Genomic DNA, 111,918 nt, shown 5'->3' on the forward strand with positions numbered 1-111,918 from the left:
CAGCGAGGTGTCGATGCCGCCCATCTCGTCCTCGGCACGGCCGGCGAGCGTGCGCAGGTCGCGGCTCGCGCGCCGCATGCGGGTGACCGCGTGGTCCACCTCATAGAGCTGCTTCAACCGGTCGGGGTCGTCCTCGTCGGCCTCGAGCCGGTCGAGGGACATGCGCATCTGCTCGGCCAGGCTGATCAGGTGGAGCCCGAACTGCTCCATGATCTCGGGCCAGGCCTCGTCCTCGTCCTCCTGAAGCGGCGGCGGGGTGGAGGCGATCGGTGGGGTGACAGGTGTTGGTGGCACCGGCGGAAAGGGCGCGGCCTGACCGCCGGTCGGAGGGAATGAGCGAGCAAGACCCGGATCTGACTGCTCAGCGAGCGTCGCAGCCTGGGGCCCCCGGCGCTTCAACCAGCGCTGGCTCCAGCGTGTCATGAGGCGGCACTTTCAAATGTGGAGAAGGAAACAGAGCGGTGAACAGACTGGCACAACCGGTGCGCGAGCGTATCGATACGCGCCCGGAAGCAGACAGTGTCCTAGGTCCCTCGTCCCAAGTGGCTCAGGCGCGCCGCCACCTCACGACGAGGTGGGCCGATCCTACGCGGCCGCCCGAATCAGCCCGCCAGCAGGCGCAGGGTCTCCTCACGGGCCGGCGCGGTGCGCGGGTCCGTCCTCTCGTACGCCGACCCGACCGGGTTCACCATGACCTCGTCGACCCCGTACTCCTCGGCCATCCCGGCCAGGCGCGCCTTCGCGTACGCCGCGGAGCCGATGATCCAACGGCTCCGCATCGTGTCGATGAGCCCCTGGTGGGCCTCGGGGATCTCGGTCTTCTCGGCCTCGTCGATGCTGGGCTGCGCGGTCAGCGGCTGGCCGGTGCGCAGCTTCAGCATGGTCAGCAGCTGGGGCAGCGCCCGGCGGTCGGCCTCCTCGGCGGTCTCGGCCACGCTCGCGTTCACGGTCAGGAACGTCTTCGGCTCGCTGAGCAGCTCGGAGGGCCGGAAAGTGGAGCGGTAGAGCTCGATCATCGCCTTGGTGTCGGTGCCGTTGCCCGCGAAGTGGTGGGCGAAGACGTAGGGCAGGCCCTTCTCGGCGGCCAGACGGGCGGAGTAGTCGGAGGAGCCGAGCAGCCAGAGCTCAGCCACCGACGCCGCCGCCGGAGTCGCGTGCAGGACGTGCTGGCGGCCACCGGCCATCAGGCCGACGCCCTCGGGCGCCATCATCGCGACGATGTTGTCGAGATACTCCGGGAAGCGGTTGACCGCGTCGTCGGAGACTCCGCCGGCGCCATGGCGCAGCGCCCAGGAGGTCACCGGGTCGGTCCCCGGCGCGCGACCGATGCCGAGGTCGATCCGCCCCGGGAACGCCGCCTCCAGCAGCGAGAACTGCTCGGCCACGACCAGCGGTGCATGGTTGGGCAGCATCACTCCCCCGGACCCGACCCGGATCCGCTCGGTCGCGCCGGCCACCAGTGAGATCAGCACCGGCGGATTGGTCGAACCGACCGCCGGCATGTTGTGGTGCTCGGCGAGCCAGTAGCGCTGGAAGCCCAGCTCGTCGGCCACCTTGGCCAGCGACAGCGTCGCGGCCAGGGCATCGGCGGAGGACTGGTCCTTGCGGACCGGGACGAGGTCGAGAACGCTCAGCTTCACGTGACGTCTCAACCCCGGCCCGGGCATCCCTTATTCCGGTGGCAGCAGCGCGCGGAGGCCGTCGGCGACCGCCGAGCGCCACCAGGCGTAGTCGTGGCCGCCGTTGTGCTCGGCGGAGATGACGTCGATCCCAGCGGCACGCAGACGGTCGACGAGATCGTGGTGGAGCTCGTCGAGGACCCACTCCTGGGTCCCGTGCGCGAGGTGCACGCGGGTCTTCGCCTCCGGCGTGACCGCGTCCGCGAGGTCGTCGAGCCACAGCGAGGCCGACTGGCTGGCGACACCGTGGATGTGCTCGGGATAGGTCAGGCCGGCCCGCAGGGCGGTGACGCCGCCGAGGCTCTGGCCCACGACGTACGTCTCCTCGGAGACCGCGCGACGCTCGCGCACCCACGGCAGCAGCTGGTTGACGATGTAGTCGGCACCCTCTCCGCCGGCGAGCTCCTCCCAGCGCTTGTCGCGACCGCCGGAGGCGGGCAGGACGCAGCGGACGTGGCGGAGGTGGCCGTCGGCGATCAGGTTGTCGAGCGTGGTCGGCAGCGAGTGGTGGTCGGTCCAGATCTCGCCGTCGAGTGCGACCACGAGCGGCAGGTCGACGTTGAGCCCGGCGCCGGCGGGGTCGTAGAGCCAGACGTCGCGTCCGTCGGGGCCTGCCTCCAGCGTGACGGTGCCGGGGACGACGTCGTCACGGCGGAACAGCCACGGCTGCAGCGGGGCATCGGGCAGCGAGACGACCGACTGCTTGATGCCCTGCCGGTTGTGGCACCAGTCGGGGTTGAGCGGGTCGAGGTAGCCGCGGTGCAGCACGGCACGCAGCTCGACCTGCCCCTCGCTCTCCCACGGGGCCGGCTCGCCGGGATGCTTGCAGAGGAAGGAGTACGAGGCCCGCCAGTCGCCCTTCATCAGGAACGAGGCGTGCCACAGGTCGGTGCCTGCCTTCCGCTCGAGCATCGTCTCGCCGAGATGACGCTCGTCGGTCAGGCGGTTGGCGAAGAGGAGCACCTCTTCGGCCTCGTCATCGCGCCAGCAGAAGGTGACGATCACCTCGTCGTCCGCAGCGCCGGCGCCCGTCTCCTCGACAAGCGGGAGCGAGGTAGCGATCTGGTCCCAGAACATATCGATGTCCTCAGGACTGAGGCGGTCGATGATCGCGCTTCGCGTCCGTGCTGATGGATTGGGTCGCGCCGCCGTCGGTGGTCGCAACTGCGTACTCATCCGGTTCTTCCTCCCGAGTACGGGGCTCTCCCTGTCCCCGCGGGCTGACCAAGTTACTCACAGTCGGGGCGACATGCGAGATCCCGAGGTCCCTTTCTCTGTCAACTGATAGGTGATGTCGTATATCCGCTAGTCAAAGCCGTGGATACGTGGGATTCGTTCAGTTTCCTATCAGTTTTCGGTCCACATGTCGGCACAGATCGCGACGGCACCGAGGAATCCGGAGCCCTCCCACTCGGTGATCCGGGCTCCGCCGACCCGGTCGGCAGGATCCTCTCCGGACGGACCATCGGCGAGGACGTCGAGGCGCTGCGCCGCCGCCATGCTCCCGTGGCCCGCCTTCACCAGGGCCTCCTTGCGCACCCACAACCGCGTGAACGCGTACGCAGCGTCCTCCTGCCCCGCCACCCAGGCCACCTCGCGCCGCGAGAGCGCCCGGTCGGGTCCGCGCGAGACCTTCTCGACGTCGATGCCGCACCGGCTGGTCGCGGCGACCGCGGCGACCTGGCCGCGGGTGTGGCTCAGGCTCACCTGGACCGCCGTCCCGGCGTCACCCGCCACCGACGGAGCTCCGTGCTCGGTGCTGCCGCACCGGGCGCAACGTTGCGCGATCACGATCTCCTCGCGCGCGGTGCCCAGCAGCTCCGCGGCGCACTCGCGGACGAGGACGTGCGCGGCGGCGTACGCCTGCTTGTCGGCCTCGGCCACGAGCCGCTCGTGACGTGCCCGCTCCGCGGCGGTGAGCAGCCCGAGGTCGGCCTCGACCTCGGCCACCGCCGTGAAGCGCACGATCACGCTCAGTGACCGCCCCAGGGCACCCCGAGCTTGCCGAGCATCTCCTCGCCGCCGTCGAGCGCGGTGAGCACCCAGGCGCCGTCAGAGGTGAGCGCGAAGGTGTGCTCGAAGTGGGCCGCCCAGGAGCCGTCGTCTGTCACGACGGTCCAGTCGTCCTCCAGCGTGGTGACCTCGGGGCCGCCGAGGGTGAGCATCGGCTCGACGGCGAGCGCGATGCCGCGCTGCAGCTTGGGGCCCTTGCCCGGCTTGCCGTAGTTGAACACCGACGGCTCCATGTGCATCTCGGTGCCGATGCCGTGGCCACTGAAGTCCTCGAGGATGCCGTAGTCGCCCTGGGACTCGACATAGGTCTCGATGGCGTGCGAGATGTCGGTGACCCGCCCGCCGAGCCGGGCAGCGGCGATGCCGCGCCACATGGACTCCTCGGTGACGCGCATCAGCTCGGAGACCTCCTCGGGCACCGAGCCCATGGCCACCGTGATCGCCGCGTCGCCGTGCCAGCCATCGACGATGGCGCCGCAGTCGATGGAGATGATGTCGCCGTCCTTCAGCTCCCGGGACCCCGGGATGCCGTGGACCACGACCTCGTCGACCGAGGCGCAGATGGAGCCCGGGAAGCCGTGGTAGCCCTTGAACGACGGGACGCCACCCCGGGACCGGATCGAGTCCTCGGCGATGGCGTCGAGCTCGAGAAGGGTGACTCCGGGCCGCGCGGCGGCCCGGAGCACCTCGAGCGTCTCGCCGACCACGAGGCCGGCCTTACGCATCTTCTCGATCTGCTCAGGGGTCTTGATCTGGACCTTGGTCAAGAAGCCCACTGCTCCCCCGTTGCGTACATGTTCGGTTCAGGACTCCGGGACGATGTCGAGCTCGTCGAAGATCCGCTTGGTGACGTCGTCGACGTCACCCATGCCGTCGATCTCGTGGACCAGGCCGCGACCCTTGTAGACCTCGATCAGCGGCGCGGTCTCCTCGAGGTAGACCTCCTGCCGGCGCCGGATGACGTCTTCGGTGTCATCGGCGCGACCCTCGACCTGGGCACGCTGCAGCAGCCGCTGCACGATCTCGTCCTTGTCGACGGTCAGCACGACCACCGCGTCGAGCGCGTGGCCGGTGTACTTGATCATCCCGTCGAGCTCCTCCACCTGCGCGAGCGTGCGCGGGTAGCCGTCGAGCAGGAACCCCTGCGACGCGTCGTCCTCGTCGATCCGGTCGCGCACCATGAGGTTCGTGACCGAGTCCGGAACGTACTCTCCCTTGTCCACGTAGGACTTCGCCTCGATGCCGAGGGGGGTGCCCTCGCTCATGTTGGCGCGGAAGATGTCGCCGGTCGAGATCGCCGGGATCCCGAAGTGCTCGGCGATGAACTTCGCCTGGGTGCCCTTACCGGCTCCCGGCGGGCCCATGATGATCAGTCTCATCGGAGGAACCCTTCATAGTTGCGCTGCTGGAGCTGGCTCTCGATCTGCTTCACGGTGTCGAGGGCGACGCCGACCATGATGAGGATCGACGTTCCGCCGAACGGGAAGTTCTGGTTCGCACCGATGAGCGCCAGCGCGATCAGCGGGATGAGCGCGATCAGACCGAGGTAGAGCGAGCCCGGCAGTGTGATACGGGACAAAACGTAGGACAGATAGTCCTCGGTCGGCTTCCCGGCCCGAATTCCTGGAATGAAGCCGCCATATTTCTTCATGTTGTCGGCGACCTCCGGGGGGTTGAAGGTGATCGACACGTAGAAGTAGGTGAAGAAGATGATCAGCGCGAAGTAGGCCGCCATGTAGACCGGGTGGTCGCCCTTGACGAAGTAGTTGTTGATCCAGTCGACCCACACCGGCGGGTTCTGCGAGTTGCGATTGAACTGCGCCGCCATCGCCGGCAGGTAGAGCAGGGACGAGGCGAAGATGACCGGGATGACACCGGCCTGGTTCACCTTGAGCGGGATGTAGGTCGAGGAGCCGCCGAACATCTTGCGACCGACCATCCGGCGGGCGTACTGGACCGGGATCCGGCGCTGGGCCTGCTCGATGAAGATGACCGCCGCCATGATCGCCATTCCGATCACGATCACGATCGCGAAGGTCCACCAGCCCTTTGACTCCTTTACGCCCCACATCGTCGCAGGGAAGGTTGCGACGACCTGGGTGAAGATCAGGATCGACATACCGTTGCCGATGCCCCGCTCGGTGATCAACTCGCCCAGCCACATGATCACCGCGGTGCCGGCGGTCATGGTGACGACCATGACCAGGAAGGTGGCGGTGCCGTCGTCGTGGAGAAGCGGCTTGGAGCACTGAAGCAGGTCGCCGGAGCGGGCCAGCGCGACGATGCCGGTGGCCTGCAGGACGGCGAGCCCGAGGGTCAGGTAACGGGTGTACTGCGTGATCTTGGTCTGCCCGGACTGGCCCTCCTTCTTGAGACGCTCCAAGCGCGGGATCACCACGACGAGCAACTGCAGGATGATGCTCGCGGTGATGTACGGCATGATGCCGAGCGCGAAGATGGTCAACTGCAGCAGAGCGCCACCGGAGAACAGATTGACCAGGTTGTAGAGTCCGGCGCCCTCACCCTTCTGGGCGACGTCGAGACACTGCTGGACATTCGCGACGTGAACACCAGGCGCAGGTATCTGGGACCCAGCGCGGAAGACCACGATGATCACCAGAACAAAAAGCAACTTCTTTCGCAGGTCCGGGGTCCGGAATGCGGATGCAAACGCGCCAAGCACGTCTAACCTCTCTCTACTACGGGTGCCTCGCTGGCAACTACACTCCGGCCGGTCGGAGGCCCACCCGGAACCCTGAGGAGCCTAACAGGGGCCACCGCATCTGACACAACAGACCCGACCTTGCGCGCGGAGCGGCGCTACCCCAGCCCATGACCACCGCCGTGTGGTCGCCCCGGGCTTGCGCCCGGGGCGACACAGAGAATCACACTGAGCTAGTCGTTACTCAGCCGAGGATGCTGTCACTCTTGCAGTACACCATCGTCGAACCTTCCTTGATGCACCACTTGTAGTAGAGTCGGCCGCCCTCAGGAGCCGAGACGTTGCATGCCTTCGAGGTCCCGGCTCCAGCGTTGTTCTCACATGCGCCCGACCCGGAACTCGAGCTCCACGTCACCCGCTGACCCTTGCCGTCTGCCTTCTTGTCGCGAAGGAAGATGACCTCGTCGTAGGTGTCGTGATCTCGGACCGCGGAGATGGATGCGCGATACGAACTGCCGTAGTAGACGTTGTACGTCTCTCCAGCAGTCGAACTCGAGTAAACGAAGTTCCACGACGCAGCCGAGGCAGGCGCCGCGCTGACGATAATCGCTGCAAACAGCATTGACATGAGTGCTGCAGCGAATGCAGAAGTGCTTTTTACCACGAGAATCCACACTTTCAAAGGTTTGATTGAATTAGACCTCGCCTGCCGTTGCCAACAAGCGTCATTCATCCTTGCCTTATCCCGGTAGGGGTGTCAGCAGAACTGCAGAAGTCCAACCAAACGGATCCTCTACTCCACTCATTTCGCACAGCAATTGGGCCCGGCCGCTTGATGCGACCGGGCCCAACTTGTCGGCTTCAGAGAACCGTGACAGTTCCGCCAGCAGCCTCGATCTTCTCCTTGGCAGAGCCGGAGAAGGCGTTGGCGCTGATCTCGACCTTGACGGTCAGGTCACCCTGGCCCAGGACCTTGACCGGGTGGCCCTTGCGGACGGCACCCTTCTCGATCAGGGTCTCGGGGGTGACGACGCCACCCTCGGGGAACAGCTCGTTGAGCTTGTCGAGGTTGACGACCTGGAACTCCACCTTGAAGGGGTTCTTGAAGCCCTTCAGCTTGGGGAGCCGCATGTGCATCGGGGTCTGGCCACCCTCGAAGTAAGCGGGGACCTGGTAACGGGCCTTCGTGCCCTTGGTACCACGGCCGGCCGTCTTACCCTTGGACGCCTCACCACGACCCACGCGGGTCTTGGCCTTCTTGGCACCGGGAGCCGGCGCCAGGTTGTGCACCTTGAGTGCCATATCAGTCGACCTCCTCGACCGTCACCAGGTGACGGACGGTCTGGACCATACCGCGGATCTCCGGGCGGTCCTCCTTGACGACCACGTCGCCGATCCGCTTGAGACCGAGCGTACGCAGGGTGTCTCGCTGGTTCTGCTTCAGACCAACGAGGCCCTTCTTCTGCTGGACCTTCAGCTGCGCCATCAGGCCGACACCTCCACGGCGGGAGCGGCAACCTCGGCCTGCGCCTTGAGCAGCGCGTCCGGGGCGACGTCCTCAACGGGGAGACCACGACGGGCGGCGACTGCCTCAGGCTGCTCGAGCATCTTGAGGGCCTCCACCGTCGCGTGGACGATGTTGATCTGGTTGGACGAACCGAGCGACTTGCTCAGTACGTCGTGGATGCCGGCGCACTCCAGGACGGCGCGCACCGGACCACCGGCGATGACACCGGTACCAGGGGCGGCCGGACGAAGAAGGACCACACCAGCGGCCTTCTCACCCTGCACCGGGTGCGGGATCGTGCCCTGGATGCGGGGAACGCGGAAGAAGTGCTTCTTCGCTTCCTCGACACCCTTGGCGATCGCCGCGGGGACTTCCTTCGCCTTACCGTAGCCGACGCCGACCAGACCTTCACCGTCACCGACGATCACGAGGGCGGTGAAGCTGAAGCGACGACCACCCTTCACGACCTTGGCAACTCGGTTGATCGCGACGACCTTCTCGATGTAGGCGGTCTTGTCGGCGCTCTGGTTGCGACGGTCGTCGCGACCTCGGCGCTCGCCACCACGCTGTCCGCGCTGGGCTCCGCTCATCAGACTTTCCTCTTCTCTCGTTCGATCGTTGCGATCAGAAGGTCAGACCGGCCTCGCGCGCGCCATCGGCGAGCGCGGCGACACGGCCGTGGTACTTGTTGCCGGCACGGTCGAAGACCACGGTCTCCACACCAGCGGCCTTGGCACGCGACGCAACCAGCTCGCCGACCTGCTTGGCCTTGGCGGTCTTGTCACCGGAGGCCGACCGCAGGTCGCCCTCGATGGTCGAGGCCGAGGCAAGCGTCTTGCCGGCCAGGTCGTCGACGACCTGGGCGGTGATGTGCTTGGCCGACCGGGTCACGACGAGGCGCGGACGCTCCGGCGTACCCTCGATCTTCTTGCGACCGCGAGCCTGACGACGCAGGCGCGAGCGGACACGGGAAGCGGTGTGCTTGTTGTTCGACAGCGAGATGGCCATCACTTACCAGCCTTTCCGACCTTGCGGCGGATGTTCTCGCCGGCGTAACGAACGCCCTTGCCCTTGTAGGGCTCCGGCTTGCGCAGCTTGCGAATGTTGGCCGCAACCTCACCGACGAGCTGCTTGTCGATGCCCACGACGCCGAGCTTGGTCGGACCGTCGGTGGTGAAGGTGATGCCCTCGGGCGCGTCGAAGATGATCGAGTGCGAGTAGCCCAGCTGGAACTCCAGCTTGGTCGGGCCCTTCGACAGGACGCGGTAACCCACGCCGACGATCTCGAGCTTCTTCTCGTAGCCCTCGGTGACACCCAGGATCATGTTGTTGATCAGCGTGCGGGACAGGCCGTGCAGGGCCTTGTTGTCCCGGCTGTCGTCGGGGCGCTTGACGTCGAGGACGCCGTCACCCTTCTCGACGGTGATCGGGTCGACCACGGTGTGCGACAGGGAGCCCTTGGGACCCTTGACGCTCACGACCTGGCCGTCGATGGTGACGTCCACGCCGGCCGGAACCGGGACGGGGAGCTTGCCAATACGCGACATGTTCTTCTCTCTCCCTTCCCTGATTACCAGACGTAGGCGAGGACTTCCCCACCCACGCCCTTCTTGTTCGCCTGGCGGTCGGTCAGCAGACCCTGGCTCGTCGAGATGATCGCGACGCCGAGGCCGCCGAGCACCTTGGGGAGACCGGTGTGCTTCGCGTAGACACGCAGACCGGGCTTGCTGATGCGGCGGACGCCGGCGATCGAGCGCTCACGGTTGCGGCCGTACTTGAGGGTGATCGACAGGGTCTTGCCGACCTGGCCCTCGGTGGGCTCCAGCACCTCGTACTTGGTGATGTAGCCCTCCTGCTGGAGGATCTCAGCGACGCCCTGCTTCAGCTTGCTGTACGGCATCGAAACCGCATCGTGGTACGCCTGGTTGGCGTTACGCAGACGAGTGAGCATGTCTGCGATCGGGTCAGTCATCGTCATTGGCCGAACGGCCCTTTCTCGTAGTGGTTTCCTCACGACACAAAGTCATGAGGACCTTCAACGTCAGTGGTTGGAACGGTGATCGCTCACCAGGAGGACTTGGTGACGCCGGGCAGCTCGCCGCGGTGGGCCATCTCACGCAGGCAGATACGGCACAGGCCGAACTTGCGGAACACAGCCTTCGGGCGGCCGCAGCGCTGGCAGCGGGTGTAACCGCGAACCGCAAACTTCGGCTTGCGGGCGGCCTTCACCTTGAGAGCGGTCTTCGCCATCTCAGTTCTCCTTGAACGGGAAGCCGAGCGCCTTGAGCAGCGCGCGACCCTGGTCGTCGTTGGTGGCAGTCGTCACGAGGGTGATGTCCATGCCCCGCGAGCGGTCGATCTTGTCCTGGTTGATCTCGTGGAACATGACCTGCTCGGTGAGACCGAAGGTGTAGTTGCCGTTGCCGTCGAACTGCTTGCCGTTGAGGCCGCGGAAGTCCCTGATGCGGGGCAGCGCGAGCGAGAGCAGGCGGTCGAGGAACTCCCACATGCGGTCGCCGCGCAGCGTGACGTGCGCACCGATCGGCATGCCCTCACGCAGCTTGAACTGCGCGATCGACTTCTTCGCCTTGTTGATCAGCGGCTTCTGGCCGGTGATCGCGGTCAGGTCGTTGACAGCGCCCTCGATCAGCTTGGAGTCGCGAGCAGCCTCGCCCACACCCATGTTGACGACGATCTTGGTCAGACCGGGGATCTGCATGACATTCGGGATCTCGAACTCGGCCTGCAGGGCCGGGGCGATCTCCTCGCGGTACTTCGTCTTGAGGCGCGGGGCCACAGCGGTGTCGGTCATGATCAGATGTCCTTACCGGTCTTGCGCGAGATGCGAACGCTGCGCTCAGCGGCGTACGTCGACCCGTCGGGGCGACGCTTCTGGACCGTCTCACGGCGGAAGCCGACGCGAACCGGCTCGCCACCCTCGAGCAGCTGGACGTTGGAAACGTGGATCGGGGCCTCGGTGGTCACGATGCCGCCGGTCATGCCGGCGCGACCGCCCTGGTCCTGGACCTTGGTGTGCTTCTTGATGAGGTTGATGCCCTCGACGATCACACGGTCCTCGTTGGTGAGGACAGCGATCACCTTGCCGGAGCCGCCCTTGTCCTTACCAGCGATCACCTTGACGGTGTCGCCCTTCTTGATGTGCGAGCGACCCATCACAGCACCTCCGGCGCAAGCGAGATGATCTTCATGAACTTCTTGTCACGCAGCTCGCGGCCAACCGGGCCGAAGATGCGGGTGCCTCGCGGCTCGCCGTCGTTCTTGAGAATGACGGCGGCGTTCTCGTCGAAGCGGATGTACGAGCCGTCAGCGCGGCGGCGCTCCTTGACGGTGCGCACGATGACGGCCTTGACGACGTCACCCTTCTTCACGTTGCCACCGGGGATAGCGTCCTTGACGGTGGCGACGATGGTGTCGCCGATGCCGGCGTAGCGACGACCGGAACCACCGAGTACACGAATGCAAAGGATCTCCTTCGCACCAGTGTTGTCGGCGACCTTGAGTCGCGACTCCTGCTGGATCATTACTTCTCCTTGTCGAGCTGGTTCTCAACCGCATCCAGGGCGGTCGAGCCTTGCCGAACGTAATGGGATTTGATGGGCACAGGCCCAGCGAACAATGGTCGCTGGACCTGCGCCCTTTGGTCAATTTGGCGATGCTTGAATAAGCACAGCGTCGCCAGTTGGATCCGTCGCGGATGCGACAAGGATCACTTGGCGCGCTCGACGACCTCGACGAGGCGCCACCGCTTGGTCGCGGACAGCGGCCGGGTCTCCATGACCAGGACGCGGTCGCCGATGCCGGCGGTGTTCTGCTCGTCGTGAGCCTTGAGCTTGCTGCTACGGCGCATGACCTTGCCGTAGAGCGGGTGCTTCACGCGGTCCTCGACCTCGACGACGATGGTCTTGTCCATCTTGTCGCTGACGACGAGGCCCTCGCGCACCTTGCGCGTGTTGCGCTCGGTGCCCTCGGCGGGCACAGCCTTGGTGGACTCAGCCATCTCAGGCCTCCTCGGTGGTCTCGGTGCCCGGGGCCACGCGGATGCCGAGCTCGCGCTCACGCACCACGGTGTAGATCCGGGCGATGTCCTTCTTGACGGTGCGGAGCCGACCGTGGCTCTCCAGCTGGCCGGTGGCCGCCTGGAACCGGAGGTTGAACAGCTCCTCCTTCGCCTCGCGCAGCTTCGCCTCGAGGTCGACGTCGGTGAGCTCGTCCAGCTCGAACGCCTGCAGGGAGTTAGCCATCAGAACTCACCAGCCTCTCGCGTGATGAAACGGCACTTCATGGGCAGCTTGTGGATCGCGCGGCGCATCGCCTCGCGGGCCGTGTTCTCGTCGACACCGGAGAGCTCGAACATGACGCGGCCCGGCTTGACGTTGGCGACCCACCACTCGGGCGAACCCTTACCGGAACCCATGCGGGTCTCGGCAGGCTTCTTGGTCAGCGGGACGTCGGGGTAGATGTTGATCCACACCTTGCCGCCTCGCTTGATGTGACGAGTCATCGCGATACGCGCTGCCTCGATCTGGCGGTTGGTCACGTAGTGACCCTCGATCGCCTGGATGCCGTAGTCACCGAAGGCCAGCTTCGTGCCACCCTTGGCCACGCCAGTGCGCTTCGGGTGGTGCTGCTTGCGGTGCTTGACGCGACGGGGCATCAGCATGGGTCAGCCCTCCTGGGACGTGGTCTCGGCGGCGGGAGCCTCAGCGGCAGCCGGCGCCTCAGTCTTCGCCGCGCGGTCAGCGCGGTTCGGGCGGTCACCACGGGAGCCACGCGACGGACGGTCGCCGCGGCCACCGCGACGGTCGTTGCCACCGCGACCCGGGACGCCCGCACGGGCGGCCTGGGCGGCCTGACGCTCGGCGCGCGATCCGGAGACCTCGCCCTTGTAGATCCAGACCTTCACGCCGATGCGGCCGAAGGTCGTGCGGGCCTCGTAGAAGCCGTAGTCGATGTCGGCACGCAGCGTGTGCAGCGGGACGCGACCCTCGCGGTAGAACTCCGTACGCGACATCTCAGCGCCGTTGAGACGACCCGAGCACTGGATCCGGATGCCCTTGGCACCGGAGCGCATGGTGGTCTGCATGGCCTTGCGCATCGCGCGACGGAACTGCACGCGACCGCTGAGCTGCTCGGCGACACCCTGGGCGACCAGCTGAGCGTCGACCTCGGGGTTCTTGACCTCGAGGATGTTCAGCTGGACCTGCTTGCCGGTGAGCTTCTCCAGCTCGGTGCGGAGGCGGTCGGCCTCGGCGCCGCGGCGGCCGATCACGATGCCGGGACGCGCGGTGTGGATGTCCACCCGGACGCGGTCACGGGTGCGCTCGATCTCGACCTTGGCGATGCCGGCCCGCTCCATGCCCTTCGACAGGAGCTTGCGGATCTTGACGTCCTCGCCGACGTACTCCTTGTACTGCTTGTCGGCGTACCAACGCGACTTGTGGTCGGTCGAGATGCCCAGGCGGAAGCCGTTCGGGTTGATCTTCTGACCCATTACTTCTTACCGCCCTTCTCGACGACGTCGGCCGGCTGCACGGCCAGGGTGATGTGCGAGGTCCGCTTGTTGATGCGGGTCGCACGGCCCTGGGCGCGGGGGCGCCAGCGCTTCATGGTCGGACCTTCGTCGACCATGGCGACCGAGACGACCAGGTCGTCGCGGTCCAGACCCTCGGTCGACACCGCGTTGGCGATGGCGGACTCGAGAACCTTGTAAACAGTCTCGGAGGCTGCCTGCGGCGCGAACTGCAGCAGGGACAGAGCCTCGTCGACGGGCAGACCGCGAACCAGGTCGACGACGCGGCGTGCCTTCAGCGGGGTGATCCGCACGAAGCGGGCACTCGCGAAGGCACCCGGCTGGTCGCCGAGCAGGGAGTCGCGGCGGGCGCTGATGCGCTGCCGTTCGGTGGTGGTCATCGACGGCGTCCCTTCCGGTCGTCCTTGATGTGACCCTTGAACGTGCGGGTCGGGGCGAACTCGCCCAGCTTGTGACCGACCATCGAGTCGGACACGAAGACCGGGACGTGCTTGCGACCGTCGTGCACCGCGATGGTGTGACCGATCATCTCGGGCACGATCATCGAGCGGCGCGACCAGGTCTTGATCACGTTGTGGGTGCCCTTCTCGTTCTCGGCGTCGACCTTCTTCTGAAGGTGGTCGTCGATGAAGGGGCCCTTCTTCAGGCTGCGAGGCATTGCTTACTTCCTACCCTTCCCGCTCTTACGGCGGCGGATGATCTGCGAGTCAGAGGCCTTGCGCTTGCGCGTACGGCCCTCGGGCTTACCCCAGGGGCTGACCGGGTGACGGCCACCGGAGGTCTTACCCTCACCACCACCGTGCGGGTGGTCGACCGGATTCATGACCACACCGCGGACGGTCGGGCGAACGCCCTTCCACCGCATACGGCCGGCCTTACCCCAGTTGATGTTGGACTGCTCGGCGTTGCCGACCTGGCCGACGGTGGCGCGGCAGCGCACGTCGACGAAGCGCATCTCACCCGAAGGCATACGCAGCGTGGCCTTGGAGCCCTCACGAGCGACCAGCTGGGCGCTCATGCCGGCGGAGCGGGCGATCTTCGCGCCGCCACCCGGACGCAGCTCAACATTGTGGATGGTGGTACCAACCGGGATGTTGCGCAGCGGCAGGTTGTTGCCGGGCTTGATGTCAGCGGTGGGACCGGACTCCACGACGGTGCCCTGGCTCACGCCGACGGGCGCGAGGATGTAGCGCTTCTCGCCGTCGAAGTAGTGCAGCAGAGCGATGCGGGCGGTGCGGTTCGGGTCGTACTCGATGTGAGCGACCTTGGCCGGCACGCCGTCCTTGTCGTAGCGACGGAAGTCGATGATCCGGTACGCACGCTTGTGACCGCCACCGATGTGACGGGTCGTGATCCGGCCCTGGTTGTTGCGGCCGCCCTTCTTGGGAAGGGGCTTGGTCAGCGACTTCTCCGGCGTGGTCCGAGTGATCTCGGCGAAGTCGGCCACCGACGAGCCACGACGGCCCGGGGTGGTCGGCTTGTACTTACGAATAGCCATGTTCAGTCAGTCCTTCTCACGCGCCGAAGATGTCGATGCGGTCGCCCTCAGCCAGGGAGACGATCGCGCGCTTGGTGTCGGGGCGCTTGCCCAGGCCGTAACGCGTACGGCGGGCCTTGCCCTTGCGGTTGATCGTGTTGACCGAGGTCACCTTGACGTCGAACACCTTCTCGACCGCGATCTTGATCTCGGTCTTGTTCGCGTCGGGGCGAACGATGAAGGTGTACTTGTTCTGGTCGAGGAGGCCGTAGCTCTTCTCGGAGACCACCGGCGCGATCAGGATGTCGCGGGGGTCGTAGTGCAGCGTGCTCACTTGTCAGCCTCCTCAGCCTTCTTCTTGCCGGCCTCGACGAAGCCTGCGGCGATGGCGTCCTCGGCGGACTTGAAGTAGAACTCCGCCTTGGTGGACTCGTACCAACGGCCGCCCGGAGCGTGGAACTTCTTGTCCTTGCCCTTGACGTTGCCCTTGATGTCGAAGCCCTCGGGAGCGGAGCCGTCCTCGAGCGGTGCGACAGCACCCTCGGGCAGGTCGCTCTCCTTGGCGGGCTCGGCGGCGGGCGCCTTGGCCGCTGCCTTCTCGACCTCACCGATGGTGACGGTCTCCTTGGCGGCGACGACCGGCTTGCCCGAGATGAAGACCTCGTAGGCCGGCTTGGAGAAGACAACATCGTCGGAGACGAGGACGTCGTAGGTGTTGAGCTGGTCGGCCCAGAGCAGGTGCACCTCGGGGGCGTTACGCAGGCTCAGGGCGGCGACGGACTCGGAGCGGTCCAGGACGACGAGGTAACGCTTGACGTCCGAGATCGCCTTGAGGGCGGTCAGCGCGGTCTTGGTCGAGGGCGCCTCGAGGGCGAACTCGGCCACGTGGATCTGGCCGGCACGAGCCCGGTCGGAGAGGGCACCGCGGAGCGCGGCGGCCTTCATCTTCTTGGGGGTGCGCTGGCTGTAGTCACGCGGCTGCGGGCCGTGGACGGTGCCACCACCGGCGAACTGCGGCGCGCGGGTCGAACCCTGGCGGGCGCGACCGGTGCCCTTCTGCTTGTAGGGCTTGCGGCCACCGCCGCGGACCTCGCCGCGGGTCTTGGTGGCGTGCGTGCCCTGGCGCGCAGCGGCCTGCTGCGCGACGACGACCTGGTGGATCAGCGGGATGTTGAGCTCAACATCGAAGATCTCAGCCGGGAAGTCGACCTTGACGGTCTTGATAGCCATGATCAGGCCTCCAGCTTCTTAGCAGCCGAGCGCAGGACCACGAGGCCACCCTTGGGGCCAGGGATGGCGCCCTTGACCAGGATGAGGCCCTTCTCGGTGTCGACGGCGTGCACGGTCAGGTTCTGGGTGGTGACGGTGTCGGTACCCATGTGACCGGCCATGCGGACGCCCTTGAACACGCGACCCGGGGTGGCGCAGGCGCCGATCGATCCCGGCTTGCGGTGGTTGCGGTGAGCACCGTGCGAAGCGCTGACGCCGGCAAAGCCGTGGCGCTTCATGGTGCCCGCGAACCCCTTACCCTTCGAGGTGCCCGTCACGTCGATCTCCTCGCCCACGGCGAAGGTGTCGACGGGGAGCTCCTGGCCGGCGGAGTACGACGCGGCGTCGGCGGTGCGGATCTCGGCCAGGTGGCGGCGCGGCGTGACGCCCGCCTTCTCGAACTGGCCGGCGCCCGGCTTGTTCACCTTGCGGCCGTCGATCTCGCCGTAGCCGATCTGCACGGCGTTGTAGCCGTCGGCCTCGGGGGTGCGGACCTGGGTCACGACGTTGGTGTTCGCCGCGATGACGGTCACGGGGACGACGACGTTGTTCTCGTCCCAGAGCTGGGTCATGCCGAGCTTGGTGCCCAGGAGACCCTTCACGTTGCGTTCGATCGTCATGTCGTCAACCTCAGAGCTTGATCTCGATGTCGACACCAGCAGGCAGGTCGAGCCGCATGAGGGAGTCAACAGTCTTCGGGGTCGGGTCGATGATGTCGATGAGGCGCTTGTGGGTGCGCATCTCGAAGTGCTCGCGCGAGTCCTTGTACTTGTGGGGCGAGCGGATGACGCAGTACACGTTCTTCTCGGTCGGCAGCGGCACCGGGCCGGCGACCTTGGCACCCGTACGGGTGACCGTGTCCACGATCTTTCGCGCCGAGGTGTCGATCACCTCGTGGTCATAGGCCTTGAGCCTGATGCGGATCTTCTGTCCCGCCATCTGTCTCTCTCGTCCTTCTTGGTCAGCGTGCCGCGTGCTACAGGCTTCCTCCGGCTGAGTCGGCCCGGTTGCTCACCTCTGGCTCCGACCCCCGCGGTCGGGCGTGTCGCTTATTTTTCACAAGCAGACGCCGGACTTCTCGACGGGACTTTCACCATCAGCTTCACTGGAACCACGCCTTCGGGATGGGCACACGACGACCACAGACCACATCCGGACAGGCTGATCAGCCTGCTCAGGTGACGCGATTCAGTAGTCAAGGTGTGCACACCCCAGCGCACATTCACTGGAGCAACCAGAGAATCTTGTCACGCGTACGCAGGTGGCTCCAAATCAACGATGTCGTCTGGTTCGCTCTGAGAGGATGCCCCCAACCGAGCGAGTTCGCCGGCCTTCGCGACGAGGAGCATCAGGATGTCAGGAGTGTGGCCGCCCCCACCGGGTGAGCAACCTCAACAGGGTGCAGCTGCACCGTACAGCCCTCCTCCGGCGGCCTACCCGGCCCAACCGGCCCAACCTGCGTGGACACAGCCGTTGCCTCCGGCCCACAAGCCCGGGGCGATCCCGCTGCGGCCGCTGGGCCTCGGCGACATGCTCGACGGCGCCTTCCGGCTCGTACGCTTCAACCCCGGCGCCACGGTCGGCGCCTCGGTGCTGGTGGCGGCAATCGCGATGGCCATCCCGCTGGGCGTGACCACGGCGATGACCGTCAGCGGCGACAGCCTCGAGTGGTTCGGCGCGACCATCGAGGACCCCGACTACGCGCCGGGCAGCTCCGAGATCATCGGCATGCTGGTGGCCTTCGGCTCCTTCGTCCTCGGCTCGGTCCTGCAGGCGATCGGCGCGATCCTGGTGGCGGGGATGATCTCCCACGTCGCCCACGCCGCGGCGATCGGCCGCAAGCTCACCCTGGGTCAGGCGTGGGCGGCGACGCACGGCAACCGCTGGCGACTGATCGGGCTCGCCCTGCTGACCACGTTCGTCTATCTGCTGGTCGTGGCGGTCGCGGTGACGCCGGTGGTGGTGCTCGCCATCGTGGTCGACAGTCCGATCCCGGCCATCCTGGTCGGCATCCTGATGTTCCTGCTGCTGATCGTGGCCTCGGTGTTTCTGGCGGTGCGGCTCTACCTGCTCGCGGTGCCGGCACTGATGCTGGAGCACACCGGCGTCTTCGGCGCCTTCGGGCGGGCCTGGCGGCTGTCGGCGAGGCAGTTCTGGCGGCTCTTCGGGATCTGGCTGCTGGCCAGCATCATCGCGGGCTTCGCCTCCCAGATCATCTCTGTCCCGATCAGCCTGGTCGCCAGCTTCGTGGGCATCGCGCAGCCCGACCTCTACTTCTTCGCGACCATCGTCGGCAGCGCCCTCTCGACGGTGGTCTCCGCCGCGATCGTGGCGCCGTTCAGCGGCGCAGTGACCAACCTGCAGTATCTCGATCAGCGCATCCGCAAGGAGTCCTACGAGGTCGAGCTGATGGAGCAGGCCGGGCTGCTGAGCCGATGATCCTCCTCCATGAGACTCCTCCTCTGGCGCCGACGCCCGAGGAGGGTCGCTCCTGGCTCCGGCGCGAGCTGGCCGACCCGGAGTATCACGACCTCGATCTCATCGAGCGGATCCTGCGCTGGATCGAGCGCACCCTCTCCGACGGTCTCCCGTCGGCCGGCGACGTGCCCTGGGCCCAGACGGTCGCCGCGATGGTCGTCTTCGCGCTGATCCTGGTCGGGCTCGGCCTGCTGGTCTCGCGGGCCCGGCGCAGTCCCCGGGTCGCCCGCGACCGCAACGGGGACGTCCTCACCGACGAGTCGCTCTCGGCGGCCGCGCTCCGGGCGCGGGCCGAGGCTGCGTACGCCTCGGGGGATCACGGCGCCGCGGTGATCGACGGGTTCCGAGCGCTGGCCAGGCGGCAGGTCGAGCGCGGCCGGCTCGCCGAGGACCCGGGGCTCACCGCCGCCGAGGTGGCGGCGAGCCTGGAGCGGGAGCTGTCGCTCGACGGGCGGGCAGGTCAGGCCGCGGAGCTGTTCAACGAGGTGCTCTACGGCGACCACCCGGCCACCCGTGAGCAGGCCGAGGGCGTGCTCGCGCTCGAGCAGGAGCTGGCGGTGGCGCGATGACGGTGGAGACCCAGGTCGCGGCAGGCCCGGCCGCAGAGAGGCCGGGCTGGTTCCGGCGCCACCGGCCGTTGCTGGCCGTCGCGCTGGCCTTCGTGATCGCGGTCGTGCTGGCGTACGTCGCGACGCCGAAGGGCGGGGAGGCCTATGCCCCCTACGACCCCGAGAGTCCCGATCCCGACGGCAGCCGGGCGCTGGTCCGGGTGCTCGAGGACCACGGGGTCGAGGTCGACATCGTCCGGTCATCCGACGCACTCGACGACACCGACATCGGCGCGGACACGACCGTCTTCGTGACCGGCACCGACGCGCTCGGCGGGGACACCGCCTCCCGGCTGCGCGAGCGCACCGACGACGCGGCCGACCTGATCCTGGCCGAGCCCGCGCCCTACGTCTCGGCGATGCTCGGGATCCCCTACGCGATCACCCAGACGTCCGAGACGGTCGAGGCGGAGTGCGACGACCCACGCTGGGACGGGCTCAGCATCCATGCCGATGCGGTCACTGCGTACGACGCCGGTTCCTGCTTCCCGCACGAGGGTGGTGCCGTGCTCGCGCCGGCGGAGGGGCTCACCGTCTGGGGTGCGCCGCAGGTGCTGACCAACGACCAGATCCTGCGGGCGGACAACGCGGCGGTGGCGCTGCGGCTGCTGGGCGAGAGCGACCACCTGGTCTGGTATGTCCCCTCCTTCGAGGACCTCGCCCCCGACGAGGCCCACTCCCCCGCGTCGTTGCTGCCGCGCTGGATCAAGCCGGCGCTGTGGCTCCTGCTGCTCGCCGTCGTCGCCTTCGCCGTCACCCGCGGGCGGCGGCTGGGTCCGCTCGCGGTCGAGCCGCTGCCGGTCCATGTCCGCGCCGGGGAGACGACGCGCAGCCTGGGCCGGCTCTACCGCCGCTCCGGAGACCGCACGCATGCAGCGACCACGCTGCGGCACGCCGCCCGCACCCGCCTCGCCCGGCGGCTGCGACTGGGGCGCGACGCCACCCCCGAGGCCGTCGTACGCGCCGTCGTCCAGCGCACCGGCAGACCCGACCTCGAGGTCTCCACGCTGCTCACCGATGCCCCGATCGAGAACGACCATGACCTGATCACGCTGGCCAACGCGCTGGCGGCCCTTGAGGAAGAGGTACGACACCCATGACCCAATCCGAGACCATCCCCTCCGTGTCGCCCGACGGCGCACGGGAGCGGCTCACCGCGGTCCGGGCCGAGGTCGCCAAGGCGGTCGTCGGGCAGGACGCCGCGGTCTCCGGGCTGCTGGTCGCGCTGGTGTGCGGCGGCCACGTACTCATGGAGGGCGTGCCCGGCACCGCCAAGACCCTGCTGGTGCGGTCGCTGTCCGCCGCTCTGTCGGTCGAGACCCGCCGGGTGCAGTTCACCCCCGACCTGATGCCCGGGGACATCACCGGGTCGATGGTGGTCGAGTCGTCCCACGGTTCGCTGACCTTCCGGGAGGGACCGGTCTTCACCAACCTGCTCCTCGCCGACGAGATCAACCGCACCCCGCCGAAGACCCAGTCCGCGCTGCTCGAGGCGATGGAGGAGGGCCGGGTCTCCGTCGACGGCGTCACCCGCGACCTGCCGCGCCCGTTCCTGGTGGCGGCGACCCAGAACCCGATCGAGTACGAGGGTGTCTACCCGCTCCCCGAGGCGCAGCTGGACCGGTTCCTGCTGAAGGTCGTCCTGCCGGTGCCCTCGCGCTCGGACGAGGTGCAGATCCTCACCCGGCACGCCTCCGGCTTCGACCCGCGCGACGTCGCCGGCGCCGGGGTCAGCGCGGTGGCGTCCGGCGCCGACATCGAGGCCGCTCGGCAGCACGTCGGCTCCGTCCAGGTGTCTCCCGAGGTCACCGGCTACATCGTCGACATCGCCCGGGCGACCCGCGAGTCCCCGTCGCTCTCGGCCGGTGTGTCCCCGCGTGGCGCCACCGCGCTGCTCCGCTCCGCGCGCGCCTGGGCGTGGCTCGCCGGCCGCGACTTCGTGACCCCCGACGACGTGAAGGCCCTCGCCCACGCCACCCTCGCCCACCGCCTGGCCCTGCGCCCCGAGGCCGAGCTCGAGGGCGTCCAGGTCTCCCAGGTCCTCTCCTCCGCCATCGGCGCCGTCCCCGTTCCCCGATGACCATCACCTGGCGAGTCCCGCTGCTGATGCTCGCCGGCATCATCCCGGTCGTCCTACGCCCGACGGCGAGCACGGCCGCGATCTGGATCCTGCTGGTGGTGGCGCTGGCGCTCCTCGACGTCCTCCTGGCGCCCAGGCCGGCGACCCTCGAGATCACCCGGGTGCCGCTCGGTGGGATCAGGCTGGGCGAGTCGACGACGTCGGAGCTGATGGTCCGCTCCCCCGCCCGCCGCTTCCGGGCGCTGGTGCGGGATGCCTGGCAGCCCACCGCCGACGCCACCGGCAACCGACACCGGATCCGGCTCGATCGCGGGGACAGCACCAGGTTGCGTACGCCGCTACGGCCGCGCCGCCGCGGAGACCTGCGGGCGCTCGGCGTCACCGTGCGGGCCTTCGGCCCTCTCGGTCTCGGCGCCCGGCAGCGCACGGTCCCGGTGGCAGGATCCGTACGGGTGCTGCCGGCGTTCGAGTCGCGCAAGCACCTCCCCTCGCGGCTGCAGCGGCTGCGCGAGCTCGACGGCCGGGCCGCGGTCCGGGTGCGCGGTCAGGGGACCGAGTTCGACTCGCTGCGCGAGTACGTCCGCGGCGACGACGTACGCTCCATCGACTGGCGCACCACCGCCCGCTCCCGCACCGTCGTGGTCCGCACCTGGCAGCCCGAACGGGACCGCCGGGTGGTGCTCGTGCTCGACACCTCCCGCACCTCGGCAGGCCGGGTCGAGGGCGCGGGCGGCGGGGTGCCGCGGCTCGACTCGGCCATGGACGCCGGGCTCCTGCTCGCCGCCATCGCGTCCCGGGCCGGCGACCGGATCGACTTCATCGCCGGCGACCTCCGGGTACGCTCCCGGGTCCGCCTCGCCGGCCAGCGTGACGTCACCCAGCGGCTGCAGGAGGCGATGGCCGACCTCGAGCCGGTCATCGCCGAGGCCGACTGGTCCAACCTCGCCGGGGCCGTCGCGGGGCTCGGCCGCCACCGCGCGCTCGTCGTCCTCTTGACGCCTCTCGACCCGCACGCGATCGAGGAGTCGCTCCTCCCTGTCCTCCCGGTCCTGACCCAGCACCACCGCGTCGTCCTGGCCTCCGTCCGCGACCCCGAGCTCGAGGCCACCGCCGCCTCCCGCGACACCCTCGAGGACGTGTACGCCGCGGCCGCCGCCGAGCAGACCCTCCGCCGCCGCGACCACACCGCCGCCATGCTCCGCACCCTCGGCGTCGACATCGTCGACGCCGACGCCGAGTCCCTCCCGCCCGCTCTCGCCGACCACTACCTGCAGCTCAAGGCCACCGGTCAGCTCTGAGTCCTGGCAGCTCGGAAGGCGTCGACCGCTGGTTGCCACAACGGGCCGATGTCCCGCGGCCAGAGCTGGTCGTCCCACATCTCGTCCAGGAGTGCGCCATCGACGTACTCGACGAGGTCCTCGGGATGCCCTTCGAGCATGACCGTCGAGTAGACGAGGTAGCGAGAGCGGCGATCAGCGAGATCAAAACTCTCTCCACCCGGAGACCAGAACACGTGGTGCGGCAAGATCACGACAGCGGTTGCGCGCGCGGGCTCAACTCGCCATAGGCGCTCCGGCACGGCCATGGGTCTGTTGATGCTACTGGTCCTTGTCCTGAAGGTGACCGGACCATCCCACGCCTCGACGACCACCGGATCGTCCATGCCCCGAGCTCTCATAGATCGAGCGTACGACTACGCCTGGGTGGCGACCCGGTCCTCGAGCAGGCGCTCGTCGATGTCTCCGGTCTCGCCGCGGGAGGCGGCGGCGCGGCCGACGATGAAGACGTACGCGAAGAAGGCGAGCTCCGCGATGACGCCGATGCCGACGCGAGCCCAGGTGGGCAGGGGGGAGGGGGTGACGAAGGCTTCGATGATGCCGGAGATCAGCAGCACGACGATGAGGCCGAGGGCGATGCCGCCGGCGGTGCGGCCCTCCCGGGCCATCGACTGACCACGCGTCAACGATCCGGGGTCGATCCAGGACCAGAAGATCCGCAGCCCGACGGCGCCGGCGACGAAGACAGCGGTCAGCTCCAGCAGCCCGTGGGGAAGGATCAGGCCCCAGAAGAGGCCGCCGCGGTCGTGGCGGTGCATCAGGGTGCCGAGGATCGCCAGGTTCGAGATGTTCTGGAACATCGAGTAGATCACCGGCAGCCCGAGCACCCCCAGAGCGATGCAGATGAACGAGACCCAGACGTTGTTGACCCAGACCTGGGTGGCGAACGACGAGGCCGCATGCTCGCTGTAGTAGCCCTCGATGTCGTGCTCGACCAGCTGCTTGACCTGCTCCGGGCCGAGCAGCGACTGCTCGACCTCGGGGTGGAGCAGCAACCACCAGATCATCACCGCGGTGACGAGCACGTTGGCCGCCATCATCCCCAGCCACCACCAGCGCAGCCGGTAGAGCGCGGCCGGGAAGCGGTGGGTGAAGAACCGCAGGAAGCCGGACCAGGTGCTCGTCCGGGTGCCGGTGGTGCGGTTGCGGGCGGCGGCGAGCAGCACCGAGAGATGCTGGACGACCGTCGGGTCGGGGGCGTTGCTGCGTACGACCGAGAGCTGGGTGCTCACCCGCTGGTAGAGCTCGACCAGCTCGTCGGCCTGGGCACCGCTCAGCCGGCGCTCGGCCAACAGCTGCTCGAGCCTGGTCCGGTCGGCGGCGGTAGCGGCCAGATACGCGTCGAGATCCACGCCCGCAGCGTACGCTGACCGCCATGACCTCCGCGCCGCAAATGCCCGAGCGACGCCCCCTCGAACGTGCCCTGCTCACCGACGACGATCTGGTCACCGGAGACGCGGTCGCTCTCGACCTGCCGGCCGCCGGGCTGGGGATGCGGCTGCTGTCGGGCCTCATCGACATGATCACGGTGACGGCGCTGCTCATCGTGACGCTGATCGTCTTCATGACCGCCGCCCCCGCGACCGACGAGGCGCTCGCGTGGGCCGCCTACATCGCGGCCACCGCCTCGGTCATGCTGATCTTCCCGACGGTCATCGAGACGCTCACCCGCGGCCGTTCGCTCGGCAAGCTCGCGCTCGGGCTGCGCACGGTGCGTGACGACGGCGGGGCGATCAGCTTCCACCACGCGTTCGTACGCGCCCTGGTCGGTGTCATCGAGATCTACGGCACCAGCGGCGCCGCTGCCTTCCTCACCGCGATGATCCACCCGCGCGGCAAGCGGCTCGGCGACATCGCAGCCGGGACGTACGTCATCCGGGTGCGGGTGCCGCTGCGGCCGCCGGCGCCGATCCAGATGCCCCCGGGGCTCGCCGCCTGGGCCTCCCGCGCCGACGTCGCGACCATCCCGGTCGGCCTGTCGCTGGCGGTGCGGCGGTTCCTCTCGGGCGAGGTCGGCACCTACACCGACCCCGTCCGCCGCCATGCACTCGCCGAGCGCCTGGCGACCCACATGCAGACGTACGTCGCCCCCGGCCCTCCCCCGGGCACACCGCCCGAGGCCTACCTGGCCGCGGTCCTCGCCACCCGCCGTGATCGGGACGCGGCCCGGCTGGCCCGCGACGGGGAGCTCCGGGCGCGGCTCACCGCGCGCTAGGAGCTCTTGAGCCGCTTGGCGCTGAGGCCGACCGACCTCAGCTCCAGCGCGGCCAGCTTCGCCACCACCTCGGCATCACCGTCGCGCCAGGCCTTGACCGGGTCGTCGCTGATTTTCACGAGCTTGTGCAGCGGCTGGGTGGACATCGCCCGCAGGGCCACGAGATCGGCGCCGGTGCCCGCCTCCAGGAACCGCTGGGTCGAGGTCGCTGCGCGGATGAACCGCCACCGCAGCGGCACGTAGACCATCAGCCACATCAGCACCGGGACGACCACGACCCCGACGGCCAGCCAGATCGCGATCGTCGAGACGGCGTCGACCTGAGCCTCACCGGCGGCGCGGAGCTGGTCGGCAGCCTTCGCGGCGCCCTCGAACGGGGCCGCGATGCCGTCCTTGACCAGCGGCAGGTCATCGACCTTGCCGGCGGCCTCCAGCAGCTTCGCGGAGAGCGAGGTGCCGGCGTCGTCCATCTTCTCGCCGGGCACGGCGAGCGCGGAGACCATCCGGTGGACCAGCCGGCCGAGGAAGATCCACCCGGCGACCCAGGCCACCGTCAGCAGGTCGACGAACAGCTGGGCAACCCGGCGCGAGGGCGTGTCGGCGTACAACTTCATGTCGCCGATCCTGACGGTTCCGGGCCTACAGATCGGTCACGACACGGGTAGTTCGGGTCAACGCCTCCGGTAGAGAAGGTCGGTGATGACCCGCTCCTTGGCCAGACCCTTGCGCTCGAACTTGGTCACCGGGCGCTCCTCCCAGCGGTCGACCACCCCGCCGCTCAGCAGCGGCTCGGCGTCGAGGACCTCGATCATCTGCTCGGCGTACTCGACCCAGTCGGTCGCCAGCCGCCAGATCCCACCGGGCGCGAGCCGCTCCGCGATCATCCGCGCGTTGGTGGGCGTCACCAGGCGCCGCTTGTGGTGGCGGGTCTTGTGCCACGGGTCGGGGAAGAACGTCCAGATCTCGCTGACCGAACCCGGCTCGACCAGATTCTCGAGCGTCCAGAGTGCGTCGACGCTGCAGAAACGTACGTTCGTCGCACCCGCGGCGCCCACCCGGGCGAGGCTCTCGGCGACACCGGGCCGCCAGACCTCCAGCGCCAGGATGTTGGCGTCGGGACGGTTGGCCGCCAGCACCGCCGTCGCCTCTCCCACGCCGCCGCCGATGTCGACGATCAACGGGGCCTTGCGACCGAACCAGGTCTCCAGGGAGAAGCCGGGCTCGTCGACCGCGTCGTCCGGGATCACCCATTCCGCGGCGTACGCGTCCCAGGCCTTCTGCTGCTTGGCGTCCAGGCGGCTGCCGCGGCGGGTGTAGGTGAGGACCTCTCTTACCGTGCGGCCGTCTTCCAGGAGCTTTTGGTGGGGTCTCGGGGTGCGAACTGGGTGGTTTGGCTCTGTCATCTCTTCTTGCCTTGGTCTCGTGGCGCGCTGACGCGGCGCAATCCGGTCCTCGCTTCGCTCCGGTCCGTTTGCGCCGAGTCAGCGCTTACTAAGCAGCAAGGAGCATCTGGTCCAACGCGAAAGGCCCCCTTCGCCTTGCGGCTCCGGGGACCTTCCACGTTGGATCAGACGATCACTTACTTGATGATCTTCGTAACCCGACCCGCGCCGACGGTGCGACCGCCCTCACGGATAGCGAACTTCAGACCCTCGTCCATCGCGATGGGCTGGATGAGCTCGACCGACATCTCGGTGTTGTCACCCGGCATGACCATCTCGGTGCCCTCGGGGAGGGTCACAACGCCGGTCACGTCCGTGGTCCGGAAGTAGAACTGCGGACGGTAGTTGTTGAAGAACGGGGTGTGACGGCCACCCTCCTCCTTCGAGAGGATGTAGACAGAGCCCTCGAAGTTGGTGTGCGGGGTGGTGGTGCCCGGCTTGATGACAACCATGCCGCGCTCGACGTCCTCGCGCTTGGTGCCACGGAGCAGCAGACCGACGTTCTCACCGGCCTGGCCCTCGTCGAGCAGCTTGCGGAACATCTCGACACCGGTGACGGTGGTCTTCTGAGAGGTCTCGCGGATGCCGACGATCTCGACCTCCTCGCCGACCTTGACGACGCCGCGCTCGATACGACCGGTGATGACGGTGCCACGACCGGTGATCGTGAAGACGTCCTCAACGGGCATCAGGAACGGCTTGTCGGTCTCGCGAGCCGGGGTCGGGATGTAGTCGTCGACGGCCTGCATGAGCTCGGCGACCGAGTCCATCCACTTCTGCTCGCCCTGCAGGGCGGGGAAGGCGGCAACGCGCACGACCGGGATGTCGTCACCCGGGAACTCGTACTCGCTGAGGAGCTCGCGCACCTCCATCTCGACGAGCTCGATGAGCTCCTCGTCGTCGACCATGTCGCACTTGTTGAGCGCGACGACGATCGACGGCACGCCGACCTGGCGGGCCAGGAGCACGTGCTCCTTGGTCTGCGGCATCGGGCCGTCGGTGGCGGCGACCACGAGGATCGCGCCGTCCATCTGCGCGGCACCGGTGATCATGTTCTTGATGTAGTCCGCGTGACCCGGGCAGTCGACGTGAGCGTAGTGACGCGACTCGGTCTGGTACTCGATGTGCGCGATCGAGATCGTGATCCCGCGCTGGCGCTCCTCGGGAGCCTTGTCGATGTCCTCGAACGCGAACTCCGGGTTCAGGTCCGGGTACTTCGCGTGCAGCACCTTCGAGATCGCCGCGGTAAGGGTGGTCTTACCGTGGTCGATGTGACCGATGGTACCGATGTTGACGTGCGGCTTCGTCCGCTCGAACTTCGCCTTAGCCACTGTGGGCTCCTCCTGGTGTGATTTTCTTACTGACTCGTACTGAGTGGTGTTACTGCCGAAGTCCCTGTGCGGGCGACCCGAAGGTCACTCGCCACGGGCCTTCTTGATGATCTCGTCGGCGACGTTCGTGGGAACCTCGGCGTACGAGTCGAACTCCATCGAGTACGACGCCTGACCGCTGGTCTTGGACCGGAGGTCACCGACGTACCCGAACATCTCGGACAGCGGGACGAGCGCCTGGACGACCATGTCGCCGTGACGCTCCTCCTGCGAGGACACCTGGCCGCGACGGGAGTTGATGTCACCGATAACGGTGCCGAGGAACGACTCGGGGGTCGTGACCTCGACGGCGAACATCGGCTCCAGCAGGACGGCCTTCGCCATGCGCGCGGCCTCCTTGAAGGCCTGGTTGCCGGCGATCTTGAAGGCGAGCTCGGAGGAGTCGACGTCGTGGTAGGCGCCGTCCTCGAGCGAGACCTTCACATCGACCATGGGGAAGCCGGCGAGAATACCGAACTCCATGGCGTCCTGAGCACCCTGGTCGACCGAAGGGATGTATTCCTTCGGCACGCGACCACCGGTGACGTTGTTGACGAACTCGTAGCCAGCGCCCTGGCCGGTCTCCTCGTCGATGTTGGGCTCGACGGAGATGACGACCTTCGCGAACTGACCCGAACCACCGGTCTGCTTCTTGTGGGTGTAGCTGTGGTTCTCGACCTTCTTGCGAAGCGTCTCGCGGTAGGCGACCTGCGGCTTGCCGACGGTGGCCTCGACCTTGAACTCGCGCTTCATCCGGTCGACGAAGACCTCGAGGTGGAGCTCGCCCATACCAGCGATGATGGTCTGGCCGGTCTGCTCGTCGGTCTTGACCGTGAAGGTCGGGTCCTCCTCGGTGAGGCGCTGAATCGCCGTGCCGAGCTTCTGCTGGTCACCCTTGGTCTTCGGCTCGATGGCGACCTCGATCACGGGGGCCGGGAAGCTCATCGACTCGAGGACGACCGGGTTGGACGGGTCGCACAGGGTGTGACCGGTCTTGGTGTCCTTCAGCCCCATGACGGCCACGATCTGGCCGGCGCCCACCGAGTTGATCTCCTCACGCTTGTTCGCGTGCATCTGGTAGATCTTGCCGATGCGCTCCTTGCGGCCGTTGATCGGGTTGACCACGGTCGCACCCGCCTCGACCTTGCCGGAGTAGACGCGCAGGTAGAACAGCTTGCCCAGGTGCGGGTCGGAGGCGATCTTGAAGACCAGACCGGAGAACGGCTCGTCCTCGGAAGGCTTGCGGGAGACCTCGAGCTCCTCGTCCTTGACGTCGTGGCCGATGATCGACTCGACATCGATGGGCGAGGGCAGGTAGTCGACGATCGCGTCGAGCAGGGGCTGGACGCCCTTGTTCTTGAACGCGGTGCCGGTGAGGATCGGGTTGAGCTTGTCGGCGAGGGTCGCGCGGCGGATGGCGGCCTTCAGGGTGGGCACGTCGAAGACGTCGCCCTCCTCGAGGTAGACCTCCATGATGTCGTCGTCGGCCTCGGCGAGGGTCTCGACGAGCTTCTCGCGCCACTCGGCGGCCTTGTCAGCCATGTCGGCGGGGATCGCCTCGATGACGTAGTCCTCACCCTGCTGGGTCTCGCCGCGCCAGACCTTGGCGTTCATCTCGATCAGGTCGACGACGCCGATGAAGTCGGACTCGGCACCGATCGGCAGCTGCAGCACCAGCGGGGTGGCGTGCAGCTTGTCGACGATCGAGTCGACGACCATGTAGAAGTCGGCACCGGTGCGGTCGAGCTTGTTGACGAAGCACATCCGCGGAACGGCGTACTTGTTCGCCTGACGCCACACGGTCTGCGACTGCGGCTCGACACCGGCGACACCGTCGAAGACGGCGACAGCACCGTCCAGGACGCGCAGCGAGCGCTCCACCTCGACGGTGAAGTCGACGTGCCCCGGGGTGTCGATGATGTTGATCTGGTGGTCCTTCCACCAGCAGGTCGTCGCGGCGGACGTGATCGTGATGCCGCGCTCCTGCTCCTGCTCCATCCAGTCCATCGTGGCTGCGCCCTCGTGGACCTCACCGATCTTGTACGAGATACCGGTGTAGAACAGGATGCGCTCGGTGGTGGTGGTCTTACCGGCATCGATGTGCGCCATGATGCCGATGTTGCGGACCACATTGAGGTCCGTGGTGATGTCGACGGCCACTGTCTTCAGCGTTCCTTAAAGAGATTGTCTTCGGTCTGGATGGGCGGGGTGCCCACATGGTGCGGCAGGCACCCCGCCGTACGTCACCAGCGGTAGTGCGCGAAGGCCTTGTTGGACTCGGCCATCTTGTGGGTGTCCTCGCGCTTCTTCACAGCGGCGCCGAGGCCGTTGCTCGCGTCGAGGATCTCGTTCATCAGGCGCTCGGCCATCGTCTTCTCACGACGGTCCTGGGCGTAGCCGACGAGCCAGCGCAGCGCGAGCGTGGTGCCACGCGTGCCCTTGACCTCGACCGGAACCTGGTAGGTCGCGCCACCGACACGGCGGGACTTGACCTCGATGGCCGGCTTCACGTTGTCCATCGCACGCTTGAGGGTGACCACGGGGTCGGTGCCGGTCTTCTCGCGGCAGCCCTCGAGGGCGGTGTAGACGATGCGCTGCGCGACCTGCTTCTTGCCGTCCTGGAGGACCTTGCTGACGAGCTGGGTTACGAGCTGCGAGCCGTAGACGGGGTCGACGACGAGCGGACGCTTGGGAGCGGGACCCTTACGAGGCATCTCACTTCTCCTTCTTGGCGCCGTAGCGGCTCCGGGCCTGCTTGCGGTTCTTCACGCCCTGGGTGTCGAGCGAGCCGCGAATGATCTTGTAACGAACACCGGGGAGGTCCTTCACACGACCGCCGCGGACGAGCACGATGGAGTGCTCCTGAAGGTTGTGGCCCACACCCGGGATGTAAGCGGTGACCTCGACGCCGGAGGAGAGGCGCACACGGGCGACCTTCCGGAGGGCGGAGTTCGGCTTCTTCGGGGTGGTGGTGTAGACGCGCGTGCAGACGCCACGGCGCTGCGGCGATCCCTTGAGGGCAGGCGTCTTCGACTTCGTCGCCTTGTCCTCGCGGCCCTTGCGGACCAGCTGGTTGATGGTGGGCACCTCGGTGGTTCCCCTTCTTTTCTGCTCTCACAACGCGGCGCTCTGCCGCGAAGGATCCAATGTTGTGCGTCCAGGTGGTGCGATACCAACTGGTCCCGCCTCGCCCCCGAGGTCGGGCGTGTCGCCCTTACCTCAACAGCACGAATACGGATCTTTCGAACCGAGTCCCCACTTGAGGGCGCCGAGCCCGGGTCCGAGACCTTTCTCTCGAGCTTGTTCCGGGCACGCGCGACGGCCTGGTTGTCCCAGACACGCTTCAGAGGCTACCCGGCGGCTTGAGAGGGGGTCAAAACGGCCCGGATACCACCTCGGAGCGCGGCCAGGAGCAGCACCCCCGCAAGCGTACCGAACAGGACCAGAGCGCCACTGGCGTACAGGGTCGTGCGGGCGCCGAACTGCTCGCCGATGAGGCCGATGAGCGGGGCACCCAGCGGGGTGCCACCCATCAGGACGGTCATGTAGATCGCCATCACCCGGCCCCGGAACGCCGGTGCCGCCTCGGTCTGCATGGTGGCGTTGCAGGCGTTGAGCACCGTGATGGTGCAGAAACCGACGACAGGGCCGGTCAGGGCGAACAGGGCGTACGTCGGCATCATCCCGGACACGATGATGGACAGCCCGAACCCGGTCGCCGCCACCACGATCAGCCTGAGCGGGATCCGGGTGCGGCGGGCGCCGAGCAGGGCGCCGGAGAGCGAGCCGATCGCAAGGACGGTGCCGAGCAGGCCGTACTCGCTGGCGCCCATGCCGAACTCCTCGGTCGCCATCAGCGCCGAGGTGATCGGGAAGTTCGCACCGAACGTGCCGACGAAGAAGACGATGACGAGGACCATCAGCATCTTGGGCTGCGTACGGATGTAGCCGATGCCCTCACGCAGCATCCCGCGCCGGCGGGCGGTCGGCTCCGGCGAGTGCAGCTCGGCGGTGTTCATCCGCTGCAGCTGGCCGATCACGGCCAGGTAGGAGACCGCGTTGATGAGGATGACCCACCCGGTCGCCTCGGGGCCGCTCCCCAGCCAGCCGATGAGGAGCCCGGCCAGCGCCGGCCCGATCAGGCGGGCGAGGTTGAAGGAGGCCGAGTTGAGACCGACGGCGTTGGTGAGGTCGTCGGGGTGGACCATCTCCGAGACGAACGACTGGCGGCCGGGGCCGTCGAAGGCGGCGCCCGTGCCGAAGAGGAAGGCGATCACGTAGACCATCCACACCTCGGCGTGGCCGCTGACCGCGAGCACTCCGAGGAGCAGCGACATCAGGGCCATCCAGCCCTGGGCCGCCTGCAGCAGGCGGCGCTTCGGGAAGCGGTCGGCGATGACGCCGGCGTAGGGGCTGAGTAGGAGGATGGGCAGGAACTGCAGGCCGGTCGTGATACCGAGTGCCGCTCCCCCGCCGCCAAGGCTCAGGACCAGCCAGTCCTGGGCGATGCGTTGCATCCAGGTGCCGACGTTGGAGACGACACTGCCGGCGAGGTAGAGGCGGTAGTTGTGGCTGCGCAGGGAACGGAACGTGGGACTCAACTGGTGGCTATTCTCTCCATGATCGAAGCGGCAGTGCGGAGGGCGGCGAGCTCGTCCGCGTCGAGGTCGACGAGCTGCTGGGCGAGCCAGGCGTCCCGGCTGAGCCGGTCCTTGCGTACGGTCCGGCGGCCCTTGTCGGTGATCGAGACCAGCACCTGGCGGCGGTCGGTCTCGCCCTGGCGGCGGACGACGTAGCCGCCCTCCTCGAGGAAGTTGACCATCCTGGTCATGCTCGGCGGCTGGACGCGCTCGCGCGCGGCGAGGGCGCCGAGGGTCATCTCGTCAGTGGCGTACAACGCCCCGAGGACTGCCATCGACCCCAGGGACAGGTCGTTGTCGGGGTGGCGCTCGTTGGCCAGGCGGCGGCGCATCCGCATGACAGAGGTGCGCAGCACCGAGGCGACCTCGGGGATGTCAGAGGCTGCGTCAGGCGCGGATACGGGCTGTGCGGTAGGCATGTCGGCAAGCATAACTGCTTACCGGCGCTAACTATTCCGGAAAGAGGCGGCGCCCCGGTGAGGGCGCCGTCACAGGGTCAGGACATGGCCGCGAGCATCAGGATGTCGTCGCGGCTGTAGGTGCGACCCGGGTGAGCCTCCGCGAGGTGCTCCTGCACCTGCTCGACCAGCTCGTCGTCGGTCTCGGTGCGGAAGTTGGTGCCGCAGGGGCAGCGGAGCGAAGCCATGGTGGACCTCCAAGTCGTCAGCGTTCCTCCCCACCCTACCGGCTGGGGGCGACCCCTAGGATGAGGTCCCATGAGCGACCAGTACCGCGACGAGGACTACTCCGGCAGCTACCCGGAGCAGCAGTATGACGGGTACGAGGGTGACTACTACCCCGAGGACGCCGGCTACGCGCAGGACTACGGCTACGACGACCCGGCCGTCGAGGAGCCGCTCGCGGCCCGCCCCGAGCCGAAGATCGAGCTCGTCGACGAGGACGGCATCCGCGCCTTCGAGCTCAGCACCCTCGGCTGGCTGGTCGGGTTCGTAGCCCTGCTCCCCTTCTGGGGCCTGCTCAACGACCGCGGCTGGACCTGGTGGATCTGGACCTGCCTGGCCGCCTTCGGCATCGGCGCGATCGGCATCGAGCTGACCCGGCGCCGCAAGGCCCGCCGGCTCCGCGCCGAGGGCCTCGACTAGCAGGGTCCGGTCAGAAGGTCTCGGGGTCGTCGCTGAGCGTGTCGAAGACCGGCTCCGGCAGCGGCTGCGGCTCGTGCTTCTTCGCCAGCCGCACCTCGGAGTGCGCACCGCACCCGTGGTTGAGGCTGACCACCTTGCCGTCGTCGTTGGCGTCGCCGTTGGCGCAGACACCGAAGCTCGAGGCCAGGTGACCGGTCAGCCGGACCAGGAAGCCACAGCTGTGGCACTGGTCAGGGGCGGCCTGCGCGAGCGGCGCGTCGGGGCCGCCGTCACCGGCGTACCAACGCTCGGCGGCGGCATCGAAGCCCGTTGTGGACAGGGTCCGGACACGGCCGAGGCCGAGATCCTTGGCGACCTCGCGCACCTGCGCCTTCTCGTCGGCGTCGAGCGGGTCGTCACCGAAGGCGTACGTCGGGACCAGCCGTGCGTCGTCGTCCTCGACCGGGAGCAGATCGCCGGGTGAGAGGTCGCCGGGCTTGATCCGGTCACGGTAGGGCACCCAGGCGGGCGCGACGATCGCCGCGTCACCGGGGACGAGGACGACCTCGTTGACGGTCACCTCGGTCTTGTCGCCCAGGACGGGGACATAGACGACTGTGACCGACCAGTGCCACCCGACGTAGCCCTTGCGGGCACAGGCGAACAGGTGGGTCACGACGCCCGGACCGGCACTCTTCTCGACCACATGGCCGAGGTGTTCTCCGACGTCAGCGGCTGGCACGTCGGACAGGAGCGCGGCGCGGGCCTCGTCGACGGCAGCGACGGCCGTCGCATCGGCGTACGGGGTCGTGATCACGGACCACATCTTCGCCCACAGGCGCCTCAGGTGCCACTTCGGGGTCACCTTGCGCCACCACAACCTGAACTTCAGCACAACGCGTGATCCTCCCAGACGTACGCCTCTACTGCACAGTCACGGCGCCCCTTGAAACGCCGACACCCGCCGGAGCATGGCTACGGCGGGTGTCGGCGTCTGCTCGGCTACTGGAGCGCGCGCGTGGAGACCATGGAGAGGACGTACTCGACGAGCGAGATCAGCGTCGCCTTGGTCGACTGGCGGTCGCGGGCGTCACAGGTGACGATCGGGATGTCCGGGCGCAGAGCCAGGGCCTCGCGGATCTGCTCCGGCTTGTAGGCCTGGTTGGCGCCGAAGACGTTGTGCGCGACGACGAACGGCACGTTGCGGGACTCGAAGTAGTCGATCGCACCGAAGGAGTCGGCGAGGCGACGGGTGTCGATGAGCACCACGGCACCGATGGCACCCTGGGTCAGGTCGTCCCACATGAACCAGAACCGGTTCTGACCCGGCGTTCCGAACAGGTAGAGGATCAGGTCGGAGTCGAGGGAGACTCGACCGAAGTCCATCGCGACCGTGGTCGTCTTCTTGTTGGGGACTGCGGAGAGGTCGTCGACGCCGGCGGTCGCCTGCGTCATCACGGCCTCGGTCGTCAGGGGGACGATCTCCGAGACGGAGCCCACGAAGGTCGTCTTACCAACGCCGAACCCGCCGGCGATGACGATCTTCGCAGACATCGTCGCCTGCTTGGAGTCGGTGGTCACTGCATTACTCCTGTCAAAGCTTCCTCAGGCCGGACAGCACGCGCTCGAGGAGAGCGGTGTCCGGGGCGTCCGGGACCTTGCTGGCGTGCACCTGCACCACGCCGCGCTCCGCAAGGTCACCGATCAGGACTCGGGCAACACCCAGGGGCACCCGGATGAGCGCCGCAACCTCGGCGACGGAGCGGCTCTCGCGGCAGAGCTCCGCGATCGTCCGCTCCTCTGGCGACCGGACGTAGCCGTCGATCACGTAGCGGTCGGTGATCACCAGGGCTTCCATCGGGAAGACGCGCTTGGGTTGCGTGCGGCCACGAGTCAGGGCGTACGGCCTGACAAGCGGCGGCGGTTCGGAGGCGTGGTTGCTCACGATCTCGGTCCTAAGCTCGGGCGCGCATCAGGCGCCGGTTCTGGTATCGGGGGTGAGGGCGGTGGCAACACGCGAGATCAACAGCTGCATCTGGTAGCCAACCTGTCCCAGATCGCAGTCGGGGGCGGCGAGGGCAGCGAGGCTGGAGCCCTCACCAACCGCCATGAGGACCAGATAGCCACCGTCCATCTCGATGACCATCTGCTGGACATTACCCGCCGCGAAGCATCGAGCTGCTCCCTGGGTAAGACTGGTGAGACCGGAGGCGATCGCCGAGAGCTGGTCGGCCCGGTCCGGGGGGAAGTCGACGGAGCTGGCCATCGGCATGCCATCAGCCGACACCAAGATCGCGTGAGCGATGTCAGGGGTGCGCTGGGTCAGGCTGTCGACGAGCCAGTCCAGTCCTGCGGGGGCCGTTGTCACTGCTGCTCCTCACCTTCGGGGTTGCTTTCCGCCTCAGCGGGATTGTTGCGGGCGCGGCTGACGCCCTTCTGGAAGCTGGACATGCCACGGGTGCGGCGCGCGTCCATGTTACGCGGACCTGATGACGGTGGTGTGACCGATGGGGCCGCTCCTGGGATCAGGTTCTGGCCCGGGACGCGAACGGGGAGTCCGCCCTGGGTCACCGTCGCCGGCTCCATCTCCTGCAGCTGCTCCAGCTCCTGAGCCCGGCGCCAGCCCTCATCACCCGGCGAGGACCAGCTCATCGGCGTGGTCGGCTCGTCCTCCCGGACGGCCGGCTCGTCGGCGAAGTCGCCCGAGGGGGCGTTCGCCGCGCCGGCGTTGTCGGCCTCGGGTGCCGCGCCGGCCTTGGCGGCCGGACCCGCGATCGGGTCGCTGAGCGGGTCGCCCTTGGCCTCCATCGCCCGGCGCGCGCCGAGCGGGCGACGACGGGTGAACCACTCCGACTGGAGATCGTCGAAGATCGAGCTGCCCTCGTCATCGACGATCGGGACCTCGGTGGTCGAGTCGAGCGGGTTCTGCGAGTTGGTCGGCTCCGGAGCCAACGGGCCCATCGAGCCCGGCGCGATCGCGTCACCGGCGGGACCGAACGGGTCGTCGTCGGGGCCGAAGCCCGGCGGAGGCGTACGCGGCGTGGTGCGCTCGGTGGGACGCTCGAAGGTGCGGAAGGTGCCCGTGTCGGTGCCGAACGGGCTGCCGCCCTGGGCACCCGGGTCGCGACGCGGCAGGTCGCCGGTCTCGGTGCTCGGGTCGAAGCGACCGTCCGGGAAGCGCGCGGCCAGGTCCTCGGCCTTGCGGACCGGCAGCATGTTGGACAGGAAGCTCTGCTGCTGGCCGCTGGGGCTCTGCGGAGCCGGGGGCTCGTTGGCGCCGTAGGGATCGCCACCGAACGGGTCTCCACCGAAAGGGTCCCCACCGAACTGCGGCTGGCTGCCGCTGAACTGTTGCGCCGGGAAGCTGCCCGTGCGTGCGGTCGGATCCTCGAAGCCCGGGTCACCCGGCATCGGCGGGATGCCACCGTAGGCGGGCTGCTGGCCCGTGTGCGGCCCGGTCTGACCGAAGCCGTTGTGCTGGCCCGACTGGCCGTTGGCACCCTGCTGCGGGAAGACCCCCGAACCGCCGCCGGAGAGGTTGGGGTGGTTGGAGGCACCGGGCGTGCGGCTCGGCAGCGCCGGGGGCGCCGCAGCGGAGGCCGCGGGCGCCTCGGGGGCCGGCAGAGCACCGACGGGCACGTCGTAGGGGTTGCCACCGGCGTACGGCTGGGAGTCGTAGGCGGGCATCCCGTACTGCATCTCGTAGGGAAGCTCACCGGTGACCGGGTAGGCGCCGGTCTGCTGGCCGTAGCCGCCCTGCTGGAAGGCGTAGGCGTCGAAGCCCTGCTGCTGGCCGGAGGGTGCCTCCGCGTGGGCGCCCACGATCGTGGTCACCGGCATCTCGACGCGCGCGACCACACCGCGGGGGCGGTTGGGAACGAGCTCGATGTAGAGCCCGTGACGCGCCGCCAGGCGCGCGACCACGACCAGGCCCATCATCCGGGCGACGTCGGCGTCGAGGCCGGTCGCACGGCGCAGCTTCATGTTGGCCGCGTCGAGCTCCTCCGGCGTCATGCCGATACCGAGGTCCTCGATCTCGACCAGCAGCGGCGCGGCGGGGCCGGCGCGGAAGGTGCGGATCGTGACCGCCGTGTCGGGCGGGGAGAAGTTGGTGGCGTTCTCGATCAGCTCCGCGAGCAGGTGCACGAGGTCACCCGCGATCGCGCCCTCGAACTCGGCGTTCTCCTCGGAGTCGATGTCGACCCGGGCGAACTGCTCGATCTCGGAGGCCGCGGCGCGGAGGACGTCGAGGACCGGCACCGGGCCACGGGCCGCGTGGCCGATCTCGCCGCCGGCGAGAACCAGCAGCGACTCGTCGTTGCGGCGCATTCGGGTGGCGAGGTGGTCCAGGCGGAACAGGTTCGCGAGGTCGTCGGGGTCCTGCTCGTTGGCCTCGAGCTGGTCGATCAGCTGGAGCTGACGCTCGACCAGGCTCTGCGAACGGCGGGAGAGGTTCATGAACATCTTGTCGACGTTCGTACGCAGCTCGGCCTGCTCGCCCGCCAGGCGGATCGCCTCGACGTGAACCGCGTCGAACGCGTCCGCGACGTCACCGATCTCGTCGCGGCGCGCGATGTCCAGGGGCTCCACATGCGTGTCGACCGGGCCTTCGGCCTGGTTCATGTAGGCGACTCGCTCAGGCAGGTCGTGGTTGGCCAGGTTGTAGGCCAGACGACGCAGCTGGCTCAGCGGCGAGAGGATCGAGCGGGCCGCGACCAGACCGACCGCGAGGGCGAAGATCAGGACGCCCAGGACGAGGAGGCCGATGATGATGGCGTCGCGGGTCGCGTCGTCCTTGATCTGCTCGACGTCGTCACTGATCTCCTGCGCGGTCGCGACGATCATCTTCTGCAGACCACGGATGAACTCCGTGCTGGCGCCGGTGTACTGGTCCGGGGTCATCTTGATCCGGTCCATACCACCGCTGGAGATCACCTGATTGACAACTCGGTGGGCGGGTGACCCGATCAGGCCATTGGTGGTGGTCTCGTTCGTCAGACTGTCGAGCTGCGCACGAATGTCGTCGGACGTCTTCGCGTAGTAGTCCGCCGCAGAGAGACGGACCTTGGCCTCGGCCCGGGCGAGCTCGGCGAACTGCTCGTCGCTGAGGACGTCGGGGTTGACGACGCCCCTCTTCTCGGCCGCCGCCTTCTTGCTCAGCGCCTCCATCATGATCACGCGCTCGACGCCCATCGCCTCGGAGAAGGCACGCACGTTGCTGATCGCGGCGATCTTGGAGAAGACCTCGTCGTTCTCCAGGGTCGGCATCTGCGCCGAGATCCCGAAGAGGTTGTTCATCACGGTCGTGTAGGCCAGCTGGGCCTCGACCTGGGTGTCCCGCTCCTGGATCTGCGCGCGCAGGTCGTCGATGCCGTTCAGCGCCTGCTGGATCTCGACGATGCTGTTCTCGAGGTCCTTGTCGTCGCCGGCGTCGATCTCCTTCGCCTTGGCGCTCCAGGCCTCGATCGACTCGTCGGTCGTCTGCTGCAGGGGCCGCATGACGACCTCGGGCACACCCGCGAGCGCACCGTCACGTTCGAACAGGATGTTGATCGCGAGGTTGTAGGTGTCAGGCAGCGCCTGGGCGACGGTCTCGGCCTGGCGTGCTTCCGCCTGGGCTGAGAGGGCGCGCGAAATGCTCAACCCGCCGAACACCATCGCCGCGATGGTCGGGATGAGCAGCACGAAGATGAGGCGCGCTCGAATTCCCTGCCAGGGCTTACGTTCCGGACGGTGGGTTGTGCTTGCGTATGGCTCGGCCATTACTCCCTCTCGTGGCCATGTCACATCATTCCCGAGAGGCATGCACCGTCTGTGGCGCACACCCCAGTCCCCCGCCGCGAAGTCTGCTGGCACCCGGGCGTACCTGTCTACAGTCTTTGGCGACGCAAACTTACGTCATAAGTGGTCTCGATTACCAATGGTGTACGAAATCATTTGCAAATCTATGGAGGGGTAGGCGGAGTATAGGCCCCACCCGCACGAGGGACGACATGGCGAGCCATCCGTGGATGCCGTCGACGCCGGAGAGGGGAATACCTCACGCGTCCCTGGGCGCTGAGGACTAGGCTCTCCCGCGTCGGCCGTCACAGTCGCCGGGCGACGTACGTTTGAAGCGCTGATGCGCGAGGAAGGGGCAAGCTGCCGTGCCTACTGGCAAGGTCAAGTGGTTCGACGCCACCAAGGGCTTCGGATTTCTGTCGCAGGACGACGGTCCGGACGTGTACGTCCACGCCGACGCGCTCCCCGAGGGCGCTGCCAAGACCTTGAAGGCCGGCACCCGGGTGGAGTTCGGCATCGCCCAGGGGCGCCGCGGTGAGCAGGCGCTGTCGGTGACCATTCTGGAGCGCTCCCCGTCCGTTGCAGGGCGCCAGCGTGCCGCCAAGCGCCGCAAGCCCGAAGAGATGGAGCTGATCGTCGAGAACGTGATCAAGCTCCTCGACGACATCCGCGACGGCTACGCCCAGGGCCGCCCGCCCACGCGCGAGCTGGCCAAGAAGGTCTCCCCCGCGCTGCGCCAGATCGCCGACGAGTTCGAGCTCTAGATCCTCTAGATCCAGCTCAGGTCGGGGATCAGGGTCTGCACGCCGACCACGAGGCCGGCGACGTTGACGGCCAGCAGCACGAGGATCCAGAGCACCGACGGGATGCCGGTCAGGCCGGCGAGCTGATCGGGGTCGGAGCCGCGGCGGCCTCGCTCGCCCCGGCCGAGCAGCTCCAGGAGCGGCCTCGGTGAGGCGAGCAGGAGCAGCCAGGTCACCAGGGTGGCCGCGATGGTCTGGATGCGGCCGTCGGCGTACCAGCTGATCGCGCCCAGCGCGGCGCCGAGCACCAGCAGGACGACGAGGCCGTAGCCGTTGCGTACCCACACCAGCAGCACGAGCATCGCCGCCACCAGGAGCCACAACAGCCCCAGGGCGTGGCCGGCGGCCAGCATGGTCGCGCTGAGCAGTCCGAGGATCGCCGGGGCGAGGTAGCCGGCGGCGAGCATCGCCACCATCCCCGGCCCGGACGGCTTGCCGCGCGAGAGGGTGACCCCCGAGGTGTCGGAGTGGAGCTTGATCCCGGACAGCCGTCTCCCCACCAGGACCGCCACGACCGCGTGACCGGCCTCGTGGACGACGGTGACGCCGAGACGTACGGTCCGCCAGGACGTACGCCACACGACGAGCGCCAGGGCGACGAATCCGGCGCCGATCAGCCACGGCGCTTCAGGGACGGTCTGGGTTGCGGTGATCGTGTTCCAGAACTCCCTCACGCCGCCACCTCCGTAGCGCAAGCGCCAGAATACGAAGGCGACGGCGTGTTGTGCTCGTGGTTCGCTCGCTGACGCTCGCTCACTTCACGGCCTTCTGGTTCATCGATCCGGAGCGGAAGCCCCGTGGGTCGATCTCCGCGGCGGGGAATCCTGCGTCGGTCACGGTCCTGAGCACCTCGTCGGCATGGTGGGGGTCGAGAGGCAGGAGGGTAGCGGACAGCTCCACCGTGGCCTTCTCCCCATGGTCGCGCACGCGCAGATCCACGCGGGCGGCGTCGTGGCCGCGGGCGGCCAGGACGCTGCGTACGGCCTGCTCTGCTCGCTCCACGCGGGCGAGCCGTCTCGGCGTGACCTCGAGGCCGTAGGCGATCCGGCTGGAGAGACAGGCCGCGGCCGGCTTGTCCCAGGTCGGTAAACCCCAACGGCGCGAGGCCTCGCGGATCTGGGCCTTGGTCAGGCCGGCGTCCTTGAGCGGGGTGATCGCGCCACGCTCGGCGGCCGCGCGGATGCCGGGCCGGAGGCCGTTGAGCCCCTCGATCGCGTCGTCGGCGTTGGTGCCGGTGGCCACATGGGCCAGGCCGAGCTCGCGGGCCAGCGGGGTGAGGGTGTCGAGCAGCTCCGCCTTGCAGAAGAAGCACCGGTCGGTGCCGTTGGCCCGGTAGCCCTCCCGCTCCATCTCATGGGTCTGCGGGGTGATGAGGCGTACGCCGAGGCTCCTCGCGAAATCGGCGGCCGGGTCCCTCTCCGCGATCGGAAGACTGTGCGAATAGCCGGTCGCGGCGGCGACGTTGTCGCTGCCCAGAGCCCTGGTCGCGGCGGCCAGGAGGAACGCACTGTCGGCGCCACCGGAGAAGGCGACCAGCACGCTCCCCCGAGACCTGAGATCCGCTTCGAGAGCGCTGAGCCGTTGATCGAGATCGGACACGTCCCGACCCTATCCACGTGCTCCACGCGCGCTCGCGGATCGACGCAGGATGACCAGGACGACCGCGAGGACGACGATGAGCAACGCGAGGACACCCACGACGGCGAACGTGAGGACGAGGCCGGCCAGCGCGCCGCGCACCGCGTCATCACGGGCGGCACGCTGGCCCTCGACGATCTCCTGGGCGGAGGCGACGAATATCTCCTGCAGGCCGCGCATGAACTCGGTGCTGGAGGCGGTGTAGGAATCCAGGGTCACCGCGCTGCCGCCGCCGGCGATGATGTCGTTGACCGCCTGATGGGCAGGCACGCCGGTCGCGCCCTTCGTCGCCGTGCTGTTGGTGAGCCCGTCGAGCGCCGCACGCTGGTCCTCGGAGGACTTCTCGTAGAAGGCGGCCAAGGAGCGACGCCACGCGGCCTCGGCCTCGGTGAGCGCCGCGATCTCCTCGTCGCTGATCGGCTTCGCGCCGGGCAACGGCGAGTAGGACAGCGCCGCGAACATGATCGCGCGCTCCTGTCCCAGCGACTCCCATGCCTCGGGCATGTGACCGATCGCCTCGATCGCCTGCTCGGACTGGTCCTCGCCCGTGTTCGGCAGGTCGTCCGCGATGCTGAACAGGTCGTTCGTCAGGGCCGTGTAGTGCTTCGATCCGATGGCGGGATCGTTCTGTGCCTGCGTACGCAGCACGTCGATGTTGCTCAGCTCTTGCGTCATTCGGGTGAGCGTCGCGTCGAGCTCCTTGTCGTCGTCGCTGTCGATCTCCTGGGCTCGCGTGCGCCAGGCCTGCGCCGCCTCGTCGGTCGTCTGCCGCAGCGGCCGGAGCACGACGGGAGGTACGCCGGCCACCACCGCATCGCGTTCGAAGGACAGGTTGACCGCGAGGTTGAAGGTGTCCGGAAGGACCTCGGCGAATGCTTCGGCCTGCCGCGCGCTCTCCGCCTCGGCCGACGCCCGAAGGACGAGGAGCCCGCCGACGACACCGGCCACGACCGCGGCGATCACGGCCAGGATCAAGGTGATCGCGATCGCGCGGGTGCCCTTCTGGGCAGGTTGATGGGTCGGGGTCGTCAGTGCGGTGGTCATGGCACCTCTCAGGTCCGGCTGAGTGACGAAACGTTAAGGCAGGAGCGGCGCCGCGCGCGCTTGAATTCTGGATAGCGCCGGAGCGGAGCCGTCGTCTGGATAGGGTCGGACCATGGGGGCAGAGGTGGAGTCGTCGGCGCGGTCAGGCCGACGACCGAAGGGGGTTCCGGGGTCGCTCGTCGAGATCGCGATCATCGCGGTGACGGCGATCCTGCTCGCGGTCGTGATCAAGACATTCCTCGCCCAGGCGTTCTACATCCCCTCTGAGTCGATGCGGCCCGGCCTGGAGGTCAACGACCGGGTGCTGGTGGAGAAGCCGTCCTACTGGATGGGCGGTACGCCCGAGCGCGGCGACGTCGTCGTCTTCGCCGATCCCGGCGACTGGCTCTCGGCCGACGAGATCCCTCCGGCGCCCACCGGCTTCCGGGCCGTGCTCGCCAAGGTCGGGCTCTACCCGACCGGCGACCACTTGGTGAAGCGGGTCATCGGAGTCGCCGGCGACACCGTGGAGTGCTGCGAGTCGGGCCGCATCGTCGTCAACGGCACGCCGCTGGACGAGTCCGGCTTCATCGCCTCGAGCGATACCTGCGACGGCCCGATGGCGCAGGACAACGGGTCCTATCTCAACGGCGGGTGCCGGGGCTGGAAGGCCGTCGTCCCCGAGGGGCGGATCTTCGTGATGGGCGACAACCGCGCCAACTCCGCCGACTCGTCGTTTCATCTGTGCAGCCCCGAGCGTCAAGAGTCGGGCGACAAGGCCTGCTCGAGCGCCTTCGTACCCGTCTCCGACGTCGTCGGCAGGGTCGCCGTCGTCTTCTGGCCCACCGACCGCTTCGGCTTCGAGCACCGCCCCGAGACCTTCGACGCCATCGACTGACCCACTCGCCGAGGCGTCACGCGCGTCGGCCGAGACGTCACGCGCGTCGGCCGAGACGTCAACGGTGTGACGCCTCGGCCGACCGGACTGACGCCTCGGCCGACCGGACTGACGCCTCGGCGGTCAGGCCTCGCGGACGACGTCCATGGTGCGGTCGCCGAACTTGACCTTGTCGCCGTCGACGAGAGCCGCGGGGCGGCGGGCGCCGAGGGCTCGGGCGGCACCCTGGCGGATCAGGGTGGTGCCGTTGGTGGAGCCGCGGTCCATGACGACGAGGGTGCCGTCGGCAGCGACCTGGAACTGGGCGTGGGTCTTGGACAGGGACATGTCGCTCGAGGAGAGCGCCACCCGGTGCGAGACCTCCTCGCCGGGACGCGGCTCGGGGCCGCGGCCGACGATGGCGAGACCCTCGACCACGAAGCTCTGTCCGGTGTCGAAGGTGACCCGCCAACGTGCCGTCGCCGCGGGCTGCGGAGCGGGCATGGGGGGTGCCGGAGGGGCGGGCTGGACGACCGGTGGTACCGCAGGGGGTGCCGGAGGGGCCGGCGGAGCAGGCGTCGGGACAGGAGCCGGCGGCGCCTGCCGGGCGATCGGTACACCGACCTGGGTCGCGGCCGCCTGAGCCTCTGCCGCGGCCTGAGCCGCAGCAGCCTGGGCAGCGGCTTGGGCCGCAGCACTCTGGGTCGGGGCAGCAGGAGTCTGCGGCCGCTCGGCCCGCTCCGGGGTCGCCTCGGCCTGCTTCAGACGCATCGTGGTCAGGTTGACGATGCGGCGCGGCGCCGGAGCCTCTTCCTCGGCCTCGACGACCGCCGGAGGACGTACGTCCACCACGACCGAGCCGGCACGCCGGTCGTGCCATCCCTGGCGACGGCCACGATCGTCCATCGCGGCGACCCAGGCGAATGTGGCGGTGCCGATGCCGAGGGTCGGGATCGTGCAGAGACCGAGAAGGGCCTGGCGTACGAACGCCTTGCCGACGCCGATGGGGCGGCCCGCGGTTCCGGAGTCATCGCTGACCACGCGGAGCCCGAGGGCCATCTTGCCCGGGGTCTTGCCACCGGAGCCGGTGAGTATGGTGCCGACCAGCCAGACCACCAGCACCACGCCGGCGATCAGACCGATGCCGGGCAGCGGACTTCCGTTGCGGAAGAAGATCAGCCAGGCGGCGAATCCCGCGGCGGCGAAGATCGCCCAGGCGATCACCCGGTCGATGGCGAACGCGTAGAACCGGCGATCCGGCTCCGCGATCGCGGCTTCGACGGCTGGCGCCTGGAGGCCGGCCACGCTCATGCCGCCGCCTCCGTACGAAGAAGCAAAGAATACGGAGGCGACGACCTGAGGCCCATGGCCGCTCGCTGACGCTCGCTCATGCCGCCGCCTCCGAGGAGAGCGGCGACACGAGCGAAAGCCGTTCGGTCACGGGTTGGTCACCCGGATCGTCAGACTGTCACCGAGGTCGATGACGGCGCCGGGCATGAGCTGGACCGGTACGCCGGGGCGCAGATCCTCCGGGCCGAGCCCGGGCTGGACCAGCACGGTGCCGTTGGTCGAGCCGAGGTCGGTGACCACCGCCGCGCCGTGGTCGACGCCGGCACCGGGACGGATCTCGCAGTGGGTCGAGGAGATCTCCTGGTGAGGACTCGGCACGGTCACCAGCATCGGCTGCTCGGTGGGCGTGAACCGGCTCGCCTCGGGGGCACGGCCGACGAGGACGACCCGGTCGACCTCGACGCGGTCGCCGCTGGAGAACTCCAGCCGCGCGACCGGGTAGGCGGTCACCTTCGGGGCCTCGGGCTGGCCGGGGATCCCGGCGAGACCGGCGTTGAGGTCCTCGCCCACGCCGATGCGGGTCAGACCGTCGTGGTCGTCCTCATCGGGGTTGGGCTCCTCCCAGACCGGCTCGTCGTGGACCTCGGGAATCGGCGCCACGGGCGGGGCCGGTGGCGCGGGCGGGGCCGGGAATGCCGGAGGAGCCGGGGGTGCCGGAGGGATGTCGGTCACCGGCGCGTCGACCGGCGGGCCGTCGACCGGTGCGTCGATCGGGGCAGCATCGATCAGATCCTCGGCCGGCGCGTCCCGGAAGGGAGGGTCGGCCGGGGGCGGCGGAGGCGTCGTCAGCGGCGGCGGAGGCGGCATCGACGGCGGGCCGAAGTCGGGCGCCTGAGCGGACTCGGGCTCCTCGAAGGACTCGGGGCCGTCGAAGGGCTCCCGCTCGTCGTAGGAGTGCTCGTCGAGGGCCGGGAGGACCTCGGTCTCGGCGTCGGGGGCGACGTCGGGGTCCGCCACCGGCTCCGGGGAGACCGCGGAGGGTCCGAAGGACGACGCCACGGCAGCGGCGTGCTCGTCGCTGGCGTAGTCGTCCTCATAGCCGCCGGCGGCGGCCGGCTCGGGGACGTCCTGGTCGTCGGCGACGTCCTCGGACACGACCGGCGTCTCCGACGCCTCGGCCTGCTCGGCCTCGGCCGGCTCGGTCAGGTCGTCGTGACGCGGCGCCGACGCGTCGCCGGACTCCTCGCCACGGTTGACCGAGATCGGCTCGTCCGACTCGGAGTCCGCGTCGAAGTCGGAGTCGGACTCTGCCCCGAGACCGGGGAGGTCACCCGAGACCGGGATCGGCGGCACGACCGAGAGCGAGGGCGGAGCCGCGACCGGCTCGTCCTCGTCGAGACCCTGCTCCTCGGCGGAGTCGAGGTCGTCGGCGGAGTCGGCGTAGCTCTCCCCGGGAAGAGGATCGGTGAGCGGGTCGGCCGGTGCGGGCTCGTCGACGCTGTCGTCGGAACCCTCCTCGACCGCCACCGGGGCGGGTACGAAACCGGCGCGGCTCTCCGGCGAGTCGTCCTGGGTGGACTCCGGGGCCGGCGGCGGGACCTCGAGTCCCGAGACCCGCAGCAGGCCACCGAGCGCGGTCAACGGCTCACCGGTCGCACCCTCCTCGCCGAGCGAGACGGACATCCGGGTGACACCCTCGAGGGTGCGCTCGACCCAGGTCTTCGACGACGATCCGTCGACCTCGACGGCACCCTCACCGGCCTCGAACGAGACCACCGACGGACCGCGCACGACCGTGCGTACGCTGCCGCCGTCAGGCGTCACGTCCCCGGCGATGAGGACGAAGCCCGGCAACGAGCTCAGCCCGGTCGCGACGAGTGCGTCGAGCACCTCGTCGAACCCGGCGCCGTCGTCGACGAGCGCCCACAGGGCGCCTGCGCGGCTCTTCTCCGAGGGCGGGAGCAGCACCGTGGCGCTCTCACCGATGATGCCGAACCATGTGCCCGGCGTGTAGGACGTGCTTGCGATGGTTGCTGGCTCACTCATGGCAGCACTCCTAGCTTCTGCTCCATACTCACCCTTTGTTGCTCCGAGTCATACGGGTTTTCCTCGGTCAATCCCATCACATCGACCACGATCGCGGTGGCGTTGTCCCGGCCACCCGCCTCGACCGCGGCGGCGACGAGCTTCTCGGCCGTGTCCCGCGCGTCGGTGTCCTCCGCGGCGAGGATGTCGGCGATCTCAGCATCCGAGATCATTCCGCTCACGCCGTCCGAGCACAGCATCAGCCGGGCGCCCACCGGCAGCGTCACCTGGAAGATGTCGGGCACCGCGGGGGCCATCCCGCCCAGCGCCCTGGTCACCACGTTGCGCTCCGGGTGGTGCTCGGCCTGCTCGGGCGTGATCTGCCCGGAGTCGACCAGCTCCTGGACCAGGCTGTGGTCGCGGCTGAGCTGGCTCAACGTACCGTCGAAGTATCGGTAGATGCGCGAGTCGCCGACGTTGAGCAGGATCCACAACGGGCTGCTTCCGCCGTCGGCGATCAGGGCCGCGGCGCAGGTGGTGCCGGACTGGTAGTCCGAGGCCCCGCGCGAGCGCTGCTCGAGCGCGAAGGCCACGATCCGGTCCTGGGCCGCCTGGAGCGCCTCGACCATCGCCTGGCTGCCCGACTCGGACACGTAATGGGTGCCGCCGAGCTTGGCGAACTCCTGGATCACCATCTCGCTGGCGATGTCACCACCGTCGTGGCCGCCCATTCCGTCGGCTACGACGAAGACCGGTGGCTCGGCCACATGGGAGTCCTCGTTGACCTTCCGCACCTGGCCGACATCGGTCGCGGCCCCGTGCGCGATCACTACTTTCCTGGACATCTCGCTCCTAGGCCTGCCGGGATAGCGTGATGCCGATGGACACAGGCTTCCGCTCTCTTGCAGACCAGTTGCGCTCTTGGCCTACAGAGCGCATCACACGCCTGCTTCTTGCACGTCCTGATCTCGCCACGCCGTCCCCTCATGACTCCGGCCAACTCGCCGCCCGAGCAGCCACTCGCACATCCTTGCACTACGCGATGGATGACCTTAACCATCTCGAACTGATCGTGCTCGATGCCGTTGTCCTCGCGAATCAAACCACCAAAGCCCACCTATCTTCCATGGTGAACGCTGAAGAGGCCGCCGCGACACGGGCACTTTCTCATCTGGAGGACACCTGCCTGGTCTGGCACTCCCTCGACGGCCTGCGGGCCGTGACCGGAGTCGCGGCCCTGCTGCGGGGTTCCCCGGGCACCTCCGGGCTGCAGCCTTTCGCCGCTGACCAGGAAGAAGTCGTACGCCGCCTGGCCGCTGTGTCCGCCGAGGCCCGCGCGATGCTGGAGGCCGTCGACGCCGCCGGCGGGCAGGCCTCCTCTTCCCGCGCGCGCCCGCGCGTATCGGTGGCCGAGGCCGCCGGGCCGGCGGAGGAGCTGATCGCCCACGGGCTGCTGGTGTCCTCGGGCGACGGGATGCTGACCCTGCCCGGCGAGGTCGGGCTCGCGCTGCGGGGCGGGCGGACGACGCCGGCTCCGGTGGACGTCCCGCCGCCCCTGCCGACCTCGTCGCGGGCCTCGTCGCTGGTCGACCGGGCGGCCGCGGGGGCCGCCTTCGAGCTCGTACGCAACCTCGAGCTCCTCCTCGACGCCTGGAGCGCCACGCCACCGAGGTCGCTGCGCGGCGGGACGGGCCTGACCGTCCGGGACCTGAAGGCGACCGCCGAGCGGCTCCACGTCGCCGAGCCCACGGCGGCGCTGCTGATCGAGGTCGCCTGGGCCTCGGGGCTGCTCGCCCTCGGGACCGACGAGGAGGGAGATCCGTCCTGGATGCCGACCGAGCTCTTCGACCAGTGGCTGCAGCAGCCGCTGGCGGCCCGCTGGTCGCACGTGGCCGGTGCCTGGCTGGCCTCCCCTCGCCTCCCCGGGCTGGTCGGCCAGCGCGACCCGGCCGGAAAGACCTGGAACGCGCTGGCGCCCGATCTGGCCGGCGCCTCGGCCGTGGAGACACGGCGGCTGACGCTGGGCCTGCTCTCGGACCTGCCGGACGGGGAGGTCCTCGCCGCCGGCACCGGACCCGCCGCGGTCGTGGCCCGGCTCGCCTGGGAGCGGCCGCGCCGGCCGCGCACCCGCACCGAGTCGCGTGAGTCGCTGGTGGCCTGGACGCTCACCGAGGCGGAGACGCTCGGGCTGGGAGCGTTCGGGGGGCTGGCCGCGTACGGGCGGGCGTTGGTGGCGGGCGAGGATCCGGTTCCGACCCTGGCGGGGCTGCTGCCGGAGCCGGTCGACCATGTGCTGCTCCAGGGCGACCTGACCGCGGTCGCGCCGGGGCCGTTGGAGCCTGCCCTGGCCCGCATGCTGACCGTGGTGGCGACGGTGGAGTCGCACGGCGGGGCAACGGTCCACCGGTTCACCAAGGAGTCGGTGCGGCGGGCGATGGACCGCGGCTGGACCGCCACGGAGATCCACGCGTTCCTCGCCGCCGCCTCCCGCACACCGGTCCCGCAGGCACTGAGCTATCTGGTCGACGACACGGCGCGTACGTTCGGGACGGTCCGGGTCGGGTTCGCGGCCGCCTACCTGCGCAGCGACGACGAGGCGGCTCTGGTCGAGCTCCTGGCGCATCCGGCGGCCGAGTCGCTGGGGCTACGCCGGCTGGCGCCGACCGTGGTCGTCAGCACCGTCGCCCTCGACTCGCTCCTCCCCCGCCTGCGCGAGCTCGGCCTGGCCCCGGTCGTCGAGGCGCCCGACGGGTCCGTCCACGTGGCGCGCCCCGACGCCAGGCGCGCCAAGGCTCGCGCCGGCCAGCGCTCGGCAGGTGCCGAGGAGGCCCATCTCGTCACTCGCGCGACCGCGGTCGCGACCAGGGTCAAGGCCGGCGACGAGACCGCAGCCTCGCGCCCGGTCCCACCGGAACCCGCCTCCACACTGGCGGTGCTCCACGAGGCCATCGATGCCGGGGAACGGGTCGTGATCTCCTACGTCGACGGTCGCGGTGTCGGAGGTGAGACGACCGTCGAGCCGCTCGGCGTCGAGGGCGGCTCGCTCGCGGCCCGGGTCGGGGACGACGTACGCTCCTTCGCCCTGTCCCGGATCAGGAGCGTCCGGCCGGTCGGCCCGTAGGCTGGTTCGGTGAACGACGGCCCCCTGATCGTCCAGTCGGACAAGACGCTGCTGCTCGAGGTCGACCATGCCCGGGCAGGTGAGTGCCGCAAGGCGATCGCGCCGTTCGCCGAGCTGGAGCGGTCGCCGGAGCACATCCACACCTACCGGCTGACCCCGTTGGGTCTGTGGAACGCACGCGCGGCCGGGCACGACGCCGAGCAGGTGGTGGACACGCTGCTGGAGTTCTCCCGCTATCCCGTCCCTCACTCCCTGCTGGTCGATGTCGCCGAGACGATGGCCCGCTACGGCCGCCTCCGGCTCGAGAAGAACCCGGCCAACGGGCTGGTGCTGGTCTCCTCCGACCGGGCGGTGCTGGAGGAGGTCATCCGGGCGAAGAAGGTCGCCGGGATGCTGGGCGAACGGCTCGACGAGGACACCGTCGTCGTCCACCCCTCCGAGCGCGGCAACCTCAAGCAGGCGCTGCTCAAGCTCGGCTGGCCGGCCGAGGACTACGCGGGCTACGTCGACGGCGAGGCGCACCCGATCGCGCTGGACACCGCCGACTGGACGCTGCGCCCCTACCAGTCGGAGGCGGCCGAGTCGTTCTGGCACGGCGGCTCCGGAGTCGTCGTGCTCCCTTGCGGCGCCGGCAAGACGCTGGTCGGTGCGGCCGCCATGGCGCACGCTCAGGCGACCACGCTGATCCTCGTCACCAACACCGTCTCCGCGAGGCAGTGGAAGGACGAGCTCGTACGCCGCACCTCACTGACCCCGGACGAGATCGGCGAGTACTCCGGGTCGGTCAAGGAGATCCGGCCGGTCACGATCGCCACCTACCAGGTGCTGACCACGCGCCGGAAGGGCGCCTACCCGCACCTGGAGCTGCTCGATGCCCGCGACTGGGGGCTGGTCGTCTATGACGAGGTCCACCTCCTGCCCGCCCCGATCTTCCGGATGACCGCCGACCTGCAGGCGCGCCGCCGGCTCGGCCTGACCGCGACGCTGGTGCGTGAGGACGGGCGCGAGGGTGACGTGTTCTCCCTGATCGGCCCCAAGCGCTACGACGCTCCCTGGAAGGACATCGAGGCGCAGGGCTGGATCGCCCCGGCGGACTGCGTCGAGGTGCGGGTGACCCTGCCCGCCGACGAACGTCTCGTCTATGCCACCGCCGAGCCCGACGAGCGCTACCGGATCGCCTCGTGCACGCACCACAAGATCGACGTGGTCAAGGAGATCCTCGCCTCCCACGCCGGCAAGCCGACGCTGGTGATCGGCCAGTATCTCGAGCAGCTCGACGAGATCGCCGCCTCGCTCGACGCCCCAGTGATCGAGGGCAAGACGTCGGTCAAGGAGCGCCAGCGGCTCTTCGACGCCTTCCGCTCCGGCGAGATCGACCTGCTGGTCGTCTCCAAGGTCGCCAACTTCTCCATCGACCTGCCCTCGGCCGAGGTCGCGATCCAGGTCTCCGGCGCCTACGGCTCCCGCCAGGAGGAGGCCCAGCGTCTCGGCCGTCTGCTGCGCCCCGGCGACGGCAACAAGACCGCGCACTTCTACACGATCGTCTCCCGCGACACCATCGACGCCGACTTCGCCCAGAACCGTCAGCGGTTCCTGGCCGAGCAGGGCTATGCGTACCGGATCGTCGACGCCGACTCCCTCGACGACCTCACGTCCTGACATCGGTTGAATCGTCAGCAGTGGCCGGATGCGGCCATTTCACTGCGAGCAAATGTGACGAGCGCCATACTCTCTGAAGCGTTTCAATTCCTCGACTTCAGGAGTTCCGCGTGCGCCGACACATCGCCGGACTGATCACGGCCACCCTCGCCATCGCCCTCTCGCCCGCACTGCCCCCACTCGCCGCCAGCGCCGCTCCATCGACCGAAGACGTGGTGACGGGCACCGTCCCCGTCGTCAGGGAGCTGCGTACGAATGCGCTCGTCGATCCCCTCGGCATCGCGACGACCGCCCCCACCTTGGGCTGGCAGCTCGACTCCGACCGCCGCGGAGTGACCCAGAAGGCGTACCAGATCCGGGTCGCGACCTCGGAGCGCCGGCTCTCCTCGCCTGACGTGTGGGACAGTCGGAAGGTGAGGTCCGGGCGGTCCGTCGACGTCCGCTACGCCGGGCCCGCGCTGAAGCCTCGAACGGACTACGTGTGGTCGGTGCGGGTCTGGGACGACGAGGACGTAGCGTCCGCGTGGAGCGAGCCGGCGACGTTCGCGACCGGCCTCGGGAACGAGGCGTGGTCGGCGGACTGGATCGGTGCGGAGACTCCCGAGCTGGGCGCGGAGTGGACCGACTACACGATCGAGTTCACCGCCTCCGACATCGGCGGGGCCCTCGGGGTCTACTTCCGTGGCGAGAACACCGAGAACGCCTACATGTGGCAGTTCAGCGAGTCCGACGACGCGCTTCGTCCGCACGTGAAGCGCAACGGCGGCTACTCCGTGCTGCCCGCGAAGCCGGTCCCGAGCGGCTTCGACTTCGCCGCGGAGCACGACTATGCGATCACCGTCGCCGGCGACACGATCACGACCACGATCGACGGCCAGCAGCTCGACCAGCGCACCGACGCCACGTTCGCCGGGCCCGGGATCATGGGCTTCCGCACCTACGGCGCCGAGCACGGACTGGTCCACGACGTGACCGTCACCAGCGCCGGTGGCACCACCCTCGTGGACACCGACTTCCCGACCGGCGACCGCACCTTCACCGCCGGCACCGTCACCGCCGGCGGGCTCCGCGTCGACAACACCGGCGGCGAGGCGTGGCTGCGCGGCGACGACGCGGTGCCGCTGCTGCGCAAGGAGGTCGACCTGGGCGAGAAGAGCATCGCCCGCGCCCGCGTCTACGCCTCGGCACGCGGCGTCTACGAGCTGCGCCTCAACGGCGAGCGGGTCGGCGACGCCGAGCTGGCACCCGGTTGGACGGCGTACGACAAGCGCATCGACTACCAGGCCTACGACGTGACCGAGCTGGTGCGTTCCGGATCGAACGTGCTCGGGGCCGAGGTGGCACCCGGCTGGTACTCCGGCAAGGTCGCGATGTTCGGCACCGACGTCTACGGCACCGACAACTCGGTGATCGCCGAGCTCGTCGTCGACTACTCCGACGGCACCAGCCGGGTCGTCCGCACCGACGACACCTGGCGCACCACCGGCGGTCCCACCCGTGAGGCCGACCTCCTCGACGGCGAGTGGTACGACGCCCGCCGCGCGGCCGAGGTCGACGGCTGGGACGAGGCCGGCTACGACGACGCGGACTGGGCCGCCGTCGCCGTACGGGACGAGCCGACCGACGTGCTCGAGCCGCAGACCGCGGTCGCCGTACGCGTCACCGAGGAGCTCGAGACCGCCAAGCGGATCGACTCCCCGACCGACGGTGTCTACCTCTACGACCTCGGCCAGAACATGGTCGGTCACGTCCGTCTCACCCTGCAGGGCAAGAAGGGCCGGACGGTCACCATCCGCCACGGCGAGGTGCTCAACCCGGACGGCACCCTCTACACCGCCAACCTCCGCAGCGCGAAGGCCACGGACACCTACACCTTCGGTTCGGACGAACCGGAGACGTACGAGCCGTCCTTCACCTTCCACGGCTTCCGCTACGTCGAGATCTCCGGGCTGGACGAGGCACCTGACGCCTCCGACATCGTGGGCGTCGTGGTGGGCACCGACGGCGACCTCACCAGCACCCTCGACACCAGCTCGGACCTGGTCGACCAGCTGCAGAGCAACATCGTGTGGGGAATGCGCGGCAACTTCCTCTCCATCCCGACCGACACCCCCGCTCGCGACGAGCGGATGGGCTGGACCGGCGACATCAACGTGTTCGCCCGGACGGCGGTCTACAACATGGACTCCGAGTCGTTCCTGACCAAGTGGCTGCAGGACCTGCGCGACACCCAGCGCCCGAACGGGTCGCTGCCCGGCGTCGCCCCGGTCGTCCCCGGCCGCTTCGACGGCGGCTACGAGTCGGCCGGCTGGATGGACGCGGGCGTGCACGTGCCCTGGACGCTGTGGCAGGCCTACGGCGACACCGGCGTCATCACGGAGAACTACGACATGATGAAGCGCTACGTCGACTTCCTCGACGCCGACTCGACCGGCCACATCCGCTCCGCCGGCGGCTACCTGGACTGGCTCAACCTCGACGACCCGACGCCCGCGGACGTCCTCGACACGGCCTTCGTCGCGAAGAGCACCCGCGAGTTCGCGCAGATGGCGAAGGCCATCGGCAAGGACGCCGACGCGGCGGCCTACCAGGCTCGCTACGAGGCGATTCGGGCTGCGTACCAGCAGGCGTTCATCGCCGCCGACGGGTCCGTCAAGGGCGACAGCCAGACGGCGTACATCCTCACTCTGACCAACGATCTGGAGCCAGAGGACCGTCGCGACGCCGTCTACGACCAGTTCGTGCAGACGCTCGAGCGGCGTGACCACCACCTCTCCACCGGGTTCCTGGGTGTCGACGGGTTGCTGCCCGCCCTGACCAAGGCCGGACGCACCGACATCGCCTACCGGCTGCTGCAGCACGAGGACTACCCGTCCTGGGGCTATGAGATCGGCAAGGGTGCGACCACGATCTGGGAACGTTGGAACTCGATCAACCCGGACGGCTCGTTCAACGACGTCGGCATGAACTCCTTCAACCACTACGCCTACGGCGCCGTCGGCGAGTGGATGTACCGCACGATGGCCGGCGTCTCCGCGGCCGAGCCCGGCTATCGCAAGGTGTTGATCGCGCCGGAGCCGGGCGAGGGTGTCGACCACGTCGACTACCGTCTCCAGACCCCGTACGGAACCGTACGCAGCACCTGGGCGACCGACGACGGCCCGATGACCCTGGACGTCACGGTGCCGGCGAACACGACCGCCGAGGTGCGGATCCCGGCCGCGAACCGGTGGGCGGTGACCGAGGACGGATCGCCGATCGAGGACGCGGAGGACGTCGAGTTCGTTCGTCATGACGACGGTGTCGTCGTGCTGGAGGTCGGCTCCGGCAGCTACCGGTTCGCGGTCGCCCCGACGCTCGGGGACCTCGGGGCCGCCCGGGCCGGGGCCGCCGAAACGGCCACCGCGGTCTCAGCACTGCCGCTCGACGGCAACGCCGGCAAGGCGGCCAAGCGCGACCTCACGAAACGGACCGCGACCCTGCGCGAGGAGATCGGCGGGGCGTGGGACCTCGCCACCCGCGGCGCTGCCGACGAGCGGGTCGCCGAGGCGGTCCACCACGCCCTCGCGGCGGCGGCCAGCCTGCGCCAGGTCATCGAGATGTACGCCGACAACGGCGTGCTCCCCGATGCGACGGCGGCCGGCCTTCGCGATCACGTGGCGGCGATCGCGAAGAGTCTGTCGCGCGCATCGGCCCGACTGGTCGGTGCCGTCGCCACCCTGCAGGTCCCCACCGACGAGGTCCTTCCAGGTGACGTCGTCGACGTCTCGGTGAGCATCGACAACAGCGGCAAGCAGCCACTGAGCGAGCTGAGCTCGACGCTCGACCTGCCGGACGGATGGACGGCGGAGCGGGTCGGCGAGCCCGCCGGCACCGTGCCCGCCGGCGGACGGGTCGAGCACGCCTACGAGGTCACCGTGCCCGAAAATGCCGCGGTCGGACCGACCGAGCTGACCGGCGAGCTGACGTACAGCCGCTCCGGTGGCACCGCCACGCTCCCTGTAGGCAGCACGCTGATGGTCGGAGCGGGCGTGCAGATCACCGGGACGTCGAGTGCTCCGGCGTCGGTCGATGGCGGCCAGACGGCAACCGTCACCGCCAGGCTGCACAACCGCAGCGACGTCACCCAGCGCGGCGCGCTGTCGCTGACCGGCCCGACGGGCTGGGCAGCGGACCCGGAGGGCTTGGAGATCCCGGCAGGACAGGACGCCGAGGTCGACATCGAGGTCGTCGTGCCGCGAACCGTGGTCGCGGGCCCGGTGTCCTTGACCGTCGCGACCGGAGCGACCCCGACCGAGCAGGCGGCCGCCACCGTGACCGTCGGACTCGCAACGCCACCCTCGGAGTCGACCGATCATGTCGACCTGGGTGAGGCGAGCTCGGAGACGGCGCACGGGCTGACCGCCTCAGAACGGTCGGGGACCAACCAGGAGGCCGGGCTGACTCGCCGCTACACACACTCCTCCTACCCCGGCGGCTGGTTCGAGTTCGACGCCGCGGTGCCGACGGATCGAGCGTTCGTGGTCCGCATCGTGGAGACGTTCGACGGTGCACGACGCAAGACCTATGACGTCGAGCTCGACGGTCAGGTCGCGCACAGCGTCGACCTGACCCGCACCAGCGGCGGGCAGGGCACCATGACCCACCAGTTCCTGGTCGAGCCCTCGACACTGACCACGGACGGCTCGGTGCGGATCCGGTTCCAGGACACCGGCGCCGACTACGACCCGTCGGTCGCCGACGTCTGGGTGCTGCCGGTGGCATGACCTCAACCCAACGCCACGACGCGCAGCCGATGGGGTGGTGGACAGTTCTGCACCCACAGGTCCCGGCATTCCTGGCACAGCAGGTAGGTGTGGGTGCAGCGGTCGTCCGGACAGAGCACCGTCACTGCGTACGCCGCCACCTCGCCACAAGGCTCCGCGTCGCTGTCCGGGCTGCCACAGCTGCACTCACAGGCAGGCCGCTCGCCGAGCTCCTCCTCGAGCCGGTCGATCTCCTCATCGATGGTCGTGCTGATGGTCATGACATCTCCTCCGTCTGGATCGGATGTCGTCCTCACCCATCACCTAAGCAGAGGGCACCGACATTTCTGCCTCGTGGATCGTGGTCTCGAATCCGAGATCGGGCCGGGAGCCGCCGACCGGGCTCAGCTGCACGACGAGTCCGGTCGCCACGTCCAGCGCGATGTCGTACGCCTCGGGGTAGACCGTGCCCGCCCGCGGCTCCCACCCCGGGGCGCCGTCGCCGTACTCGAACCAGTCGGTGACCCGCGACCACAGCAGCGGACAACAACCGCACCGCGGCTCGTACCCGTCCCCCGGCACGGCCCGCGCCCACCATGTCTCCCGGCCTGCCCGGGGCTCCGAACGCAGGTCGCTCAGCGCCACGTCGGCCGAGAGTTCCTCGGGATCCAGCATCGAGACGAACACGTAGTTCTGCCACATCGGGTCGTCGATGTCGTGGGTGTAGGCACGCGGCCGGCTCGCCACGAGACCGTCGTCGCGCAGCACCGGCTCCGGAACGGTGGTCGCCTCGTCGCTGATGACACGCTCGCCCGCGGCGTCACGCACCCGCAGCCGGCCGGGCCGGCGCAGCCAGCACTCGACGTCGCCGTCCGTCCCCGCCCGCCACGTGAAGTGCAGGGCGGAGAAGCGCCACGGCGACGACCGGGCGAGCGCACGGAAGGTGTCCTCGGTCAGCGTGAGCTCAGCTCCCATCCGGCCCACCCTCGTCCAGCCAGCGGCCGTTCCGCATCAGATGACGGCCGTCGAGCTCGTTCGACTCGCGCCAGGCCTGGATCTTCGTCGGCCGGATGCGGATCAGGCTGTCGGCCCAGCTGCTCGGGTCCCCGCCCTGCTTGGCCGCATAGATCTCGAGGACCTGCTTCGGAGTCTGCGCCATCGGCTCGACCTCGGCACGACCGTCGACGATCACGACGTCGCGCAGCTCGCCGAGCGCCAGCCGGACGACCGGAGAGGCCGAGAGGTTGCGCTGCGTACGCGCCCCTCCCATGCTCGCGATCCAGATCTCGCCCTCCCACCACACGAACGAGATCGGCACCAACCACGGCTGGGCGTCGTGGGCCGATGCGATCCACAGGTCGACGTCGTTCTCCAGACGCGCGCGGGTGTCGGCGAGTCTCTGGTCGAGGGAGCGAGGGGCGGCCATGGCCGCACCCTAGTCCGCGACCGAGCAGGCGACCCAACGGTTTCCGAGGGAGGATGGGGCCGTGGAGACCTGGGAGTTCGAGGCCGAGCTGTGGCCGTGGAAGGGCGAGACCGACGCCTGGATCTTCGTGACCGCGCCACCCGAGGTCACCGAGGAGATCCGGGAGGCATCGATCGCGATCGGTCCGCCGCGCGGCTTCGGTTCGGTGAAGGTCGAGGCACGGATCGGCGCGACCATCTGGAGGACATCCGTCTTCCCAGGTCAGGAGGGCTATGCGCTGCCGATCAAGAAGGACGTACGCCGCAAGGAGGACCTCCAGGTCGGCGACCGCGCCCTCGTCTCCATCACCCTCGTCTGACGCCTGCGAAAATCATGCGCGCCGCCGGGCGTCGGCATGGTTGGCTCAGCCGCGATGAACGCCCCGATGCACGACGACGAGCTGACGATCGACGAGGACCTGGTGAGGTCCCTGCTGAGGCGGGACCTCGCCGCGTACGCAGAGCTTCCCCTCCGCCCGCTGGACTCGACCGGGTCGACCAACCGGCTCTTCCGGCTGGGCGAGGACCATCTCGTACGCCTCCCCCGGCAGCCCGGCGGATCAGCCATGATCACGCAGGAAGCGCGCTGGTTGCCCGGCTTCGCGACCAACCTCGCGGTGGCTACGCCCGAGGTGGTGACGGTCGGCGAGCCGGGCTTCGGCTACCCCGAGCGCTGGAGCGTGGTGCGCTGGCTCGATGGCGAGAAGCCTGCCCCCGGCGCGAGTGACGTCACCGCCGCAGACCTGGCCTCGGTCGTGGCCGGGCTCCGCCGGACCGAGGTGCCCCAGGAGGCGCTCGCCGACCCCGAGCTGCGCTGGTATCGCGGTGAGCCGATCGCCGGCTTCGACGCCGACGTCCGGTTCCGCCTCAAGGAGTGTCGCGAGCTCGCCGATCTCGAGCTGGACCTGGACGCGGTCGAGTCCGTCTGGGACGAGGTGATGGCCCTGCCCCCGGCGGAGGCCGGGACGCACTGGCTCCACGGCGACCTGCTCGCCGAGAACCTCCTCGCCCGCGACGGCCGCCTCACTGCCGTACTCGACTTCGGCGCCCTCTCCGTCGGCGACCCCACCGTCGACCTGATCTGCGCCTGGGAGCTCCTCGACGCCGCCGGCCGCGACGAGTTCCGCAGGATCCTCGACCTCGACGACGCCACCTGGCTCCGCAGTCGCGGCTGGGCCCTCTTCATCGCCGTCATGACCTTCCCCTACTACTGGCAGACCATGCCCGTACGCTGCGCCGACCGCCTCGTGATGGCCCGCGCCGCGCTGGCGGGCTGAGACAGGTCGGCGCTAGCCGCGGCCCTTGAGCCGGGAGCGAAGGACGAGCCGGGCCGCCGGCCCGAGATCCTCGATGACCTCGACGAGCGTGCCGAGCTGCTCGAGCGAGGCGAAGGCCGACTCGGCGCCCGGGCGGTCGACACCGTCGTACATGAGCAGTCCGATGAACGCCGAGCTGATCGCGCGCGACAGCCCAGGCGCGTCCACCACACCCTCGACCGGACTTCCCTCCAGAGCACGAGCGACCGCGGCCTCGATCTCCTCGTTCCACCGGCCCATCGCGTAGCGACCTGTCTCGGCCAGCGTCTTGTCCCGCTGCGCACCGGCCAGGAGCTGGGCCATCACCGTGATGTTGCCCGCGGCCCGCTCCCGCTCGTGAAGCACCTGCCCGAGCTCCAGCAACTCGCTCAGCGAGGTCACCTCGGCGAGCTCGTCGCGGTAGGACGCCGCCGCCTCGTCCGTCGCCGCCCGGCACGCCTGGTCGACCAGGTCCATGACGGTTCCGAAGTGGTAGAAGACCAGCGCCTGGTTGACCCCCGCGCGGTCGGCGACAGCGCGCGCCGAGACACCGGCGATCCCGTCCTCCTTGAGCAGGTCGGTGACCGCCGACATCAGCTTGGCCTTGGTGGGGTTCATTCTCGGGCGGGCTCCTTGGTGACGAGCAGGTCGAAGAGGATCAGCACGGAGCCGAGTATGCCTCCGCTGGCGAGTCCCAACAGCATGACCCCGGCAACGGCGCCCGGCTCGGACGCCCCGGCATCGGACAGGCCAACCACAGCGCTCGCGACGCCGCAGACCACGCCTAGGGCGGCAGCTGCGATCACCATGTGCGGAAGCGGAATCCGTACGCCGCGCGTCACCGCCTCGCCGAACCAGGCCGCCAGCACACCGGACAGGCCGGCGATGACCAGCAGGACCCCGATGTTCTCGCTCGCCTCGCCCGGCCCCTCATTCGCGATGAACACCGCGAACCCCAGCGCGAAGGTCATCCCGAATCCCACGAGCCCGGGCCAGATCCGGTCCACGACCGGCGACGACGGCAACAGCACCGCCGGCGCGACCAGTACCGACTCGACCAGCCCCACGACGACGCCGACGATGCCGCCGTACCAGGCTCCGAAGAGCGTCCCGGCGATCGGCAGCAGCGCACTTCCCACGCCTCCTCCGATGACGACACCGAGCACGGCCCCGAAGAACCACCACCGGCACAACGCCCAGAACACAGACCACATCCGATCAGCCACGTACGCCTCCTCGAGTCATTTGAGCGATTGCTCAAATCTAAGGTAGCGCAGATCTTGAGCGATCGCTCAAATAGGTCCTATGGTCGCTCCCATGAAGATCGTCATCCCCGGTGGAACCGGCCAGGTCGGAGGCATCCTGCGGCGTGCCTGGAGCACGCGAGGGCATGAGGTCGTGGTGCTCTCGCGCCACCCGGAACAGCTGGAGGAAGGCGTACGTCATCGTCTCTGGGACGGCCGGACGATCGGTCCGTGGGCCGAGGAGATCGACGGCGCAGACGTGGTGGTCAACCTCGCCGGCCGGACGGTGAGCTGCCGCTACACCGATGCCAACCTGAAGCAGATGATGGACTCGCGGATCGAGTCGACCCGGGTCGTCGGCGAGGCGATCGCGACGGCCGCCAACCCGCCGAACACCTGGCTGCAGATGAGCACCGCGACGATCTACGCCCACCGCTTCGACGCGCCCAACGACGAGGCCACCGGCATCATCGGCGGCAGCGAGCCCGACACCCCTGCCTACTGGGAGTTCTCGACACGCATCGCCAAGAGTTGGGAGGCCGAGCAGGCCGCGGCGGAGACACCGCACACCCGCCGGGTGGCACTCCGCTCGGCGATGGTGATGAGCCCCGACAAGGGCGGTGTCCTCGACGTACTCCTCACCATGGCCCGCCTCGGCCTCGGTGGCCCGGTCGCCGGCGGCGACCAGTTCGTCTCGTGGATCCACGAGCGGGACTTCGTACGCGCCTGCGATCTGCTCATCGAGCGCGCCGACATCTCCGGGCCGGTGAACATGGCCGCCCCCGGGGCGCTGCCCGAGCGCGACCTGATGCGCGTGCTGCGCAAGGAGGCGGGGATGCCGATCGGGCTGCCCGCCACCGCCTGGATGGCCGAGATCGGCGCCTGGGTGATGCGTACAGACACCGAGCTGCTCCTCAAGAGCCGCCGCGTCGCCCCGGGACGGCTCCTCGAGGCCGGCTTCGAGTTCGAGCTCCCCGCGTGGGAGGCGGCCGCCCACGACCTCGTCGCCCGAGCACGGCAGCGGAGAAACCACTCGCATCCCGGGCATGCGGCGAGCACGATGGATGGGTGACCCGCGCGACCTGGCAGCCCCGACCCGACGACGCCGAGACCCTCCGACGGTTCTTCGGCAAGGACGGGCGGCTGCTGACGATCCCGTCGAAGCACGCCAGGTTGCTGGTCGTGCTCAACCAGCTCGCGCAGTCCTTCGAGCCCGGGAAGGTCTATCCCGAGCGCGAGGTCAACGAGATCCTCGGACGGTTCCACGACGACTTCGCCGCACTCCGCCGCTACCTCTACGAGGAGGGGTTCATGATGCGCGAGGGTGGCTTCTACTGGCGCGACGGCGGGAGCGTCGACGTCTGACCCCACAGGATCCGGCATGATCGCCCCATGACGATGCCGCAGCAGTCGGGCCAGCCAGCGCCCGGACAGCCGCCCGTTGGATGGATCGACCTGACCATCCAGGGCAGCCACATGACCTCGAACCTGATCGTGCCGACCGTGCTGCTCAACGGCCACCAGATGCCGACGCAGTACGGGCGCAACGTCTTCCCGGTGCCGCCGGGGCACTGGAATGTCGACATGTACACCCAGTGGACCTGGCGGTTCGGCAAGGCAGCACTGAGCTTCGACGTCGCCGAGGGCCAGACCGTCCCGGTCTTCTACTCCTCGCCGATGACCGGCTTCAGCAAGGGCGCGATCGGGCACGTCAAGCAGCGCAAGCCCGGCGTCCTCGGCTTCGTCCTCACGATGGCCATCCTGCTGATCGTCATCGTCGGCGTCGTGGCCCTGGCCGTGGCGACCGGCTAGCTCGCCCGAAGGGGACACGGGCAGGACTGTCGGTGCCCACCGATAGCGTCAGCACCGTGACCACCACCGAATCACGCGGCCGAAGCGAAGCCCAGGGAAACCGACGGGGCTACGCGGTCCTCGATGTCGAGACGACCGGGCTCGACCCCTACCGCGACCGCGTGATCCAGGTGGCGATCCGTCAGATCTCCGCAGACGGCACCGCGGAGTCGGAGTGGGAGACGCTGGTCAACCCCGGCGCCGGCGTCGACCCGGGACCGGTCGAGGTCCATGGCCTGACCAGCGCCGACCTCGCCGGCGCCCCACCCTTCCGGGACGTCGCCGCCACGATCGCCGAGCGCCTGGCCGGCCGGGTCTTCGTCGCCCACAACGCCCCGTTCGACTGGGCGTTCGTGGCCGTGGAGTCCGACCGTGCGGGCGTGCGGCTGGACGTCCTGGAGTGGCTGTGCACGATGCGGTTCGCGAAGGCGCTCGCGCTGGAGGTGCCCGACAAGTCGCTGGCCACGATCGCGGCCTACTACGCGGTCGAGCAGCTGAAGGCACACGACGCCGGCGACGACACCCGGGTGGCCGCGGAGATCCTGCTGCGCGAGCTGGCGGACGCCGACCGGGCCGGTCTCACCCTGCCGCTGGTGGCCTGCAACAGCTCGCGCCACCGCCTGAAGCGGACCCTGCGTCGCTGGTTCAGCCCGCTCCTGCGACCCCTTCGTTGAGATCGTCCCATCATCCGGGACATTTCCAGCAGAGATGCAACCGGAGCACCCGGTTCGGCCATCAGTATGTCGTCGGCCCGACTTAACCTTGAAGGGCCATGGTCCGGAGCGAGGCGATGAAGATGGTCAAGCGGGGAATGATCGCCGGGGCGCTTGCCGCCCTGCTGGCAACGACGTTCGCGGCCTGCGCCGCAGAACCGGCCGCCGCGCCGCCCGAGCCGACGGCCTCACAAGCCGCAGCCTCCCCCTCCACGAGTCCCTCGCCGAGCGCCTCGACGACTCCCAGCGAGAAGCCGAAGCCCAAGCCGTCCCCGACCTCGGGCCCGCGGCTCTTCGGCAAGGGGGACAGCGGCGACGACGTACGCGACCTGCAGGCGCGCCTGAAGCAGATCGGCTGGTTCAACGCGGGCGTGACCGGCTTCTACGGCAACGTCACCACCGAGGCCGTCTCGGGGTTCCAGGCCAAGCGCGGCATCGCGGTCACCGGCTTCGTGGACCAGACCACCCTCGACCGTCTCCACGCGATGACCCGCGAGCCGACCGAGGCCGAGCTGACCAACGCCCCGCCCCCGATTCCGTCGGGCAAGCTGGACCCGCGCTGCCTGACCGGCCGGGTGATGTGCATCGACAAGACCACGTCCGTGCTGCGCTGGGTCATCGACGGCACGGTGCGGATGAGCGTCGAGGTGCGGTTCGGGTCACAGGAGCTGCCCACCCGTGAGGGCCAGTTCTCGGTCTTCGCCAAGAGCCGCGACCACGTCTCGACGATCTACCACACCTCGATGCCGTTCGCGATGTTCTTCTCCGGCGGCCAGGCCGTCCACTACTCCCCCGACTTCGCCGCCAACGGCTACAACGGCGCCTCCCACGGCTGTGTCAACGTGCGCGACTACGCCGCCATCACCTCGCTCTACGACCAGGTCGCCATCGGCGACGGGGTCGTCATCTACTGGTCCTGAGGCCGCGGCGCGCCGCCGTCCGGCCCTCGGGCAGGATTGAGGAGGCGTACGGCTCGCGTCTTAGGCTTGAGCCATGAAGGCGCTGCTCCTGGAGAACATCCATCCCGTCGCTGTCGAGAACCTCGAGAAGGCCGGCTTCGAGGTCGAGCTGCGCAGCAAGTCCCTCTCCGAGGACGAGCTGGTCGAGGCCCTGCCGGGGGTGACGCTGCTCGGCATCCGCTCCAACACCCACATCACCCCGCGGGTACTGGACGCCGCGCCCGACCTGAAGGCGATCGGCTGCTTCTGCATCGGCACCAACCAGGTCGACCTCACGGCCGCCGCCGAGCGCGGTGTGGCCGTCTTCAACGCCCCCTACTCCAACACCCGTTCGGTCGTCGAGCTGGTGATCGGCTACATCATCTCCCTGGCGCGACGCCTGCCGGAGAAGACCGAGAAGATGCACGCCGGCATCTGGGACAAGTCCGCGAAGGGCTCCCACGAGGTCCGCGGCCGCACGCTCGGCATCATCGGCTACGGCAACATCGGCACCCAGCTGTCCAACGTCGCCGAGGCGCTGGGCTTCTACGTCATCTTCTACGACATCGCCGACCGGCTGGCCCACGGCAACGCGCGCCGGATGAAGTCCCTCGACGCGCTCCTGGCCGAGGCCGACGTGGTCTCCATCCACATCGACGGGCGCCCGGGCAACCTGGGCATGTTCGGCGAGGAGCAGTTCGCGAAGATGAAGCCGCGCTCGCTGTTCATCAACGCGGCGCGCGGCTTCCTGGTCGACAACGACGCGCTGCGCAAGCACATCGAGTCGGGCCACATCGCCGGCGCCGCGCTCGACGTCTTCCCGATCGAGCCCAAGGCCCAGGGCGACGCCTTCGAGAGCCCGCTGCAGGGTCTCGACAACGTCATCCTGACCCCGCACGTCGGCGGTTCGACGCAGGAGGCTCAGGAGGAGATCGGCTGGTTCGTCTCCGGCAAGCTGCGCGACTTCATCCAGTCCGGGTCGACCGCGCTGAGCGTCAACCTGCCCGCCGTCCAGCCGCCGCCGCTGGGTGAGGGCGCGCGCCTCGCGCTGCTGCACGACAGCGTGCCGGGCGTGCTCGCCGAGCTCAACAACCTGCTCGCCGCCGAGGGTGTCAACGTGACCGGTCAATACCTCGCCACCGCCGGCGAGACCGGCTTCGTGGTCACGGACGCGACCAGCGTGCCGCCGACGACGCTGGAGAAGATCGAGGGCAACCCGCACACCAGGTGGGTGCGCGTCTACCACGCCTGACGCTAGCGTGATGGCCCATGGAGCTGCCCCGACATTGGCCGCTGCCTGACGCAACCGACCTTCTCGGTGATGTTCTGGCAGCGTACGACGAACCGACCCGCCGCTACCACGACCGCCGGCACCTCACCGAGGTGCTGGACCGGATCGAGGAGCTGCGGGAGGAGGGGGAGCGCTTCGACGCGCTGACGGTCGTCCTGGCGGCGTTCTTCCACGACTCCGTCTACGACGGGGAGCGCGACGCCGAGGAGCGTTCTGCCGCGTGGGCCGAGGACGCGTTGGGCGCCCACCTGGACGCCGACACGGTGGCCGAGGTCGCTCGCCTGGTGCGGCTGACCGAGACCCACGACCCGGAGCCCGACGACCACGGCGGCCGGGTGCTCTCCGACGCCGATCTGGCGATCCTGGCGGCGCCGGCCGAGCGGTACGCGGAGTACGTCGCGACCGTCCGCGAGGAGTATCAGCACCTCTCCGACGAGGAGTTCCGCGTCGGTCGCGCCCAGGTCCTGGAGCGGCTGCTGGAGAAGGAGTCGCTCTTCTCGACGCCCTTCGCGAGGATCAGCTGGGAGGCCGCCGCGCGGGCCAACATCTCGGCCGAGATGGAGACCCTGACCACATACCTGTCACCTGACCGATAACAATTCGTAACGAACAGCTCACCGGTGACAGAATCTCGAGGTGAGCTTCCAGACGTACGCCGACCTGTGGCGGATCCCCGACGTTCGCCGCATCCTCGTGCTGGGTCTGTTCCTGCGGATCCCGATGCCGGCGTCCTCTGTCATCGTGACCCTTCACGTGGTCGGCCCGCTGGACCGCTCCTATGCCGAGGCCGGCCTGGTCTCGACCGTCCTCGCGATCGCGATGGCGATCTCCGCGCCCTGGCTCGGCCGGCTCCTCGACCGCCTCGGCCTGCGACGTACGCTCCTGCTGCCGCTGGCCATCCTCCCGATCACCTGGTCGATCGCGCCCTGGGTCGGCTACCTTCCGCTGATCGCGCTGGTCGCCGTCGCCGGGCTCTTCACCGTGCCGTCCTGGTCGATCGTGCGCCAGGTCGTGCTCCGCTCGGTCGAGCCCCGGCAGCGCACCGCGGCACTCAGCGCCGACGCGATCATGACCGAGCTCGGCTTCATGGCCGGCCCCGTCATCGGCGTGCTCAGCGCCAGCTACCTCGGCACCTCCTGGGCGCTGCTGGTGATCCAGTGGCTCGGGATCGGGTCCGCGCTCGTGCTGTGGCTCCTCAACCCGATGATCACCGAGGGCGGGCCGGCCGTTCCGAGCGACGCGGTCCCCAGTGTCTCCGTCGCTCCGAGGCGCCGCTTCGGGCTCCCGTCGTGGGTGAACCCGGGCGTCGTACTCCTCCTGGCCGGCACCTTCACCGCCTCGCTCATCCTGATCGCCGAGGACCTCGGCACCGTGGCCGCGATGCGCGACTTCGACCGCACCGCCCTCCTCGGGCTCGTGATGGCGATCTGGGCGCTCGGCTCCCTGCTGGGCGCGCTCATCTACGGCGCCCTCAACCGCCACCCTCCGGCCGCGCTGATGCTGGTCCTGCTGGGCGCGTCGACCGTGCTCACCGCGTTCGCCTGGGGCCCGATCTCGTTCGCCGCCCTGCTGCTGCTCAGCGGCTTCTTCTGCGCCCCGACCCTGACCGCCGCGCTCGAGGCGATCACCACCCGGGTCCCCTCGACCGTACGCGGCGAGGTGATGGGCTGGCACGGCTCGGCCATCACCCTCGGCAGCGCCATCGGCGCCCCGACCGCCGGGTTCGCCATCGACCTGATCGGCTGGGAGGGCGGCTTCGTCCTCGGCGGCGGTCTCGGCCTGCTGATCGCGGCGGCCATCTGGCTCGCCGTCCGACGGATGTCCACCCCGGCGGAGGCGTCACTCCCGCCGGGCGAGAAGTCGCCCGCGTCGGCCGAGTAGTCAGCGCGTGCCGCGTTTGCGGCGGCGTAGGCCGGCGGCGAGGAGAGCGGAGACCAGGACCCGGGAGGTGACCTCGACGGCGCCGGCGGCGACCAGGTCGTCGTAGGCCTCGGCAGGAACGTCGTAGTGGTCCCGGTCGAAGCCGCGGGCGGGGATCCCCATCCGGCTCGCGAAGGCGTGCAGCTCCTCGTAGGAGGTGTCGCTGGCCAGGTGCGACCACATCCGGCCGCGACTGGGTACGTTCGGCGGGTCGATGAGGATCACGGGCCATTCTTACCGCATGCCCCAGTTCCTTCCTGGTGTCACAGCCTTGACCGGTCGGCAAGAATGGTCCGTGATGAACACGACAGTGCTGTTCGAGGCTCGGGCGAGGGTGCTCCATGACCTCGAGGCCCGCGGACTCGCCGGCGCCGCCGCCGTCTCCGCCCTCGAGGACGCGATGACCGAGCGCGGCTGGTGGGTCGAGCAGTGGCCGGAGGGCAAGGCGTACGTCGCCGGCCTGGTCGCCCAGGACGTGCAGGACCTGCTCTTCGACGGCGAGAGCTCCGCGCGCTGGCCGGTGTGCACCACGTGTCCGCCCGAGTCTCCGGTGCACTCGCTCCACATCACCCCCGACCTGGGCGGCCCGGACCCGATCTGGGTCTGCGAGGAGAGCGGCGACGTGGTCGCACCGCTCGGCGACCTCTGACCCACCTCGAGCCCAGCAGCGGTCAGGACGGACCGAGCTGCAGGTGCAGCGCGTAGCGGTCGGCACGGTAGACCGAGCGGCACACCTCGACGTAGCGGTCCCCCGCGACCGACTTCCGCTGCCTGCGGAGCACGGGCACGCCGACCGAGAGACCGAGCAGGGTGGCCTCCTCGATGTTGGCCACATCGGCACGGAACGTGTCGTCGACCCACGACGGCCGCATCTGCCGGCTGGCGAGCTCGGCGTAGAGACTGGTCGGCGCGGCGCGGTCGAGCAGCCCGGGGACGATCGCCTCGTCGAGATAGACGTCCTCGATGCAGATCGGCACCCCGTCACTGCGGCGCAGACGCCGCCAGTGGACCACGGCCGCGCCCTCCTTGATCCCGAGCGCGCGGGCGATGGTCGGCCCCGCCTTCTCCCGGCCGAGCAGCAGCGTCTCGGAGGATGCCTGCATCCCGCGGCGAGCCATCTCCTCGCTGAACCCGAGCACCGGACTGGCCGCCCTCGGCGGGCGCGCCACGAAGGTTCCCCGGCCCGGGATCCGGACCAGCAGGCCGTCGGCGACGAGCGCGTCGAGCGCCTGCCGCACGGTCGCCCGGGCGACGCTGAACTTCTGCACCAGCTCGCGCTCGGAGGGCGCGGAGGCTCCCGGGCTCTCGCCGACGACCAGCTCCCGGACGTACTCCCGGATCTGGACGTGCTTGAGCGACCGCTCACCCTCGACCGACCGGACCATGAGCAGAGCGTAGGTCTACGCATCGCGTACGTCCCGGAAATGGTCAAGTTGTGACATTGCAACGAGATGAGGCAGGCGAAGTGCAACGAAACATCCATGGCTGGATATCACTAGAACATTTGTTCGATAGCGAGGTATGCTGCGAGGGTGGACTTCCAGGGAACACTCTTCGCACCCACGGACGACGAGACCACCGAGACGACCTACGAGCGGATCCTTCTGGACCGCGGCGCCTGGGTCGACATCGCCCGCGGCTGGCTGCCTGATCCCGACGACGTCTTCGCGGCGCTGGTCAGCGATGTCCCGTGGCGCGAGGAGCGCCGGCAGATGTACGACCGCGTCGTCGACGTGCCTCGGCTCCTGCACACCTACCTGCAGGGCGACCCGCTCCCCCACCCGCGACTCGCCGAGGCCCGCGGCCGCCTGACCGCCCACTACCTGCCCGAGCTGGGCGAGCCGTTCGTGACCGCCGGTTGCTGCTACTACCGCAACGGCCACGACTCGGTCGCCTGGCACGGCGACAAGATCGGTCGCGGCCGCACCGACGACACGATGGTCGCGATCGTCTCCGTCGGCGACCCTCGCCGCCTCGCACTGCGCCCCCACGGAGGCGGCAAGGGGATGAGCATCCAGATGGGCCACGGCGACCTCGTCGTCATGGGCGGCTCCTGCCAGCGCACGTGGGAGCACGCCATCCCGAAGGTCTCCTCCGCCGGCCCCCGGATCTCGGTCCAGTTCCGCCCCCGCAACGTCTTCTGAGGCAGCCCCCAGATACGTTCCGTACGCTGGTAGGAAAGGATGGGACCGACAGCCGACGCCCCTGGAGCCGCCTTGACCACCACCGCACCCACCCTCGCCCCGCCGTCCGCTGAGGAGATCGCCAGGGCGAAGGAGATCGTCGGGCGGGTCAGCACCGCCTTCAGCAGCCGTGTGGTCGGCCAGGAGCGGCTCAGGACAGCGCTGTTGATCGCTCTTCTCTCCGAGGGACACGTCCTGCTGGAGAGCGTGCCGGGGCTGGCCAAGACACTCGCCGCGAGCACGCTGAGCCAGACGGTCAAGGCGCAGTTCTCCCGGATCCAGTGCACCCCAGACCTGCTGCCGAGCGACATCATCGGCACCCAGGTCTACGACCAGCGCAACCACCTGTTCGAGACCCAGCTCGGCCCGGTGCACGCCAACTTCGTGCTGCTCGACGAGATCAACCGATCCTCCGCCAAGACCCAGAGCGCCATGCTCGAGGCGATGCAAGAACGCCAGACGAGCATCGCTGGCCACATCCACCCGCTGCCGCGTCCGTTCATGGTGCTCGCCACGCAGAACCCGATCGAGGAGGAGGGCACCTACGTCCTCCCCCATGCGCAGATGGACCGGTTCCTGCTCAAGGAGATCGTCAACTACCCCAGCGAGGGCGAGGAGCTCGTCGTCCTGGAGCGCATCGAGGCCGGCACGCTCGGTCCCGACCACGAGGAGACCCGCCCGGTCGCCGACCCCGACGACGTGATCTGGCTCCAGGAGCTGACCAAGCGCGTCTACGTCGACCCGGCGATCAAGCGCTACATCGTCGCCCTCGTCCAGGCCACCCGCAACGCCCGCCAGCTGCTCGGGCCGGAGACCGGCTCCTACGTCGAGATCGGTGCGTCCCCGCGTGCCTCGATCGCGTTCCTGCAGGCGTCGCGGGCCGCGGCGCTGCTGCTCGGCCGCTCCTACGTCACCCCCGAAGACGTGCGCGAGCTGCGCCACAGCATCCTGCGCCACCGGCTCCACCTCAGCTTCGAGGCGCTGGCCGAGAAGGTCCAGCCCGAGATGCTTGTCGACGCGCTGGTCCGCGCCGTCCCCAGCCCCTGACCTCCCCTGAGCACATGGCGACGTACCTTCCCCGGATCCGCACGCGGCTGATGATCCATGCCCACCGCAAGGTGGTCGGGCTGCTCGACGGGGAGTACGCCAGCCTCCAGACCGGGCGCAGCATGGACTTCCACGACCTGAGGGAGTACGTCCCCGGCGACGACGTGAAGGACATCGACTGGAAGGCGACGGCACGGTCTCGGAGCCTGCTGGTCAAGCGGTTCACCGCCGAGCGACAGCATCTGGTGCTGCTGGCGATCTCCACGGGCCGGAGCATGGCGGCCCAGGCGACCGGCACCACGACCAAGCGCGATCTGGCGATCTTCACCGCCGGTCTGGTCGGCTGGCTGGGCGTGCGCCACGGCGACAAGGTCGCGGTCGCCTACGGCGACTCGGAGACCCAGAAGCTGACCAAGCCCGCCGACACCGAGGTGGCGCTCGAGCGGGCGCTGGGACAGGCCCACGACGCGATCACCCCCGATGCCGCCGAGGCCGACATCGTCGCGGTGCTGCGTCACATCGCCACCAACGTACGCCGGCGGGCGATCCTGCTCGTCGTCACCGACGAGCACGCGGTCAGTGACGAGATGGCCGCGGTTCTGCGCCGCCTCACCGTCCAGCACGAGGTCCTGGTCGCCGGCATCGACGACCTCGACCCGACCACCGCGGTGGCCGGCGGCGCACCGACCGTCGACATCGACACCGTCTCCGCCCTGCCGGGATGGCTCAGTGGCGACGCGGTCCTCCAGGCGCAGTACGCCGAGCTCGCCGCCGCCGAGGAGCTCGGCCTGCGCGGAACCCTGGACCGGCTGGGCATCGCCTATCAGCGGGTCCGCGACGACACCACCGCCATCGGCGCGGTCTTCCACCTCCTGGAGAGGCACCGTCATGCGCGCCGGTAGCGTCCCCGAGGAGTTCCAGCAGCCGATCGCCCACTCGGGCTGGTGGCTGGTGCTCGCGCTCGCCTTCCTCGCCGCGGTGGCGCTCTACTACCTCGCGGTCATCCTGCTGACCCGCAAGCGCCCCGAGGTCGTCGAGGTCGAGACACCCTGGGTGCCGGAGCCCCGTGACCTGCGTGCCGAGCACCTGGCCGAGATCGACCGGATCGAGCGGTCCGTGCACCGCGGTGACGTACCTGCGCGGATCGGCCACCAGCACCTGAGCCGCACCGTGCGCGACTACGTCGCCGAGGTCAGCCAGATCCCGGCGGACAAGATGGTCCTCGCCGACCTGAAGGCGACCGTACGCAGCGACCCGCGCACCCGCCCACTGGCGATGGCCGTCGAGGTGATGTATCCGCCCGCCTTCGCCTCCGAGGAGGAGGGGCAGGCGTCCGACCGCTTCCCCGAGGCGCTGAGCCGGGCTCGCCAGGTGGTGACGACATGGACCTGAGATGGCCCGTCCTCGGCGTGATCGTGCTGGTCGTCACGGCCGTCGCCGTCGCCGTGATCGTCGTCCTCGCCGCCCGGGTGCACCGCCGCCCGGTCGATGCCGTGCTCGTCGCCCACACCGAGCGGCTCAAGCGGCTCCCCCGGTTCCGTGAGCTCGCGACCCAGCAGCGCTGGCTCTCCTGGTGGCAGACCGCGGGTATCGCGCTCGCGGTGATCGGATGCATCTGGCTGATCGCCCGCCCGCAGACCACCGACATCAGCCAGAACCGCTACTCCACCCGCGACATCGTGCTCTGCCTGGACGCCTCGACCTCGATGTTCGACGAGGACACCCAGGTCACCCAGGCCTACTCCCAGCTCGTCGCCGGCCTCAACGGCGAGCGGGTCAGCCTGGTCCTGTGGAGCGACGCCGCGGTCACCGTCTTCCCGCTCACCGACGACTACGGCTGGGTGCAGGAGGAGCTGGCGCGGGCCGGCCGGGCCTTCGCCCTCGGCGACCAGGAGTACGTCGCCGGCACCTACCTGGGCAAGGAGCGCGCCTCCTTGATCAGCGACGGCATCGTCTCCTGCGTCAAGCGCTTCGACCTGTCCAACTCCGAGCGCGGCCGGGCGGTCATCGTCGCCTCCGACAACGACCCGCAGGGCGGCCCGCCGGTCTACACGCTGCCCGAGGCCACCGAGTTCGCCAAGAAGCGCGACGTCCAGCTCTACGGCATCGGCTCCGCCGACCTCAGCTTCCAGGAGGACAAGCGCGCCACCTTCGACAAGGCGATGACCGACACCGGCGGCACCTTCTCGCTGCTCGGTGACGACGGCTCGATCGAGTCCATCCTGGCCGGCATCGACCGGCTCTCCGCCGACGAGGTGGTCGAGCCGCCGAAATACCAGATCCGCGACGCCCCCGGCTGGCCGATCGTTCTGATCGTCGTAGGCGTTCTCATGCTGACAGCTGGGTGGGTCTACGCCCTGGTCCGCTCCGGACGGCTGTCCCCGCGCTCATCGCCCCGCGCGATGCCACCTGCGGGCCAATGGCCTCAGCAGACGAGACCACCGAGCGAGGTGGGTCGATGACCGCCCTGGGATGGCAGATCCTCACGCTCGTACGCCGCGTGCTGATCGTCCTGCTCACCGTCGTCGTCCTGGTGCGGCCGAGCTGGGGCGCGGCACCGACGGAGATGCGTACGGCCGATCTCGATGTCCTCGTCGTGGTCGACCGGACCCGGTCGATGGTCGCCGAGGACGGGCCCGGTGGCGAGGCCCGGATGACGCAGCTCAAGCGGGACCTCAAGTCGCTCTCGGCGGCGCTGCCGTCGGTGCGGTTCGGGGCGATCACCTTCGGTGGCGAGGTCGTCCGCACCGAGATGCCGTTCACCTACGACACCACCGCCTTCAACGCCTGGGTCGACGGCCTCTACGCCGAGCGGGCCTTCGACGGCTCCGGCTCGATGGTCGACGCTCCCCGCGAGGAGATGATCACGGCCCTGGAGCGCGACCAGGAGCGCTACCCCGAGCGGCGCCGGATCGTGGTGTTCGCCTCCGACGGCGAGAACACCCGCGAGGGCGTCGACCAGCAGTCGTTCGCCGAGATCGACGACCTCTCGGCCGGCGGCGTGGTGCTCGGCTATGGCAGCGAGGAGGGCGGCCGGATGCCCTGGGACGACGAACGGCCCCAGGACGGCTACCTCAAGGACGGCGAGGGACAGGACGCCCGCTCCCGGATCGACCTGGCCAACCTGCGCGAGATCGCAGGTCAGATGGGTCTTCAGACGATCCACCGCACGACCAAGGAGACCAAGGAGCTCGCCACCGAGGCCTCCACCTGGGACTCCGAGATGCTGACCGAGAAGACCTCCGCCGGCGGCGAGGTGTCCCGGGCGTGGATCTTCGGCTTCCCCCTGCTGGCGCTGCTGCTCTGGGAGCTGTGGGGACATCGCCGCCGTGGGCACGAGGCGGAGGAGGTGCTGTCGTGACCGTCATCGAGACGCCGGTCGAGGCGACCGAGCCACCGGTCCGCACCGCTCGCGAGCAGGTGCGCCGAGCGTTGCTGCTGGCCGGGATCGTGCCGGTGGTGATCGGGCTCGCCTTCCTGGCGAAGGTGGTCCTGATGGATCACCATGACCGGGCCGGCCGGGACGCCTGGGACGTACGCGACGCCGCGACCGCGATGGAGCACTACTCCGCCAACCGCGATCTCAACATCCTGCAGCCCTGGATCGCCCACTTCGACGCCGGCAACGCCGCCTTCCTGCTCGGCGAGAACGCCCGCGCGGTCGCCTACTACGGCGAGGCGCTGGAGCGGGTGCCCGAGAAGCACGAGTGCACCGTACGCATCAACCTGTCGCTCACCCAGGAGGCGATCGGTGACCGCGCCCGGGACGCCGGCGACCAGCAGGGCGCGAAGGCCGCCTACGAGGAGGCGCTGGCCACGCTGGAGGAGGGCGACTGCCCCACCGACGCCGGCCAGGGCCCCAAGCAGTCCCAGCAGGGCGAGTCCGTCGAGGAGCGCCTGAAGGAGAAGCTGACCCCGAAGACGCGGATCAAGCCCAACGAGCAGGAAGACCCTCCCGACCCGCCGCAGAACCAGGGCGAGAAGGAGGACAAGCTCGACAAGCGCAACAGCGACGGCGAGAACTACCGTCGCGACGACGCCGACCTCGACGACTACGGCGGGTTCAGCGACGAGCCGCAGTGGTGACAGGCGCTCAGCGCATGAGCGTCTGAGACGGGAGCTCCTGGAACTGGGCCCGGTACGCCTGGGAGAACCGGCCGAGGTGGAAGAAGCCCCACTGGGCGGCGATGGCGGTGACCGAGGTGGAGGTGGCGTCGGCGGCGAGCAGGTCGGAGTGGGCACGGTCGAGACGGGTCCGTCGCCAGTACTCCAACGGGGTGGTGTCGAGGTCGCGCTGGAACGCCTCCTGCAGCGTGCGGGTGGAGACGCCGACCTGCTGAGCCAGGTCGGCGACCTTCCAGGGGCGCTCGGGGTGGGCCTCGAGGAGGTCCACGGCCATGCGTACGGCCCGCGAGATCGTGGGGGACGCGGTCTCGGTGACGAGGGTCAGGGACGTGTTGGCCTGGATCGTCAGCAGGCCCCCGATGAGCGCCTGCTCGTAGGGCGCGGCCACCAGCGGAGAGCTCATCAAGGAGCCACCGGCCTCGACGTTGTCGTAGGCCAGCCGCACCATCTTCAGCCAGTCGCGCACCTCGGGCCGGCCCAGGTCGAGCGTGGGGTCGAAGACCACCGGACCGGAGCCACCGATGCCCGCGGCCGCCTCCTCGACGGCGCTGCGCCGGATGTAGACCTGCAGCTTCTCGCAGCCGTCGGACCAGAGCATGTCGACCGGCTCGGTCGGCGAGCCGATCGAGGCCCGGGTGCGGTCGGCGAGGACGACGTGCTCACCCACCTTGACCTTGGCGGTGCCGGCCAGCGGGAGCTGGATCAGGTAGAAGTCGTCGAAGGTGCCCGGGGTGATCCGCACCTCGTCGCCGTAGCGCATGTAGTTGAGCATCACGTCCTCGCCCAGCGGCGCGGCGTTGTGCACCATGTCGAGGTGGGATCCGGCCTTGGTCAGCGCCAGGTAATGGGCACAGAATCGTTCGGCGACGGCTTCTCTCGCCTGGTCCACGTCTGTGGTGGCGACAACGGTGTGACGGCCCAGCAGGGGACGGGGCAAGGCAGGCTCCTGGCGCGTGGCTCGATTGACCGAAGAGCGTAGCGGAGCCACCGCCGCGTGAACGCGAACACGGCGCAATCACTGTCTAAGGTCCCGACCTGAACGAGATGCCGGTCCCACCCAACGACACCGGCATCTCGCCGTACTAGCTCCTCGCTGCCAGCTTCTCCACGAGCCTGGGAGTGATGGAGGCGTACGCCTTCGGGTTGATCGGCAGCAGCCACTGCACCGCCTTGACCCACCTGCTGACGTCGAGGCCGACGTCGCCGAGAACCTCGTCGATGTTGTGCATCGAGAACGGGATGATGTTGGTGCCGCGGGCGTGGTGGCCGTCGGTGCGCTCCCGCATCCAGGCGAGCCGCGCGGTGACATGTGCCTCCATCTCCTCCGTCGACGGGACCTCGTGGCCGCCGCCCAGGAGCGAGCCGATCCAGACGGCGCTCATCTCGGCCGAGAGCGGCGAGAAGAACGAGGAGTTGTAGCCGGCGAAGGTCAGGTCCTTCACGCTCAGCGGGAGGATCTGGCGGTAGAGCTGGTAGTCGCCGTTGTCGTCGGTGAGCTGGTCCTGGATCTCCTCGGAGAAGAACGGGAGCTCCTGCTTGAACCCGGTCGCGGTCACCACCACGTCGGCGGGCACCGCGCGCCCGTTGGCGAGCTCGGCGTACGGCTTGCCCTCCTTCGTCACGAAGGCGGCGATCTCGGTGTCGCGCTCGACGGCGATGTCGCCGGCCTCGACGCCCTCGAAGAAGCCCTCGGTCGCGAGCGACACCGTCGAGCGGGCGATGTCGGTGAACTGGCCCTTGGGCAGCAGCCCGAGCTTCTTCAGCTTGAGCTGGCTGGTGGTGACCGACTCGACGCTGCCGACCATCGAGCCCGCCATCTTCGAGCCGCCCGCGTGCAGGAGCTTCTCCGGGCCGCGCACGGTCTGGTAGGGGAACAACCCCTCCCCCATGCGGGTCAGCAGCAGCACCTTGTAGTTGAGGACGCCCTTGATCTTGCGGGGCATCTTCCACAGCAGCTGGCGCGCGACCACCGTGGTCGAGGCCGCCTCCTTGGCGATCTCGACGGCCACGTCGCAGGCCGACTTCCCGTAGCCGACGACCACGACATCCTTGCCCTTGACGGTCTCCAAGTCGTGCAGCTCGCTCGCCGCGAGGATCCTGCCGCCGGCGGCCTCCAGCTCGTCGAGCCCGTCGTACGCAGGGGCGAACGGCTCCGAGAAGACGCCGCTGGCCACGACCAGATGGTCGTAGTGCTCGGTCGTCTCGCCGTCGGCCCCCGCATGAGTGATGTCCCAGCCGCCCCCTCCAGCCGGCTGGGCACTCCGAACCTCGGTGGAGATCCTGATCATCGGGGCGAGCTCGAACTTCTCGACGTACATCTCGAGGTAGCTCTGCACCTGCTCGCCGCTGAGCCACTCGGGGAACACCTTCGGCATCCTCAGGTCCGAGAGCGTGTAGGAGTCCTTGTTGTTCTGCGTCGTGAGGCCCGGGTAACGACGGGTGCGGCTCCATACACCGCCGACATCGGGCGCCTTCTCGAAGACGGTGATGTCGTGCCCGAGCTCGGTGAGCACCTTGGCCGAGGCAATGCCTGCGAACCCGGCGCCGATGACCGCGATCTTCACTTTTCTGTTTCCTCTCGCAGCGGGGTCTGCGTAGGCAAAACGCTAGAGAGGTCGCGCTGCGCTCCGCTATCCAGGTTGCGCGAGAGGTATCCGGTTTGCGCGACGGATTCGTCGCGCAGACCGGCCTCAGCCCCGCAGGAGCTTGTAGACGATCACCACCGCAGCGATCACGGCCACCCCGATGGCGATCTTCTTGCCGTAGTTCTTGATCAGCACCGGCACCACGGTCGCGCCCAGGTCGATGGCCTCGGCCTGCTTGGGCGCGGCATGCTTCGGCGCCTGCGGTCCGGGCGATCCAGCTGTCGGCGCAGGCTTCGCGGGTTCAGAGATCCCATCACCCGACGGTTCCTCCACGGCAGGCGGCTCCGGCTCAGCCGGAGCCGACTTCTGCTCCAGGCACGCGACGAACTGACCGAGGAGCTTGTCGGAGACGTCCTGCATGACCCCACGGCCGAACTGGGCGGGCTTGCCGGTGACGGCGAGGTCGGTGACGATCTCGACCTTCGTGCCGGTGCCCTCCGGAGCCATCGTCAGGGTCGCGTTGGCGCCGGCCGTTCCGTTGCCGCGCTTGTCGCGCCCTTTGGCCTCGACGACCAGCCGACGGGCGGACTCGTCCTTCTCGACGAAGGTGCCGGAGCCGGCGTAGACCATGGCGATCGGGCCGAGCTTGACCTTCACCGTGCCGGTGAAGGTGTCGCCCTCGGCCGAGGTGACCTGGGCTCCCGGGAAGCATTCGGCGAGCGAGCCGATGTCCAGGAAGCTGTCCCAGGTCTCCTCGACCGAGGTCGGGACCGTGAACTGGTGCGTCAGATCCACGCCTCAGCCTCCGAGCGCCGTGGTGATGGCCCGTCGGGTGAGCACCGTGACCAGGTGGCGCCGGTAGTCGGCGTCGCCGTTGAGGTCGGAGGGCGGCTCGGCGCCGTCCGCGGCCAGGGCCGCGGCGTTGCGTACGACCTCCTCGGTGGCCTGCTGGCCGATCAGGGCCTGCTCGACGCCGGCGGCTCGCAACGGGGTCGCACCCATGTTGGTGAGGCCGATCGCTGCGCCCTCGATCACGCCGCCGGACACCTTGAGGGTCGCGCCGACCGCGCAGATCGGCCACTGGTGGGCGACCCGCACGAACTTCTCGTAGTGGGCCGACCATCCGGTGTGCTTCGGGATGCGTACGCCGATGAGCAGCTCGTCCTCGGAGACGGCCGTCTCGAAGAGTCCCTGGAAGAACTCCGAGCCAGGGACCACCCGCTCACCGGCCGGCCCGGCGATGACGAACTCGGCGTCCAGGGCCAGGGCCGGTGCTCCGAGATCGCCCGCCGGGTCGGCGTGGGCGAGCGCGCCACCGAAGGTGCCACGGTGGCGCACCTGCTCGTCGGCGACCGTCGCCGTGGCACGGGCGACCAGGGTCGCGTGCTCGGCGACCAGAGGATCGGTCGCGACGTCACAGTGGCGCGTCATGGCGCCGATGAGGATCGAGTCACCTTCGTCGCGCACCCCCTTGAGGGAGTCGATGCGACCGAGGTCGATGACCCACTCGGGAGCGTTGAGGCGCATCCGCAGCACCGGCAGCAGGCTCTGCCCGCCGGCGATGATCTTGGCCTCGTCGCCGTACTGCGCGAGCGCGGCCAGTGCCTCCTCGACCGTGGTCGGGGCGACGTAGTCGAACGATGCGGGAATCACTGGGCTGCTCCCTTCGTGGAGTTGATGGCGCGCCAGACACGCTCCGGCGTACACGGCATCTCGATGTCGTTGATCCCGAGCGGGCGGATGGCGTCGACGATCGCGTTGACCACCGCTGGGGTGGAGGCGATCGTGCCGGCCTCACCGACGCCCTTGGTGCCGAGCGTGTTGGTGGTCGAGGGCGAGGTGGTGTGGTCGATCTCGAAGCTGATCGTGTCGGCGGCGGTCGGGAGCAGGTAGTCGACGAAGGACCCGGCGACCAGTGTGCCGGCGTCGTCGTAGACCGCGTCCTCCCACAGCGCCTGGGCGATGCCCTGGACGAGTCCACCGTGCACCTGACCGGCGACGATGAGCGGGTTGATGATGTTGCCGATGTCGTCGCAGCAGACGTACTTCCGCATCTTCACCTGCCCGGTCTCGGTGTCGACCTCCATCGCGCACAGGTGGGTGCCGTGCGGGAAGTTGAAGGCCTCCGGGTCGAAGGTGGCCTCGGAGTCGAGGTTGGCCTCGACCCCGTCGGGCAGGTTGTGTGCGGCGAAGACCGCCGTGGACAGCTCGCCGATGGACATGCCCTGGTCGGTGCCGCGCACCGTCCACCTGCCGCCGGTGAACTCCATGTCGTCGACGCTCGCCTCGAGCAGGTGGGCCGCGATCGGCTTGGCCTTCTCGAGCACCTTGTCGGCCGCCCGGACGAGCGCCTCACCGCCCACGACCAGCGACCTGGACCCGTAGGTGTCATAGCCCTTGGCCGCGATCTGGGTGTCGCCGTGGAGCACCTCGACGTCCTCGAAAGGTACGCCGAGACGGTCCGCCACGATCTGGCTGAAGGCGGTCTCGTGGCCCTGACCGTGGGCGCTGGCCCCGGTGATGACCTCGACCTTGCCGGTCGGGGTGAGCCGCACCTGGGCGTGCTCCCAGCCGCCGGCACCGTAGTCGAGGCTGCCGAGCACCCGGGACGGAGCCAGGCCGCACATCTCGGTGAAGGTCGAGATCCCGATGCCTAGCTGGACGGGGTCGTTGTTGGCGCGGCGCTCGGCCTGTTCGGCTCGGAGCGCGTCGTAGCCGAACATCTCCTTCGCCTTGGCGGTCGCCGCCTCGTAGTTCCCGGAGTCGTAGGTCAGGCCCGCGACGGTCGTGAAGGGGAACTCCTCGTGCTTGATCCAGTTCTTCTCCCTGATCGCGAGCGGGTCGACGCCGACCTCGGCGGCCAGCTCGTCCATCATCCGCTCGACGCCGTACGTCGCCTCCGGCCGCCCCGCGCCCCGGTAGGCGTCGGTCCAGGTGGTGTTGGTGAAGTGGGTCTGGCAGTTGAACTGGTAGGCCGGGAACTTGTAGATCGCGTTGAACATGAACGCGCCGAGCACCGGGACCCCGCCGCCGACGATGGCGACGTAGGCGCCCAGGTTGGCGTCGAGCTCGACCTTGAAACCGGTGACCTGACCGTCCTTGGTGGCCGAGAGCGTCAGCTTCTGGATCTGGTCGCGACCGTGGTGGGCGGAGAGCAGCGACTCGGAGCGGGTCTCGGTGTACTTCACCGGCTTGCCCAGGCGGCGCGCCATCGCGAAGACGATCATCTCCTCCGGCGTCTGCTGGAGCTTGCCGCCGAAGCCGCCGCCGACGTCGGGCGCGATCACCCGGATCTTCTGCTCGGGCACCCCGGTGGTCGCGGCGAACGCGAACCGCAGGATGTGCGGGATCTGGGTGGCGCTCCAGACGGTGATCTGCTCACCGGTCGGGTCGCACACGACGCTGCGCGGCTCCATGAACGCCGGGATCAGCCGCTGCTGACGGTAGGTCCGCTCGATCACGATCCCGTCGCTCCTGGCCGCGGCGATGGCCTCGTCGACGTTGCCGCCGGTGCCGGCCTGGGCGCTGTCGAAGACCCACAGCGCAGACTTGTTGGTGCCGAGGTCGGGGTGGGCGAGCACCTCGTCCTTGACCGCATCCTCGAGGGAGACGACCGCGGGAAGCTCCTCGTAGTCGACCTCGACCATCTCGGCGGCGTCCCGGGCGGCAGCCGCGGAGCGGGCGGCCACGACGGCGACGATCTCGCCGGCGAAGGTGACCCGGTCGGTGGCGATCGGCGGGTGCGCCGGCGTCTTCTGGTCGGGCGTGATCGGCCAGGCGTTGATGCAGACGCCGAGGGTCTCGTCGAAGTCCTTGGCCGCGAGGACGGTCACCACGCCCTCGGACTCCTCCGCGGCGCTGGTGTCGATGCCGGTGATGCGGGCATGGGCGAAGGGGCTGCGCACCATCGCCAGGTGCAGCATCCCGGGCAGCTTGATGTTGTCGGTCCAGCGGGTGCGGCCGGTGATCAGGCGCGCGTCCTCCTTGCGGCGCCGGTCACGGCCGATCTCGTGGGTCTGCTCCGGACGAGCCTCTACGGCGGTCACAGCGCGTCCACCTCCTCGGTCGCGCCGCGCGGGCTGGCGGCGGTGGCCAGGTGGCCGCTGGCGTACTGCACCGCGCGGACGATGTTGTGGTAGCCCGTGCAGCGGCACAGGTTGCCCTCGATCCCCTCACGGATCTCGTCCTCACTTGGGTGGGGATGGCGCTTGAGCAGGTCGACGGACTGCATGATCATGCCGGGCGTACAGAACCCGCACTGCAGGCCGTGACACTCGCGGAACGCCTCCTGGACGGGGTGAAGGTCGCCCTCGACCGTGTCGGCGAGCCCCTCGATCGTGGTCACCTCGCAGCCGTCGGCCTGCACCGCGAGCACGTTGCACGACTTCACCGAGTCGCCGTCGAGATGGACCGTGCAGGCGCCGCAGTTGCTGGTGTCGCAACCGATCACCGTGCCGGTCTTGCCGAGTCCTTCGCGCAGATACTGCACGAGCAGTGTCCGCGGTTCGACGTCGTCGGTGACCTTCATACCGTCGACGCGCATGCTGATCCGGGCCATGTTGTCTCCCTGCCAGACGTCACTGTGTGGGCCAGATCACAGTAGGACGCCGAGGGTTGGGGGACGGTTGGGCGCCGATCGGGCGCCGGATCTCATACCCGGATTTGGGGGGGGACGCCGCCAACCGGACCATTCAATGCGCCTTCCCAGCCCCGCGCCACAGGTCTAACTTGAGCAGGTCGGCCCCCTGCCGACGCCTAACCTGCGGAGGTTGAACTCAATGAGGCGAACACTGATGCTCCTCGCCGCTCTGATGGCACTGGTCCTGGTTGCGCCCGCAGCCCAGGCCGTCACCGACGGCGAACCCGATGGCGATGCTCACCCCTACGTCGGCCTGATGGTGGCCCAGGACGCCGACGGCAAGCCGTTGTGGCGCTGCAGCGGCACCCTGCTGTCCCCGACGCTGTTCCTCACCGCCGGACACTGCACCGAGGACCCGGCCGCCCACGTCGAGATCTGGTTCGACTCGGACGTCCAGAGCGGCATCCCCGGCAACGGCTATCCGAACACCGGCGACGTCGGTGGCACGCCGCACACCCACCCCGCCTACGACCCGGACGCGTTCTTCCTGCGCGACGTCGGCGTCGTGGTGCTGGACGAACCGGTCACCATGGACACCTACGGCGCCCTGCCCGAGCAGGACCAGCTCGACGCCCTGAAGGTTCGCCGGAGCACGACCTTCACTGCCGTGGGCTACGGGCTGCAGAAGTCCTTCCCGACCGCGGCGGAGTGGAAGACCCAGGCCCAGCGGGTCCGGATGGTGGCCGAGCCGCATCTGCTGCAGATCAACACCGGCTTCACCGGCGACTTCTCGCTGCTGCTGTCGAACAACGCCAACACCGGCGGCACCTGCTTCGGCGACTCCGGAGGCCCGAACTTCCTCGGTGACTCCAACGTCGTCGCCGGAGTGACCTCGTTCGGTCTCAACGGCACCTGCGGCGGCACCGGCGGCGTCTTCCGGATGGACCGCTCCTGGAGCCTGGACTGGGTGACCGAGGAGTTCGGCGACCACCTCTGAGCCCGGCTGGTCGGCCGTGCCGGCGAATCGACCGCGATGACACCGGCACGGCCGCCTCTCCTCAGTGGGTCACCGACGCCAACCGCCCCCTGAGCAACGGCACCGCCGGGTGGCGTCCGTGCCCGGCGAGCCGGGCCAGGGCGGCCTCGACCACCTCGGTGTCGTACGGAGCCAGCTCGCTGTAGCGCAGCACCGCGTCGGGCTGCGGGTCGGCGATCAGCGCCTCACGCAGGGCGACCGCGACGTACTCGGCCATCTCGGCCAGCGCCGGGCTGTTGGTGCCGGGCAGGAGATCACCGCCGTACGACTCCACCGCAGCGGCCACCCGCCCGTGACGGATCAGGGCGAGGACCTGCTCGACGTCGGTCGCGACCGGCATCAGCAGACGGTAGGGCCTCGAGGCGACCTGGCCGCCGAGGGCATGGCGCAGGTGGGAGACCTCGGCCTTCAGCGTCGAGAACGTGACCGCCTGGTCGCCGTAGACCATCGCGTGCAGCCGCTCCAGCGAGAGGCCCTCGGGGTGGAGCGCGAGCAGGGCGAGGATCTCGGTCTGGCGGCGGTTGAGCAGCAGCCGCTGCCCGTCGAGCCAGGTCTCCGCGGTGCCCAGCAGCGTCAGCACCAGGCCGGGCTGCTCGATCGCCTCGTCGTCGGTCCGCTGCGTCGGCAGCTTCGGCAGCGCCCCCTCGATGAGACGCGCCATCACCCGGGCCGTGGCCATCCCGATCGGGTGGGTGCGGTCCCAGGTGGTGGAGAGATCGAGGACGCCGAGGTGCTTGCCGGTGACCGGGTCGTGGAGCGGCGCGGCCCAGCAGACCCAGTTGTGCACGACCTCGGCATAGTGCTCGGGGCCGAAGACCATCGACGGCTCGTTCGTGCGGTTGGCGAGGTCGAGCGCGTTGGTGCCGGCGGACTCGTCGTCCCACCGGCCGCCCGGCACGAAGTTGACCGACTCGGCCTTGTGGCGCATCACCCGGCCGCCGTACGTCCACAGCACCCGCGTGTCCGGATCGGTGACCGCGATGACCAGGTCGCCGTCGTCCGCGGTGCACCGCAGCTCCTCCTCGACCCGCTCGACCGCCACCTGGAGCGGCGAGCCCCGCCACATCTCCCGGGTCTCGTCCTCGTCGGCCAGCGGCGCCTCGCGTACGTCTGGCCTGACGGCTGTCGCCGAGCGCGTCCAGCTGTTCAGGATCTCCGGTCTGACGAAGTCCTCGGCGGCATCGCCGCTCTCCACGAAGGCGGTCCAGGCCCGCGCCGCACTGATGCGGCGCTCCTGCAGATCGCTACGGACCATCAGATCCCCCCTTGGAGTCCGGCCCTGGAGGCTCGGTCCTGCCAAGGTAGCACCCTGTGACGTGCCTCACGATCCCCTCAGTGGTACCTGATGGGCGTCAGCGGTAATCCACGTCCTGGTGGATCCGGCCCTGGGTGACGGCGAGGCGCTCGCCGGAGCCGCCCCAGCGGCCGGCGACGATCTCGGCCGCGATGGAGATGGCGGTCTCCTCCGGCGTACGGGCGCCGAGGTCGAGGCCGATCGGGCTGCTCAGGCGGGCGATCTCCTCGTCGGTGAGGCCCGCTTCCCGGAGGCGGGCGAGGCGGTCGTCGTGGGTGCGGCGGGAGCCCATCGCGCCGACGTAGGCGATGTCGGGGAGGCGGAGGGCGACCTCGAGGAGAGGTACGTCGAACTTCGGGTCGTGAGTGAGGACGGCGATCACGGTGCGCTGGTCGATGCGACCGGCCTCGACCTCGGCGCCCAGATAGCGGTGGGGCCAGTCGACGACGACCTCGTCGGCCGAGGGGAAGCGGGAGTTGGTGGCGAAGACCGGGCGGGCGTCGCAGACGGTGACGTGGTAGCCGAGGAAGGCGCCGACCCTGGCCACCGCGGCGGCGAAGTCGATCGCGCCGAAGACGAGCATCCGAGGCTTGGGCGCGAAGGACCAGACGAAGACCCGCATGCCCTCGCCACGGCGCTCGCCGTCGATGCCGTAGCTCAGCGTCTGGTTGGTGCCGTGGGCCAGGAGTCCGAGCGCGTCGTCGTGGACGGCGTCGTCCATCCGTGCGCTCCCCAAGGACCCCTTGACCCCTTCGGGGCGGATCAGGACCCGGCGTCCGAGGATCTCGGGGTCCGGGTGCTCGATGACGGTCGCCAGGGCGACCGGGCTGCCGCTGCGTACGTCCTCGGCGAGCTCGCCGAGCTCCGGGAAGGTCTCCTTCGACACCTTCTCGACGAACACGTCGAGGATGCCGCCGCAGGTCAGGCCGACCGCGAACGCGTCGTCGTCGGAGACGCCGTAGCGGTTGAGCTCCGGGACGCCGGAGGCGGCGACCTCACGGGCGACCTCGTAGACGGCGCCCTCGACGCAGCCCCCGGAGACCGAGCCGACCGCGGCGTCGTCGGGGCCGACGAGCATCGAGGCCCCCGGCGGCCTCGGCGCCGACTGGAACGTCGCGACCACGGTGGCCACCGCCACGGTCTCGCCGGCGTCCCACCACTTCATCAGATCGTCGAGCACGTCACGCACGAGCGATCACCTCCACTAGATCTTCGTACGTCGCCAGGGAATGTCCGGCGACGAAGTCGTCCACGTGCGGCAGCACCGCGACGATGCCTCGCTGCAGCGGCTCATATCCAACCTTGCCACGGTGTGGGTTGACCCACACTACGCGATGGGCGAGGCGGTGCAGCCTCGCCGTCTGCTCCTCGAGGAGCGCGGGGTCACCGCGCTCCCAGCCGTCGCTCGCGATGACCACCACCGCGCCTCGGGCCAGTCCTTGATATCGCTGCAGGAAGGCCTGCAGGTTGTCGCCGAGCCGAGTTCCGCCCGACCAGTCGGGCACCGTCTCGCCCGCGGCGACGAGCGCGCGGTCGGGGTCACGGTGGCGCAGCGCGCGGGTGACGTTGGTCAGCCTGGTACCCATGGTGAACACCGCGCCGCTCCCGGTCGTCGAGGTCACCCGGTGGGCGACCCGCAGCAGCACGTCGGCGTAGGAGCTCATCGACCCGGACACGTCGATCAGCCACACCACGCGGCGCGGTCGCTCGCCGCGCCTGCGGTAGTGGATGCCCGCCGGCTCGCCGAGGTGGCGCAGGCTGGCCCGCAGGGTGCGATGGGCGTCGACGCGCCCGCGCCGCCACTGATCCTGCCGTGGCGTCCGTCTTCTCGGCGCCCGCGGACGCAGCCGGGCGATCAGCGCGGCCACCCGCTCCTGCTCGGCCGGGTCGAGGTCGGCGACGTCGCGGTGGCGCAGGGTCTCGAGCTCGCTGGCCCGCGCCCTGATGACGTCGCCTTCTCCCTCGCCGGTCTCGTCGCCGGACTGCGGCTCGGTCTCGGGAAGGCTGGAGGTGACCGAGACCGTACGCGGCGGCCCCTGTGGCCCCGGCAGCGTGGCGGTCGACCCGAACCAGGCCTCGAAGACCTGGTCGTAGCGGCGCAGGTCGTCCGGACCGGCGCACAGCGTCGCCCGTCCGGCCGTGTAGGTCGCGACCGGGTCGCCGGCACCGACGATCGCGGTCGCCTTCAGGAAGCCGTGGGCGCGGTCCTGGGTCACCTGCACCCCGGCCGCCCGGAGCGCTCGGGTGAAGCCGAGCAGGATCTCGGGACCGTCGTGCGTTTCGGTCACGTCAGCAGCCGATCCAGCGCGGCCCGGACGCGGTCGGCGTCCTCGCGGTGCTTGACGAGCGCGCCGAGCGTGGCCGCGGCGCTCTCCAGGTCCAGCTCGGCTGCGCCGAGGTGGTGCAGAGCGCGGGCCCAGTCGAGGGTCTCGGCGACGCCCGGCGGCTTGAGCAGGGCGTTCGCGCCCTCGGCGCTGCGCAGCTGCTGGACCACCGTCACCACCTGGCGGGCGAGCTCGTCGGCGACCTCGGGGGCCCGGCTGCGTACGATCTGGATCTCGCGGTCCAGGCCCGGATGGTCGATCCAGTGGTAGAGGCAGCGCCGCTTGAGGGCGTCGTGGAGCTCGCGGGTGCGGTTGGAGGTGAGCACGACGAAAGGCGGGACCGCGGCCGCGACCGTCCCGAACTCCGGGATCGTGACCCGATAGGTGGAGAGCACCTCCAGCAGGAACGCCTCGAACTCGTCGTCGGCCCGGTCGACCTCGTCGACGAGCAGCACCGACGGGGACTGACGCAGCGCGGCCAGCACCGGACGAGCGAGCAGGAACCGCTCGTCGTAGAGGGACTTCTCGGCCTCCTCCACCTCGGCCGCAGTGCCGGCGGCCTCGAGGGCGCGCAGGTGCAGGATCTGGCGGGCGAAGTCCCAGTCGTAGAGCGCCTGGGTGGCGTCGATCCCCTCGTAGCACTGCAGTCGTACGAGCGGCAGGTCGAGCGCCTCGGCGACCGCCTCCGCGAGCGCGGTCTTCCCGGTCCCGGGCTCCCCCTCGAGCAGCAGCGGCCGCTGCATCTTCAGCGCGAGGAAGGTCACCGTCGCCAACTCCGGGTCGGCCAGGTATCCGGTCGCCGCCAGGCGGTCGGCGATCTCCCGGGGCGTCAGGTCCATGACCTGAGCCTAGAACGCGGAGCGTTGGCTCAGGGTTGGACGACCTCGAAGGAGGGTAGGAACGAATCTCCGTTCAGCGGCGGTCGACGTCGTCACCGCCGGCCAGGTCGCCGCACTCCACCAGGCGTACGTCGTGGGTCTTCAGGTAGCCCCGGGCGCCCTGGTCGCCGACCGCGGCCTCGATGACCCCCGCCCAGTGGTCACGCCCGATCAGCACCGGATGCCCCGGAACCCCCGCGTACGCCGCCCGGGCCAGCCCCGAGCCCGTACCGGTGGTCGAGCTTGTCGAGACCACTCGAGCGACCACGTCGGCCCCGACGTCCGGCAGGTCGACCAGATGGACGACGGCAGCCTCGACGTCGGGCCCGAGGGCCTCCAGACCGACCCGCAGCGAGGCCCCCATCCCCTCGTCCCAGTCCTCGGCGACGACGACCCGCTGATCGGCCGGGAGCAGCGCCCGGGCCTCGTCGGCGGACGCCCCGAGCACGACCGTCACGTCGTCACAGCCACCTTCGCGCAGCACTCCGACCGAGCGGACCAGCCAGTCGTCGACGAGCGCCTTCGGCGTGCCCATCCGCCGGCCCGCGCCGGCGGCCAGGAGCAGCCCGGAGATCACTTGAACGCGGCGGTGTAGAGCTTCTGCAGCTTCGGGGTCTTCGCGTCGCTGTAGCCGCAGCCGATGACCTCGGCGTCGCCCTTGGCCGCGACCAGATAGTTCTTGCCCTTCTCGAACTCGGGCATCGGGATCGTGCTCGGCGGGGGCAGGGTGATCCGGACGGTGTCGGTGCCACCGAAGCCGTCGGCGTACATCCACGTCTTCACCCGCAGCATGGCCTCGGTCTCGGTCACGCTCTCGGCGGTGCCCTCGAAGGCCAGCGCGGCGTTCTGGGAGAGCCACTTGGAGGTCGGCGGGATGCAGCGGGCGGCGTCCGCGACGACGGTCAGCTCGGTCGATCCCGCACCTCCGGCCGGGGCCGATGGCGACGGGACCGGCGCGGTCTCGGTGACGGTCGCGGTCGGCGAGGCCGGCTTGGCATCGGGATCGTCGGCGGTGTCGTCGGAGCCGAGGAGGCCGAACGAGGCGATGACGGCAACGAGCACGACCGCGGCGGCGATGGCGGCCGCGATCCAACGCCACGGTGACCGCGGCGGCTGCATCCCGGTCTTCGGCCCGACATCGACGCTCATGCCGCCGCCTCCGTAGCGCAAGCGCCATCGTACGGACGCGGCGGCCTGAGGCCGATTGTCGCTCGCTGGCGCTCGCTCATGTCATCATCATGCCTCAACGCTGGGTGCCGTCCGTGGACCCGGTTGACACACGCAGGCGGGGCCCTGGTCTCGAAGACCCTGACCCCGCCCGCCGCTGCAGAACTTCACCCGGATATTCCCTTGGGCTTCAAAGCCCCCCAGATCCAGACGCTTCCCCGCAGTCGGCCACTGTGTGGAGCACCAATGTTGCGTTACCGAGCTGTTGTCGAGACAGTGTCGAAAGTCCCCAAAAGGATGGGACCGCTGGGCCCCTTCCTCGTGCCTGATCAGGTCATGCCAGCTGACGATCGAGGAACCCGACGACCCGCCGGATCGAGAGGTCCCACTGCGGCCCGAAGGCGTGCTGCTCCCCGGGGTAGACCCACAGCCGCTGGCGCACACCGGCGGTCTCCATCAGGTCCCGGGTGGTGTAGGCCCACCGGATGGGGCAGGACTCGTCATTGGTCCCGTGGTGCATCTGGAGCGGGACCTCGATCCGGTCGAAGTACGTCCGCGCCGACAGCCCCTCCCAGAACTCCGGCTCCGTCTCCGGATCGCCGTACTGCCGGTAGAGCCGGGCTACCTCGTCGGGCCGCGACGGCACCGCCCACCGGTTGATGTTGTCGACGATGTCGGAGGAGACCGACGCGTACGTCACCCCGGCCCGCACCAGCCCCGGCTGAGCGACGAGCGCGTTCATCACCACTCCCCCGCCCATCGAGCGGCCGAGCAGCGCGGTGCGGTCGGGGTCGACGTACGGAAGTCGCTTCATCGCCTGGACAGCGTTGATGGTGTCGTGGGTGTAGCCGAGACGGCTCTCGTCCTCCTCGGTTCCTTCCGGGATGGGCGACGACCCGGCGTGGCCGCGGTAGTCGGTGTGCAGGACGACATAGCCCTCCCGCGCCAGCCGGTCCTGCTCGCGCTTCAGGCCCTGGCCGGTGACGTAGACGTCGGTGTCGATGTGGCCGTGCGCGAAGACCACGCCAGGGAACGGCCCGGCGCCTCGCGGCCGGAAGAGCACCCCGGTGATCGTCAGCCGGCCGCTCGGGTAGCTGACCTCGAAGCGCCGGTACGCATCCGTGCTCCCCGACTCGCGCAGCACCTTCACCTCACCGCCGGGGAACTCCTCGCGCATCAGCTGCGGGAGCGAGACCTTGTCGGTCACCGGCGGCAGCGTCTCCGACGGGCTCGGCGACGGCGTCGCGGGTGCCGATGAGGTCGTGGGGCTCGCTGCCCGAGACGACGGCGCAGCGACCGGCTCACCACCACACCCGGCGAGGAGCACCGCCGAGACCGCCAGCGCCGAAGCCGCCTTCAGGCCCATGGCGTCGAGCGTAGCCCGGTGGTCCTGGGGCGGCGGGGCGGTTGCTTCGTCAAGGTATGCAGCCGAAGGGTCACCTCCCCTGCGGAACTCCGCCAGGGAGGCGGTCCTTTCCCTGCATACCTTGACGAAGGAACATGCCTCGCGAAAACGCAAGCAGGGCCTCTCGCGAAGGAGAGGCCCTGCTTGGTGGAGCTAGCGGGGCTCGATCAGAAGCCCATGCCGCCCATGTCACCCATGCCACCGGTCGGGTCGCCACCAGCGGCGGCCTTCTCCGGCTTGTCGGCCACGACGGCCTCGGTGGTGAGGAACAGCGCGGCGATCGACGCGGCGTTCTGCAGCGCCGAGCGGGTCACCTTGGCCGGGTCGATGATGCCCGCGGCCAGCAGGTCGACGTACTCACCCGTGGCGGCGTTGAGGCCGTGGCCCTGCGGGAGGCCGGCGACCTTCTCCGCCACGACGCCGCCCTCGAGGCCGGCGTTGATGGCGATCTGCTTCAGCGGCGCCGAGATGGCGGCCTTGACGATCGAGGCACCGGTGGCCTCGTCACCCTCGAGCTCGAGCTTCTCGAACGCGACGGCGGCAGCCTGGATCAGTGCGACACCACCGCCGGCGAGGATGCCCTCCTCGACAGCAGCCTTGGCGTTGCGGACGGCGTCCTCGATGCGGTGCTTGCGCTCCTTGAGCTCGACCTCGGTGGCCGCGCCGACCTTGATGACGGCCACGCCGCCGGCCAGCTTGGCGAGGCGCTCCTGCAGCTTCTCGCGGTCGTAGTCGGAGTCCGACTTCTCGATCTCGGCGCGGATCTGGTTGACCCGACCCTCGATCTGACCCTGGTCGCCCGAACCCTCGACGATGGTGGTCTCGTCCTTGGTGATGACGACCTTGCGGGCCTGGCCGAGCAGCTCGATGCCGGCGGTCTCCAGGGAGAGGCCGACCTCCTCGGAGATGACCTGACCACCGGTGAGGATGGCGATGTCCTGCAGCATGGCCTTGCGGCGGTCACCGAAGCCCGGAGCCTTGACGGCGACGGACTTGAAGGTGCCCTTGATCTTGTTGACGACCAGCGTGGAGAGAGCCTCGCCGTCGACGTCCTCGGCCAGGATGACCAGCGGCTTGCCGGTCTGCATGACCTTCTCCAGGACCGGGATCAGGTCCTTGACGCTGGAGATCTTCGAGTTGACGATCAGGATGTACGGGTCGTCGAGGACGGTCTCCATACGCTCCGGGTCGGTCACGAAGTAGGCCGAGATGTAGCCCTTGTCGAAGCGCATACCCTCGGTCAGCTCGAGGTCGAGCCCGAAGGTGTTCGACTCCTCGACGGTGATGACGCCTTCCTTGCCGACCTTGTCCATCGCCTCGGCGATGATCTCGCCGACGGTGGTGTCAGCAGCGGAGATCGAGGCGGTAGCAGCGATCTGCTCCTTGGTCTCGATGTCCTTGGCCTGGGCGAGCAGCTGCTCGGTGACGGCGTCGACGGCCGCCTCGATGCCGCGCTTCAGGCCGGCCGGGTTGGCACCCGCGGCGACGTTGCGCAGGCCCTCGCGGACGAGCGCCTGGGCGAGAACGGTCGCGGTCGTCGTGCCGTCACCGGCGACGTCGTCGGTCTTCTTCGCGACCTCCTTGACCAGCTCGGCACCGATCTTCTCGTAGGGGTCCTCGAGCTCGATCTCCTTGGCGATGGAGACACCATCGTTGGTGATCGTGGGGGCACCCCACTTCTTCTCGAGCACGACGTTGCGGCCCTTGGGACCGAGGGTGACCTTGACGGCGTCGGCGAGGGTGTTGAGACCCTTCTCCAGACCCCGACGGGCCTCCTCGTTGAAAGCGATGAGCTTCGGCATTGCTCCTGCGATCCTTCACTTGGGAAGTTCGTTGGATCCGGTCCGATGGGTTGCCCGCGACGGACGACGCCACTCCCGGCAGGACCCTTCCCTGCCGCTCGCGACGCCTCAACGTCACCGGTCCGGTGATTGTCACTCTCATGGTAAGAGTGCCAGCCTCATGTTTAGCACTCGACCCCCGAGAGTGCAAGAAACTCAGACCGGCTTCGCGAGCTCGGCGAACTCCAGATCGTCCCGCAGCGGCAGCCCGAAGCGCTCGTCGCCGTAAGGGAACGGCTCGAAACGGCCCGTACGCCCGAACCCCCGCCGCTCGTAGAACGCGATCAGGTCCTCGCGCTGGCGGATCACCGTCATCCGGATCTCCTCGGCGCCCCACGCACGCGCGATCCGCTCGGCCTCGGCGATGACGGTCTTGCCGACACCGGCGCCCTGCAGGCTCGGCGACACGGAGAACATGCCGAAATAGACGTACGCCTCCCGCTTCTGCAGCTGACAGCAGGCGACGATCTCGCCCGCGCGTTCGGCGACCAGGAGACGGGAGCCCGGAGCGGTGATCACCTCGCGTACGCCCTCGGGGTCTGTCCGCTGGCCCGCGAGCAGGTCGGCCTCGGTGGTCCACCCGGCCCGAGAGGCATCGCCGCGGTAGGCCGACTCGATCAGCTCCACCAGCGTGTCGACGTCGGTGAAGGTGGCGTCACGGAAGGTCAGCTCAGGCACGGCACCACGATAGTCAGGCAGGAAGATCCGGCAGCGAGGGCCGTCGCAGCCAGGCCTCGAAGAGCGGGGTGAGGTCGCGGCCGCAGACCTCGGCCGCGAGGGTCTCGAAGTCGGCGGTGTCGACCGAGCCGCCGCTGTGCCGGGCGACCCAGGTGCGCAGGATCCGGAAGAAGGAATCGTCCCCGACCGTGCGCCGCAGCGCGTGCAGGGTGAGCGCTCCACGCTTGTAGACACGGTCGTCGAACATGTCCGCGGGCCCGGGGTCGGCGACGACCAGGTCCTGGGGCAGCGCGGCCAGCCGGCGGTGGTGGTGGCGGGCGTGCTCGCCGCACGAGCGGCCCCCGGAGGCGTCCGACCACAGCCACTCGCTGTAGCAGGCAAAACCCTCGTGCAGCCAGATGTCGCGCCACTCGCGCAGCGTCACCGCGTTGCCGAACCACTGGTGGGCGAGCTCGTGGGCCACGAGGCGTACCTCCGACCACTCGCCGGTGAGGTGATTGCGCCCGAAGGTCGACAGCGACTGCGACTCGAGGGGGATCTCGAGCTCGTCGTCGGTGACCACGACGGAATAGGAGGCGAACGGGTAGGGCCCGAAGACCGAGGTGAAGTAGGCCATCATCTCCCGCTGCCGCCCGAAGGAGGCCTCGAACCCGGCGGTGGCGTCGACCGGGTACGCAGCCCGGATCGGCACCCGGCCGCCCGGTCCCTCGGTGGGCGCGATGTCGATGACCCGGTAGCGCCCGATCTGCACCGTGGCGAGATAGGTCGCCATCGGCTCGGCCTGCCAGTAGCGCCAGGTCTCCCCGCTGCCGCGGCGTACGCGGGAGGTCAGCTCGCCGTTGGAGACGACCGCATAGCCGGGCGCCGTGGTCACGCTGATCGCGTAGCGGGCCTTGTCGGAGGGGCGGTCGTTGCACGGGAACCAGGTCGGCGCACCATGCGGCTGACCTGCGACGATGACGCCGTCGTCGAGCTCCTCCCAGCCGGCGTCGCCGTGGTGCGGCAGCACCACCGGACGGGGCTTGCCCGAGTATCTGACCGTGATCACGAACTCCTCGCCGGCCGCGACCCGCGAGCGGAGGTTGAGGATCAGACGATGGTCGTGGTGGCTCCACTTGGCCGGCGGACGGCCGTCGATCGCCACCTTCTGCACGCGGAGGTAGGCGAGGTCGAGGACGACGCGGCTGATGTCGTCGACCGCGATCGCACGGATCGTCGCGGTGCCCGCGAGCCGGTTGCCGACCAGGTCATAGGTCAGCTCGAGGTCGTAGTGGGTCGCGCTCCACGACAGGTCCCCGTGTCCCGGGAGATAGGGGTCGGCTGTGGGGAGCTTCGGCACGGCGGTCATGTTAGAGGGTGCCTCTCAGGTCGCCTGGTCCCACGGGCCGATCGGGTTGCCGATCCACAGGGTCTTGTCCGGGAGACTCTCCCCGCGCATCACCAGCGAGACCGGGCCGACGACCGCGTGCCGGCCGATGGCGGCGGCGGGCAGGATCACCGAGTTGGGGCCGAGCGTGGCGCCCCTCTTGAGAGTGACGGCGTCGAGGGCCAGCACACGATCGTGGAACAGATGGGTCTGCACGACCGTGCCGGCGTTGACCGTGGCGCCGTCGCCGAGCTCGACCAGGTCGGTCTCGGGGAGCCAGTGGGTCTCGATCCACACGCCGCGGCCGATCTTCGCTCCGAGGGCACGGAACCAGAGGTTGAGCACCGGGGTGCCGGACACGGCACCGGTGAACCAGGGCGCGGCGAGCACCTCGACGAAGGTGTCGGCCAGCTCGTTGGCCCACACGAACCAGCTCCACAGCGGGTGCGACCCGGCCCGGATCCGGCCGACGAGCAGCCACTTCGCCGCCACGGTGATGCCGGCCGCGACCGCTCCGGCAGCGGCGAGCACCGGCCCGGCGACGAGCAGCGCGACGAGGAGGTCGGTCACCTCCCAGATCCTGACGAGCGCATAGACCACCCCGGCGTAGAGCAGTGCCGCGAGCGTCTGGGGCACCAACCTGGCCAGCTCGACGAGCGCGCGGGCGATCTTGAGCCCGGCCGGCGGGTCATAGGTACGTCCCGAGTCGGCCTCCCCGGCCGCGCGGCGCAGCGGCGCCGGCGGCGAGCCGAGCCAGCTCTCCCCCTTCTGCGCCCGCTTGCGGCGCGGGGCCGCGCTGAGCACTGCGACCAGCGACGCCTTCGGCACCTTGCGGCCGGGCGCGGCCATGCCCGAGTTGCCGACGAAGGCCCGCTTGCCGATCTTCACCCGCTCGGTCCGCAGCCAACCGCCGCCGAGCTCGTAGCCACCGATCAGGGTGTCGTCGGCCAGGAAGCTCTGGTCGTTGACCTGCGTCAGCCCGGGGATCATCAGGACCGTCGACGCCTCGACGTGCCTGCCGATCTTCGCGCCGAGCGCCCGCAGCCACAGCGGCGTCAGCGTCGAGGAGTAGAGCGGGAAGAGCCAGGTGCGCGCCTCGTCGAGCACCTGCATCGTCGACCAGACCGCGACACCGGCCAGGCTGCGTACGGGATGTACGCCGGGACTGATCGCCACACCGGCGAGCCGCACCACGGCCCAGATGAGCGCCGCCAGGGTCACGAGCCCGACCACCACGGCGACCGGGCTCCAGGCGAGCAGCGGCCAGATGTCGGCGTAGGAGTCGGGCACACCGGCCAGGGCGACGCCGACGAGGATGCCGACGCCGATGGCGGCCGCGGGGAGCAGGGCGAGGACGGCGGCCGCGATGCCGTAGAGGAGCATCCAGACCTGGGCCCGTGCCTGCGGTGGCTGCCACGGTCCGCGGGCCTCCCTCGCGGCTCGGACTGCCGGCGAACCCGACCAGAACTCGCCCGCCGGCACCACGCCGAAGACGGCCGAACCGGGCCCGACCTCGGCGTCGTCGCCGACCCGGGAGCCGGGCAGGAGCGTCGACCGCGCCCCGACCCGGGCACGGTCGCCCACCGAGACCTCGCCGAGATGGAGCACGTCGCCCTCGATCCAGTGGCCGGAGAGATCGACCTCCTGCTCGATCGAGCAGCCCTTGCCGAGGGTGAGCATGCCGGTGACCGGCGGCAGGCTGTGCAGGTCGACGTTCTTGCCCATCCGCACGCCGAGCAGCCGGGCGTACCAGAGCATCCACGGTGCCCCGGCGAGACCGTGGGCGCCGAGTTCGTCGACCGCGTGCGTCGCCAGCCACAGCCGCAGATGGACCTTGCCGCCGCGCGGGTGCTCGCCGGGACGTACGCCGCGGAGGATCAGTCGCGCCGCACCCGCGGCAAGCAGCATCCGACCGGGCGGGGTCAGGAAGGCGAGGACGGCCGGGGCGAGGACCCACCAGCTGAGCGAGGGCAGCCACGGCGCCCACTGCTGGGCCAGCGTCGTCCCGAGCGCGATCCAGGTCAGCCAGCGCGGCGCCGCCAGGCAGCGCAGCAGGATGGTCGCGACCACCTGCGCGACCTGGGTCTTGAGCCGGACCGCCGGCACCTCGTGCTCGGAGACCGCGGCGGAGCTGCCCAGCTCGTCGATGTAGGCGGCCAGGGCCCTGAGCTTCGGCTGGTCGTAGATGTCGCCGAGCGCGACCTCGGGGAAGCGCTCGCGGATCAGGCTGACCATCTGGGCGGCGGTCAGGCTGCCGCCGCCGAGGTCGAAGAAGTCCGCCCCCGATCCGGTGACCTCGGCGCCGAGGATGTCGTTCCACAGCCCGGCCAGCCAGGCCTCGGTGTCGCTGAGCCCCTCCCCCGCACCGGCCGTGGACGCGAGCGGCCACGGCAGTGCGTCGCGGTCGACCTTCCCGCTCGTACGCGTCGGGAGGCTGTCGACCACCGCCAGCCGCGGCACCAGGGCCGCCGGCATGTCGGCCCGCAGCCTCCCGACGGACGAGGTCTGGTCGAAGGTGTCGTCGACGGTGACGTAGCCGACGAGCAGGCTGTTGCCGGCGGCGCTCCGCCGCACCGCCGCCGCGGCCCCGACGACGCCGGGAAGCTGCAGCAGGGCGCTGTCGATCTCGCCGAGCTCGATGCGCCGGCCACCGAGCTTGATCTGGTCGTCGGCGCGTCCACCGAAGAGCAGCCCGGCGGGGTCGTTGACCACCAGGTCGCCCGAACGGTAGGCCCGTGACCAGCCGAGAGTGGGCATCGGGGCGTACTTCTCGGCGTCCTTCGCCGCATCGAGATAGCGCGCCAGGCCGACGCCGCCGATGATCAGCTCGCCGGTCTCCCCCTCGGGCACGCGCTCCCCGGTCAGAGGGTCGACGACGGCGAGGTCCCAGCCGTCGAGCGGGAGCCCGATCCGCACCGGCCCCTCCGCGCTCAGCCGGGCGCCACAGGCCACCACGGTCGCTTCGGTCGGGCCGTAGGTGTTCCACACCTCTCGGTCGGGCGTGACCAGGCGGGCGGCGAGCTCGGGCGGGATCGCCTCGCCGCCGGTGATCAGCAGCCGGACCCGGTCGAGGGACCTCGCAGGCCACAGGGCCACCAGCGTCGGCACCGTCGAGACGATCGTGATCCGGTTGGCGACCAGCCACGGGCCGACGTCGACCCCGGAGCGGACCAGCGCCCGCGGTGCCGGGACCAGGCAGGCGCCGTAGCGCCAGGCCAGCCAGATCTCCTCGCAGCTCGCGTCGAAGGCGACCGAGAGACCGGCCATCACCCGGTCACCGACCCCGATCGGGGCGTCCTGGAGGAAGAGGCGCGACTCGGCGTCGACGAACGCGGCGGCGTTGCGATGGGTCACCGCGACGCCCTTCGGCGTGCCGGTCGAGCCGGAGGTGAAGATCACCCAAGCGTCGTCGGTCAGCTCCGGCTCGCGCGCCCCTGACGTTTGGGCAGACGACACGCCGGAATCGGCCACCAGTTCGTCAGGGGCGCGTGGAGTGAGAGCTACCCGCAGATCGTTGCCGACGACCGCCGCGACCTGCGCCTCACCGAACACCAGCCGGGCCCGCTCCTCCGGGTCGTCGGCGTCGACCGGCACGTAGGCGGCGCCCGCGCAGAGGATCCCGAGGATCGCGACGTACAGGTCGGTCGTGCCGCTCGCGATCCGCAGCCCGACCTTGTCCCCCGGCCCGATCCCGGCGGCGTCGAGCTCGGCGGCCAGCCCGTCGGCGGCCTCCTCGAGCTCGGCGTACGTCAGCAGGCCGTTGCCCGCGTCGACGGCCGGCTCGTCGGGCACCTGGGCCGCGGTGGCCCGGAAGATGTCGACGAGCGTCCGGGGCTCGGGCGCGAGGTCTCCTCGCAGCAGGGGGGCGGTCACACCCAGAGCCTTCCGGGGCCAGTTGAACGCATGACGTACATCTTCGTTCCTTCCGGGTGTCGATTTGGTCTTGTCCCACCCGTCATCCCCGGTGACAGACTCAAACCCATCGGACGAAAGGGATCACGATGACCAGATACATGGTGCTGCTGCCGGCGAACGAGGCCTTCTGGGCCGAGTCGACGCCGGAGGAGAAGGCCGCCGGCTACGAGGTGCACGGCAAGTTCGCCAAGCTGCTCGCCGAGCGCGGCCACAAGGTCACCGGCGGCGCCGAGCTCCACCACTCCAGCAAGGCCAAGACGCTGCGCAAGGAGGGCGACGGGGTGGTGATCACCGACGGCCCGTTCGCCGAGACCGTCGAGCACGTGACGGGCTTCTACACGATCGAGACCGACGACGTCGACGACATGCTCGAGTGCTGCAAGGTGCTCGCCGAGCTGGAGACGGCGCTCGAGGTCCGCGAGATCGTCGAGCACGAGGGGATGTCCGCATGAGGTACTACCTGCTCATCCCCAACGTCGAGGCCGAGTGGCAGGCGAAGCCGGAGGAGGAGAGGGACGCGCTGTTCGCCGTGCACGAGAAGTTCGCGGCCCTGCTCGCCGAGCGCGGCCACAGGATCTTGAAGGGGTACGGCGCAGCGCTCGCCGTCCCGTCGACGGCGGTGACCGTGCGTGCCTCCGGCGTGACCGACGGCCCGTACACCGAGGCGGCCGAGCACCTCGCCGGGCTCTACGTCGTCGAGTCCGAGGACCGGGACGATCTGGCCGAGTGCTGCAAGCTGCTCGCCACGGTCGAGTCGGCGATCGAGATCCGCGCGGCGGACTAGAGCGACCCGCGTCGATGCTGGAGACGCTGCTGCGCGAGGAGTGGGGCCGGTTGCTGGCCCTGCTCGTCGCGCAGTTCCGCCGTCTCGACCTGGCCGAGGACGGCCTGGCCGACGCCTTCGAGGCGGCCGCCCGGCGCTGGCCGGAGGACGGCGAGCCGGACAACGGACCCGCGTGGCTGCTCACGACCGCCCGCCGGCGGATCGTCGACCGGATGCGGACCGAGGAGGTGCTGGCTCGCAAGATGCCGCTGCTCGCGGTGGACGCGGCGCTGACCCAGGAGGCGCAGCAGGTGATGGCCACGGTGCCGGCCGGCGCGGGCGGCGAGGCGGTCACGGACGAGCGGCTCCGGCTGGTGCTGCTCTGTGCCCACCCGACCCTGTCCCGCGAAGCCGCCGCGGCGCTCACCCTCCGGCTGGTCCTCGGCGTCTCCACCGAGGACATCGGCCGGCTCTTCCTGCAGTCGAAGGCGACGATGGCGGCCCGGCTGACCCGGGCGCGCAAGCGGCTCGCGGGCGCCTCCTTCGAGGTGCCCTCGGACCTCGCCGACCTGGGTGAACGGGTCGGCATCGTCGCCGAGGTCGCCTATCTCGCGTTCACGGCGGGCTATGCCCCCGGCACCGGTCCCGATGTCGTACGCAGCGACCTCGCCGGCGAGGCGATCCGGCTGGTCCGCGTGCTGCGGACGGTGCTTCCGGCCCCGGACCCGGAGGCCGACGCGCTGCTCGCCCTGATGCTCCTGCAGCACTCCCGCCGGGCGGCCCGGATCGGGCCGGACGGCGGCCTGGTCCTGCTCCCCGACCAGGACCGCACCGCCTGGAACGTCGACGAGATCACCGAGGCACTCGCGATCCTCACCCCGCTCGCCCACGCGGCACCGGCGCCCTACCTGCTCCAGGCCCTGATCGCCGCGGAGCACGCGGTCGCGCCCAGCTCCGAGGCGACCGCCTGGGACCGCATCGTCGAGCGCTACGACGAGCTGCTCGCGCTCCGCGACACCCCGGTCGTACGCCTCAACCGGGCCGTCGCCGTCGCCGAGGCGGACGGGGCCGAGGCCGGGCTCCGGGCGCTGGAGTCGGTCGCGCTCCCGGGACACCGGTTGCCTGCCGTACGAGCGCAGCTGCTGGAGCGGCTGGATCGCCACCGTGAGGCGGTCGAGGCGTACGACGAAGGCATCGCGCTCTGCACGCATGGACCGGAGCAGGCAGACCTCAGCCGGCGGCGAGCCGCGGCGTACGTCCTGGAAGGTTTTGAACCTCATTCCCTAGACGAGAACACGTTCTAGTTGCCACACTCGACGACGTGACCCCGATCACTCTCCCCGACATCCTCGAGGCGATGGCCGACGCCGTCCCCGACCGCACCGCCGTGTTCACGATGGAGCACGCCTACAGCTTCGCCGAGATCGACGAGCGCGCCTCCAGGCTGGCCAACCACCTCATCGGGCAGGGCATCGAGCCGGGCGACCACGTCGCCGTCCACTCCCGCAACCGGATCGAGTGGGTCGACGCCTTCTACGGGTGCATGAAGGCGCGGGCGGTGCCGATCAACATCAACCACAAGTACCTCCACGACGAGCTCGACCACCTCTACCGCAACTCCGACGCGGTCGCCGCGATCATCGGTCCGGAGCACGTCGAGGCGGTCGCCGCGCTCGGCCTGGGGATCCCGACGCTGGTGCTCGGCGAGGAGTACGACGCCGCGGTCGCCGCCGCGCCCAAGGAGCGCCCCGACGTCGAGCGCAGCCCCGACGACCGCTACGTGATCTACACCGGCGGCACCACCGGGATGCCGAAGGGCGTCGTGTGGCGTCAGGAGGACATCATCCGTGCCGCGATGAACGCGAGCCGGTTCGGAGCACCCTTCGACACCGTCGAGCAGCTCGCCCAGGAGGCCGCGGCGCAGGAGACGCCGATGGTGCTGCTGGCCTGCGGCCCGATGATGCACGGCGGCAGCCAGTGGATCATGGGCAACGGCCATGTCGCCGGCTGCACGGTCTCGCTCTACACCGAGCCGACCTGGTCGGCCGAGACGATCCTCGACCTCGTCCAGGCCGCCGGGGTCAACTCGCTCACCTTCCTCGGCGACGCGATGGGCCGCCCGGTCGCCGAGGCGATCCTGCGCGAGCCGGAACGCTGGGACCTGAGCGCGTTGTTCGCCGTCTCGAACGGCGCCGCGCCTCTCTCCGCAGGGGTCCGCACCCAGCTTCGGGAGGCGCTGCCGGGCCGCTACATCCTCGACTCCTACGGCGCCTCGGAGTCCGGGGCGACCGGCATGCAGGTCGACGAGGGCACCGAGGGCGCGCAGGCCGCGCCGAAGTTCCAGGTCGGGATGGACGTACAGGTCTTCGACACCGAGCTGAAGCCGTGCGCGGCGGGCGAGACCGGGATGCTCGCCCGCACCGGATCGATCCCGCTGGGCTACTACAACGACCCGGTCAAGACCGCCGCGACGTTCAAGGAGGTCGACGGGCAGCGCTGGTCGATCCCGGGCGACTTCGCGCGGCGCGAGGAGGACGGCTCGATCACCGTCCTGGGCCGCGGCTCGGGCTGTATCAACACCGGTGGCGAGAAGGTCTTCCCCGAGGAGGTCGAGGCCGTCCTGCTGCGGCACGCGGACGTCTTCGACACCGCGGTCGTCGGCACCCCGCACGATCGCTGGGGCCAGCAGGTGACCGCGCTCGTGCAGCTTCGCGAGGGCGCCACGACCTCGGACGAGGCGCTCCGGGAGCACTGCCGCAGCCTCATCTCCGCCTACAAGGTGCCCAAGGTCATCCTGCTCGTGGAGCGAGTCCCCCGCACGCCCGTGAGCAAGGTGGACTATCGTGCGAGCGCTACGGTCGCTGCCGAGCTGCTCGAGGCGCGTAGGTGACGACCGGCTGATCCGCACACGTACGGTTCGGTGCCGTACGGCCCTACCCCTGGAAAGCCTACGTCTCTGTGTCCGCCGTGATCCCCCTCACACTGCCCGACATCCTGGAAGCGATGGCCGATGCGATCCCCGACCGCACGGCAGTCGTCACCACCGACCGCGCCTACACGTACGCCGAGATCGACGAGCGTGCGACCCGCCTGGCCAACCACCTGCTGAGCGTCGGCCTCGAGCCGGGCGCGCAGGTCGCCATCCACGCGGCCAACCGGATCGAGTGGGTCGACGCCCTCTACGGGTGTCTCAAGGCCCGCACGATCCCGATCAACATCAACCATGCCTACCGGCGCGACGAGCTCGCCCGGACGTACGCCGCCACCGACTGTGTCGCGGCCATCGTCTCGCCCGAGTTCACCGATGACCTCGACGAGCTCTCGCTGTCCCTGGACCATCGGGTCGTCCTCGGTCCCGACTACGACGCCAAGGTCGCCGCGGCGTCCAAGGAGCGGCCGACGGTCGGACGTACGCCCGGCGACTGGCACATCATCTTCACCACCGGCACCACGGGCACCCCGAAGGGCGCCGTCTGGCGCCAGGAGGACCTGATCTGGGCCGCCCTCAACACGGTCCGCCGCAACGCACCGATCCCGTCGGTCGAGGGGCTCGCCGCGGAGGCGGCCGCCCGCGACTCGGGCGTCGTCCTGCTCGCCGGTGGACCATTGCTACACGGGCAGAGCCAGCTGCTGCTCCTGCGAGCGCTGGTCGCCGGCGGCACCGCGGTGCTCGACACCTCGCCCACCTTCTCCGCCGAGGCCTTCCTCGACCTCGCCGAACAGACCGGCGCGACCGCGATCACGCTCCTCGGCGACGCCCAGGCGCGGCCGGTGGCCGCGGCGCGGCTGACCGGCAAGAAGCGCTGGCCGCTGCACTCGCTCGCCGGCGTCTCCAACACCGCGGCGCCGCTCTCCGACGGCGTCCTCTCCGTGCTCCGCAACGCGTTCGCCCGCCGGGTCATCGTCGACTCCTACGGCACCCTGGAGACCGGCGTCACCGGCTCCCGGGCCGACGACGGCTCGCCGCTCGCGCCCGGTGAGGCGCGGTTCATGGTCGGCCCCGAGGTGGAGGTCTTCAACCCCGACCTCACCCCGGCGGCCCCCGGTGTCGAGGGCCTGCTCGCCCGCTCCGGCCCGGCCGCACTCGGCTACTACAAGGACAACGCCCGCTCGGCCACCGCCATCAAGCTGATCGACAACCGGCGCTGGACCTTCCCCGGCGACCTCGCGCGTCGCGAGGAGGACGGCTCGATCACGCTGCTCGGCCGGGCCGCGACCCTGGTGCGGACCGGTGACCTCGAGATCCACCCCGAGACCATCGAGGGTGTGCTCCTCGCCCACGACGACGTCGTCGACGCCGCCGTCTTCGGCATGCCGCACCCGCGCTGGGGCCAGCAGGTCGCGGCGCTGGTGCAGCTTGCTCCTGCTTCCGAGACCACGGCCGCCGACCTGCGCAAGCACGCCCGCGAGCGGCTCGGGGAGTCCCACGAGCCCAAGCTCGTCCTGCTGGTCGAGTCGGTGCCGCGTACGCCTGCGGGGACCGTCGACTACCGCGCAGCCGCCGGCCTCACCGCCGACCTGCTCAGCACCGGCGCCAAGCGCTCAGGCGACCTGGATGCCGACACCGACGAGCAGGCACCGACCGGCTGAGCTCCACCCACCGGCTGGATCGCCTCCGGATTCGTCGACGGCAACGTCCACGATGTCCAGGAGGAAAGCGGCCGTGAGGCGCAAGGATCGCCGGATCAGCGCGACGCCCATTCCAGGGGAACGGGCAACCGCCGCTGCACCGGATCGAGGGCGGGATCAGCGATGCGTGCGATGAGGAGCTCCGCGGCAACGCAGCCGAGCTCCTCGCCGTCCACGTCGATCGCCGGGGTGTCCTCGAGTCCGAGGGCGGCGACGATCTCGTGCTCCGAGCTGACCACCGGCAACTCGTCGCCGGATGCGAGCAGCGCGTACTGCACGCCGAGCCCGATCGCTGTTGCATACGGGATGACCGCGGTCGGCCGGAGCCGCCGGACCTCCTCCGCAGCGCGAACGCCGGCGGCGAACGTCGACGCGTACGGGCCGATGACGTCGATGCGCACTCCCGCGCGCTCGCTCGCTGCGCGGACGGCGGCGGTGCGCTGCCGGTCCTGCCAGGATCCCTCCGGGCCACCGATGTGGAGCAGTCGCCGATGGCCGTCGGCGGCGAGCCGCTCGGCGAGCTCGCCGAACGCGGTCGCTGTGTCGGCGGCGACGGAGGCGATGCCGTCGATCTCGCGGTCGATGAGGACGACAGGCTTGCTACGCGTCGCGGAGGCGACGAGGTCGTCGGTTCCGCGAGGGGCGACGACGATGTAGCCGTCGACCTGCCGGGACAGCCGAGCGAACCCCGGGAGCTCGTCGATCTTGGCCAACGGGTGGACGACGACGGTGAGCTGGAGGCCTTCGGCGTCCGCCCTGGCCTGCGCGCCGGCGATGATCGGCGTGAAGAAGCTGTTGGCGAGCGTGGGCACGACCAGCGCGACGATGCCGGTGCGTCCACCCGCGAGCTGCCGTGCCGCCGCGTTCGCGACGAAGCCGAGCTTCTCCGCGGCGTCGCGCACCCGTTGCGCGGTGGCGGGAGAGACGACCCCGGGGCGCGAGAAGGCGCGCGACGCGGTCGCCTTCGAGACGCCGGCAAGCGCCGCGACGTCCGCGATCGTAGCCAATGGCACCCCCTCTCTCCGCCTCATCATAGACGCACTGCGAAACCGGTTGCGCATCCATGTAACAAGATATTTACCCGCGTTACTGGCGGCGGTATCGGGATGGCTCGTACGGTGTGATGCAACCGGTTACATCGATCGATTCCCATCCCTCACCTGGAGGCGCGAATGAGAACCCGTCTCGCGACCGTGCTCCTGCTGCTGCCCGGTCTAGCCTTCCTGCTCATCGGCTTCCTGGTGCCCTCGCTGGCGATGCTGTTCTCGCCACCGGGCACCGCGACCGGCGACATCCTGGTTCGGCTCGGGCAGATGCTGACCGACCCCTATGACCTGACGATCATCGGTCGGACACTGCTGATCGGGCTCGTCGTGACGGCGCTCTGTGTCACGCTCGGCTTCCCGATCGCCTACCTGCTGGCACGGATGACGTCGCGGTGGTCGGGCGTGCTCCTGGCCGTCGCGATCTTCCCGCTCCTGCTCAGCAATGTCGTCCGTACCTTCGGCTGGCTGGTCGTGCTCGGCTCGAACGGTGCACTCGGACAGCTGCTCACCGCGCTCGGCCTCGTCGACGAGGCACCGCAGCTGCTCTATACGCCCGCCGCGATCGTGCTCGGCCTCACCCAGCTCTTCCTGCCGCTCGCGATCGTGACCTGCTACTCGGCCGTGTCCCAGGTCGACGCCGGCCTGGACAACGCCGCGCGCGGACTCGGCGCGAGCCGGACGAGGACGTTCTGGGATGTGGTGCTGCCGCTCTCCCTCCCAGGCATCGTGGTCGCGGCGACGCTCGTGTTCGCCGGATCCGTCACCGCGTACACGACCCCGTACCTGCTCGGAGGGTCGGGCAACCGGATGCTCGCGACACAGCTGTTCACGTACTCGAGCATCTCGATCGACTGGGCGAGCGCATCCGCGACCGCGCTCGTCATGACGGTGCTCGTGTTCGCGGTCTCGGCCGTGTCCTCGGTCGTCGCACGGAAGGGAGCGACCTCGTGAACGAGCGCCGCCCCGTCGCCGCGACCCTCGCCGTCGCCGGGTACGTGATCATGATCGTCCCGATCCTGTTCGTCGTCGCGACCGCCTTCACGGCCGGCCGCACGCTGCGTTTCCCGCCCGAAGGGCTGTCGCTCCGATGGTTCGGCGAAGCGCTCGCATACCGCCCCTTCGTGGGCGCGCTCGCGAGCAGCGTCGAGATCGCCCTCCTGGCGACGGTGCTCGCACTGCTCGTCGGGATCCCGGCCACGCTCGCGATCCACCGCGGCCGGATCCCCGGCAAAGCGCTGGTCGAGAACCTGTTCCTGTCGCCGCTCATCGTGCCCGAGCTCGTCGTCGGCCTAGCACTCTTCCAGCAGTTCATCGTCGGCTTCCGGATCGACAACTGGCCGGTACTGCTCACCGGCCACACCGCGCTGCTGCTGCCCTACGCCGTACGTGTCACCGGCGCGGCCCTCGCCGGTGCCGACCCGGCACTCGAGGAGGCGGCGCGCGGGCTCGGGGCCTCGCCGATGCGCACGTTCTGGACGATCACGCTTCCCGTGCTACGCCCCGGCATCTTCTCGGCCGCCCTGCTGAGCTTCATCACTTCGTTCAACAACGTCCCGCTATCGCTGCTGCTGCAGAGCCGTGACACGCAGACCCTGCCGATCACGATGCTCGACTACGTGCAGCAGAGCTACGACCCCATGGTGGCAGCGACGTCGACGCTCATCCTCGCGGCCACGGTGGTCATCGCCGTGATCGCCGAGCGCACCGTCGGCTTCACCAAGATCTTCGGAGGCATCAACCGATGAACGCCGCAGCACAGTTCCTCGACGTCAGCCAGGTTTTCGGCGACTTCACCGCCGTCGACGGGATCGACCTCGCCATCTCGTCCGGCAAGCTCACGACGCTGCTCGGACCGTCCGGGTGCGGCAAGACGACGTCGCTCCGCATGCTCGCCGGCTACACCCGACCGACGAGCGGGCGGATCCTCATCGACGGTGCTGATGCGACGGCCCTGCCGCCGGAGAAGCGCGACCTCGGCATGGTGTTCCAGTCGTACGCGCTGTTCCCGCACATGACGGTCGCCGACAACGTCGGCTACGGCTTGAAGCTGCGCCGCATCCCGGCGCGCGAGCGTGCCGCGCGGGTGGCGCAGTGCCTGGAGCTCGTCGGGCTCGCGCATCTCGCCGACCGGCGACCGCGCGCCCTCTCAGGTGGGCAGCAGCAGCGTGTCGCGCTCGCGCGCGCCATCGCGATCCGGCCCCGGCTGCTGCTGCTCGACGAGCCGCTGTCCAACCTCGACGCCCGTCTGCGCGTGCAGATGAGGGCCGAGATACGCCGGATCCAGTCCGAGACCGGTCTGACCGTCGTCCTCGTCACGCACGACCAGGACGAGGCGCTGGAGATGAGTGACGAGATGGTCCTCATGCGGGCGGGCCGGATCATGCAGCAGGGTGCGCCAAGCGAGGTCTTCAACCGCCCCGCGAACCGGTTCGTCGCCGACTTCCTCGGCTACGAGAACTTCATCGAGACGACCGACGGCTTCGTCACCGTACGTCCTGAGCACCTCTCACTCGAGCTCGGCGTCTCGGATCCGGCCCGCGGGCTCGCACTGCCCGGCGTCGTCACCGACGTCGCGTACCGCGGCGTGGACCTGCTCGTCACGGTCGCCGCGCGCGACGCCCAGGGCGACGTCGTCCTGCGCGCCGACATGCGCGCCGATGGCCTTGCCCCGCTGGCGCCGGGCGACGCCGTCACGGTCACCGCAGCCACCACACGCCTCGTCCCCCTGTCCGACTGACTCGTCCGCACCTCACCACCCCACCGAAAGGAGACGCGCCATGCCGCGTCATGTCACCACCCACCCACCCGTGCGCTCGCTCCGGCTCGCCTCCGGAGTCGCGATCGCCGCCGTCGCCCTCGCCGGCTGCTCCACCCCCGCATCGGATGAGGCGGACGACGACAAGATCGTCGTCAGCACCTTCCCGTTCGGCGTGGAGCAGTTCCAGGAGGCTGTGGTCGACCCGTTCACCGAGGCCACGGGCATCGAGGTCGAGATCGAGACCGGTTCGAACTCGGACCGCCTCTCGCAGCTCGAGCTCGCGGCCGGCGACCCCGGCGTCGACGTGATGCTGATGTCCGACACCTACGTGGCGCTCGGCCAGGAGAAGGACCTGTTCGAGCGGATCGACGCGGACGACGTACCCGCGATCGACGACGTCGCTCAGCTCGGCACGGAGGGCGCCTACGCCGGCCCGGCGTACGCGTACCAGCTCAACGGCACGCTCTACGACACCGACAAGCTGACTGCCGAGGCGGCCGCCGACTGGTCGCTCTACGCCGACAAGGACCTCGCCGGGCGGGTGGCGCTGCCTGACATCTCGACGTCGTCGGGGCAACTGCTCGTCGCAGGTGTCGGCGAGACCTACGGTGACGGGCCGTACGACATCGACGCGGCGCTCGGAGAGCTCGCCGGCTGGTCCCCGAACGTCCTGCAGTTCTACACGTCGTCGACGGAGGTCACGAACCTGCTCACCCAGGGCGAGATCGTCGCGGCCAACTCGCTGAGCGGCTTCGCGATCGGCCTCGCCGAGAACGACGACTCGTTCGCGTTCGCCCAGCCCGCGAGCGGCGCGTACATGACGACGAACCACGCGGTGATCCCCGCGGGGGCGCCGAACGAGGACGGAGCCAAGCAGTTCATCGACTACATGCTGAGCGCCGAGGCACAGACGGCGGCGGCCGAGCTCGTCGGCGACCTGCCCGTGAACCCCGAGGCGAAGATCCCCGCCAGCACCACCGCGGTCCTCGGCGACATCCCCGCGGACCCGCTGGCCGCGGGCTACCAGACGCTCGACCCGGCTGAGGTCGTGCCCGAGCGTGACGAGCTCGTCGAGCGCTTCGCCCGCGAGGTCACGGCCGGCTGAGACCTTCTTGGGCCCGGTCACCACCAGCACTGACGAAAGAGACGATGAGCACCGAGAACCTGAGCGAGTACATCGCCCGCATGCCGAAGGCGGACCTGCACTGCCACCTCATCGGCACCGTGCGCGCCTCCACCTTCGCCGAGCTGGCGCGACGCGAGCGGCTGGAGCTGCCCGACACTCCCGAGCAGATCTACGCCGACATCAACTCGCTCCCACCGGACCCGGCTCTCTACCGCGGCAGGCGGATCCCGGTGCCGGAGGGCCGCTCCGCCGACGAGCCAGACGTCTCCTACTCGCTGTTCCAGGCGTCGAAGTGGGTCCTGGACGTGCTCCGTACGCCCGAGGACCTCACCCGCATCGTGTACGAGGCCTTCGAGGCCGCCCACCGGACGAGCGCCACCCGGCACCTCGAGCTCTCCTTCGACGCCCTGCCGGAGCACCTGCGGCAGCTGGGCTACGCGGGAGCGGTCGAGGCGTACGCCGAGGGCATCCGAATGGCCGAGCGGGACTTCGGGATGACCGGCGTTCTGCTGGCCGCGATCGACCGCAGCCGGACGGACGAGGAGGCCCTGGCCCGAGTGCGCACCGTGGTCGATCACCCGCACGAGTACGTCGTGGGCATCGGCCTGGACAATCTCGAGACGGCGGGTCCGCCGGAACGATTCGAGGCCGCGTACCGCCTCGCCGGCGACGCGGGCCTGCACCGGACCGCGCACTCCTCCGAGCATGCGCCGGTCGCGGCGAACACCATCACCTGCCTCGACACGCTCGGCTGCGACCGGATCGACCACGGCTACTTCGTCCTGGAGGACGACGAGGTGGTGGCGCGGCTGCGCGACGAGCAGGTGCCGTTCACCGTGATCTCGACCACTTCGCGCCGCTCCTGGCGTCCGTGGCGGCGGGCATCGATCGGCGCCATGCTCGAGGCCGGCCTGAACGTCATCCCCGCCTCCGACGATCCGGGCATGTTCCCCACGACGCTCGCGGACGAGTACCGGATCCTCGCGGACGACCTCGGCGTGACGCGCCGGCGGCTTCGCGCGATGTCCCTGGCCGGCATCGACGCGAGCTGGCTGCCCGCCGACCGGAAGGCAGCGGTCCGCACCCGTTTCGAACGCGAGCTGGCAGACCTCGAGACCGAGCTGTTCCCCGCGGACCTCGGGATCTCAACAGGCTAGGGCACCACATGCTCGGGCATGTGGTGGCCGAACGGGACCCGCTCGACGTGCCCGAGGGCGGCGAGGACGGAGGGCAGCATCGCCTTGGCGGTGCGCTTGTAGCCCATGGCGCTGGGGTGGAAGTGGTCGATCGCGAACATCTCGTCGGGGTTCGTGATGAAGAACGGGCCGACCACGTCGGAGAGCGAGACGACGTGGGCGCCCTTGGCCAGCGCGGTCTCCCGCTGGCCCTCGGCGAGCTGCTTGGCGATCCTGCGGCCGAGCGAGCGCAGCGGCTGCGGCAGCGGCCGGACCGCGCCGACGTCCGGGCAGGTCCCGACGACGACCTCGGCGCCACGCTCGCGCAGCGCGTCGATGACCTCCCCCAGCACCCGGGTGGAGTCCTTCTGCGGCACCCGGTGGGTGACGTCGTTGCCGCCGACGATGACCACCGCGACATCGGGCCGATAGCTCTTCGGCAAGGAGTCGAGCTGCGCGGGGACCATCGAGGTCTCGGCCCCGACCACGGCAGCCGTACGCAGCCGCACCGGTCGCTGCAGCGCCTTGGCCGTGCCCTTGGCCAGCCGGGCGCCGAGGGTGCCGCCCCTGGTCTCCGCGCCCAGCCCGGCGGCGATCGAGTCACCGAGGATGAGGAGCTGGACCGGCGTACCTCCGTAGGTCTTCTTGTAGACCTTGTCGGCGTCGATCGCCTCCTCACCGAGGGGCTTGCCGATCACGTCGCGGGCGTGCGCTGCCTGTCTCTTCAGCAACGTCACGAACCCGGCACCGGCCGCCGCCCCCACGACCCCGACGGCCCCTGCGACGCCCGCCGTGGCGGCAACCACGCCCAGCCATCGGGCCTCTTCACTCGTCTTCGCAGCGCTCACATTCCTCATGTGTAGCGCACGATGGTGAACGGGCGGTTGGTTCGTCTAGGTATGCAGAGAAACCGTCGCTTCCCTCGCGGAGTTCCGCGTGGGAAGCGACGGTTCGGCTACATACCTGGACGAACATCCACAGCCCTACGCCTGCGAGAGCCCGGCTTCCTCGAAGGCGTCGTAGTTGGGGGCGATGGTGGCGCGGGGTCCGACGATGCCGCTGACCGCGTCGAGCGTCTTGAGGCCGTGGCCGGTGTTGATGATCACCGTCTCCAGGCTCGGGTCCAGGGCGCCGGTCTCGACGAGCTTCTTGGTCACCGCGAGGGTGGTGCCGCCGGCGGTCTCGGTGAAGATGCCCTCGGTGCGGGCCAAGAGCACGATCGCCGCGCGGATCTCGTCGTCGGTGACCTCCTCGACGGCGCCGCCGGAGGAGCGGGTGGCGTCGAGGACGTAGATGCCGTCGGCCGGGTTGCCGATGGCCAGCGACTTGGCGATGGTGTCGGGCTTGACCGGGCGGATGGCGTCGACGCCGGCCTTGAACGCGGTCGCGACCGGGTTGCAGCCGGTCGCCTGGGCGCCGAAGATCCGGTAGGGCTTCTCCTCGACCAGACCGAGCTTGATCAGCTCCTTGAAAGCCTTGTCGACCTTGGTCAGCTGGGATCCGGAAGCCACCGGGATGACGATCTGGTCGGGCAGGCGCCAGCCGAGCTGCTCGGCGATCTCGAAGCCGAGGGTCTTGGAGCCCTCGGCGTAGAAGGGACGTACGTTGACGTTCACGAACGCCCAGCCGTCCTCTTCCGCGGCGATCTCCTGGGCGAGCTTGTTGACGTCGTCGTAGTTGCCGTCGACGGCGATCAGGTTGTCGGTGAAGACGGCCGAGTTGACCTGCTTGGGCTGCTCGAGGTTGCTGGGGATGAAGACCGCGGTCGGGATCCCGGCGCGGGCACCGGCGGCGGCCACGGCGTTGGCCAGGTTGCCGGTCGAGGGGCAGGCGAAGACCTTGGCGTCGAGCTCGCGGGCGGCGCTCAGGGCGCAGGCGACGACGCGGTCCTTGAACGAGTTGGTCGGGTTGGTCGAGTCGTCCTTCACCCAGATCTTCTCGATGCCGAGCTCCTTGGCGAGGTTCTTCGCATCAAGGAGCCGGGTGAAGCCGGGCTCGGTGTTGGGGCTCTGCTCGATGTCGTCGGGCACCGGCAGCAGCGCCTTGTAGCGCCAGATGTTGCGGGGTCCGGCCTCGATCTCCTCGCGGGTCACGGCCGGGAAGTCATAGGCCACCTCCAGTGGCCCGAAACACTCCGGACAGGCGTAGTGCGGACCGAGGTCGATCTGGTTGCCGCACTCCCGGCACGACAGCGCCGACGCGTTGCCGAAAGCACCCTCGCGCAGACCCTTCGTCTCCGTTGTCACAGCGCTCATGAGAAACCTCCTCCTCATCTTCCCCGTCGCGTCCCTCGCGCTCGGGCCGGAATTAGCACCTTTTCCACGACCCGCCCACAGGTGGGAGGAGGCTCGTGGCGGTTGCCGGGACTTCACTGGGCCGTTCCCTCAGTCCCTCTCGATGAGCAGTTGCGATCGTACGGCAGGTATCCGGTGCCCAACACACCCGGGTTCCATTCCGTGGACCAACTGTCCGCTATGTGGACAATTCAGCGCGCGCGAAGACGGCGCAGCATCCGGGCATCGTCGAAGCCCACCGCCCGGGCCGCCGATTCCATCGTGCTCCCGGCGGCGAGCAGGTGGTCGGCACGCTCACGGCGTAGCGCCTGCTGGTAGCGGAGCGGGGTGAGACCGGTCGCGCGTACGAAGGCGCGGGTGAGGGTGCGCTCGCTGACACCCGCACCCTCGGCCAGGCCGGTGAGCGGGAGCGGCTCGGCGAACCGGGCGTCGATGACGTCCTGCACATGGTGGACGGTGTCGTCGAGATGGTTCCGGTGGCGCAGCAGGACGCTCTCCTGCGGCTGGTCGCCGTTACGGCGCGCGTAGACGACCATGTCGCGGGCCACCCGAGCCGCCAGTGCGGGCCCGTGGCGCATCGCCAGCAGGTGCAGGCTCAGGTCGATGCCGCTGGCGA

At 69.5% G+C, this 111,918-nt stretch carries 120 protein-coding genes and 1 riboswitch (2 of these 121 only partly in view); of the genes, 41 read left to right on the forward strand and 79 right to left on the reverse strand.

Going from position 1 to position 111,918, the window contains the following annotated elements:
* The 29 genes from ACIA03_RS00835 to rpsJ all read right to left on the reverse strand — a co-directional run.
* Positions 1-294: the 5' end (the start) of an ATP-binding protein gene (locus ACIA03_RS00835; RefSeq protein WP_396978334.1), read on the reverse strand. Its footprint begins 954 nt before the window's first position; only the first 294 of its 1,248 coding nucleotides appear in the window; its start codon is at positions 292-294; its stop codon lies beyond the left edge, outside the window.
* A gap of 308 nt (positions 295-602) precedes the next feature.
* On the reverse strand, positions 603-1,640 hold the full coding sequence (locus tag ACIA03_RS00840; protein ID WP_396978336.1) for an LLM class flavin-dependent oxidoreductase: 1,038 nt from the start codon (positions 1,638-1,640) through the stop codon (positions 603-605).
* 30 nt (positions 1,641-1,670) lie between these two features.
* Complete coding sequence (locus tag ACIA03_RS00845; protein WP_396978338.1) at positions 1,671-2,756, reverse strand: enterochelin esterase domain-containing protein; 1,086 nt, start codon at positions 2,754-2,756, stop codon at positions 1,671-1,673.
* Between the two features lie 270 nt (positions 2,757-3,026).
* Complete coding sequence (locus ACIA03_RS00850; protein WP_396978340.1) at positions 3,027-3,650, reverse strand: 4'-phosphopantetheinyl transferase family protein; 624 nt, start codon at positions 3,648-3,650, stop codon at positions 3,027-3,029.
* Positions 3,651-3,652: 2 nt separating this feature from the next.
* Positions 3,653-4,468 (reverse strand): type I methionyl aminopeptidase, encoded by an 816-nt coding sequence (map, locus tag ACIA03_RS00855; RefSeq protein WP_396978342.1) that lies wholly within the window; start codon positions 4,466-4,468, stop codon positions 3,653-3,655.
* Between the two features lie 27 nt (positions 4,469-4,495).
* Complete coding sequence (locus ACIA03_RS00860; protein WP_396978344.1) at positions 4,496-5,071, reverse strand: adenylate kinase; 576 nt, start codon at positions 5,069-5,071, stop codon at positions 4,496-4,498.
* Entirely contained in the window at positions 5,068-6,375 is a 1,308-nt protein-coding gene (secY, locus tag ACIA03_RS00865) for a preprotein translocase subunit SecY (RefSeq protein ID WP_396978346.1), read from the reverse strand. Before secY ends, ACIA03_RS00860 begins: the two co-directional genes overlap by 4 nt.
* A gap of 223 nt (positions 6,376-6,598) precedes the next feature.
* Entirely contained in the window at positions 6,599-7,030 is a 432-nt protein-coding gene (locus ACIA03_RS00870) for a hypothetical protein (protein WP_396978348.1), read from the reverse strand.
* A gap of 185 nt (positions 7,031-7,215) precedes the next feature.
* Complete coding sequence (gene rplO / locus ACIA03_RS00875) at positions 7,216-7,656, reverse strand: 50S ribosomal protein L15 (protein ID WP_008361030.1); 441 nt, start codon at positions 7,654-7,656, stop codon at positions 7,216-7,218.
* A 1-nt stretch (position 7,657) separates the two neighbouring features.
* Entirely contained in the window at positions 7,658-7,840 is a 183-nt protein-coding gene (rpmD, locus tag ACIA03_RS00880) for a 50S ribosomal protein L30 (protein ID WP_008361029.1), read from the reverse strand.
* Positions 7,840-8,451, reverse strand: coding sequence for a 30S ribosomal protein S5 (gene rpsE, locus ACIA03_RS00885; RefSeq protein ID WP_045550110.1), 612 nt, complete (start codon positions 8,449-8,451; stop codon positions 7,840-7,842). The genes rpmD and rpsE overlap by 1 nt, the downstream gene beginning before the upstream one ends.
* Positions 8,452-8,485: 34 nt before the next feature.
* Positions 8,486-8,869 (reverse strand): 50S ribosomal protein L18, encoded by a 384-nt coding sequence (gene rplR / locus ACIA03_RS00890; RefSeq protein ID WP_008361025.1) that lies wholly within the window; start codon positions 8,867-8,869, stop codon positions 8,486-8,488.
* Positions 8,869-9,408 (reverse strand): 50S ribosomal protein L6, encoded by a 540-nt coding sequence (gene rplF / locus ACIA03_RS00895; RefSeq protein WP_396978352.1) that lies wholly within the window; start codon positions 9,406-9,408, stop codon positions 8,869-8,871. Before rplF ends, rplR begins: the two co-directional genes overlap by 1 nt.
* 23 nt (positions 9,409-9,431) lie before the next feature.
* Positions 9,432-9,839: a 30S ribosomal protein S8 gene (rpsH, locus tag ACIA03_RS00900; RefSeq protein ID WP_040755997.1), complete on the reverse strand. Its 408-nt coding sequence runs from the start codon at positions 9,837-9,839 to the stop codon at positions 9,432-9,434.
* An 86-nt stretch (positions 9,840-9,925) separates the two neighbouring features.
* A complete protein-coding gene (locus ACIA03_RS00905) occupies positions 9,926-10,111 on the reverse strand; it encodes a type Z 30S ribosomal protein S14 (protein WP_017932844.1) in 186 nt (61 codons plus the stop codon).
* A gap of 1 nt (position 10,112) precedes the next feature.
* Complete coding sequence (gene rplE, locus ACIA03_RS00910) at positions 10,113-10,673, reverse strand: 50S ribosomal protein L5 (protein WP_091052391.1); 561 nt, start codon at positions 10,671-10,673, stop codon at positions 10,113-10,115.
* A 2-nt stretch (positions 10,674-10,675) separates the two neighbouring features.
* Positions 10,676-11,035: a 50S ribosomal protein L24 gene (gene rplX, locus ACIA03_RS00915; protein WP_396978355.1), complete on the reverse strand. Its 360-nt coding sequence runs from the start codon at positions 11,033-11,035 to the stop codon at positions 10,676-10,678.
* Positions 11,035-11,403 carry a 50S ribosomal protein L14 gene (rplN, locus tag ACIA03_RS00920; RefSeq protein WP_008361015.1) on the reverse strand — a complete coding sequence of 123 codons (369 nt, stop codon included), beginning with the start codon at positions 11,401-11,403 and terminating at the stop codon, positions 11,035-11,037. Before rplN ends, rplX begins: the two co-directional genes overlap by 1 nt.
* A 185-nt stretch (positions 11,404-11,588) precedes the next feature.
* Positions 11,589-11,879: a 30S ribosomal protein S17 gene (gene rpsQ / locus ACIA03_RS00925; RefSeq protein WP_141795129.1), complete on the reverse strand. Its 291-nt coding sequence runs from the start codon at positions 11,877-11,879 to the stop codon at positions 11,589-11,591.
* Between the two features lies 1 nt (position 11,880).
* Positions 11,881-12,123 carry a 50S ribosomal protein L29 gene (gene rpmC, locus ACIA03_RS00930; RefSeq protein ID WP_008361011.1) on the reverse strand — a complete coding sequence of 81 codons (243 nt, stop codon included), beginning with the start codon at positions 12,121-12,123 and terminating at the stop codon, positions 11,881-11,883.
* Positions 12,123-12,542, reverse strand: a complete 420-nt coding sequence (gene rplP, locus ACIA03_RS00935) for a 50S ribosomal protein L16 (protein ID WP_008361009.1) — start codon at positions 12,540-12,542, stop codon at positions 12,123-12,125. Before rplP ends, rpmC begins: the two co-directional genes overlap by 1 nt.
* Positions 12,543-12,545: 3 nt before the next feature.
* Positions 12,546-13,373, reverse strand: a complete 828-nt coding sequence (rpsC, locus tag ACIA03_RS00940; RefSeq protein ID WP_008361007.1) for a 30S ribosomal protein S3 — start codon at positions 13,371-13,373, stop codon at positions 12,546-12,548.
* Positions 13,373-13,792, reverse strand: a complete 420-nt coding sequence (gene rplV / locus ACIA03_RS00945) for a 50S ribosomal protein L22 (RefSeq protein WP_052693842.1) — start codon at positions 13,790-13,792, stop codon at positions 13,373-13,375. Before rplV ends, rpsC begins: the two co-directional genes overlap by 1 nt.
* Positions 13,789-14,070, reverse strand: a complete 282-nt coding sequence (gene rpsS / locus ACIA03_RS00950) for a 30S ribosomal protein S19 (RefSeq protein WP_008361004.1) — start codon at positions 14,068-14,070, stop codon at positions 13,789-13,791. The genes rplV and rpsS overlap by 4 nt, the downstream gene beginning before the upstream one ends.
* A 3-nt stretch (positions 14,071-14,073) precedes the next feature.
* Positions 14,074-14,910, reverse strand: coding sequence for a 50S ribosomal protein L2 (gene rplB, locus ACIA03_RS00955; protein ID WP_091052382.1), 837 nt, complete (start codon positions 14,908-14,910; stop codon positions 14,074-14,076).
* Positions 14,911-14,926: 16 nt separating this feature from the next.
* Positions 14,927-15,223: a 50S ribosomal protein L23 gene (gene rplW, locus ACIA03_RS00960; protein WP_008360999.1), complete on the reverse strand. Its 297-nt coding sequence runs from the start codon at positions 15,221-15,223 to the stop codon at positions 14,927-14,929.
* A complete protein-coding gene (gene rplD, locus ACIA03_RS00965) occupies positions 15,220-16,119 on the reverse strand; it encodes a 50S ribosomal protein L4 (protein WP_141795128.1) in 900 nt (299 codons plus the stop codon). The genes rplW and rplD overlap by 4 nt, the downstream gene beginning before the upstream one ends.
* Before the next feature lie 2 nt (positions 16,120-16,121).
* Entirely contained in the window at positions 16,122-16,778 is a 657-nt protein-coding gene (gene rplC / locus ACIA03_RS00970) for a 50S ribosomal protein L3 (RefSeq protein ID WP_045550119.1), read from the reverse strand.
* A 10-nt stretch (positions 16,779-16,788) separates the two neighbouring features.
* Positions 16,789-17,097 carry a 30S ribosomal protein S10 gene (rpsJ, locus tag ACIA03_RS00975; RefSeq protein WP_008360994.1) on the reverse strand — a complete coding sequence of 103 codons (309 nt, stop codon included), beginning with the start codon at positions 17,095-17,097 and terminating at the stop codon, positions 16,789-16,791.
* Between the two features lie 534 nt (positions 17,098-17,631).
* Between rpsJ and ACIA03_RS00980 the strand changes: the two genes are divergently transcribed.
* The 5 genes from ACIA03_RS00980 to ACIA03_RS01000 are packed head-to-tail and all read left to right on the forward strand — an operon-like array spanning position 17,632 to position 22,622.
* Entirely contained in the window at positions 17,632-18,597 is a 966-nt protein-coding gene (locus ACIA03_RS00980; protein WP_396978360.1) for a hypothetical protein, read from the forward strand.
* Positions 18,594-19,205, forward strand: a complete 612-nt coding sequence (locus ACIA03_RS00985) for a DUF4129 domain-containing protein (RefSeq protein ID WP_396978362.1) — start codon at positions 18,594-18,596, stop codon at positions 19,203-19,205. The genes ACIA03_RS00980 and ACIA03_RS00985 overlap by 4 nt, the downstream gene beginning before the upstream one ends.
* Positions 19,202-20,344, forward strand: a complete 1,143-nt coding sequence (locus tag ACIA03_RS00990) for a DUF4350 domain-containing protein (protein WP_396978364.1) — start codon at positions 19,202-19,204, stop codon at positions 20,342-20,344. The genes ACIA03_RS00985 and ACIA03_RS00990 overlap by 4 nt, the downstream gene beginning before the upstream one ends.
* On the forward strand, positions 20,341-21,324 hold the full coding sequence (locus ACIA03_RS00995) for an AAA family ATPase (protein WP_396978366.1): 984 nt from the start codon (positions 20,341-20,343) through the stop codon (positions 21,322-21,324). Before ACIA03_RS00990 ends, ACIA03_RS00995 begins: the two co-directional genes overlap by 4 nt.
* Complete coding sequence (locus tag ACIA03_RS01000; RefSeq protein WP_396978368.1) at positions 21,321-22,622, forward strand: DUF58 domain-containing protein; 1,302 nt, start codon at positions 21,321-21,323, stop codon at positions 22,620-22,622. Before ACIA03_RS00995 ends, ACIA03_RS01000 begins: the two co-directional genes overlap by 4 nt.
* Here the strand turns inward: ACIA03_RS01000 and ACIA03_RS01005 are convergent.
* Together ACIA03_RS01005 and ACIA03_RS01010 are read right to left on the reverse strand one after the other, a co-directional pair.
* Positions 22,613-22,987: a hypothetical protein gene (locus ACIA03_RS01005; protein WP_396978370.1), complete on the reverse strand. Its 375-nt coding sequence runs from the start codon at positions 22,985-22,987 to the stop codon at positions 22,613-22,615. The genes ACIA03_RS01000 and ACIA03_RS01005 overlap by 10 nt on opposite strands.
* 30 nt (positions 22,988-23,017) lie before the next feature.
* The gene (locus ACIA03_RS01010; protein WP_396978372.1) at positions 23,018-24,013 is read right to left on the reverse strand and encodes a stage II sporulation protein M; all 996 of its coding nucleotides are present in this window, start codon (positions 24,011-24,013) and stop codon (positions 23,018-23,020) included.
* Positions 24,014-24,036: 23 nt separating this feature from the next.
* Between ACIA03_RS01010 and ACIA03_RS01015 the strand changes: the two genes are divergently transcribed.
* Complete coding sequence (locus tag ACIA03_RS01015) at positions 24,037-24,876, forward strand: RDD family protein (RefSeq protein ID WP_396978374.1); 840 nt, start codon at positions 24,037-24,039, stop codon at positions 24,874-24,876.
* Here ACIA03_RS01015 and ACIA03_RS01020 read toward each other — a convergent pair.
* From ACIA03_RS01020 to ACIA03_RS01060, 9 genes are all read right to left on the reverse strand, one after another.
* Complete coding sequence (locus ACIA03_RS01020) at positions 24,873-25,490, reverse strand: hypothetical protein (protein WP_396978376.1); 618 nt, start codon at positions 25,488-25,490, stop codon at positions 24,873-24,875. The two genes, ACIA03_RS01015 and ACIA03_RS01020, sit on opposite strands and share 4 nt — an antisense overlap.
* Positions 25,491-25,547: 57 nt before the next feature.
* On the reverse strand, positions 25,548-26,279 hold the full coding sequence (trmB, locus tag ACIA03_RS01025; protein ID WP_396978378.1) for a tRNA (guanosine(46)-N7)-methyltransferase TrmB: 732 nt from the start codon (positions 26,277-26,279) through the stop codon (positions 25,548-25,550).
* A gap of 176 nt (positions 26,280-26,455) precedes the next feature.
* Positions 26,456-27,649, reverse strand: coding sequence for an elongation factor Tu (gene tuf, locus ACIA03_RS01030; RefSeq protein WP_045550897.1), 1,194 nt, complete (start codon positions 27,647-27,649; stop codon positions 26,456-26,458).
* 84 nt (positions 27,650-27,733) lie between these two features.
* Positions 27,734-29,848, reverse strand: a complete 2,115-nt coding sequence (gene fusA, locus ACIA03_RS01035; RefSeq protein ID WP_396978381.1) for an elongation factor G — start codon at positions 29,846-29,848, stop codon at positions 27,734-27,736.
* An 83-nt stretch (positions 29,849-29,931) separates the two neighbouring features.
* Positions 29,932-30,402, reverse strand: a complete 471-nt coding sequence (rpsG, locus tag ACIA03_RS01040) for a 30S ribosomal protein S7 (protein WP_008360967.1) — start codon at positions 30,400-30,402, stop codon at positions 29,932-29,934.
* Between the two features lies 1 nt (position 30,403).
* Positions 30,404-30,775, reverse strand: coding sequence for a 30S ribosomal protein S12 (gene rpsL / locus ACIA03_RS01045; protein ID WP_008360965.1), 372 nt, complete (start codon positions 30,773-30,775; stop codon positions 30,404-30,406).
* 263 nt (positions 30,776-31,038) lie between these two features.
* Entirely contained in the window at positions 31,039-32,289 is a 1,251-nt protein-coding gene (locus tag ACIA03_RS01050) for an MFS transporter (protein WP_396978384.1), read from the reverse strand.
* Positions 32,286-32,747, reverse strand: a complete 462-nt coding sequence (locus ACIA03_RS01055) for a MarR family winged helix-turn-helix transcriptional regulator (RefSeq protein WP_396978386.1) — start codon at positions 32,745-32,747, stop codon at positions 32,286-32,288. The genes ACIA03_RS01050 and ACIA03_RS01055 overlap by 4 nt, the downstream gene beginning before the upstream one ends.
* A 77-nt stretch (positions 32,748-32,824) precedes the next feature.
* Positions 32,825-32,974, reverse strand: a complete 150-nt coding sequence (locus tag ACIA03_RS01060) for a DUF1059 domain-containing protein (protein ID WP_008360959.1) — start codon at positions 32,972-32,974, stop codon at positions 32,825-32,827.
* 70 nt (positions 32,975-33,044) lie between these two features.
* Between ACIA03_RS01060 and ACIA03_RS01065 the strand changes: the two genes are divergently transcribed.
* A complete protein-coding gene (locus ACIA03_RS01065) occupies positions 33,045-33,431 on the forward strand; it encodes a DUF2530 domain-containing protein (RefSeq protein WP_396978389.1) in 387 nt (128 codons plus the stop codon).
* Between the two features lie 10 nt (positions 33,432-33,441).
* Here ACIA03_RS01065 and ACIA03_RS01070 read toward each other — a convergent pair whose 3' ends face one another.
* The 5 genes from ACIA03_RS01070 to ACIA03_RS01090 form a co-directional block, all read right to left on the reverse strand.
* Entirely contained in the window at positions 33,442-34,236 is a 795-nt protein-coding gene (locus ACIA03_RS01070) for a DUF3027 domain-containing protein (RefSeq protein WP_396979870.1), read from the reverse strand.
* A gap of 176 nt (positions 34,237-34,412) precedes the next feature.
* Positions 34,413-34,964, reverse strand: coding sequence for an ATP/GTP-binding protein (locus ACIA03_RS01075; RefSeq protein WP_084101379.1), 552 nt, complete (start codon positions 34,962-34,964; stop codon positions 34,413-34,415).
* Between the two features lie 40 nt (positions 34,965-35,004).
* Positions 35,005-35,355, reverse strand: coding sequence for a DUF742 domain-containing protein (locus ACIA03_RS01080; protein WP_008360948.1), 351 nt, complete (start codon positions 35,353-35,355; stop codon positions 35,005-35,007).
* A gap of 27 nt (positions 35,356-35,382) precedes the next feature.
* Positions 35,383-35,778 (reverse strand): roadblock/LC7 domain-containing protein, encoded by a 396-nt coding sequence (locus ACIA03_RS01085; protein WP_008360946.1) that lies wholly within the window; start codon positions 35,776-35,778, stop codon positions 35,383-35,385.
* On the reverse strand, positions 35,775-39,095 hold the full coding sequence (locus ACIA03_RS01090) for a nitrate- and nitrite sensing domain-containing protein (RefSeq protein WP_396978392.1): 3,321 nt from the start codon (positions 39,093-39,095) through the stop codon (positions 35,775-35,777). The genes ACIA03_RS01085 and ACIA03_RS01090 overlap by 4 nt, the downstream gene beginning before the upstream one ends.
* A gap of 461 nt (positions 39,096-39,556) precedes the next feature.
* Between ACIA03_RS01090 and ACIA03_RS01095 the strand changes: the two genes are divergently transcribed.
* Positions 39,557-39,955 carry a cold shock domain-containing protein gene (locus tag ACIA03_RS01095; protein ID WP_160026974.1) on the forward strand — a complete coding sequence of 133 codons (399 nt, stop codon included), beginning with the start codon at positions 39,557-39,559 and terminating at the stop codon, positions 39,953-39,955.
* Between the two features lie 5 nt (positions 39,956-39,960).
* Here the strand turns inward: ACIA03_RS01095 and ACIA03_RS01100 are convergent, their stop codons facing one another.
* From ACIA03_RS01100 to ACIA03_RS01110, 3 genes are all read right to left on the reverse strand, one after another.
* Positions 39,961-40,668, reverse strand: a complete 708-nt coding sequence (locus ACIA03_RS01100) for a M50 family metallopeptidase (RefSeq protein WP_396978394.1) — start codon at positions 40,666-40,668, stop codon at positions 39,961-39,963.
* Positions 40,669-40,747: 79 nt separating this feature from the next.
* Entirely contained in the window at positions 40,748-41,593 is an 846-nt protein-coding gene (locus ACIA03_RS01105; protein ID WP_396978396.1) for an ExsB family transcriptional regulator, read from the reverse strand.
* Positions 41,594-41,602: 9 nt separating this feature from the next.
* Positions 41,603-42,676, reverse strand: coding sequence for a nitrate- and nitrite sensing domain-containing protein (locus ACIA03_RS01110; protein ID WP_396978398.1), 1,074 nt, complete (start codon positions 42,674-42,676; stop codon positions 41,603-41,605).
* A 112-nt stretch (positions 42,677-42,788) separates the two neighbouring features.
* Here ACIA03_RS01110 and lepB point away from each other — a divergent pair, with 112 nt between their 5' ends.
* On the forward strand, positions 42,789-43,553 hold the full coding sequence (lepB, locus tag ACIA03_RS01115; RefSeq protein WP_396978400.1) for a signal peptidase I: 765 nt from the start codon (positions 42,789-42,791) through the stop codon (positions 43,551-43,553).
* 123 nt (positions 43,554-43,676) lie between these two features.
* Here the strand turns inward: lepB and ACIA03_RS01120 are convergent, their stop codons facing one another.
* The 3 genes from ACIA03_RS01120 to ACIA03_RS01130 form a co-directional block, all read right to left on the reverse strand.
* Positions 43,677-44,843 carry an RDD family protein gene (locus ACIA03_RS01120; protein ID WP_396978402.1) on the reverse strand — a complete coding sequence of 389 codons (1,167 nt, stop codon included), beginning with the start codon at positions 44,841-44,843 and terminating at the stop codon, positions 43,677-43,679.
* Positions 44,844-44,969: 126 nt separating this feature from the next.
* Positions 44,970-46,868 carry an FHA domain-containing protein gene (locus tag ACIA03_RS01125; protein WP_396978404.1) on the reverse strand — a complete coding sequence of 633 codons (1,899 nt, stop codon included), beginning with the start codon at positions 46,866-46,868 and terminating at the stop codon, positions 44,970-44,972.
* Complete coding sequence (locus tag ACIA03_RS01130) at positions 46,865-47,692, reverse strand: PP2C family protein-serine/threonine phosphatase (protein ID WP_396978406.1); 828 nt, start codon at positions 47,690-47,692, stop codon at positions 46,865-46,867. Before ACIA03_RS01130 ends, ACIA03_RS01125 begins: the two co-directional genes overlap by 4 nt.
* Positions 47,693-47,973: 281 nt before the next feature.
* On the opposite strand from ACIA03_RS01130, the gene ACIA03_RS01135 reads away from it, so the two are divergent.
* From ACIA03_RS01135 to ACIA03_RS01145, 3 genes are all read left to right on the forward strand, one after another.
* Positions 47,974-49,968 carry a helicase-associated domain-containing protein gene (locus tag ACIA03_RS01135; protein WP_396978408.1) on the forward strand — a complete coding sequence of 665 codons (1,995 nt, stop codon included), beginning with the start codon at positions 47,974-47,976 and terminating at the stop codon, positions 49,966-49,968.
* A 9-nt stretch (positions 49,969-49,977) separates the two neighbouring features.
* On the forward strand, positions 49,978-51,627 hold the full coding sequence (locus tag ACIA03_RS01140) for a DNA repair helicase XPB (RefSeq protein ID WP_396978410.1): 1,650 nt from the start codon (positions 49,978-49,980) through the stop codon (positions 51,625-51,627).
* Between the two features lie 110 nt (positions 51,628-51,737).
* The gene (locus ACIA03_RS01145) at positions 51,738-56,393 is read left to right on the forward strand and encodes a family 78 glycoside hydrolase catalytic domain (protein ID WP_396978412.1); all 4,656 of its coding nucleotides are present in this window, start codon (positions 51,738-51,740) and stop codon (positions 56,391-56,393) included.
* Positions 56,394-56,395: 2 nt separating this feature from the next.
* Here ACIA03_RS01145 and ACIA03_RS01150 read toward each other — a convergent pair whose 3' ends face one another.
* Genes ACIA03_RS01150 through ACIA03_RS01160 form a run of 3 tightly spaced genes read right to left on the reverse strand, consistent with a single transcriptional unit; the run spans position 56,396 to position 57,798 of the window.
* The gene (locus ACIA03_RS01150; RefSeq protein WP_396978414.1) at positions 56,396-56,653 is read right to left on the reverse strand and encodes a hypothetical protein; all 258 of its coding nucleotides are present in this window, start codon (positions 56,651-56,653) and stop codon (positions 56,396-56,398) included.
* Between the two features lie 43 nt (positions 56,654-56,696).
* A complete protein-coding gene (locus ACIA03_RS01155; protein WP_396978416.1) occupies positions 56,697-57,347 on the reverse strand; it encodes a hypothetical protein in 651 nt (216 codons plus the stop codon).
* The gene (locus ACIA03_RS01160) at positions 57,337-57,798 is read right to left on the reverse strand and encodes a pyridoxamine 5'-phosphate oxidase family protein (RefSeq protein WP_396978418.1); all 462 of its coding nucleotides are present in this window, start codon (positions 57,796-57,798) and stop codon (positions 57,337-57,339) included. Before ACIA03_RS01160 ends, ACIA03_RS01155 begins: the two co-directional genes overlap by 11 nt.
* A 61-nt stretch (positions 57,799-57,859) precedes the next feature.
* Between ACIA03_RS01160 and ACIA03_RS01165 the strand changes: the two genes are divergently transcribed.
* Together ACIA03_RS01165 and ACIA03_RS01170 are read left to right on the forward strand one after the other, a co-directional pair.
* Complete coding sequence (locus tag ACIA03_RS01165; RefSeq protein WP_396978420.1) at positions 57,860-58,156, forward strand: DUF1905 domain-containing protein; 297 nt, start codon at positions 57,860-57,862, stop codon at positions 58,154-58,156.
* Positions 58,157-58,210: 54 nt separating this feature from the next.
* Positions 58,211-59,113 (forward strand): aminoglycoside phosphotransferase family protein, encoded by a 903-nt coding sequence (locus ACIA03_RS01170; protein WP_396978422.1) that lies wholly within the window; start codon positions 58,211-58,213, stop codon positions 59,111-59,113.
* A 12-nt stretch (positions 59,114-59,125) separates the two neighbouring features.
* Here the strand turns inward: ACIA03_RS01170 and ACIA03_RS01175 are convergent, their stop codons facing one another.
* Complete coding sequence (locus tag ACIA03_RS01175; protein WP_396978424.1) at positions 59,126-59,749, reverse strand: TetR/AcrR family transcriptional regulator; 624 nt, start codon at positions 59,747-59,749, stop codon at positions 59,126-59,128.
* On the reverse strand, positions 59,746-60,357 hold the full coding sequence (locus ACIA03_RS01180; RefSeq protein ID WP_396978426.1) for a hypothetical protein: 612 nt from the start codon (positions 60,355-60,357) through the stop codon (positions 59,746-59,748). The genes ACIA03_RS01175 and ACIA03_RS01180 overlap by 4 nt, the downstream gene beginning before the upstream one ends.
* A 91-nt stretch (positions 60,358-60,448) precedes the next feature.
* On the opposite strand from ACIA03_RS01180, the gene ACIA03_RS01185 reads away from it, so the two are divergent.
* The 8 genes from ACIA03_RS01185 to ACIA03_RS01220 all read left to right on the forward strand — a co-directional run bounded on the left by ACIA03_RS01185 (position 60,449) and on the right by ACIA03_RS01220 (position 67,049).
* On the forward strand, positions 60,449-61,447 hold the full coding sequence (locus ACIA03_RS01185) for a TIGR01777 family oxidoreductase (protein ID WP_396978428.1): 999 nt from the start codon (positions 60,449-60,451) through the stop codon (positions 61,445-61,447).
* A complete protein-coding gene (locus ACIA03_RS01190; RefSeq protein WP_396978430.1) occupies positions 61,444-61,740 on the forward strand; it encodes a DUF2087 domain-containing protein in 297 nt (98 codons plus the stop codon). The genes ACIA03_RS01185 and ACIA03_RS01190 overlap by 4 nt, the downstream gene beginning before the upstream one ends.
* Before the next feature lie 27 nt (positions 61,741-61,767).
* The gene (locus tag ACIA03_RS01195) at positions 61,768-62,187 is read left to right on the forward strand and encodes a hypothetical protein (protein ID WP_396978432.1); all 420 of its coding nucleotides are present in this window, start codon (positions 61,768-61,770) and stop codon (positions 62,185-62,187) included.
* A gap of 56 nt (positions 62,188-62,243) precedes the next feature.
* Positions 62,244-62,900 carry an exonuclease domain-containing protein gene (locus ACIA03_RS01200; RefSeq protein WP_396978434.1) on the forward strand — a complete coding sequence of 219 codons (657 nt, stop codon included), beginning with the start codon at positions 62,244-62,246 and terminating at the stop codon, positions 62,898-62,900.
* 98 nt (positions 62,901-62,998) lie between these two features.
* Complete coding sequence (locus ACIA03_RS01205) at positions 62,999-63,859, forward strand: peptidoglycan-binding protein (protein WP_396978436.1); 861 nt, start codon at positions 62,999-63,001, stop codon at positions 63,857-63,859.
* Between the two features lie 73 nt (positions 63,860-63,932).
* On the forward strand, positions 63,933-65,129 hold the full coding sequence (gene serA / locus ACIA03_RS01210) for a phosphoglycerate dehydrogenase (protein ID WP_396978438.1): 1,197 nt from the start codon (positions 63,933-63,935) through the stop codon (positions 65,127-65,129).
* Positions 65,130-65,146: 17 nt separating this feature from the next.
* Entirely contained in the window at positions 65,147-65,764 is a 618-nt protein-coding gene (locus ACIA03_RS01215; protein ID WP_396978440.1) for a hypothetical protein, read from the forward strand.
* A 40-nt stretch (positions 65,765-65,804) separates the two neighbouring features.
* Positions 65,805-67,049 carry an MFS transporter gene (locus ACIA03_RS01220; RefSeq protein WP_396978442.1) on the forward strand — a complete coding sequence of 415 codons (1,245 nt, stop codon included), beginning with the start codon at positions 65,805-65,807 and terminating at the stop codon, positions 67,047-67,049.
* Here ACIA03_RS01220 and ACIA03_RS01225 read toward each other — a convergent pair whose 3' ends face one another.
* Positions 67,050-67,313 (reverse strand): DUF4031 domain-containing protein, encoded by a 264-nt coding sequence (locus ACIA03_RS01225; RefSeq protein WP_396978444.1) that lies wholly within the window; start codon positions 67,311-67,313, stop codon positions 67,050-67,052. It lies immediately after the preceding gene.
* Between the two features lie 73 nt (positions 67,314-67,386).
* Here ACIA03_RS01225 and ACIA03_RS01230 point away from each other — a divergent pair, with 73 nt between their 5' ends.
* The gene (locus ACIA03_RS01230) at positions 67,387-67,737 is read left to right on the forward strand and encodes a hypothetical protein (RefSeq protein WP_396978445.1); all 351 of its coding nucleotides are present in this window, start codon (positions 67,387-67,389) and stop codon (positions 67,735-67,737) included.
* A gap of 22 nt (positions 67,738-67,759) precedes the next feature.
* Here ACIA03_RS01230 and ACIA03_RS01235 read toward each other — a convergent pair whose 3' ends face one another.
* Positions 67,760-68,473, reverse strand: a complete 714-nt coding sequence (locus tag ACIA03_RS01235) for a GntR family transcriptional regulator (RefSeq protein ID WP_396978447.1) — start codon at positions 68,471-68,473, stop codon at positions 67,760-67,762.
* A 147-nt stretch (positions 68,474-68,620) separates the two neighbouring features.
* Between ACIA03_RS01235 and ACIA03_RS01240 the strand changes: the two genes are divergently transcribed.
* The 7 genes from ACIA03_RS01240 (at position 68,621) to ACIA03_RS01270 (ending at position 74,404) form a co-directional block, all read left to right on the forward strand.
* A complete protein-coding gene (locus ACIA03_RS01240; RefSeq protein ID WP_396978449.1) occupies positions 68,621-69,232 on the forward strand; it encodes an alpha-ketoglutarate-dependent dioxygenase AlkB in 612 nt (203 codons plus the stop codon).
* Positions 69,233-69,304: 72 nt separating this feature from the next.
* On the forward strand, positions 69,305-70,318 hold the full coding sequence (locus tag ACIA03_RS01245) for an AAA family ATPase (RefSeq protein WP_396978451.1): 1,014 nt from the start codon (positions 69,305-69,307) through the stop codon (positions 70,316-70,318).
* 14 nt (positions 70,319-70,332) lie between these two features.
* Entirely contained in the window at positions 70,333-71,220 is an 888-nt protein-coding gene (locus ACIA03_RS01250) for a DUF58 domain-containing protein (protein ID WP_396978453.1), read from the forward strand.
* Positions 71,207-71,710, forward strand: coding sequence for a hypothetical protein (locus ACIA03_RS01255; RefSeq protein WP_396978455.1), 504 nt, complete (start codon positions 71,207-71,209; stop codon positions 71,708-71,710). Before ACIA03_RS01250 ends, ACIA03_RS01255 begins: the two co-directional genes overlap by 14 nt.
* The gene (locus tag ACIA03_RS01260) at positions 71,701-72,780 is read left to right on the forward strand and encodes a VWA domain-containing protein (RefSeq protein WP_396978457.1); all 1,080 of its coding nucleotides are present in this window, start codon (positions 71,701-71,703) and stop codon (positions 72,778-72,780) included. Before ACIA03_RS01255 ends, ACIA03_RS01260 begins: the two co-directional genes overlap by 10 nt.
* Positions 72,777-73,679 (forward strand): VWA domain-containing protein, encoded by a 903-nt coding sequence (locus ACIA03_RS01265; protein ID WP_396978459.1) that lies wholly within the window; start codon positions 72,777-72,779, stop codon positions 73,677-73,679. Before ACIA03_RS01260 ends, ACIA03_RS01265 begins: the two co-directional genes overlap by 4 nt.
* Positions 73,676-74,404: a hypothetical protein gene (locus ACIA03_RS01270; RefSeq protein WP_396978461.1), complete on the forward strand. Its 729-nt coding sequence runs from the start codon at positions 73,676-73,678 to the stop codon at positions 74,402-74,404. Before ACIA03_RS01265 ends, ACIA03_RS01270 begins: the two co-directional genes overlap by 4 nt.
* Before the next feature lie 7 nt (positions 74,405-74,411).
* Here the strand turns inward: ACIA03_RS01270 and ACIA03_RS01275 are convergent, their stop codons facing one another.
* The 6 genes from ACIA03_RS01275 to ACIA03_RS01300 form a co-directional block, all read right to left on the reverse strand.
* Positions 74,412-75,380 carry an AraC family transcriptional regulator gene (locus ACIA03_RS01275; protein WP_396978462.1) on the reverse strand — a complete coding sequence of 323 codons (969 nt, stop codon included), beginning with the start codon at positions 75,378-75,380 and terminating at the stop codon, positions 74,412-74,414.
* 145 nt (positions 75,381-75,525) lie between these two features.
* On the reverse strand, positions 75,526-77,007 hold the full coding sequence (locus ACIA03_RS01280) for a flavin-containing monooxygenase (protein WP_396978464.1): 1,482 nt from the start codon (positions 77,005-77,007) through the stop codon (positions 75,526-75,528).
* 126 nt (positions 77,008-77,133) lie between these two features.
* Positions 77,134-77,823, reverse strand: a complete 690-nt coding sequence (locus tag ACIA03_RS01285; protein WP_396978466.1) for an SRPBCC family protein — start codon at positions 77,821-77,823, stop codon at positions 77,134-77,136.
* Positions 77,824-77,826: 3 nt separating this feature from the next.
* On the reverse strand, positions 77,827-78,681 hold the full coding sequence (locus ACIA03_RS01290) for an FAD binding domain-containing protein (RefSeq protein WP_396978468.1): 855 nt from the start codon (positions 78,679-78,681) through the stop codon (positions 77,827-77,829).
* A complete protein-coding gene (locus ACIA03_RS01295) occupies positions 78,678-81,074 on the reverse strand; it encodes a xanthine dehydrogenase family protein molybdopterin-binding subunit (RefSeq protein WP_396978470.1) in 2,397 nt (798 codons plus the stop codon). Before ACIA03_RS01295 ends, ACIA03_RS01290 begins: the two co-directional genes overlap by 4 nt.
* The gene (locus ACIA03_RS01300; protein ID WP_396978472.1) at positions 81,071-81,586 is read right to left on the reverse strand and encodes a (2Fe-2S)-binding protein; all 516 of its coding nucleotides are present in this window, start codon (positions 81,584-81,586) and stop codon (positions 81,071-81,073) included. Before ACIA03_RS01300 ends, ACIA03_RS01295 begins: the two co-directional genes overlap by 4 nt.
* A 220-nt stretch (positions 81,587-81,806) precedes the next feature.
* On the opposite strand from ACIA03_RS01300, the gene ACIA03_RS01305 reads away from it, so the two are divergent.
* Entirely contained in the window at positions 81,807-82,604 is a 798-nt protein-coding gene (locus tag ACIA03_RS01305; RefSeq protein ID WP_396978474.1) for a S1 family peptidase, read from the forward strand.
* A gap of 61 nt (positions 82,605-82,665) precedes the next feature.
* Here the strand turns inward: ACIA03_RS01305 and ACIA03_RS01310 are convergent, their stop codons facing one another.
* From ACIA03_RS01310 to ACIA03_RS01360, 11 genes are all read right to left on the reverse strand, one after another.
* Positions 82,666-83,898 carry a transcriptional regulator gene (locus ACIA03_RS01310; protein ID WP_396978476.1) on the reverse strand — a complete coding sequence of 411 codons (1,233 nt, stop codon included), beginning with the start codon at positions 83,896-83,898 and terminating at the stop codon, positions 82,666-82,668.
* 97 nt (positions 83,899-83,995) lie between these two features.
* The gene (locus ACIA03_RS01315) at positions 83,996-85,126 is read right to left on the reverse strand and encodes an XdhC family protein (protein ID WP_396978478.1); all 1,131 of its coding nucleotides are present in this window, start codon (positions 85,124-85,126) and stop codon (positions 83,996-83,998) included.
* Positions 85,119-86,225, reverse strand: coding sequence for a VWA domain-containing protein (locus ACIA03_RS01320; protein ID WP_396978480.1), 1,107 nt, complete (start codon positions 86,223-86,225; stop codon positions 85,119-85,121). Before ACIA03_RS01320 ends, ACIA03_RS01315 begins: the two co-directional genes overlap by 8 nt.
* A complete protein-coding gene (locus ACIA03_RS01325; RefSeq protein WP_396978482.1) occupies positions 86,222-87,100 on the reverse strand; it encodes an AAA family ATPase in 879 nt (292 codons plus the stop codon). Before ACIA03_RS01325 ends, ACIA03_RS01320 begins: the two co-directional genes overlap by 4 nt.
* A gap of 73 nt (positions 87,101-87,173) precedes the next feature.
* Entirely contained in the window at positions 87,174-87,716 is a 543-nt protein-coding gene (locus ACIA03_RS01330) for an NTP transferase domain-containing protein (RefSeq protein ID WP_396978483.1), read from the reverse strand.
* The gene (locus ACIA03_RS01335; RefSeq protein WP_396978485.1) at positions 87,713-88,288 is read right to left on the reverse strand and encodes a hypothetical protein; all 576 of its coding nucleotides are present in this window, start codon (positions 88,286-88,288) and stop codon (positions 87,713-87,715) included. The genes ACIA03_RS01330 and ACIA03_RS01335 overlap by 4 nt, the downstream gene beginning before the upstream one ends.
* A 352-nt stretch (positions 88,289-88,640) precedes the next feature.
* Entirely contained in the window at positions 88,641-89,672 is a 1,032-nt protein-coding gene (locus ACIA03_RS01340; protein WP_396978487.1) for an alpha/beta hydrolase family protein, read from the reverse strand.
* Between the two features lie 206 nt (positions 89,673-89,878).
* Positions 89,879-91,513, reverse strand: coding sequence for a chaperonin GroEL (groL, locus tag ACIA03_RS01345; RefSeq protein WP_357360314.1), 1,635 nt, complete (start codon positions 91,511-91,513; stop codon positions 89,879-89,881).
* 195 nt (positions 91,514-91,708) lie between these two features.
* Positions 91,709-92,230, reverse strand: a complete 522-nt coding sequence (locus ACIA03_RS01350; protein ID WP_396978490.1) for a GNAT family N-acetyltransferase — start codon at positions 92,228-92,230, stop codon at positions 91,709-91,711.
* A 13-nt stretch (positions 92,231-92,243) separates the two neighbouring features.
* Positions 92,244-93,578 (reverse strand): M1 family metallopeptidase, encoded by a 1,335-nt coding sequence (locus ACIA03_RS01355; protein WP_396978492.1) that lies wholly within the window; start codon positions 93,576-93,578, stop codon positions 92,244-92,246.
* A 15-nt stretch (positions 93,579-93,593) separates the two neighbouring features.
* A complete protein-coding gene (locus ACIA03_RS01360; RefSeq protein ID WP_396978494.1) occupies positions 93,594-97,469 on the reverse strand; it encodes a Pls/PosA family non-ribosomal peptide synthetase in 3,876 nt (1,291 codons plus the stop codon).
* Positions 97,470-97,597: 128 nt separating this feature from the next.
* Between ACIA03_RS01360 and ACIA03_RS01365 the strand changes: the two genes are divergently transcribed.
* The 5 genes from ACIA03_RS01365 (at position 97,598) to ACIA03_RS01385 (ending at position 102,864) form a co-directional block, all read left to right on the forward strand.
* Positions 97,598-97,963: a YciI family protein gene (locus tag ACIA03_RS01365; RefSeq protein ID WP_396978496.1), complete on the forward strand. Its 366-nt coding sequence runs from the start codon at positions 97,598-97,600 to the stop codon at positions 97,961-97,963.
* Positions 97,960-98,295: a YciI family protein gene (locus tag ACIA03_RS01370; protein WP_396978498.1), complete on the forward strand. Its 336-nt coding sequence runs from the start codon at positions 97,960-97,962 to the stop codon at positions 98,293-98,295. Before ACIA03_RS01365 ends, ACIA03_RS01370 begins: the two co-directional genes overlap by 4 nt.
* A gap of 14 nt (positions 98,296-98,309) precedes the next feature.
* Positions 98,310-99,578 (forward strand): RNA polymerase sigma factor, encoded by a 1,269-nt coding sequence (locus ACIA03_RS01375; RefSeq protein WP_396978500.1) that lies wholly within the window; start codon positions 98,310-98,312, stop codon positions 99,576-99,578.
* 17 nt (positions 99,579-99,595) lie between these two features.
* Complete coding sequence (locus tag ACIA03_RS01380; protein WP_396978502.1) at positions 99,596-101,164, forward strand: AMP-binding protein; 1,569 nt, start codon at positions 99,596-99,598, stop codon at positions 101,162-101,164.
* Positions 101,165-101,241: 77 nt separating this feature from the next.
* Positions 101,242-102,864: an AMP-binding protein gene (locus ACIA03_RS01385; RefSeq protein WP_396978504.1), complete on the forward strand. Its 1,623-nt coding sequence runs from the start codon at positions 101,242-101,244 to the stop codon at positions 102,862-102,864.
* 95 nt (positions 102,865-102,959) lie between these two features.
* Here the strand turns inward: ACIA03_RS01385 and ACIA03_RS01390 are convergent, their stop codons facing one another.
* Positions 102,960-103,910: a LacI family DNA-binding transcriptional regulator gene (locus tag ACIA03_RS01390; protein ID WP_396978506.1), complete on the reverse strand. Its 951-nt coding sequence runs from the start codon at positions 103,908-103,910 to the stop codon at positions 102,960-102,962.
* Between the two features lie 165 nt (positions 103,911-104,075).
* Here ACIA03_RS01390 and ACIA03_RS01395 point away from each other — a divergent pair, with 165 nt between their 5' ends.
* From ACIA03_RS01395 to ACIA03_RS01415, 5 genes are read left to right on the forward strand one after another with little or no spacing between them, the layout of a single operon-like run.
* On the forward strand, positions 104,076-104,900 hold the full coding sequence (locus ACIA03_RS01395; protein ID WP_396978508.1) for an ABC transporter permease: 825 nt from the start codon (positions 104,076-104,078) through the stop codon (positions 104,898-104,900).
* Entirely contained in the window at positions 104,897-105,694 is a 798-nt protein-coding gene (locus tag ACIA03_RS01400; protein WP_396978510.1) for an ABC transporter permease, read from the forward strand. Before ACIA03_RS01395 ends, ACIA03_RS01400 begins: the two co-directional genes overlap by 4 nt.
* Entirely contained in the window at positions 105,691-106,686 is a 996-nt protein-coding gene (locus ACIA03_RS01405) for an ABC transporter ATP-binding protein (RefSeq protein WP_396978512.1), read from the forward strand. Before ACIA03_RS01400 ends, ACIA03_RS01405 begins: the two co-directional genes overlap by 4 nt.
* Positions 106,687-106,726: 40 nt before the next feature.
* A complete protein-coding gene (locus tag ACIA03_RS01410; protein ID WP_396978514.1) occupies positions 106,727-107,812 on the forward strand; it encodes a PotD/PotF family extracellular solute-binding protein in 1,086 nt (361 codons plus the stop codon).
* Between the two features lie 44 nt (positions 107,813-107,856).
* Entirely contained in the window at positions 107,857-108,990 is a 1,134-nt protein-coding gene (locus tag ACIA03_RS01415) for an adenosine deaminase (protein ID WP_396978516.1), read from the forward strand.
* Here the strand turns inward: ACIA03_RS01415 and ACIA03_RS01420 are convergent.
* The 3 genes from ACIA03_RS01420 to ACIA03_RS01430 form a co-directional block, all read right to left on the reverse strand.
* Positions 108,987-109,856, reverse strand: coding sequence for an SGNH/GDSL hydrolase family protein (locus tag ACIA03_RS01420; RefSeq protein WP_396978517.1), 870 nt, complete (start codon positions 109,854-109,856; stop codon positions 108,987-108,989). The genes ACIA03_RS01415 and ACIA03_RS01420 overlap by 4 nt on opposite strands.
* 135 nt (positions 109,857-109,991) lie before the next feature.
* Entirely contained in the window at positions 109,992-111,263 is a 1,272-nt protein-coding gene (gene thrC, locus ACIA03_RS01425; protein WP_396978519.1) for a threonine synthase, read from the reverse strand.
* Between the two features lie 11 nt (positions 111,264-111,274).
* Positions 111,275-111,412, reverse strand: a riboswitch (SAM riboswitch).
* 81 nt (positions 111,413-111,493) lie between these two features.
* Positions 111,494-111,918: the 3' portion of a GlxA family transcriptional regulator gene (locus tag ACIA03_RS01430; RefSeq protein ID WP_396978521.1), read on the reverse strand. The gene runs 487 nt beyond the window's last position; 425 of the gene's 912 nt are visible here — the last part of the coding sequence; its start codon lies beyond the right edge, outside the window; its stop codon occupies positions 111,494-111,496.

It is taken from the genome of Nocardioides sp. NPDC051685 (assembly GCF_044453405.1).
GTDB lineage: Bacteria > Actinomycetota > Actinomycetes > Propionibacteriales > Nocardioidaceae > Nocardioides.

What these genes read in the sequence shown, in the direction of transcription:
- ACIA03_RS00845 (WP_396978338.1), bottom strand. Translation starts at nt 2,756, where the DNA reads ATGTTCTGGGACCAGATCGCTACCTCGCTCCCGCTTGTCGAGGAGACG.
- ACIA03_RS00860 (WP_396978344.1), bottom strand. Translation starts at nt 5,071, where the DNA reads ATGAGACTGATCATCATGGGCCCGCCGGGAGCCGGTAAGGGCACCCAG.
- rplO (WP_008361030.1), bottom strand. Translation starts at nt 7,656, where the DNA reads ATGGCACTCAAGGTGCACAACCTGGCGCCGGCTCCCGGTGCCAAGAAG.
- rpmD (WP_008361029.1), bottom strand. Translation starts at nt 7,840, where the DNA reads ATGGCGCAGCTGAAGGTCCAGCAGAAGAAGGGCCTCGTTGGTCTGAAG.
- rpsE (WP_045550110.1), bottom strand. Translation starts at nt 8,451, where the DNA reads ATGAGCGGAGCCCAGCGCGGACAGCGTGGTGGCGAGCGCCGAGGTCGC.
- rplR (WP_008361025.1), bottom strand. Translation starts at nt 8,869, where the DNA reads ATGGCCATCTCGCTGTCGAACAACAAGCACACCGCTTCCCGTGTCCGC.
- rplF (WP_396978352.1), bottom strand. Translation starts at nt 9,408, where the DNA reads ATGTCGCGTATTGGCAAGCTCCCCGTCCCGGTTCCGGCCGGCGTGGAC.
- rpsH (WP_040755997.1), bottom strand. Translation starts at nt 9,839, where the DNA reads ATGACGATGACTGACCCGATCGCAGACATGCTCACTCGTCTGCGTAAC.
- ACIA03_RS00905 (WP_017932844.1), bottom strand. Translation starts at nt 10,111, where the DNA reads ATGGCGAAGACCGCTCTCAAGGTGAAGGCCGCCCGCAAGCCGAAGTTT.
- rplE (WP_091052391.1), bottom strand. Translation starts at nt 10,673, where the DNA reads ATGACCGACACCGCTGTGGCCCCGCGCCTCAAGACGAAGTACCGCGAG.
- rplX (WP_396978355.1), bottom strand. Translation starts at nt 11,035, where the DNA reads ATGGGTCGCTCGCACATCAAGAAGGGCGACACCGTCAAGGTGATCGCT.
- rplN (WP_008361015.1), bottom strand. Translation starts at nt 11,403, where the DNA reads ATGATCCAGCAGGAGTCGCGACTCAAGGTCGCCGACAACACTGGTGCG.
- rpsQ (WP_141795129.1), bottom strand. Translation starts at nt 11,879, where the DNA reads ATGGCTGAGTCCACCAAGGCTGTGCCCGCCGAGGGCACCGAGCGCAAC.
- rpmC (WP_008361011.1), bottom strand. Translation starts at nt 12,123, where the DNA reads ATGGCTAACTCCCTGCAGGCGTTCGAGCTGGACGAGCTCACCGACGTC.
- rplP (WP_008361009.1), bottom strand. Translation starts at nt 12,542, where the DNA reads ATGCTGATGCCCCGTCGCGTCAAGCACCGCAAGCAGCACCACCCGAAG.
- rpsC (WP_008361007.1), bottom strand. Translation starts at nt 13,373, where the DNA reads ATGGGTCAGAAGATCAACCCGAACGGCTTCCGCCTGGGCATCTCGACC.
- rplV (WP_052693842.1), bottom strand. Translation starts at nt 13,792, where the DNA reads ATGACCACCACCGAACGGCAGCGCATCAGCGCCCGCCGCGACTCCCTG.
- rpsS (WP_008361004.1), bottom strand. Translation starts at nt 14,070, where the DNA reads ATGCCTCGCAGCCTGAAGAAGGGCCCCTTCATCGACGACCACCTTCAG.
- rplB (WP_091052382.1), bottom strand. Translation starts at nt 14,910, where the DNA reads ATGGCTATTCGTAAGTACAAGCCGACCACCCCGGGCCGTCGTGGCTCG.
- rplD (WP_141795128.1), bottom strand. Translation starts at nt 16,119, where the DNA reads ATGGCTATCAAGACCGTCAAGGTCGACTTCCCGGCTGAGATCTTCGAT.
- rplC (WP_045550119.1), bottom strand. Translation starts at nt 16,778, where the DNA reads ATGACGATCGAACGCAACGTGAAGGGTCTCCTGGGCACCAAGCTCGGC.
- rpsJ (WP_008360994.1), bottom strand. Translation starts at nt 17,097, where the DNA reads ATGGCGGGACAGAAGATCCGCATCAGGCTCAAGGCCTATGACCACGAG.
- ACIA03_RS00985 (WP_396978362.1), top strand. Translation starts at nt 18,594, where the DNA reads ATGATCCTCCTCCATGAGACTCCTCCTCTGGCGCCGACGCCCGAGGAG.
- ACIA03_RS00990 (WP_396978364.1), top strand. Translation starts at nt 19,202, where the DNA reads ATGACGGTGGAGACCCAGGTCGCGGCAGGCCCGGCCGCAGAGAGGCCG.
- ACIA03_RS00995 (WP_396978366.1), top strand. Translation starts at nt 20,341, where the DNA reads ATGACCCAATCCGAGACCATCCCCTCCGTGTCGCCCGACGGCGCACGG.
- ACIA03_RS01000 (WP_396978368.1), top strand. Translation starts at nt 21,321, where the DNA reads ATGACCATCACCTGGCGAGTCCCGCTGCTGATGCTCGCCGGCATCATC.
- ACIA03_RS01005 (WP_396978370.1), bottom strand. Translation starts at nt 22,987, where the DNA reads ATGGACGATCCGGTGGTCGTCGAGGCGTGGGATGGTCCGGTCACCTTC.
- ACIA03_RS01015 (WP_396978374.1), top strand. Translation starts at nt 24,037, where the DNA reads ATGACCTCCGCGCCGCAAATGCCCGAGCGACGCCCCCTCGAACGTGCC.
- ACIA03_RS01020 (WP_396978376.1), bottom strand. Translation starts at nt 25,490, where the DNA reads ATGAAGTTGTACGCCGACACGCCCTCGCGCCGGGTTGCCCAGCTGTTC.
- trmB (WP_396978378.1), bottom strand. Translation starts at nt 26,279, where the DNA reads ATGACAGAGCCAAACCACCCAGTTCGCACCCCGAGACCCCACCAAAAG.
- rpsG (WP_008360967.1), bottom strand. Translation starts at nt 30,402, where the DNA reads ATGCCTCGTAAGGGTCCCGCTCCCAAGCGTCCGCTCGTCGTCGACCCC.
- ACIA03_RS01055 (WP_396978386.1), bottom strand. Translation starts at nt 32,747, where the DNA reads ATGCCTACCGCACAGCCCGTATCCGCGCCTGACGCAGCCTCTGACATC.
- ACIA03_RS01060 (WP_008360959.1), bottom strand. Translation starts at nt 32,974, where the DNA reads ATGGCTTCGCTCCGCTGCCCCTGCGGCACCAACTTCCGCACCGAGACC.
- ACIA03_RS01065 (WP_396978389.1), top strand. Translation starts at nt 33,045, where the DNA reads ATGAGCGACCAGTACCGCGACGAGGACTACTCCGGCAGCTACCCGGAG.
- ACIA03_RS01070 (WP_396979870.1), bottom strand. Translation starts at nt 34,236, where the DNA reads ATGTGGTCCGTGATCACGACCCCGTACGCCGATGCGACGGCCGTCGCT.
- ACIA03_RS01075 (WP_084101379.1), bottom strand. Translation starts at nt 34,964, where the DNA reads ATGTCTGCGAAGATCGTCATCGCCGGCGGGTTCGGCGTTGGTAAGACG.
- ACIA03_RS01110 (WP_396978398.1), bottom strand. Translation starts at nt 42,676, where the DNA reads ATGACCACCGCACTGACGACCCCGACCCATCAACCTGCCCAGAAGGGC.
- lepB (WP_396978400.1), top strand. Translation starts at nt 42,789, where the DNA reads ATGGGGGCAGAGGTGGAGTCGTCGGCGCGGTCAGGCCGACGACCGAAG.
- ACIA03_RS01120 (WP_396978402.1), bottom strand. Translation starts at nt 44,843, where the DNA reads ATGAGCGTGGCCGGCCTCCAGGCGCCAGCCGTCGAAGCCGCGATCGCG.
- ACIA03_RS01125 (WP_396978404.1), bottom strand. Translation starts at nt 46,868, where the DNA reads ATGAGTGAGCCAGCAACCATCGCAAGCACGTCCTACACGCCGGGCACA.
- ACIA03_RS01130 (WP_396978406.1), bottom strand. Translation starts at nt 47,692, where the DNA reads ATGTCCAGGAAAGTAGTGATCGCGCACGGGGCCGCGACCGATGTCGGC.
- ACIA03_RS01135 (WP_396978408.1), top strand. Translation starts at nt 47,974, where the DNA reads ATGGTGAACGCTGAAGAGGCCGCCGCGACACGGGCACTTTCTCATCTG.
- ACIA03_RS01150 (WP_396978414.1), bottom strand. Translation starts at nt 56,653, where the DNA reads ATGACCATCAGCACGACCATCGATGAGGAGATCGACCGGCTCGAGGAG.
- ACIA03_RS01155 (WP_396978416.1), bottom strand. Translation starts at nt 57,347, where the DNA reads ATGGGAGCTGAGCTCACGCTGACCGAGGACACCTTCCGTGCGCTCGCC.
- ACIA03_RS01160 (WP_396978418.1), bottom strand. Translation starts at nt 57,798, where the DNA reads ATGGCCGCCCCTCGCTCCCTCGACCAGAGACTCGCCGACACCCGCGCG.
- ACIA03_RS01170 (WP_396978422.1), top strand. Translation starts at nt 58,211, where the DNA reads ATGAACGCCCCGATGCACGACGACGAGCTGACGATCGACGAGGACCTG.
- ACIA03_RS01175 (WP_396978424.1), bottom strand. Translation starts at nt 59,749, where the DNA reads ATGAACCCCACCAAGGCCAAGCTGATGTCGGCGGTCACCGACCTGCTC.
- ACIA03_RS01185 (WP_396978428.1), top strand. Translation starts at nt 60,449, where the DNA reads ATGAAGATCGTCATCCCCGGTGGAACCGGCCAGGTCGGAGGCATCCTG.
- ACIA03_RS01195 (WP_396978432.1), top strand. Translation starts at nt 61,768, where the DNA reads ATGACGATGCCGCAGCAGTCGGGCCAGCCAGCGCCCGGACAGCCGCCC.
- ACIA03_RS01205 (WP_396978436.1), top strand. Translation starts at nt 62,999, where the DNA reads ATGGTCCGGAGCGAGGCGATGAAGATGGTCAAGCGGGGAATGATCGCC.
- serA (WP_396978438.1), top strand. Translation starts at nt 63,933, where the DNA reads ATGAAGGCGCTGCTCCTGGAGAACATCCATCCCGTCGCTGTCGAGAAC.
- ACIA03_RS01215 (WP_396978440.1), top strand. Translation starts at nt 65,147, where the DNA reads ATGGAGCTGCCCCGACATTGGCCGCTGCCTGACGCAACCGACCTTCTC.
- ACIA03_RS01230 (WP_396978445.1), top strand. Translation starts at nt 67,387, where the DNA reads ATGAACACGACAGTGCTGTTCGAGGCTCGGGCGAGGGTGCTCCATGAC.
- ACIA03_RS01235 (WP_396978447.1), bottom strand. Translation starts at nt 68,473, where the DNA reads ATGGTCCGGTCGGTCGAGGGTGAGCGGTCGCTCAAGCACGTCCAGATC.
- ACIA03_RS01250 (WP_396978453.1), top strand. Translation starts at nt 70,333, where the DNA reads ATGGCGACGTACCTTCCCCGGATCCGCACGCGGCTGATGATCCATGCC.
- ACIA03_RS01255 (WP_396978455.1), top strand. Translation starts at nt 71,207, where the DNA reads ATGCGCGCCGGTAGCGTCCCCGAGGAGTTCCAGCAGCCGATCGCCCAC.
- ACIA03_RS01260 (WP_396978457.1), top strand. Translation starts at nt 71,701, where the DNA reads ATGGACCTGAGATGGCCCGTCCTCGGCGTGATCGTGCTGGTCGTCACG.
- ACIA03_RS01265 (WP_396978459.1), top strand. Translation starts at nt 72,777, where the DNA reads ATGACCGCCCTGGGATGGCAGATCCTCACGCTCGTACGCCGCGTGCTG.
- ACIA03_RS01300 (WP_396978472.1), bottom strand. Translation starts at nt 81,586, where the DNA reads ATGGCCCGGATCAGCATGCGCGTCGACGGTATGAAGGTCACCGACGAC.
- ACIA03_RS01305 (WP_396978474.1), top strand. Translation starts at nt 81,807, where the DNA reads ATGAGGCGAACACTGATGCTCCTCGCCGCTCTGATGGCACTGGTCCTG.
- ACIA03_RS01310 (WP_396978476.1), bottom strand. Translation starts at nt 83,898, where the DNA reads ATGGTCCGTAGCGATCTGCAGGAGCGCCGCATCAGTGCGGCGCGGGCC.
- ACIA03_RS01325 (WP_396978482.1), bottom strand. Translation starts at nt 87,100, where the DNA reads ATGGACCTGACGCCCCGGGAGATCGCCGACCGCCTGGCGGCGACCGGA.
- ACIA03_RS01335 (WP_396978485.1), bottom strand. Translation starts at nt 88,288, where the DNA reads ATGAGCGTCGATGTCGGGCCGAAGACCGGGATGCAGCCGCCGCGGTCA.
- ACIA03_RS01340 (WP_396978487.1), bottom strand. Translation starts at nt 89,672, where the DNA reads ATGGGCCTGAAGGCGGCTTCGGCGCTGGCGGTCTCGGCGGTGCTCCTC.
- groL (WP_357360314.1), bottom strand. Translation starts at nt 91,513, where the DNA reads ATGCCGAAGCTCATCGCTTTCAACGAGGAGGCCCGTCGGGGTCTGGAG.
- ACIA03_RS01355 (WP_396978492.1), bottom strand. Translation starts at nt 93,578, where the DNA reads ATGACCGCCGTGCCGAAGCTCCCCACAGCCGACCCCTATCTCCCGGGA.
- ACIA03_RS01365 (WP_396978496.1), top strand. Translation starts at nt 97,598, where the DNA reads ATGACCAGATACATGGTGCTGCTGCCGGCGAACGAGGCCTTCTGGGCC.
- ACIA03_RS01370 (WP_396978498.1), top strand. Translation starts at nt 97,960, where the DNA reads ATGAGGTACTACCTGCTCATCCCCAACGTCGAGGCCGAGTGGCAGGCG.
- ACIA03_RS01375 (WP_396978500.1), top strand. Translation starts at nt 98,310, where the DNA reads ATGCTGGAGACGCTGCTGCGCGAGGAGTGGGGCCGGTTGCTGGCCCTG.
- ACIA03_RS01395 (WP_396978508.1), top strand. Translation starts at nt 104,076, where the DNA reads ATGAGAACCCGTCTCGCGACCGTGCTCCTGCTGCTGCCCGGTCTAGCC.
- ACIA03_RS01405 (WP_396978512.1), top strand. Translation starts at nt 105,691, where the DNA reads ATGAACGCCGCAGCACAGTTCCTCGACGTCAGCCAGGTTTTCGGCGAC.
- ACIA03_RS01410 (WP_396978514.1), top strand. Translation starts at nt 106,727, where the DNA reads ATGCCGCGTCATGTCACCACCCACCCACCCGTGCGCTCGCTCCGGCTC.
- ACIA03_RS01415 (WP_396978516.1), top strand. Translation starts at nt 107,857, where the DNA reads ATGAGCACCGAGAACCTGAGCGAGTACATCGCCCGCATGCCGAAGGCG.
- thrC (WP_396978519.1), bottom strand. Translation starts at nt 111,263, where the DNA reads ATGAGCGCTGTGACAACGGAGACGAAGGGTCTGCGCGAGGGTGCTTTC.